The organism is Streptosporangium sp. NPDC002524 (assembly GCF_040295985.1).
Classification (GTDB): Bacteria; Actinomycetota; Actinomycetes; order Streptosporangiales; family Streptosporangiaceae; genus Streptosporangium.
In genome coordinates this window covers 1-115,343 of record NZ_JBEOWK010000028.1, presented here as the reverse complement: position 1 = coordinate 115,343, position 115,343 = coordinate 1, and the positions used below count along the sequence as shown (strand labels likewise).

General features: G+C 73.0%; 97 protein-coding genes (1 of these 97 running past the window's edge). 56 read left to right on the top strand and 41 right to left on the bottom strand.

Features of this window, described 5'->3' with window-relative positions; genetic code table 11:
* Positions 1–1,662: the 5' portion of a serine/threonine-protein kinase gene (locus ABT053_RS35830; RefSeq protein WP_350975337.1), read on the bottom strand. The gene continues 183 nt to the left of window position 1, outside the view; the window shows 1,662 of its 1,845 coding nt (coding positions 1–1,662); it begins with the start codon at positions 1,660–1,662; its stop codon lies beyond the left edge, outside the window.
* 132 nt (positions 1,663–1,794) lie between these two features.
* Positions 1,795–2,028, bottom strand: a complete 234-nt coding sequence (locus tag ABT053_RS35825; protein ID WP_350975333.1) for a hypothetical protein — start codon at positions 2,026–2,028, stop codon at positions 1,795–1,797.
* Between ABT053_RS35825 and ABT053_RS35820 the strand changes: the two genes are divergently transcribed.
* The 15 genes from ABT053_RS35820 to ABT053_RS35750 all read left to right on the top strand — a co-directional run bounded on the left by ABT053_RS35820 (position 2,027) and on the right by ABT053_RS35750 (position 17,228).
* A complete protein-coding gene (locus tag ABT053_RS35820; RefSeq protein WP_350975332.1) occupies positions 2,027–2,356 on the top strand; it encodes a hypothetical protein in 330 nt (109 codons plus the stop codon). The two genes, ABT053_RS35825 and ABT053_RS35820, sit on opposite strands and share 2 nt — an antisense overlap.
* Positions 2,353–3,399, top strand: a complete 1,047-nt coding sequence (locus ABT053_RS35815; protein WP_350975331.1) for a peptidoglycan-binding protein — start codon at positions 2,353–2,355, stop codon at positions 3,397–3,399. The genes ABT053_RS35820 and ABT053_RS35815 overlap by 4 nt, the downstream gene beginning before the upstream one ends.
* Positions 3,396–4,610: an ATP-binding cassette domain-containing protein gene (locus tag ABT053_RS35810; protein ID WP_350975329.1), complete on the top strand. Its 1,215-nt coding sequence runs from the start codon at positions 3,396–3,398 to the stop codon at positions 4,608–4,610. Before ABT053_RS35815 ends, ABT053_RS35810 begins: the two co-directional genes overlap by 4 nt.
* A complete protein-coding gene (locus tag ABT053_RS35805; RefSeq protein WP_350975328.1) occupies positions 4,607–5,812 on the top strand; it encodes an ABC transporter permease in 1,206 nt (401 codons plus the stop codon). Before ABT053_RS35810 ends, ABT053_RS35805 begins: the two co-directional genes overlap by 4 nt.
* Before the next feature lie 145 nt (positions 5,813–5,957).
* Entirely contained in the window at positions 5,958–6,611 is a 654-nt protein-coding gene (locus tag ABT053_RS35800; RefSeq protein WP_350975327.1) for a response regulator transcription factor, read from the top strand.
* A complete protein-coding gene (locus ABT053_RS35795) occupies positions 6,608–7,747 on the top strand; it encodes a sensor histidine kinase (RefSeq protein WP_350975325.1) in 1,140 nt (379 codons plus the stop codon). The genes ABT053_RS35800 and ABT053_RS35795 overlap by 4 nt, the downstream gene beginning before the upstream one ends.
* A 391-nt stretch (positions 7,748–8,138) precedes the next feature.
* Positions 8,139–8,570, top strand: coding sequence for a hypothetical protein (locus tag ABT053_RS35790; RefSeq protein WP_350975324.1), 432 nt, complete (start codon positions 8,139–8,141; stop codon positions 8,568–8,570).
* A gap of 45 nt (positions 8,571–8,615) precedes the next feature.
* On the top strand, positions 8,616–9,776 hold the full coding sequence (locus tag ABT053_RS35785; RefSeq protein ID WP_350975323.1) for a glutathionylspermidine synthase family protein: 1,161 nt from the start codon (positions 8,616–8,618) through the stop codon (positions 9,774–9,776).
* Positions 9,777–9,798: 22 nt separating this feature from the next.
* On the top strand, positions 9,799–10,287 hold the full coding sequence (locus ABT053_RS35780; protein WP_350975321.1) for a DUF350 domain-containing protein: 489 nt from the start codon (positions 9,799–9,801) through the stop codon (positions 10,285–10,287).
* A 389-nt stretch (positions 10,288–10,676) separates the two neighbouring features.
* Complete coding sequence (locus tag ABT053_RS35775; protein ID WP_350975359.1) at positions 10,677–11,786, top strand: PucR family transcriptional regulator; 1,110 nt, start codon at positions 10,677–10,679, stop codon at positions 11,784–11,786.
* A gap of 117 nt (positions 11,787–11,903) precedes the next feature.
* Positions 11,904–12,815, top strand: a complete 912-nt coding sequence (locus tag ABT053_RS35770; protein WP_350975320.1) for an ACP S-malonyltransferase — start codon at positions 11,904–11,906, stop codon at positions 12,813–12,815.
* A gap of 7 nt (positions 12,816–12,822) precedes the next feature.
* Positions 12,823–13,779, top strand: a complete 957-nt coding sequence (locus ABT053_RS35765) for a beta-ketoacyl-ACP synthase III (RefSeq protein ID WP_350975319.1) — start codon at positions 12,823–12,825, stop codon at positions 13,777–13,779.
* Between the two features lie 77 nt (positions 13,780–13,856).
* Complete coding sequence (locus ABT053_RS35760; RefSeq protein ID WP_350945978.1) at positions 13,857–14,096, top strand: acyl carrier protein; 240 nt, start codon at positions 13,857–13,859, stop codon at positions 14,094–14,096.
* A gap of 57 nt (positions 14,097–14,153) precedes the next feature.
* Entirely contained in the window at positions 14,154–15,386 is a 1,233-nt protein-coding gene (gene fabF, locus ABT053_RS35755; protein ID WP_350975318.1) for a beta-ketoacyl-ACP synthase II, read from the top strand.
* A 420-nt stretch (positions 15,387–15,806) separates the two neighbouring features.
* Positions 15,807–17,228, top strand: coding sequence for an acyl-CoA carboxylase subunit beta (locus ABT053_RS35750; RefSeq protein ID WP_350975316.1), 1,422 nt, complete (start codon positions 15,807–15,809; stop codon positions 17,226–17,228).
* 357 nt (positions 17,229–17,585) lie between these two features.
* On the opposite strand, the gene ABT053_RS35745 is transcribed toward ABT053_RS35750, so the two are convergent.
* Positions 17,586–18,080 (bottom strand): DUF3145 domain-containing protein, encoded by a 495-nt coding sequence (locus ABT053_RS35745; RefSeq protein WP_350975314.1) that lies wholly within the window; start codon positions 18,078–18,080, stop codon positions 17,586–17,588.
* A 205-nt stretch (positions 18,081–18,285) separates the two neighbouring features.
* Between ABT053_RS35745 and ABT053_RS35740 the strand changes: the two genes are divergently transcribed.
* From ABT053_RS35740 to ABT053_RS35725, 4 genes are read left to right on the top strand one after another with little or no spacing between them, the layout of a single operon-like run.
* On the top strand, positions 18,286–19,353 hold the full coding sequence (locus ABT053_RS35740) for a S8 family peptidase (RefSeq protein WP_350975313.1): 1,068 nt from the start codon (positions 18,286–18,288) through the stop codon (positions 19,351–19,353).
* Positions 19,354–19,413: 60 nt separating this feature from the next.
* Positions 19,414–19,986: an RNA polymerase sigma factor gene (locus ABT053_RS35735; protein WP_350975311.1), complete on the top strand. Its 573-nt coding sequence runs from the start codon at positions 19,414–19,416 to the stop codon at positions 19,984–19,986.
* Positions 19,983–20,447 (top strand): hypothetical protein, encoded by a 465-nt coding sequence (locus ABT053_RS35730; RefSeq protein ID WP_350975310.1) that lies wholly within the window; start codon positions 19,983–19,985, stop codon positions 20,445–20,447. The genes ABT053_RS35735 and ABT053_RS35730 overlap by 4 nt, the downstream gene beginning before the upstream one ends.
* Positions 20,448–23,216 (top strand): CHAT domain-containing protein, encoded by a 2,769-nt coding sequence (locus tag ABT053_RS35725; protein ID WP_350975308.1) that lies wholly within the window; start codon positions 20,448–20,450, stop codon positions 23,214–23,216. It abuts the gene before it with no gap.
* Between the two features lie 128 nt (positions 23,217–23,344).
* Here the strand turns inward: ABT053_RS35725 and ABT053_RS35720 are convergent, their stop codons facing one another.
* Genes ABT053_RS35720 through ABT053_RS35710 form a run of 3 tightly spaced genes read right to left on the bottom strand, consistent with a single transcriptional unit; the run spans position 23,345 to position 25,945 of the window.
* Entirely contained in the window at positions 23,345–24,181 is an 837-nt protein-coding gene (locus tag ABT053_RS35720) for a sulfurtransferase (RefSeq protein ID WP_350975307.1), read from the bottom strand.
* A 46-nt stretch (positions 24,182–24,227) separates the two neighbouring features.
* The gene (locus ABT053_RS35715; protein WP_350975305.1) at positions 24,228–25,358 is read right to left on the bottom strand and encodes an alkaline phosphatase family protein; all 1,131 of its coding nucleotides are present in this window, start codon (positions 25,356–25,358) and stop codon (positions 24,228–24,230) included.
* Positions 25,355–25,945, bottom strand: a complete 591-nt coding sequence (locus tag ABT053_RS35710; RefSeq protein WP_344747908.1) for a DUF5998 family protein — start codon at positions 25,943–25,945, stop codon at positions 25,355–25,357. The genes ABT053_RS35715 and ABT053_RS35710 overlap by 4 nt, the downstream gene beginning before the upstream one ends.
* 686 nt (positions 25,946–26,631) lie before the next feature.
* Between ABT053_RS35710 and ABT053_RS35705 the strand changes: the two genes are divergently transcribed.
* Positions 26,632–27,162, top strand: a complete 531-nt coding sequence (locus ABT053_RS35705; RefSeq protein WP_350975304.1) for a hypothetical protein — start codon at positions 26,632–26,634, stop codon at positions 27,160–27,162.
* Positions 27,163–27,292: 130 nt separating this feature from the next.
* On the opposite strand, the gene ABT053_RS35700 is transcribed toward ABT053_RS35705, so the two are convergent.
* Positions 27,293–29,956: a bifunctional acetate--CoA ligase family protein/GNAT family N-acetyltransferase gene (locus ABT053_RS35700; RefSeq protein ID WP_350975302.1), complete on the bottom strand. Its 2,664-nt coding sequence runs from the start codon at positions 29,954–29,956 to the stop codon at positions 27,293–27,295.
* A gap of 184 nt (positions 29,957–30,140) precedes the next feature.
* On the opposite strand from ABT053_RS35700, the gene ABT053_RS35695 reads away from it, so the two are divergent.
* Both ABT053_RS35695 and ABT053_RS35690 read left to right on the top strand, forming a co-directional pair.
* The gene (locus ABT053_RS35695) at positions 30,141–31,034 is read left to right on the top strand and encodes a carbohydrate kinase family protein (RefSeq protein ID WP_350975301.1); all 894 of its coding nucleotides are present in this window, start codon (positions 30,141–30,143) and stop codon (positions 31,032–31,034) included.
* Positions 31,035–31,128: 94 nt separating this feature from the next.
* Complete coding sequence (locus ABT053_RS35690) at positions 31,129–34,116, top strand: ABC transporter substrate-binding protein (RefSeq protein ID WP_350975300.1); 2,988 nt, start codon at positions 31,129–31,131, stop codon at positions 34,114–34,116.
* Between the two features lie 203 nt (positions 34,117–34,319).
* Here the strand turns inward: ABT053_RS35690 and ABT053_RS35685 are convergent, their stop codons facing one another.
* Positions 34,320–36,389 (bottom strand): RecQ family ATP-dependent DNA helicase, encoded by a 2,070-nt coding sequence (locus ABT053_RS35685; RefSeq protein ID WP_350975357.1) that lies wholly within the window; start codon positions 36,387–36,389, stop codon positions 34,320–34,322.
* Positions 36,390–36,806: 417 nt separating this feature from the next.
* Between ABT053_RS35685 and ABT053_RS35680 the strand changes: the two genes are divergently transcribed.
* The gene (locus ABT053_RS35680; protein ID WP_350975299.1) at positions 36,807–37,430 is read left to right on the top strand and encodes a GNAT family N-acetyltransferase; all 624 of its coding nucleotides are present in this window, start codon (positions 36,807–36,809) and stop codon (positions 37,428–37,430) included.
* 217 nt (positions 37,431–37,647) lie between these two features.
* Positions 37,648–40,140 (top strand): DNA gyrase/topoisomerase IV subunit A, encoded by a 2,493-nt coding sequence (locus ABT053_RS35675; protein WP_350975297.1) that lies wholly within the window; start codon positions 37,648–37,650, stop codon positions 40,138–40,140.
* 223 nt (positions 40,141–40,363) lie between these two features.
* Here ABT053_RS35675 and ABT053_RS35670 read toward each other — a convergent pair whose 3' ends face one another.
* A complete protein-coding gene (locus tag ABT053_RS35670; protein ID WP_350975295.1) occupies positions 40,364–40,729 on the bottom strand; it encodes a VOC family protein in 366 nt (121 codons plus the stop codon).
* 318 nt (positions 40,730–41,047) lie between these two features.
* The gene (locus ABT053_RS35665; protein ID WP_350975294.1) at positions 41,048–41,365 is read right to left on the bottom strand and encodes a hypothetical protein; all 318 of its coding nucleotides are present in this window, start codon (positions 41,363–41,365) and stop codon (positions 41,048–41,050) included.
* Between the two features lie 165 nt (positions 41,366–41,530).
* Between ABT053_RS35665 and ABT053_RS35660 the strand changes: the two genes are divergently transcribed.
* Positions 41,531–42,025, top strand: a complete 495-nt coding sequence (locus ABT053_RS35660) for a beta-class carbonic anhydrase (RefSeq protein WP_350975292.1) — start codon at positions 41,531–41,533, stop codon at positions 42,023–42,025.
* Between the two features lie 171 nt (positions 42,026–42,196).
* Here the strand turns inward: ABT053_RS35660 and ABT053_RS35655 are convergent, their stop codons facing one another.
* Entirely contained in the window at positions 42,197–44,269 is a 2,073-nt protein-coding gene (locus tag ABT053_RS35655) for a DNA gyrase/topoisomerase IV subunit B (protein WP_350975291.1), read from the bottom strand.
* A 240-nt stretch (positions 44,270–44,509) separates the two neighbouring features.
* On the opposite strand from ABT053_RS35655, the gene ABT053_RS35650 reads away from it, so the two are divergent.
* Positions 44,510–44,740, top strand: a complete 231-nt coding sequence (locus ABT053_RS35650) for a DUF7455 domain-containing protein (RefSeq protein WP_030920243.1) — start codon at positions 44,510–44,512, stop codon at positions 44,738–44,740.
* A gap of 17 nt (positions 44,741–44,757) precedes the next feature.
* On the opposite strand, the gene ABT053_RS35645 is transcribed toward ABT053_RS35650, so the two are convergent.
* Positions 44,758–45,483: a GNAT family N-acetyltransferase gene (locus ABT053_RS35645; protein ID WP_350975289.1), complete on the bottom strand. Its 726-nt coding sequence runs from the start codon at positions 45,481–45,483 to the stop codon at positions 44,758–44,760.
* Positions 45,484–45,529: 46 nt separating this feature from the next.
* Between ABT053_RS35645 and ABT053_RS35640 the strand changes: the two genes are divergently transcribed.
* Entirely contained in the window at positions 45,530–46,270 is a 741-nt protein-coding gene (locus ABT053_RS35640) for a YaaA family protein (protein WP_350975287.1), read from the top strand.
* Between the two features lie 109 nt (positions 46,271–46,379).
* Here ABT053_RS35640 and ABT053_RS35635 read toward each other — a convergent pair whose 3' ends face one another.
* From ABT053_RS35635 to ABT053_RS35625, 3 genes are all read right to left on the bottom strand, one after another.
* The gene (locus tag ABT053_RS35635; RefSeq protein WP_350975286.1) at positions 46,380–47,300 is read right to left on the bottom strand and encodes a hypothetical protein; all 921 of its coding nucleotides are present in this window, start codon (positions 47,298–47,300) and stop codon (positions 46,380–46,382) included.
* Between the two features lie 177 nt (positions 47,301–47,477).
* Positions 47,478–49,151 carry an RNA polymerase sigma factor gene (locus ABT053_RS35630; protein WP_350975284.1) on the bottom strand — a complete coding sequence of 558 codons (1,674 nt, stop codon included), beginning with the start codon at positions 49,149–49,151 and terminating at the stop codon, positions 47,478–47,480.
* Positions 49,152–49,395: 244 nt separating this feature from the next.
* Positions 49,396–51,489 (bottom strand): SpoIIE family protein phosphatase, encoded by a 2,094-nt coding sequence (locus tag ABT053_RS35625; protein WP_350975282.1) that lies wholly within the window; start codon positions 51,487–51,489, stop codon positions 49,396–49,398.
* A gap of 554 nt (positions 51,490–52,043) precedes the next feature.
* Between ABT053_RS35625 and ABT053_RS43530 the strand changes: the two genes are divergently transcribed.
* From ABT053_RS43530 to ABT053_RS35590, 7 genes are all read left to right on the top strand, one after another.
* Positions 52,044–52,370, top strand: a complete 327-nt coding sequence (locus ABT053_RS43530; RefSeq protein ID WP_502991951.1) for a hypothetical protein — start codon at positions 52,044–52,046, stop codon at positions 52,368–52,370.
* Positions 52,371–52,576: 206 nt separating this feature from the next.
* Positions 52,577–54,088 carry a hypothetical protein gene (locus tag ABT053_RS35615; RefSeq protein WP_350975354.1) on the top strand — a complete coding sequence of 504 codons (1,512 nt, stop codon included), beginning with the start codon at positions 52,577–52,579 and terminating at the stop codon, positions 54,086–54,088.
* 7 nt (positions 54,089–54,095) lie between these two features.
* Positions 54,096–54,851, top strand: a complete 756-nt coding sequence (locus tag ABT053_RS35610; protein WP_350975280.1) for a LamB/YcsF family protein — start codon at positions 54,096–54,098, stop codon at positions 54,849–54,851.
* 20 nt (positions 54,852–54,871) lie between these two features.
* Positions 54,872–55,498, top strand: coding sequence for a 5-oxoprolinase subunit B family protein (locus tag ABT053_RS35605; protein ID WP_350975279.1), 627 nt, complete (start codon positions 54,872–54,874; stop codon positions 55,496–55,498).
* Positions 55,495–56,433: a 5-oxoprolinase subunit C family protein gene (locus tag ABT053_RS35600; RefSeq protein ID WP_350975277.1), complete on the top strand. Its 939-nt coding sequence runs from the start codon at positions 55,495–55,497 to the stop codon at positions 56,431–56,433. Before ABT053_RS35605 ends, ABT053_RS35600 begins: the two co-directional genes overlap by 4 nt.
* Before the next feature lie 417 nt (positions 56,434–56,850).
* Positions 56,851–57,492 (top strand): nicotinamide riboside transporter PnuC, encoded by a 642-nt coding sequence (gene pnuC / locus ABT053_RS35595; protein ID WP_350975276.1) that lies wholly within the window; start codon positions 56,851–56,853, stop codon positions 57,490–57,492.
* Between the two features lie 127 nt (positions 57,493–57,619).
* Positions 57,620–58,732 carry an AAA family ATPase gene (locus ABT053_RS35590; RefSeq protein WP_350975275.1) on the top strand — a complete coding sequence of 371 codons (1,113 nt, stop codon included), beginning with the start codon at positions 57,620–57,622 and terminating at the stop codon, positions 58,730–58,732.
* A 251-nt stretch (positions 58,733–58,983) separates the two neighbouring features.
* Here the strand turns inward: ABT053_RS35590 and ABT053_RS35585 are convergent, their stop codons facing one another.
* From ABT053_RS35585 to ABT053_RS35555, 7 genes are all read right to left on the bottom strand, one after another.
* Entirely contained in the window at positions 58,984–60,072 is a 1,089-nt protein-coding gene (locus ABT053_RS35585; RefSeq protein WP_350975274.1) for a DNA glycosylase AlkZ-like family protein, read from the bottom strand.
* A 49-nt stretch (positions 60,073–60,121) separates the two neighbouring features.
* Positions 60,122–61,843 (bottom strand): ABC transporter family substrate-binding protein, encoded by a 1,722-nt coding sequence (locus ABT053_RS35580; RefSeq protein WP_350975272.1) that lies wholly within the window; start codon positions 61,841–61,843, stop codon positions 60,122–60,124.
* Between the two features lie 160 nt (positions 61,844–62,003).
* Positions 62,004–64,241 carry a dipeptide ABC transporter ATP-binding protein gene (locus tag ABT053_RS35575; protein WP_350975353.1) on the bottom strand — a complete coding sequence of 746 codons (2,238 nt, stop codon included), beginning with the start codon at positions 64,239–64,241 and terminating at the stop codon, positions 62,004–62,006.
* 39 nt (positions 64,242–64,280) lie between these two features.
* Positions 64,281–65,189 carry an ABC transporter permease gene (locus ABT053_RS35570; protein WP_350975270.1) on the bottom strand — a complete coding sequence of 303 codons (909 nt, stop codon included), beginning with the start codon at positions 65,187–65,189 and terminating at the stop codon, positions 64,281–64,283.
* A gap of 7 nt (positions 65,190–65,196) precedes the next feature.
* Positions 65,197–66,180: an ABC transporter permease gene (locus ABT053_RS35565; RefSeq protein ID WP_350975268.1), complete on the bottom strand. Its 984-nt coding sequence runs from the start codon at positions 66,178–66,180 to the stop codon at positions 65,197–65,199.
* A 206-nt stretch (positions 66,181–66,386) separates the two neighbouring features.
* On the bottom strand, positions 66,387–68,756 hold the full coding sequence (locus tag ABT053_RS35560) for an AAA family ATPase (RefSeq protein ID WP_350975267.1): 2,370 nt from the start codon (positions 68,754–68,756) through the stop codon (positions 66,387–66,389).
* 474 nt (positions 68,757–69,230) lie between these two features.
* On the bottom strand, positions 69,231–71,468 hold the full coding sequence (locus ABT053_RS35555; RefSeq protein WP_350975265.1) for an amino acid adenylation domain-containing protein: 2,238 nt from the start codon (positions 71,466–71,468) through the stop codon (positions 69,231–69,233).
* 274 nt (positions 71,469–71,742) lie between these two features.
* On the opposite strand from ABT053_RS35555, the gene ABT053_RS35550 reads away from it, so the two are divergent.
* The 3 genes from ABT053_RS35550 to ABT053_RS35540 all read left to right on the top strand — a co-directional run bounded on the left by ABT053_RS35550 (position 71,743) and on the right by ABT053_RS35540 (position 75,403).
* The gene (locus tag ABT053_RS35550) at positions 71,743–73,275 is read left to right on the top strand and encodes an MFS transporter (RefSeq protein WP_350975263.1); all 1,533 of its coding nucleotides are present in this window, start codon (positions 71,743–71,745) and stop codon (positions 73,273–73,275) included.
* A gap of 79 nt (positions 73,276–73,354) precedes the next feature.
* The gene (locus ABT053_RS35545) at positions 73,355–74,158 is read left to right on the top strand and encodes a DoxX family protein (protein ID WP_350975262.1); all 804 of its coding nucleotides are present in this window, start codon (positions 73,355–73,357) and stop codon (positions 74,156–74,158) included.
* A gap of 96 nt (positions 74,159–74,254) precedes the next feature.
* Positions 74,255–75,403: a low temperature requirement protein A gene (locus ABT053_RS35540; RefSeq protein WP_350975260.1), complete on the top strand. Its 1,149-nt coding sequence runs from the start codon at positions 74,255–74,257 to the stop codon at positions 75,401–75,403.
* Positions 75,404–75,409: 6 nt separating this feature from the next.
* Here the strand turns inward: ABT053_RS35540 and ABT053_RS35535 are convergent, their stop codons facing one another.
* Positions 75,410–76,162, bottom strand: a complete 753-nt coding sequence (locus ABT053_RS35535) for an MmyB family transcriptional regulator (protein ID WP_350975259.1) — start codon at positions 76,160–76,162, stop codon at positions 75,410–75,412.
* 184 nt (positions 76,163–76,346) lie between these two features.
* Complete coding sequence (locus ABT053_RS35530; RefSeq protein WP_350975257.1) at positions 76,347–76,955, bottom strand: TetR/AcrR family transcriptional regulator; 609 nt, start codon at positions 76,953–76,955, stop codon at positions 76,347–76,349.
* A 105-nt stretch (positions 76,956–77,060) separates the two neighbouring features.
* Here ABT053_RS35530 and ABT053_RS35525 point away from each other — a divergent pair, with 105 nt between their 5' ends.
* Together ABT053_RS35525 and ABT053_RS35520 are read left to right on the top strand one after the other, a co-directional pair.
* Positions 77,061–78,392, top strand: a complete 1,332-nt coding sequence (locus tag ABT053_RS35525) for an FAD-dependent oxidoreductase (protein WP_350975255.1) — start codon at positions 77,061–77,063, stop codon at positions 78,390–78,392.
* Entirely contained in the window at positions 78,389–79,039 is a 651-nt protein-coding gene (locus tag ABT053_RS35520) for a DUF3159 domain-containing protein (protein WP_350975254.1), read from the top strand. Before ABT053_RS35525 ends, ABT053_RS35520 begins: the two co-directional genes overlap by 4 nt.
* A gap of 329 nt (positions 79,040–79,368) precedes the next feature.
* Here the strand turns inward: ABT053_RS35520 and ABT053_RS35515 are convergent, their stop codons facing one another.
* Complete coding sequence (locus ABT053_RS35515) at positions 79,369–79,716, bottom strand: winged helix-turn-helix transcriptional regulator (RefSeq protein WP_350975253.1); 348 nt, start codon at positions 79,714–79,716, stop codon at positions 79,369–79,371.
* A 98-nt stretch (positions 79,717–79,814) separates the two neighbouring features.
* On the opposite strand from ABT053_RS35515, the gene ABT053_RS35510 reads away from it, so the two are divergent.
* Positions 79,815–80,480: an NADPH-dependent F420 reductase gene (locus tag ABT053_RS35510; protein ID WP_502991950.1), complete on the top strand. Its 666-nt coding sequence runs from the start codon at positions 79,815–79,817 to the stop codon at positions 80,478–80,480.
* Between the two features lie 3 nt (positions 80,481–80,483).
* Here the strand turns inward: ABT053_RS35510 and ABT053_RS35505 are convergent, their stop codons facing one another.
* The 4 genes from ABT053_RS35505 to ABT053_RS35490 all read right to left on the bottom strand — a co-directional run bounded on the left by ABT053_RS35505 (position 80,484) and on the right by ABT053_RS35490 (position 84,856).
* The gene (locus ABT053_RS35505; protein WP_350975249.1) at positions 80,484–81,341 is read right to left on the bottom strand and encodes a TIGR02452 family protein; all 858 of its coding nucleotides are present in this window, start codon (positions 81,339–81,341) and stop codon (positions 80,484–80,486) included.
* Positions 81,342–81,572: 231 nt separating this feature from the next.
* The gene (locus ABT053_RS35500) at positions 81,573–84,005 is read right to left on the bottom strand and encodes a M28 family peptidase (protein WP_350975248.1); all 2,433 of its coding nucleotides are present in this window, start codon (positions 84,003–84,005) and stop codon (positions 81,573–81,575) included.
* A 195-nt stretch (positions 84,006–84,200) separates the two neighbouring features.
* Positions 84,201–84,491, bottom strand: a complete 291-nt coding sequence (locus tag ABT053_RS35495) for a hypothetical protein (RefSeq protein ID WP_350975246.1) — start codon at positions 84,489–84,491, stop codon at positions 84,201–84,203.
* Positions 84,488–84,856, bottom strand: coding sequence for a hypothetical protein (locus tag ABT053_RS35490; RefSeq protein ID WP_350975245.1), 369 nt, complete (start codon positions 84,854–84,856; stop codon positions 84,488–84,490). Before ABT053_RS35490 ends, ABT053_RS35495 begins: the two co-directional genes overlap by 4 nt.
* A gap of 204 nt (positions 84,857–85,060) precedes the next feature.
* Here ABT053_RS35490 and ABT053_RS35480 point away from each other — a divergent pair, with 204 nt between their 5' ends.
* Positions 85,061–86,356 (top strand): helix-turn-helix domain-containing protein, encoded by a 1,296-nt coding sequence (locus ABT053_RS35480; RefSeq protein ID WP_502991949.1) that lies wholly within the window; start codon positions 85,061–85,063, stop codon positions 86,354–86,356.
* A 39-nt stretch (positions 86,357–86,395) separates the two neighbouring features.
* Here the strand turns inward: ABT053_RS35480 and ABT053_RS35475 are convergent, their stop codons facing one another.
* From ABT053_RS35475 to ABT053_RS35465, 3 genes are read right to left on the bottom strand one after another with little or no spacing between them, the layout of a single operon-like run.
* Entirely contained in the window at positions 86,396–86,941 is a 546-nt protein-coding gene (locus ABT053_RS35475; protein WP_350975244.1) for a flavoprotein, read from the bottom strand.
* Positions 86,942–86,956: 15 nt separating this feature from the next.
* Entirely contained in the window at positions 86,957–87,439 is a 483-nt protein-coding gene (locus tag ABT053_RS35470; protein ID WP_350975243.1) for a DUF6463 family protein, read from the bottom strand.
* Positions 87,436–88,062 carry a DUF2867 domain-containing protein gene (locus ABT053_RS35465; protein WP_350975241.1) on the bottom strand — a complete coding sequence of 209 codons (627 nt, stop codon included), beginning with the start codon at positions 88,060–88,062 and terminating at the stop codon, positions 87,436–87,438. The genes ABT053_RS35470 and ABT053_RS35465 overlap by 4 nt, the downstream gene beginning before the upstream one ends.
* A 165-nt stretch (positions 88,063–88,227) precedes the next feature.
* Between ABT053_RS35465 and ABT053_RS35460 the strand changes: the two genes are divergently transcribed.
* Complete coding sequence (locus ABT053_RS35460) at positions 88,228–88,770, top strand: TetR/AcrR family transcriptional regulator (protein WP_350975239.1); 543 nt, start codon at positions 88,228–88,230, stop codon at positions 88,768–88,770.
* 27 nt (positions 88,771–88,797) lie between these two features.
* Here ABT053_RS35460 and sthA read toward each other — a convergent pair whose 3' ends face one another.
* The 4 genes from sthA to ABT053_RS35440 form a co-directional block, all read right to left on the bottom strand.
* Positions 88,798–90,201 (bottom strand): Si-specific NAD(P)(+) transhydrogenase, encoded by a 1,404-nt coding sequence (gene sthA, locus ABT053_RS35455; RefSeq protein WP_350975238.1) that lies wholly within the window; start codon positions 90,199–90,201, stop codon positions 88,798–88,800.
* Between the two features lie 327 nt (positions 90,202–90,528).
* Entirely contained in the window at positions 90,529–90,774 is a 246-nt protein-coding gene (locus ABT053_RS35450) for a metallothionein (protein ID WP_350975236.1), read from the bottom strand.
* A gap of 58 nt (positions 90,775–90,832) precedes the next feature.
* Positions 90,833–92,110, bottom strand: coding sequence for a serine/threonine protein kinase (locus ABT053_RS35445; RefSeq protein ID WP_350975235.1), 1,278 nt, complete (start codon positions 92,108–92,110; stop codon positions 90,833–90,835).
* Between the two features lie 242 nt (positions 92,111–92,352).
* Complete coding sequence (locus ABT053_RS35440) at positions 92,353–95,883, bottom strand: protein kinase domain-containing protein (RefSeq protein WP_350975234.1); 3,531 nt, start codon at positions 95,881–95,883, stop codon at positions 92,353–92,355.
* A gap of 74 nt (positions 95,884–95,957) precedes the next feature.
* Between ABT053_RS35440 and sigJ the strand changes: the two genes are divergently transcribed.
* The 5 genes from sigJ to ABT053_RS35415 all read left to right on the top strand — a co-directional run bounded on the left by sigJ (position 95,958) and on the right by ABT053_RS35415 (position 99,988).
* On the top strand, positions 95,958–96,866 hold the full coding sequence (gene sigJ / locus ABT053_RS35435) for an RNA polymerase sigma factor SigJ (RefSeq protein ID WP_350975232.1): 909 nt from the start codon (positions 95,958–95,960) through the stop codon (positions 96,864–96,866).
* On the top strand, positions 96,863–97,327 hold the full coding sequence (locus ABT053_RS35430) for a carboxymuconolactone decarboxylase family protein (RefSeq protein ID WP_350975231.1): 465 nt from the start codon (positions 96,863–96,865) through the stop codon (positions 97,325–97,327). Before sigJ ends, ABT053_RS35430 begins: the two co-directional genes overlap by 4 nt.
* A gap of 319 nt (positions 97,328–97,646) precedes the next feature.
* Positions 97,647–97,820 carry a hypothetical protein gene (locus ABT053_RS35425; protein WP_350975230.1) on the top strand — a complete coding sequence of 58 codons (174 nt, stop codon included), beginning with the start codon at positions 97,647–97,649 and terminating at the stop codon, positions 97,818–97,820.
* Between the two features lie 341 nt (positions 97,821–98,161).
* Complete coding sequence (locus tag ABT053_RS35420) at positions 98,162–98,983, top strand: pyridoxamine 5'-phosphate oxidase family protein (RefSeq protein ID WP_350975228.1); 822 nt, start codon at positions 98,162–98,164, stop codon at positions 98,981–98,983.
* A gap of 189 nt (positions 98,984–99,172) precedes the next feature.
* On the top strand, positions 99,173–99,988 hold the full coding sequence (locus ABT053_RS35415) for an SDR family oxidoreductase (protein ID WP_350975226.1): 816 nt from the start codon (positions 99,173–99,175) through the stop codon (positions 99,986–99,988).
* Between the two features lie 148 nt (positions 99,989–100,136).
* Here the strand turns inward: ABT053_RS35415 and ABT053_RS35410 are convergent, their stop codons facing one another.
* Both ABT053_RS35410 and ABT053_RS35405 read right to left on the bottom strand, forming a co-directional pair.
* The gene (locus tag ABT053_RS35410) at positions 100,137–100,397 is read right to left on the bottom strand and encodes a hypothetical protein (RefSeq protein WP_350975224.1); all 261 of its coding nucleotides are present in this window, start codon (positions 100,395–100,397) and stop codon (positions 100,137–100,139) included.
* Between the two features lie 225 nt (positions 100,398–100,622).
* Positions 100,623–101,312 (bottom strand): GntR family transcriptional regulator, encoded by a 690-nt coding sequence (locus tag ABT053_RS35405; RefSeq protein WP_350975222.1) that lies wholly within the window; start codon positions 101,310–101,312, stop codon positions 100,623–100,625.
* A gap of 138 nt (positions 101,313–101,450) precedes the next feature.
* Here ABT053_RS35405 and ABT053_RS35400 point away from each other — a divergent pair, with 138 nt between their 5' ends.
* The 8 genes from ABT053_RS35400 to ABT053_RS35365 all read left to right on the top strand — a co-directional run bounded on the left by ABT053_RS35400 (position 101,451) and on the right by ABT053_RS35365 (position 109,008).
* A complete protein-coding gene (locus ABT053_RS35400; protein WP_350975220.1) occupies positions 101,451–102,254 on the top strand; it encodes an FAD binding domain-containing protein in 804 nt (267 codons plus the stop codon).
* Between the two features lie 138 nt (positions 102,255–102,392).
* Positions 102,393–102,911, top strand: a complete 519-nt coding sequence (locus ABT053_RS35395; protein ID WP_350975218.1) for a (2Fe-2S)-binding protein — start codon at positions 102,393–102,395, stop codon at positions 102,909–102,911.
* Entirely contained in the window at positions 102,908–104,293 is a 1,386-nt protein-coding gene (locus ABT053_RS35390) for a xanthine dehydrogenase family protein molybdopterin-binding subunit (RefSeq protein WP_350975216.1), read from the top strand. The genes ABT053_RS35395 and ABT053_RS35390 overlap by 4 nt, the downstream gene beginning before the upstream one ends.
* A gap of 3 nt (positions 104,294–104,296) precedes the next feature.
* Positions 104,297–105,352: a xanthine dehydrogenase family protein molybdopterin-binding subunit gene (locus tag ABT053_RS35385; RefSeq protein WP_350975214.1), complete on the top strand. Its 1,056-nt coding sequence runs from the start codon at positions 104,297–104,299 to the stop codon at positions 105,350–105,352.
* A 31-nt stretch (positions 105,353–105,383) separates the two neighbouring features.
* Entirely contained in the window at positions 105,384–105,686 is a 303-nt protein-coding gene (locus ABT053_RS35380; RefSeq protein ID WP_350975212.1) for an EthD family reductase, read from the top strand.
* Positions 105,687–105,748: 62 nt separating this feature from the next.
* Positions 105,749–106,615, top strand: coding sequence for an AAA family ATPase (locus ABT053_RS35375; protein ID WP_350975210.1), 867 nt, complete (start codon positions 105,749–105,751; stop codon positions 106,613–106,615).
* Positions 106,608–108,029, top strand: a complete 1,422-nt coding sequence (locus ABT053_RS35370; protein ID WP_350975208.1) for a VWA domain-containing protein — start codon at positions 106,608–106,610, stop codon at positions 108,027–108,029. Before ABT053_RS35375 ends, ABT053_RS35370 begins: the two co-directional genes overlap by 8 nt.
* 64 nt (positions 108,030–108,093) lie before the next feature.
* Positions 108,094–109,008 carry an amidohydrolase family protein gene (locus tag ABT053_RS35365; protein WP_350975206.1) on the top strand — a complete coding sequence of 305 codons (915 nt, stop codon included), beginning with the start codon at positions 108,094–108,096 and terminating at the stop codon, positions 109,006–109,008.
* Positions 109,009–109,185: 177 nt separating this feature from the next.
* On the opposite strand, the gene ABT053_RS35360 is transcribed toward ABT053_RS35365, so the two are convergent.
* The 3 genes from ABT053_RS35360 to ABT053_RS35350 form a co-directional block, all read right to left on the bottom strand.
* Positions 109,186–112,047 carry a vitamin B12-dependent ribonucleotide reductase gene (locus tag ABT053_RS35360; protein ID WP_350975204.1) on the bottom strand — a complete coding sequence of 954 codons (2,862 nt, stop codon included), beginning with the start codon at positions 112,045–112,047 and terminating at the stop codon, positions 109,186–109,188.
* Positions 112,048–112,131: 84 nt separating this feature from the next.
* Positions 112,132–112,593, bottom strand: coding sequence for a transcriptional regulator NrdR (gene nrdR, locus ABT053_RS35355; RefSeq protein WP_350975203.1), 462 nt, complete (start codon positions 112,591–112,593; stop codon positions 112,132–112,134).
* A 522-nt stretch (positions 112,594–113,115) separates the two neighbouring features.
* Entirely contained in the window at positions 113,116–113,382 is a 267-nt protein-coding gene (locus ABT053_RS35350; RefSeq protein WP_350975201.1) for a LysM peptidoglycan-binding domain-containing protein, read from the bottom strand.
* Positions 113,383–114,316: 934 nt separating this feature from the next.
* Between ABT053_RS35350 and lexA the strand changes: the two genes are divergently transcribed.
* Positions 114,317–115,027, top strand: coding sequence for a transcriptional repressor LexA (gene lexA / locus ABT053_RS35345; RefSeq protein WP_350975199.1), 711 nt, complete (start codon positions 114,317–114,319; stop codon positions 115,025–115,027).
* The last annotated feature ends 316 nt before the right edge of the window (positions 115,028–115,343 follow it).

The window sequence follows — 115,343 nt, the reverse complement described above, 5'->3', positions numbered from 1 at the left end:
GAGCCCGGCGATCTCGAGCCTGATGTCGCGCAGCCGGGCGCCGAAGCCGGCGATCACCAGGTCGTCGCCGACCATGGCGTCGGCGCGCCCGTCGCCCAGCCGGAACGCGCACTCCGCGTAGTCCGGCGCCCGTACGTCGACGAAGTCGACGCCCCTGTCGCGGATCATCGTGCCCGTGGTCTGGCCGTCCGGGACGCAGATCCTCCTGCCCCGCAGGTCCTTCAACGTGTCGATCCTCGCGCCGGCGCGGGCGAGCACGTCGCGGTGGGCGACGTAGTACGGGCCCGCGAAGGCGACGCGGTCGCGGTCGGCGCCGTCGATCGAGAAGTTGGCGATCACGAGGTCGACCCTGCCCCTCTCCACGTCCCTCTCGCGGTCACCGATCCCGACGGGCGTGAACCTGAGCCCGTCCTCGGGCACCCCCAGGGCCGTGGCGAGGTGGGCGGCCACGTCGGCCTCGAACCCCCGGGGCGGGTCCTCCCCCAGCGAGATCCCCGGCAGGCCCTTCCTGAACCCCACGCGGAGCCTGCCGGTGTCCCTGATCCGGTCGAGCAGGGGCGAGCCGGTGGAGACCTCCGGGGCCGGCTTCGGCGAGGACGTGGACGGGGCCACCGGCTGGGCGGCCGGCGGGCGGGTGGGCCCGGCCCGCCCGTCCCCCACGATGCCGAGATGGACGGCCAGCAGGGCGCCCGCCACCCCGAGGGCCGCGACCCCGGCGGCGATCGCGGCGACGGCCGCGGACCGGCGTCGCGTGGGCCCGGCCGGCTCCTCCGGCCGCGTCAGGTCCCCGGTGGCGGCCTGCGCGCCCTCGGCCAGCTCCTCCTGCGAGGCCTCCGGGGTCTCCGTCTCGTCCACCGGGTGGCCGAGCAGGCGTTTCAGCAGCACGTCCGAGGTGGGCCTGAGCCTCTGGTCCTTGTTCAGGCAGGCGGCGACGATGTCGCGCAGCCCGTCGGGCAGGCCGCTCAGGTCGGCCTCGTGGTTGATGACCCGGTTGAGCGTCGCCACGATCGTGTCGCTCCCGAAGGGAGCCCTGCCGGTGGCGGTGAAGACGATGGTCGAGCCCCAGGCGAACACGTCGGCGGGGAACCCCACCCGCTCCCCGGCGATCTGCTCGGGCGCCATGTAGGCGGGGGTGCCGACCGCGCGGGTGGTGATCGTCCCGCTCTCGTCGATGATCTTCGCGATGCCGAAGTCGACGACTCGGGGGCCGTCGGCGGCGAGCATGACGTTGTCGGGCTTGAAGTCGCGGTGCGCGATGCCCGCGTGGTGGATGGCGGTCAGGGCGGTGGCGGTGCCGACGGCGAGGCGTTCGAGCGCCTCCCCGGCCAGCGGCCCGTCGCGCTCGACGATCTCGCGCAGCGAGGGACCCTCGATCAGCTCGCTCGCGATGTAGGACGCCTCGCCGTCGAGCTCGGCGGCGAGCACCCGGGCGGTGCAGAAGGCGGCCACCCTGCGGGCCGCCGCCAGCTCGCGGGCGAAGCGGGAGCGCGCGTGGGTCTCCTCGGTGAAGCGCACGTGCAGCAGCTTGACGGCGGCGCGCTCGCCGTCCTCGGACTCGCCGAGGTAGACGACCCCCTGCCCGCCCTCCCCCAGCCTGCCCCTGAGCTCGTACGGCCCCAGTCGCGGCGGGTCCCCCGGCCGCAACGGTCTGGTCTCCGGCACCGCGGACCCCGTTCCCTGTGCTTTGCCAGAACATTACACACCCGGACGGCGGCGCCCGCCCTCCTCTCCCGGATCGCGGACGTAAAGACGAGTTAAGCGAATTCGCTTAAGGAGTGTTTAACAGGGTCTTCGCTATACCTGTTCCCACACGAAGGGAATGGTGATGAACAAATACCTGAAAGCGGCGGCGGTCATCTCTTTCGTCGCACTGGCCGGGTGCGGGCAGACGGAGGGCGCGAAGGTCGCCTCCGCCGGGGAAGCGGCCACCACGGCCACCACGGCCGCCCCCTCCGCCTCGTCCTCCGCGTCGTCGCAGGCCGACGGGCTGAAATTCGCCCAGTGCATGCGGGAGAACGGGGTCGACATGCCCGATCCGGAACCGGGAGCCGGCAACGTGATGCTGCGCGGCAAGACCGACGACGCGACCCTGAAAAAGGCGTCGGAGGCCTGTCGTGAATACAATCCGATCGGTTCCGGAAAGAAAATGATGAGCGATCCGAAAACCCAGGACGCCATCCTGAGGTTCGCCCGGTGCATGCGGGAGAACGGGGTCGACATGAAGGACCCCGACTTCTCGGGGGGCGCGGTCCGCATGGGGGGCGAGGGGATGGACCCGGAGTCGCCTCAGACGAAGAAGGCCATCACCGCCTGCCAGAAGCACCTGCCCGGCGGCGGTATCGGGAAGCGCCCGTGAGGCGGGGCGGGGTCCTCGCCGGGACCGCAGCGGCGGTCGTCCTCGGCGCGGGGGGCGTGGCGGCGGTCGCGCTGACCGGCCGGGACGGCGTCCCGGCCGCCGCCTCGGCCGCCCCGGCGGCGGTGGCCGAGATCACCCGCTCGGACCTGGTGGACACCAAGGCGGTGGACGGCGTGCTCGGCTACGCGGGCCGCAGGGAGCTGCCCAACCACGCCCCCGGAACGGTGACCCGGGTCAGGAAGGAGGGCGCCGTCGTACGCCGGGGCGGCTGGCTCTACCGGGTGGACGGCAGACCGGTGATCCTCATGTACGGCGACACACCGATGTACCGCACCCTGTCCTCCGGGAGCGGCGGCAAGGACGTCGAGCAGCTGGAACGCAACCTCGAAGCCCTCGGCCACGACCCCGGGACCGTCGACGGCGACTTCTCCTGGCGGACCGAGCAGGCCGTACGGGAGTGGCAGGAGGAGGCGGGCCTGGCCGAGACCGGCACGGTCGGCGCGGCGCAGGTCGCGGTCGCCTCGGGCCCGGTCAGGATCGCCGAGGTGGTCGCGGAGGCCGGGGCCTCGGCCGGGCGGTCCGTGGTGACCACGACGAGCACCCGCAGGGTCGTCCACGTCGACCTCGACTCCGACGACCAGCGGCTCGCCAGGATCGGCGCCCGGGTGACGGTGGACCTGCCCGGCGGCGGCGAGGGCAGGGGACGGATCACCTCGGTCGGCACGGTCGCCGAACCCGTGCGGCAGAACGGGCAGCCGACCGGCGAGTCCACCGTCGACCTCGACGTCACCCTGGACGACCCCGGCGATCTCGGCCGCCTCGACCAGGCCCCCGTGACGGTGAACCTCCGCAGCGAGCGGCACGCGGACGTGCTGTCGGTGCCGGTCGAGGCCCTGCTCGCCCTGCGCGAGGGCGGGTACGGCCTGCGCCTGGCGGGCGGCCGGATCGTCCCGGTCGAGACGGGCCTGTTCGCGGCGGGCCGCGTCGAGGTGTCGGGGAGCGGTCTCGCCGAGGGCGTGAAGGTCGAGGTCCCGCGGTCATGAGCCGGAACCTCGACCGACCGTCCCACTCCTTCACGGAGAACCCCGTCGCGGAGGACATCGTCGCGGAGAACCCCGTCGTGCAGAGCTCTGTCGCGGAGAACTCCGTCGCGGAGAACCTCGTCGCGGAGAACCCCGTCGTGCAGAGCTCCGTCGTGCAGAGCCCCACCACACGGAACCCCATCGCGCAGAGCCCCACCACGCAGAGCCCCACCACACAGAGCCCCGCCACGCTGAGCCCCGTCGCGTGGGACCCCGCCACACAGGACCCTGCCGCGCGGAGACTCGTCGTACGGGCCGGGCGACGGCCGGTGATCGAGCTGTCGGGGGCGGAGAAGAGCTACCCGGGCGGGGTACGCGCCCTGCGGGGTGTGGACCTGCGCGTGGACGCGGGCGAGCTCGTCGCCATCGTCGGCCCCTCCGGGTCGGGAAAGTCGACCATGCTCCACCTGATCGGCACCCTCGACCGCCCCTCGGCCGGGACCGTCCGCATCGCCGGGTACGACGCGGGAACGCTACCCGACAGGGAGCTGTCCGCGCTGCGCGCCCGGCACATCGGTTTCGTCTTCCAGCGCTTCCACCTGGCCGCCGGGGTCAGCGCGCTCGACAACGTCGCCGACGGGATGCTGTACGGCGACACCCCGCGCCGGGAACGGCGGGAACGGGCCGCCGACGCGCTCGGGCGCGTCGGCCTCGGCCACCGGCTGGCCCACCGGCCGCACGAGCTGTCCGGCGGCGAGTGCCAGCGGGTCGCGGTGGCCAGGGCGGTGGCCGGAGGGCCGTCGCTGCTGCTGGCCGACGAGCCGACGGGGAACCTCGACAGTTCCTCGGGCCGGGACGTGCTGGCGATCCTGCGCGAACTCAACGCCTCGGGCACCACCGTGGCGATCATCACCCACGACGAGGAGGTGGCCGCCGCCGCCCCGCGCCGCGTCAGGCTGCGCGACGGCATGATCGTCGCCGACGAGCGGCCTCTCGGCGCGACCCGCGGGGGGAACACGGGGAACACAGGGAACGCGGAGAGCGGGGAGAGCCCGGGGGACGCGGGGAACGCGGCAAGCGGGAAGCCCTTGGGGAACGCGGGGAACCCGGCAAGCGCGGGAAGCGGGAAGCCCTTGGGGAACGCGGGAAGCACAGGGAGCCCGGAAAGCCCGGGAAGCCCGGAAAGCACGGGAAGCGCAGGGAGCGCGAGAGACACGGGGAGCACGGCGTGAGCGGCGGGACCGGGCGTGACCTGGTGCCGGGGCGGCTCGGCTGGGCGGACCTGCTGCGGGTCGGCGCGTCAGGGCTGCGGACCCGCACCGGACGGGTGGTGCTGTCCGCGCTCGGCATCGCGCTCGGCATCGCCACCATGGTCTCGGTCGTCGGGATCTCCTCCTCCAGCAAGGCCAGGCTCCTCGACGAACTCGACCGGCTCGGTACGAACCTGCTCACCGTCACCCCCGGCCGGACCCTCTTCGGCGACACGGCCACGCTGCCCGAGAGCTCGGTCGCGATGGCCGCCGGGATCGGCCCCGTGACGAGCGCGAGCGCCACGGGCGACACCGGCGAGAGCGTGCGGCGGACCCCCGCGATCCCCCGGGAGCACACCGGCGGGATCGCCGTCCGGGCGGCCTCGCCGGACCTGCCGGCCACGCTCCAGACCCGGGTCGAGCGAGGTGTCTGGCTCAACCGGGCGACGGGAGAGCAGCGGGCGGTGGTGCTCGGAGCGGTGGCGGCCTCGCGGCTGGGCCTGCGGGACGTGGGCGACCAGGTCTGGATCGGCAGGCAGTGGTGGACGGTCGTCGGCGTCCTGGCCCCCTCGCCGCTCGCCCCGGAGATCGACCGGTCCGTGCTGACCGGGTTCGAGGCCGCCCGTACCCACCTGGGCTTCGACGGTCACCCCACCACGCTCTACACCCGCTCGGCCGACGAGGCCGTCGGCGACGTACGGGAGGTGCTGCCCAGGACCGTCAGCCCGGAGAACCCCGAGGAGGTGGAGGTGAGCCGGCCGTCCGACGCGCTGGTGGCCAGGGCGGCGGCCGACGGGGCTCTCACCGGCCTGCTGCTCGGCCTCGGCGGGGTGGCGCTGCTGGTCGGCGGGGTGGGGGTGGCCAACACCATGGTCATCTCGGTGCTGGAGCGCCGTGGGGAGATCGGCCTGCGGCGCTCGCTCGGCGCCACCAGGGGCCAGGTGCGCGTCCAGTTCCTGGCCGAGTCGCTGCTGCTGTCCGGCGCGGGCGGCGCCGCGGGGGCGGTGCTGGGGACGCTGGTGACGGTCGGGTACGCGGCCGTGGGCGACCTGCCCGCGGTGGTTCCCCCCTGGGCCCTGGCGGGCGGTTTCGGGGCGACCCTGCTGGTCGGGACCCTCGCGGGGCTCTATCCCGCGATGCGCGCGGCCCGCATGTCGCCGACCCTCGCCCTCAGCACCGCCTGAACACCCGGCCCCCTCCCCGCACCCCGAGGCCGCGTCCCAGCCGGGGGAGGGGCGGGGAGGGAGCGGCCGGGACAGGAAGGTGCGGCCGGTCCTGGCCGGGGACCCTTTATCCGATGTTTAGCCGCGGGAAAGCAGGATGACGCGCATGCGAGTGCTCATTGCGGAGGACGAGCGGGTGCTCGCCGACATCGTGGCGACCGGCCTGCGCCGGGAGACCATGGCGGTGGACGTCGTCTACGACGGCGACGCGGCGCTGGAGCGGGCGGCGGTCAACGACTACGACGTGATCGTGCTGGACCGGGACCTGCCGGTGCTGCACGGGGACGAGGTCTGCCGCCGTCTCGTGGCCGGCCGGGTCCCCGCCAGGATCATCATGCTGACCGCCGCCGGTGACCTGGGCTCGAAGGTCGAGGGCCTGTCGATCGGCGCCGACGACTACCTCACCAAGCCCTTCGACTTCCCCGAGCTGGTCGCCCGGCTGCGCGCGCTGGCCCGCCGGTCTCCCCAGGCGGTCCCGCCGGTGCTGAGCAGGGCGGGCATCACCCTGGACCCCGGCCGCCGCGAGGTCTTCCGCGACGGCCGGTACGTGGCGCTGAGCCCCAAGGAGTTCGCGGTGCTGGAAATCCTGATGCGCGCCGACGGCGGCCTGGTCAGCGCCGAGGACCTCCTGGAGAAGGCATGGGACGAGAACATCAGCTACTTCACCAACTCGGTCAGGGTGACCGTGATGACCCTGCGCAAGAAGCTCGGCGCCCCGCCGGTGGTGGAGACGGTGACCGGGTCGGGATACCGGCTTTGACCTCGCGGCGCGTCTCGGTGCGGCTGCGCCTGACCCTGGTCTACGGCAGCCTGTTCTTCGGGGTGGGGGTCGTGCTCGTCGGGGTCAACTACCTGTTCGTGCGGGACGTGCTCTCGCGGCCCGCGAAGATGACCGTCCAGGGGGTCCCGGAGGCGCTGACCTCCCTCGACCCGTCGAAACCGTCCGTGGCGATGTCGATCCCCAAGGACACGCTCTTCCTGCGGGCCATCAGCGACGCGCGGGCCCAGTACCGCGAGGACGTGATGGGGTCGATGCTCCAGTGGTCCCTGCTGGCGGTCGCCGTCGTCGGGGTGGCCGGGCTCGCGATCGGCTGGATCGTGGCCCGCCGGGCGATGGCCCCGCTGCAGACGATGACCGAGGCGGCCCGCCGCCTGTCGGAGAGCACCCTGCACGAGCGGATCGCCCTGGGAGGTCCCCGCGACGAGATCCGGGACCTGGCCGACACCTTCGACTCGATGCTGGAACGCCTCAGCCGCGCCTTCGACAGCCAGCGCAGGTTCGTCGCCAACGCCTCCCACGAGCTGCGCACCCCCCTGGCGATCAACCGGGCGCTGCTCCAGGTCTCCATGACCGATCCCGAGTTGCCCCGGCAGGTCAGGACGGTCGGCACCGAGCTGCTGAACGCCAACGCCCGCCAGGAGCGGCTGATCGAGGGGCTGCTCCTGCTGGCGCAGAGCGAGCGCGAGCCCGCGGAACGCCTGCCCGTGGACCTCGCCGAGCTCGCGGGGAGCGCGATGACCTCGGTTCCCGAGACGACCGCCGACCTGCGCCCGGCTCCGGCGGAGGGCGACCCGGTGCTCCTGGAACGGATGATCGGCAACCTGCTGGACAACGCCGTGAAGTACAACGACGAGCGCGCCCTGGTCGTCCTGCGCACCCACAGCGACCGCTGGGGAAGCGTCGTCACCGTGGAGAACACCGGCCGCGTCGTCCCCTCGGGCCGGGTCGAGGACCTCTTCGAGCCGTTCCGCCGCCTCGACCGCGACCGCACCGGCTCGGCCGGGGGCGCCGGGCTCGGCCTGTCCATCGTCCGCGCGATCGCCCAGGCCCACCGCGGCTCCGCCGAGGCCCGCCCCCGCCCCGGCGGGGGGCTGGTGGTCACCGTACGGCTGTGATCCCGGCGGCCCCCGCGCCGACACCCCTCACCGACCCGGACCCGACCCGCACTCAGCCAGCACCCGGGCCGCACCCGGACCGCACTAGCCCGCACCCGGACCGCCCCAGACCCGTCCCGGGCCGCACTCGGCCTGCACCCGACCCGCACCCGGACCGCACTCGGTCCTCGGCCTGCACGCGGCCTGCACCCGGTCCGCACCCAGCCCGCACTCGGCCTGTACCCGGACCACCCCCGACCGCCCCGGACCGCCCGGGCCGGTGTGCTTCACCGCCGTCCCGTGCGGGCACCTGCGGTTTCCGCGAAGGCGATTTCCCGTGAAAGATCCGGACGACGGTTGAACAGACAAAACCACATCGATAACCTGTGGCGACGCATCTCATTGGAGCTCGATGGCCGCACGACCACAACACCCACTGGCCTCACCTCAAAACCCTTCGGGCAAAACGCCCCCGAAGTCCTCGGGGTTCAAGGCCTCCAAAGCGGTCACCATCACCGGGATCGGTGTCGTCTCCCTGCTCCTGATCGGTTACTGCTCCGCGCAGGAGGACTACGAGGAGGTGGGCGCCGAGTGCGTCGACCTCAACAGCCGCCAGCCGGACGGCACCTACGCGGTCGTCGACGAGGACCACTGCGACGACGACAGGCACTACTACGGGTCACGGGGCGCCTACGGCTGGTACTACGGTGGCATCAGGTCCGGCGCCCACATCCGGCAGGGCACCACCGTGCGGCCCTCGGACGTCCACATCACCAGCCGTAAGGGCACGGTGATCCAGCGGGGCGGCTTCGGCGGGCGCAGCGGATCGAGCGGCGGAAGCTGATCCGGTCCGATGGGCGACACCCGATGAGCAGCAGGTGAGCAGGAGATGAGACGCGAGACCTCGCTCCCCCGCGACGACTGGGAGAGAGTCATCGAGGGCCACGGCCTGGCCTACCACCGCTCGGCCCACCCCGAGGGCCTCGACCGCCCCTACTGGGACGAGGCCGTCCAGTACGTCTTCTCCATGGACGAGGTCCTCGACCTGGAGAACCAGGTCGAGGAACTGCACCGGATGTGCCTGCACGCCGTGGAGCACGTCGTCGCCAAGGGCCGCTACGCCGACTTCGCGATCCCCGAGTGGCTCGCCCCGGAGGTCGCCGCCTCCTGGGAGCGGAACGACCCGCACCTGTTCGGCCGTTTCGACCTGCGCTACGACGGGACCGGCCCCGCCAAGATGCTGGAGTACAACGCCGACACCCCCACCAGCCTCCTGGAGAGCTCGGTGGTGCAGTGGTTCTGGCTGCGCGACCGCTACCCGGACGACGACCAGTGGAACTCCATCCACGAGCGGCTGATCGCCAGGTGGCAGCAGATCTCGACCGGCCTGCCCACCGGGCCCACGCACTTCGCCTGGACCAACATGGACGAGTCGGGCGAGGAGGTGATGACCCTCGCCTACCTGCAGGAGACCGCGGACCAGGCGGGGCTCAAGACCGTCGCGGTGGCCATGGAGGACATCGGCTGGGACGACCTCAACCTCCGCTTCGTCGACGTGGAGCGCAGGGTGATCCGCTCGCTCTGCAAGCTGTACCCGTGGGAGTGGGCCGTCGCCGACCCGTTCGGGACGCGGGCGGTGCGCCAGCAGGTCTCGACGACCTGGATCGAGCCGCTGTGGAAGATGCTGCTGTCCAACAAGGCGCTGCTCGCGGTGCTCTGGGAGCTGTACCCCCAGCACCCGAACCTGCTGCCCGCCTACCTCGACGGTCCCCGCGACCTGTCCTCGTACATCGTCAAGCCGCTGCTCGGCCGCGAGGGCGCGAGCATGCGGATCGTCACCCCCGGCGAGCACGTCGAGACCCCCGGCGGCTACGGCGCCGAGGGATACGTCTACCAGGAGTTCCAGGCGCTGCCCGTCTTCGAGGGCTGGCGCCCCGTGCTCGGCGCCTGGGTCGTCCATGACGAGGCGGCGGGTGTCGGCATCCGCGAGACCTCGGGGTTCATCACCGACGACACGTCGTCATTCGTCCCGCACCGCATCGAGCTCTGAGTCCCGAAAAGAGAAACGACACATGAGTCCCACCCCCGCGCCGGCCATCACGTCCGTGCCCGCAGTGCCCGATGTGACGGTCTCGCTCGCCGAGACCCTCGGACGCGGCGCGCTCGCGATCGTCTCGTACGCCGCGCTCGGCGTCATCCTGCTGATCATCGGTTTCTACGTGATCGACCTGGTCATCCCCGGCAAGCTCAGCAGGCTCATCAAGGAGGAGCGCAACCCCAACGCCACCCTGCTCACCGGCTCGGGACTGGCCGCCGTCGGGCTCATCGTGGCGGCCTCCATCTGGTCCTCGGGCGGCGCCCTGCACGAGGGCCTGCTCGCCACGTTCGTCTTCGGCCTGGTCGGCATCGCGGTGCAGACCGTGGCGATGATCGCGTTCGACAAGGTGGCCGGCATCTCGGTGCGCGAGCTGGTCACGGAGACAGACCTCCAGCCGGGAGCCCGGCTGCTGGCGGTCACCCACCTGGCCATCGGCCTGATCACCGCCGTCGCGGTCATCTGAGCCCCGCGCACCGGCCGTCCCGCCCTGTCCTCCCGTTCCGTACGCCCGCGCCCCGGCGGGCGTACGGAACACGAAGGCACGAAGCCGGACGCGCGGGAACACCGGCGCACAGACGCGCGGAACAGCGGCGCACAGACGCGCGTGACGAGAGCGCGGGGCAGGGGTGTGGCGGACGTGCGTGGCCCGCTCGTGCGGGACGTACAAGATCGGGGAGCGCACGCTGTCCGTAACCGCGGCTGGCGCATCTCGCGCGACCTGGCACTCTTAGTGGCGTGAGGGAGCGGAGCGAGCGAGGGTTCAGGCACAGGGACGTCGTGACCGGGGCGGACGGGAGCGATCTCGACGCCGACCGGGTCCGGGAGGACACCACCCGCCGGTTGGAGCGGGCCATGGGCACGCTGGGCACGGCCGCCATGTCCCGGATGGACGACCGGCTCATGTGGTTCCGCGCGCTGTCGGCGGAGGACAGATCCTGGGTCGGGCTGGTGGCCCAGGCCGGGATCGCCGCGTTCGTGGAGTGGTTCCAGCACGCCGGCGAGGGCCGCCCGACGCCCAGCATCGAGTTCTTCGGCACCGCGCCCCGGGAGCTGAAGCGGTCCATCTCGCTGCAGCAGACCGTCGACATCGTGCGGGTCGTGGTCGAGGTGGTCGAGGCGCAGACCGGGGAGCTGGCCGCGCCCGGCGGCGAGGACCAGCTCCAGCAGGCGATGCTCCGCTACACCCGCGACGTCGCGTTCGCCGCCGCGCAGGTGTACGCGCGGGAGGCCGAGGCCCGCGGGGCCTGGGACGCGCGGCTGGAGGCACTGATCGTGGACGCCCTGGTCAGGGGCGAGGTCGACGACGGGCTGCACTCGTGGGCCGCCGCGCTCGGCTGGACCTCGGCCCCCGTCGTGGTGCTGGCCGGGCAGACCCCCGACGACGACCCGCAGTCGGTCATCGACGCGCTGCGCGACCGGGGCCGCAGGTCGGGCCTGGACATGCTGGCCGGGGTGCAGGGCGACCGGCTGATCGTGATCGTGGGCGGGGCCGACAGCGTCGCCGCGGCGGCCAGGCACGTGGTGCCGCGCTTCGGCGCGGGCCCGATCGTGATCGGGCCGGAGGTGGCCGACCTGCACTCGGCCGCCAGCTCGGCGCGGGCGGCGATGGCCGGGCTGCGGGCCGCCGCGGGGTGGCCCGACGCGCCCAGGCCGGTCCACGCCGAGGACCTGCTGGCCGAGCGGGCCATCGACGGCGACGGCGACGCCAGGGCACAATTGATCGAGAACGTCTACCTGCCGCTGATCGGAACACCGCTCCTCGACACCCTCGCGACCTATCTGGAGCAGGGCACCTCCCTGGAGGCGACGGCCCGGCTGTTGTTCGTCCATCCGAACACGGTGCGCTACCGTCTTCGTAAAATCACGGAGTTGACCGGCTACCAGCCGACCGAGGGACGGTCCGCCTTCACCCTCCAGGTGGGGCTCATCCTCGGGCGGTTGTCCGAAACACCGGTTACCTAAGGCCCTTTACTTAACCTTCGTGAAACTCTCGCTGTAGCTTCCCTACAAAGAAGTAGGGACAAACTTCGTCTGGATCTCTATCCATGTAGTGAACCTCTACAGGGCAGGCTGGATTTTGTGCTCGTCATCGTCGCTCCGGGCCAGGGTGCCCAGACTCCAGGCTTTCTCAGTCCATGGCTCGAACTCCCGGGCGTGGCCGATCGGCTGACCGCTTGGTCGGAGCTGGCCGGCCTCGATCTGATCGCCTACGGGACCACCGCCGACGCGGACGAGATCCGCGACACCGCCGTCGCGCAGCCACTCCTCGTGGCCGCCGGGCTGGCCGTCGCCGAGGTTCTCGGGGCGTCCCCCGACATCGTCGCCGGGCACAGCGTGGGCGAGTTCACCGCCGCCGCCCTCGCCGGAGTGATCACTCCCGAGCAGGCCGTCGGCCTCGTCCGCGAGCGCGGCCAGGCCATGGCCAAGGCCGCGACGATCACCGAGACCGGCATGGCCGCCGTCCTCGGCGGCGTCGAGGAGGAGGTCCTCGCGGCCATCGCCGACAAGGGGCTCACCCCCGCCAACATCAACGGCGCCGGGCAGATCGTGATCGGCGGCACGCTGGAGCAGCTGGCCGCCTTCAAGGCCGAGCCGCCCGCCCGCGTCCGGGTGATCGCGCTGTCGGTCGCCGGCGCGTTCCACACCGAGCACATGGCCTCCGCCGCGAACCGCCTGCGCGAGGCCGCCGCGGGCCTCACACCGGCCGACCCCTCCGTCACGCTGCTGTCCAACAGCGACGGCGCGGCGGTCGCGAGCGGCGCCGAGTTCATGGAGCGCCTGGTCACCCAGGTCGCCAACCCGGTGCGCTGGGACGCCTGCATGGCCACGATGGCCGGGCGCGGCGTCACCACGATGATCGAACTTGTCCCCGGCGGCACGCTCACCGGCCTGGCCAAGCGTGCTCTGCGCGGGGTGACGACCGTCGCCCTGAAGACCCCCGACGACCTGGAGGCCGCGAGAGCCGCCCTCGGGTCGCATGAGGAACGGTGATCGACGCATGAAGATCTCACAGGGCGCCCCGGGCGCGAAGATCCTGGCCTTCGGTCACTACCAGCCCTCCAACGTGGTCACCAACGACGACCTGTCGGCGACCATGGAGACCGACGACGCCTGGATCCAGAGCCGCGTCGGCATCAAGGAGCGCCGGATCGCCCCGGACAGCGAGTCCGAGATCGACCTGGCCGTGCAGGCGGGCGGCAAGGCCCTCGCCGCGAGCGGCCTGGCGGCCTCCGACATCGACCTGGTGATCGTCGCCACCTGCACGCTGGAGACGCAGATCCCCAACGCCGCGGGCCGGGTGGCGACGCGGCTGGGCATCGACGCCCCCGGCGCGTTCGACGTCAACACCGCCTGCTCGGGCTTCTGCTACGCGCTCGCGGTCGCCAACGACGCGATCCGCGCGGGCTCGGCCACCCACGTGCTCGTCGTCGGCACCGAGAAGCTCTCCCAGTGGATCGACTGGACCGACCGGGCCACCGCGGTGATCTTCGCCGACGGCGCGGGCGCCGCGGTCGTCGGCCCCTCCGACACCCCGGGCATCGGCCCCGTCGTGTGGGGCAGCGCCGGCGACAAGTTCGACGCGATCATCATCAAGGACCGCGACTCCTTCCTGCACCAGGAGGGCCAGACCGTGTTCCGCTGGGCGACCACCGCGCTTCACCCCATCGCCCAGGAGATCTGCGAGCGTGCCGGGGTGGACCCGGCCGACCTCGCGGCCTTCGTGCCCCACCAGGCCAACCTCCGCATCATCGAGACGATCGCCCGCAAGCTCGGCGCGGACAACGCCGTCGTCGCCAAGGACATCGTCCTGGCGGGCAACACCTCCGCGGCCTCGATCCCGCTGGCCCTGTCCCGGATGATCGAGCGCGGCGAGGTGCGGTCGGGCGGGCTCGCCCTGCTGCTGGGCTTCGGCGCGGGCCTGACCTACGCGGGCCAGGTCATCGAGATCCCCTGAGGCACCACCCAAGAGCTTCCGCGCGGCCCCGCCGTACGGGAAACCAGAAGAAACCGATCGCAAGGAGAACACGCGACATGGCTCTGACCGAGCAGGAGATCCTCGCCGGCATCGGCAAGATCATCAACGAGATCACCGGGATCCCGGCCACCGAGGTCACCCCGGAGAAGAGCTTCGTCGACGACCTCGACATCGACTCGCTGTCCATGGTCGAGATCGCCGTCGCCGCTCAGGACGAGTTCGGCGTCGAGATCCCGGACGACCAGCTCAAGCACCTCAAGACCGTCAAGGACGTCATCAACTTCATCCAGAACTGAGCCGTCCCGGCTTCTCCCTCCGACCGTTTTGACCAGCGATTCACAAGGAGCGCAGCAGTGAGTACAGGCCAGGTACGTGTCGTCGTCACCGGGCTCGGCGCGACCACGCCCCTCGGTGGAGACGTCGCCTCGACCTGGTCGGCGCTCCTCGCCGGTCAGTCGGGGGTAAGCACCATCACCGCCGACTGGGTCGACTCCGTCCCGGTGAAGTTCGCCGCTTTCTCCGCCGTGGACCCGACCGAGGTCCTGCCCCGGCCGGAGTCACGGCGGCTTGACCGGGCCGAGCAGTTCGCCCTGGTCGCGGCCCGGGAGGCGTGGGCGCACGCCGCGATCGACAAGGTCGACCCCGAGCGGCTCGGCGTCGTCGTGGGCAGCGGTATCGGGGGCATCACCACGATCCTCGCCGCCTACGACACCTTCAAGGAGAAGGGGTGGCAGCGGCTCTCACCGTTCACCGTCCCCATGCTGATGCCGAACGGCTCGGCGGGCTGGATCGGCATCGAGGTCGGCGCGCGCGCCGGCGTCCACGCCACGGTGAGCGCCTGTGCCACCGGCGCCGAGTCGATCGGGTACGCCATCGAGATGATCCGCTCCGGCCGGGCCGACGTGGTCGTGGCCGGCGGCACCGAGGCGGCCATCCACCCGCTGAACATCGGCTCCTTCGCCGCCATGCGCGCCATGTCCACCCGCAACGACGAGCCGCAGCGCGCCTCCAGGCCGTGGGACAAGGGCCGCGACGGCTTCGTCCTCGGCGAGGGCGCGGGCATCCTGGTGCTGGAGTCCGAGGAGCACGCCCTCGCGCGCGGCGCCACGATCTACGCCGTGGCCGCCGGTGTCGGCTACTCGGCCGACGCCCACCACATCGCGCAGCCCGAGCCCACCGGCGCCGGGGTGATGCTGGCCATGCGCCGCGTCCTGGAGGACGCCGGCATCACCGGCCAGGACATCAAGCACGTGAACGCGCACGCCACCTCCACCCCGGCCGGCGACGTGGTGGAGACGATGGCGATCAAGGAGGTCATCGGCGACCACCCCCTGGTCAGCGGCACCAAGTCGATGACCGGCCACCTGCTCGGCGGGGCCGGCGGCATCGAGTCCGTCTTCACCGTCCTCGCGCTGCACGAGCGTCGCGCGCCTGGAACGATCAACGTGGACGACCTCGACGACGGCGTGGAGGTCGACATCGTGCGCGACGAGCCGCGCGCGCTGCCCGACGGCCAGATCGCCGCGATCAACAACTCCTTCGGGTTCGGCGGGCACGACGTCGCCGTCGCCTTCACCACCCTCTGACGTCGCCTTCACCACCCTCTGACAGGGAGCCCGCGCCGGTCTCCCTCCCGTGAACACGAGCGGGGAGGCTCCGGCCCTTCACGGGCCGGGCCTTCCCGCCTCGCGGGCGAACGCTGTCCCGTTCATCTTTCTAGTCGCTGTCCCGATGGCTGTCCTGTTCACCGTTCCAGTCGCTGTTCCGGTGACTGTCCCGGTCACCGTTCCGGCCGCTGTTCCGGTGGCGGCGAGGGACGGGAAACCGGCCGGCGGTCTCGTACGGCCTCCACAGGCCTCACATCCCACCGGCCCACCGGCCCAGCGGCAGGTACGGCGGCCCGGCTTCCGACGCCGGGTGGCCGCGACCCTGCCACCACCGCGCGGCGACGCGCCGCGTTTCCCGCCCGGGACCGACATCCGGGATCTCCACGCTGGAGGTAGCTGATGACCGTGCTCGACAACAGGGTGGTGAGCGAGGAGTCCGGACAGGACCCTCTCGATCCCCGTGATCCCCAGACACGTCTCTCCGCCCTGCTCGACGAGGGCTCGGCGCGCCTGATCTCCCCGGTCGACCGCAGCGGCATCCTCGCCGCGACGGGCCGCGTGGAGGGTGTGCCGGTCGTCGCGTTCGTCAGCGACGCCCGCGTCCAGGGCGGCGCGATGGGCAGCGAGGGGTGCGAGCACATCGTGCACGCCTACGACGTCGCGGTCCGCGAGCGGGTCCCCGTCATCGGCGTCTGGCACTCCGGCGGCGCCCGTCTCGCCGAGGGCGTGGAGTCGCTGCACGCGGTCGGCCGCGTCTTCGCCGCGATGACCCGCGCCTCCGGCGTGGTGCCGCAGCTGTCCGTGGTCGTCGGCCCCGCCGCCGGTGGCGCCGCGTACGGCCCGGCGCTCACCGACATCGTGATCCTGGCCGACGAGGGGCGCATCTTCGTCACCGGTCCCGACGTGGTCCGCAGCGTCACCGGCGAGCAGATCGACATGGCGGGCCTGGGCGGTCCCGAGCCGCACAGTAAGCGAAGCGGCGTCGTCCACGTGGTCACCAAGACCGAGACGGACGCCTACGCGCAGGCCCGCCGCCTGGCGGTGCTCCTCGGCCATCAGGGCCGGGTGCGCGCCGAGGTCGAGGAGGTCGACTTCTCCGGCCTGCTGCCCGAGAACGTGCGCCGCGCCTACGACGTGAAGCCGCTCGTCACCGGCCTGCTCGACGAGCCCGGCGTGGAGCTGCACGCCAAGTGGGCGCCCAACGTCGTCACCACCCTGGGCCGGATCGGGGGCCGGACCGTGGGCGTGGTGGCCAACAACCCGCTGCGTCTGGGCGGCTGCCTCGACTCCGCCTCGGCGGAGAAGGCCGCGCGGTTCGTCCGGATGTGCGATGCCTTCGGGGTGCCGCTGGTCGTCCTGGTGGACGTCCCCGGCTACCTGCCGGGCGTCGGCCAGGAACACGACGGCGTGGTCCGGCGGGGCGCCAAGCTCCTGCACGCCTTCGCCGAGGCCTCCGTACCGCGGATCACCCTGGTGACCAGGAAGGCGTACGGCGGCGCCTACATCGCGATGAACTCCCGCTCGCTGGGCGCGACCAGGGTGTTCGGCTGGCCGACGACCCAGATCGCGGTCATGGGCGCGGTCGCCGCGGTCCGCGTCCTCAAGCGCCGCGAGCTCGCCGCCGTCCCCGAGGAGGAGCGCGCCGCCCTGGAGGCCAAGCTCGCCGAGGAGCACGAGATCCTCGCCGGCGGCCTCGACCGGGCGATCGAGCTCGGCGTGATCGACGAGGTCATCAAGCCCGAGGAGACCCGGGGCGCCATCGCCAGGGTCCTGGCCCAGGCGACCCCCGCCAGGGGCGCCCACGGCAACATCCCTCTCTGACGGTCGTCCGACGAGCCCTCGCCGGTCCCACCGGCGGGGGCTCACCCGTTCTCCCGCCGCCCTTCCCCCGCGGCGGGAGAGGTCTGCGCGCGGTGACGCCGTCCCCCGTCCCTCGAAGCCGGACGGCTCACGGGAGCCGTGCGCACGAGTCCCGCGAAGCGAACGCTCGCGAGGGCATCGCCGTGGGCTACCCCCGTCCCGCCGGAGACGGCCGCGCGAACGATCGCGAGGGCATCGCCGTGGGCCACCTCCGTGCCGCCGGAGACACCGAAGACGGCCGCCGGGCACGTTCCAAACCCGTGTCCGGGGCGGCCGTCCTCCGCGAGAGGGCGGACCGGGTCGGCGGGACGGGCCCGATCAGACGGCGGCGTGCAGCCAGCGGACCGGAGCGCCCTCGCCCGCGTAGCGGAACGACTCCAGCTCGGCGTCCCACTGCTTGCCCAGCAGGCGGTCGAGCTCCTCCTCCAGCACCACCCGGCCCTGGCGGGCCATCAGCATCGCGGAGCGCAGCCGGTCCTCCGGGACCAGGATGTCGCCGTTGGCCCCGACCACGGCCGTGAAGGCGCCGAGGGAGGGGGTGTAGGCGTGCCGGGTCCCGTCGGCACCCGGTGAGGCGTCCTCGGTGATCTCGAAGCGGATCCGCTGCCAGCCCATCAGCGACGAGGTGATGGCCGCCGCGGTACCGACACGGGCCTCCCACTCGGCCTGCGCGCGCACATGACCGGGCGCGGCCGGCTGCGGCGTCCAGGTCAGGTCTACGGGCACGCCAAGGACACCTGCGACCGCCCATTCAATATGAGGGCACAGCGCAGGCTGAGCCGAGTGGACGTAAAGCACGCCACGAGCAGACACCGGACCTCCCGTTTCGTACGAGGTGCGCCTTCCCCAACGGCCTCATACCAGGATGATCACAAGTGACTGAAGGAGAGACTACCGTCGGTTGTGACGCCGCACCAGAGGGGGGTCATACCGAGATGTTGCGGCGCGGACAATTGGCCGGGGCATCCTCGGGCATGAGGAAAACCCCACGAACTGGTGATCGCCCCCGGAGGACCAGATGAATACCGGTATCGAACGGGTCGAACCCATTCCCGGTTCACCCACCCTGATCAGGAAGGGCCAGCTGCTCACCGACGCCTCGGGCCTCGTGGCCACCGCCCGCTGGGCCGACGCCGTCACCGAGACCGGGGGAATCTACCGGGTGCGGCTCTCACCGGGCGTGGACGTCTGCGACCTCGTGGCGTCGGTACGGGCCCGGGGCGTCCGGGCCTCCCCCAACCACGTCCTGACGGGCCAGCCGCTCTACTTCGGGGGCCCGGCCTCCCGCCCCTTCCCCAGCGCCGCCCTCCCGGCTCCCGAGCCCGTCCCGGCCGGGCCCCCGGCGAGCGCCGTGACGGTGGCGCTCGCCGACACCGGCGTGGCGGAGCACCCCTGGTGGCAGGAGAGGCCGTGGTTCCTGGAACGGGGACGGGAGGCCGCCGAGACCCCCGACTCGGACGGCGACGGCGAGCTGGACCTCCAGGCGGGGCACGGCACGTTCGTCGCCGGGCTGATCCTGCGCTCGGCCCCGCTCGCGCACCTGCGGCCGATCCGGGTGCTGGACGGCCACGGGGTCGGGGACGAGGCCGGGCTGCTGCACGTCCTGGGACGGCTGCGGGCCGAACCGCCCCGGGTGCTCAACCTGTCCTTCGGCGGGCACACCTTCGACGACCTGCCCTCCCCGCTCGTGGAGACCGCCCTGGAGGGACTGACCGGCACGGTCACGGTCGCCTGCGCGGGCAACACCGCCTCCGACCGCCCCTTCTGGCCCGCCGCGTCCCCCGGGGTGATCGCCGTCGGGGCGCTGGACGCCGGAGGGGAGGCGAGGGCCCCGTTCTCGGCGTACGGCCCGTGGGTGGACGCGTGCGCCCGCGGCGAGTGGCTGTCCAGCACCTTCCTGGAGCACGGGGCGTTCCAGGGCTACGCGCGCTGGAGCGGGACCTCCTTCGCCACCGCCCTGGTGAGCGGGGCGATCGCCGCGGCGTGCGCGGACCGGCCCGCCCAGGAGGCGGTGAAGCACGTCCTCGCCCCGTCGGGAACCAGGCGGATCCCCGATTTGGGAGTCGTCGTGCCCACGCCCGGCTAAAGTCTCACCCAAAGTCTTCACGCGAACACTCTGAGTGTTCTACGCGGTCATGGAGGTGCGGTGGGCGACCAGCACACGCTTGACGCCATCCTGGTGGACGACCAGGCGGCCTGGGACGAGCTGGTCACCCGTTTCCAGGGGCTGCTGTGGTCGGCCGCGCGCGCCTACGACCTGAGCCCGGCGGACGCCGCCGACGCGGTGCAGGGCACCTGGCTGCGGCTGCTGGAGAGCCTGCACACCATCCGCGACCCCGACAGGATCGGCCCCTGGCTGTTCACCACGGCCAAGCGCGAGGCGTCCCTGCTGAGCAGGCGGCACCGGGGCGAGCGGCTGGTCGCCGACCCCGCGGACGCCGAGCACGCGCACCCCGCCCCCGCCTGCGCCGGGCACGCCCACGCCGATCCCGCGCTGGCCGTGCTGAGCGCCGACGAGGGCCGCCGCCTGTGGCAGGCCGTCGACGAGATGCAGGAGCCGTGCCGCTCGCTGTTCCGGCTGATGGCCACGGCCCCCGACGCGGGCGTCCACCAGCTGGCCGGGCGCCTGGGCATGCCCAGCGGCAGTTACGGCCCCACCCGGGGCCGCTGCCTGAACCGACTCCGCACCCTGCTCACCGCCCGGGAGGCGACACCGTGACACGACATCCGACGGCGATCGACGACGAGTCCCTGATAGCCGCGCTGCGCCTGGCCTCGGGGAGTGACCCGGTGCCCGCGCGGGTGACGACCGCCGCCCGCGCGGCCTTCGGCCTGCGGCTGCCCGAGGCCACCACGGCCCGTCCCGTGGCCACGCCCGTGCCGCGAGGCGTCCGGTCCGCCGAGGAGCCCCGGCTGCTGAGGTTCACCGCCGGCGGGCTCACGGTGGAGCTGGAGGTCACCTCGCTGGACGGCCTGGTCGACCTGGCGGGCCAGATCTCCCCCTGTCCCGAGGCGGGCACGCTGGTCGAGGTCCGCACCCTGCACCTCACCGAGTCGCGCGCGCTGTCCCCGACGGGCCAGTTCGCCGTCACCGGCCTGCCGCCGGGCTGGTTCAGCGTGGTGTGCCACCGGCCCGAGGGCTCCCCCGTGGTCACCAGCTGGACCCGGATCCGCCCGTAGGTGACCGCCGACGAGGCGCTCGCCGCCGCCGAGCACGCGGTCGACCTCTCGGGCAGCGACCCGGCCCGCGCCCTCGCGCTCGCCCGCACCGTGCTCACCGCGCTCGCCGCGCTTCCGGCGTCCTGCCGGGAGGCGGTCGGCCGGGAGACGGTCGGCCGGGAGACGGTCGGCCGGGAGACGGTCGGCCGAGAGGCGGTCGGCCGAGAGGCGGTCGGCCGAGAGGCGGTCGGCCGGGAGACGGTCGGCCGGACCGGCCCGGCGGGTGCCCCGAGTGGCGTTCAGAACGGCGGCACGCCGACCGACGGCGTCCCGGGGCGTGGCTCGGAGGATGGTTCACCGGTCGGCGATGCCCCGGAGCGTGGCTCAGGAAGTCACGTACCGCTCGGCGACGCCCCGGAGCGCGATTTCGAGGGCGGTCCCGACGGTGGCGCGATCGCGGGCCGGGTCTCGGGGTGCGGGCACTGCGAGGCCGAGGCGGTGGCGCACCGGGCGCTGGCGGTGGCGGCGCGCGAGCTGGGCGACCTTCCGTTCGCCGAGGAGCGGCTGCGCCGGGCGGTACGGATCGCGCTCTCGGCGGGGCTGCCGCACCGGGCGGCCCAGGCACGGCTGTCGCTGGTCCACGTCCGCACGGAGCTGGGGCACCCGGAACAGGCGCTGGCCGTCGCCGCGGACGCCGAGCCCGGCCTGACCCCGGCCGAGGTGGGCAAGCTCGGCGTGCACCGGGCCGTGGCCCTGGCCCGGCTCGGCCGCTACCGCGAGGCCGTCGACCACTGCGACCGGGCCGTTCCCGTCCTCGGCGGCGACGTCAGGTTCCTCGCCGGGGCGATGCTGAACCGCGGTCTCGCACGGGTGTTCCTCGGGGAGTTCGGGGCGGCGGAGGCCGACCTGAGCCGGTGCGCGGAGCTGGCGAGAGACTCGGGCCTGGAACACGTCCTCGCGCTCGCCGAGGGCAACCTGCCGTTCCTGGCGGCGCGGCGCGGTGACCTGCCCGCCGCGTTCAGCGCCTACCGGCGCGCGGAGAGCATCCTGGTCGGCTTCCCGGAACGGCTGGCGACGGTGCGGTGTGACCTGGCCGAGGCCCTGGTCGGCGCCCATCTGCCCGGCGAGGCGCGGGTGCTGCTGGAGATGGCCGTGCCCGAGCTGGCGGCGGCGGGCGCCGGCACGGCCCTGGCCGAGGCCCTCCTCCTGCTCGCCAGGGTCGAGCTGCGCACCGGCGATCCGCGCCGCGCCCGGGAGAGCGCGGAGCTCGCCGCCCGCGAGCTGGCCGCGCAGGGGCGGACGGTGCTGGTCCCGGTCGCCGACGAGATCGTCCTGCGGGCCCGGCTCGCGCTGGACCCGCCCACGGCGGAGCTGCCCGCGGCGATGCTCTCGTGCGCCGACGCCCTCGACGCCGCCGGGCACGGGGACACCTCGGCGGCGCTCAGGCTCACCGCCGCCGAGGTGTCGCTCGGGCTGGGCGACCGGCCGTCCGCCGAGGACCAGCTCGCCCTCCTGGCCCGCCCGGGCCGCGGGGTGGTCGCCCTCCAGGCGACGGCGCTGCGACGGTCCCTGGCGGGAGACCGCAGAGGGGCGTTCGCCGCGGTGCTGGCCGGGCTGGCGGAGGTGGGCGCGGGGACGAGAACGTTCGAGGATCCGGTGGTACGCGCGCACGCGGCCAGGGCCGGTGAGCCGCTGGCCGGGTTCGGGCTGGCCCTGGCCATGCGGACCGGGCGGGGCCGCGCGGTCCTGGCCTGGGCCGAGCGGTGGCGGGCGGTCACCGGGGGCGCCGGCCGCCCGCTCGCGCCCGGCCTGGCCGCGCTGCGGGCGGCGCTCGGGGAGTCGGTCCTGGTGGAGTTCGTCCGCCACGAGGGTGACCTGGCCGCCGTCGTGGTCACCCGGGACCGCGTGACGCTGCGCCGCCTCGGCCCGTTCCCCGCCGTCGCCGAGGCCACCGTCCGCCTCCGGTACGGGCTGCGCAGGACGCACCTGCTCGACGGGAGCGCCCCCGAGCCCGGCGCGGAGGCCGCGGAGCTGGAGCGGCTCCTCTTCGGCCCGCTGCGCGACCGGCTGGGCGACCGGCCGCTGGTGGTCGTGCCGACGGGGACGCTGCACACCCTGCCCTGGCCGTTGCTGCCGATGAACGCCGACCGGCCGGTGACCGTGGCGGCCAGCGCCGCCGCCTGGCTGGCCGGATGGCGGGTGCCGGCCGTACGGGACGGCAGGGGGGCTCCGGCGCCGGTGGCGGTGGCGGGACCGGGGCTGCGGTGCGCGGAGGCCGAGGCCCGCATGGTCGGCGAGTGCCATCCGGGGACCGAGCGGGTGGCGGCGCGGCGGGCGGAGGTGATGGCGGCCCTGGAGCGGGCCGACGTGGCCCACCTGGCCGCGCACGGGATGTTCTCCCCGCGCAGCCCGCTGCTGTCGAGCATCGACCTCGACGACGGCCCGCTGATGGCGTACGACCTGCTGCGGCTGCGCACCCCGCCCGCGCTGGTGGTGCTGTCGGCGTGCGACGCGGGGATGGCGCACGCCCCCGCGGACGGGGCGCCCCTGGGGCTGGCGGGCACGTTCCTGTCGCTGGGGACGCGGTGCGTGGTGGCCAGCCTGGTGCCGGTGCGCGACGAGGAGACGCTGACGCTGATGACCGCCTTCCACGGGGCACTGGCCGCCGGTGACCCGCCCGCGCGGGCGCTGGCCCTCGCGAGCGGGAAGACCGGCGTGGCGGGCTTCGTCTGCTTCGGGTACGGGGACCTGCCGGCGGCGACCGGCCCGGAGGAACCGGCCGGTAGGTGAGGAGCGGCCGGTGGACGGCGACCGGCCGGGAGAGGCCGGTCATCCGGAGCGGCCGGTGGGGCTGACCGACTCCGAGGAGCCGGTCAGCCGGTGACGGCCGGCCGGGAGGCGTCGGCCGTCCGGGAGGGTCAGCCGGTGGCGACCGGGCGGGAGGGGTCGGTCACCCAGTCGGACCACGACCCGACGTAGAGCGCGGCCGGGATGCCGGCCACCTCCAGGGCCAGCACCTCGTGCGCGGCCGTCACGCCGGATCCGCAGTAGGCGCCGACCTCCACTCCGGGGACGACGCCCAGGGTGTTGAAGCGTTCGCGCAGGAAGTCGGGCAGATGGAAGCGGCCGGAGGGGTCGACGTTCTCGCCGGTGGGGGCGCTGACCGCGCCCGGGACGTGCCCGGCGACCGGGTCGATCGGCTCGACCTCGCCCCGGTAGCGCTCGGCGGCGCGGGCGTCGAGCAGCACCCCGTCGGCGGCGAGCTCGCCGGCCCGCGCGGCGTCGAGCACCGGCATCCCGCCCGGCCGCGCCTCGAAGTCCCCGGGCTCGGGGCGGCCCTCCTCGGTGGAGACCGGCAGGCCCTCGGAGACCCAGGCGCGCAGGCCGCCGTCGAGGACCCGCACGTCGGGGTGGCCGAAGTAGCGCAGGAGCCACCAGGCGCGGGCGGCGGCCGCGGTGGAGTCGGCCCCGTCGTAGACGACGACGGTCCGGGAGCCGGACACGCCGAGCCGGCGCATCGCCTCCTGGAACGCCTCGGCGGAGGGCAGCGGGTGGCGGCCCCCCTCGCCTCCCGGCCCGGGGTGGGCCGCGAGGTCGGTCTCCAGGTCGCAGAAGACCGCGCCGGGGATGTGCCCCTCGCGGTAGGAGTCGATCCCGGCCGGGCCCGCGGGCAGGACGGCGAGCTTCCAGCGCACGTCGAGGACGCTCACCCCGGACAGGCCCGCCAGCTCGGCGGGGGTGATCAGCGTGCTCATCGAATACCTCCAGCGTGAAGATCCCGGCTTGGGCCGTGGGGGGATGTCAACGGGTGCTGACCTCGAGAAGGGGGACGTACTGCTCGGCGGGGGTCAGCGAGCCGTGACAGCCGAGGAACCCCGCCTCGTGCGGCTCGGCGACCGAGGCGACGATGGCGCAGTCGGTGTACGGCACCGCGAGGACGTCGCCGATCCTGGGCAGCCACTCCGGGCGGATCTCGGGCCCGAACCAGCCGGACTCGACCGCCTCCTCCCGGGACACCACCCACGCCTTCCCGGCGAGGACGTCGCGCCAGGTGTCGAGGACCGCCGCCGAGGCTCCGGGGGCGGTGTAGAGGTGGCGGGCCCTGGCCTCCCCGCCGAACAGGGTGACGCCCTCGCGCAGCTCGGGGAGGGTGTCGACGTCGACGCGGTCGGCGACGTTGATCATGCCGTGGTCGGCGGTGACGTACATCGCCGAGCCAGGGGGGAGCGTCTCCGCCAGCCGCTCGGCCATCCGGTCGACCAGGGCGAGCTGGCCGAGCCAGGCCGGGGAGCCCCAGCCGGTGAGGTGGCCGGTGGAGTCGAGGTCGCCGTAGTAGACCGAGACGTGGGCCCGGGGCCCGGCGGCCAGCGCGCGGCGGACCCCGGCGATCCGGTCGTCGACCTCGTCGGCGCCGACGAAGCGCACGCCCCGGTAGACGGCCCGGTTGAAGCCGGTGGTCTCGAACTTGGCCGGGCCGACGTAGCTGACCGGGACCCCGGCCGCCGCCGCGCGCTCGTAGACGGTCGGGGTGGGCTGCCACTCATCGGGCTCGACGAGGGGGCCCGGGGCGGTCCAGCGCAGGCAGTTGAGCAGGTATCCGGCGCCGGGCACGGCGAGCTGGTAGCCGAGCATGCCGTGCCCGCCCGGCGGCATGCCGGTGCCGAGGGTGCCCAGGCTGGTCACGGTCGTGGCGGGGAAGCCCGCGGTGAGCACCCCGCCGGACACCCCTCCGGACAGGGAGGACAGGAACGGCGCGACGCCGGGGTGGGCGCGGAGCAGCTCGGCGCCCATGCCGTCGACGAGGAACAGCAGGACCCGCCCGGCCGGGACGAGGCCCAGCGGGTTGTCGCCGTCCACCCCGACCGCGGCGAGCAGCGAGGAGGACAGGTCCGCGAGCGAGGCCGTCCCGTACGCGGGGACCAGGGGGTTCACGAGGCGGTGCGGGCGGTGGCCTCCGACAGTGCCTTGGCGAAGGCCAGCACGTGGGAGACGGCCTCCGGCCCGTCGGCCGCCTCGCTCACCCGCAGGGAGAGGTCGTCGGCCGTGATCGCGCCGGTGTATCCGTGGTCGGCGTCGCAGTTCTCGTCGCCGCAGGTGGCCGGCTCCAGGTCGACGTGGGAGATGGCCCCCCAGCCGATGGTGAGCGTGACCTCCGTGGGCGGCACTCCCGGCACGTAGGAGGCGGGATCGGGGACGACCCGGGTGACCGCGACCGACTGGATCCGGCTGAGGCGCACGGCCTCGGTGGTCGTGGAGGCGTGGGACGCCGACACCCCCTCCACCGGCGGGTGCTCGTCGGTGTGGCAGACGAGCAGCCGCGTCGGGGAGAGCACCAGCACGGTGACGTGCCTGCGCACCTCCATGGCCGGGTCGAAGGTGGCCTCGTGGTGCACGACGTAGGCGCCCACCTGCTCCTTGCCGAGCGCGGAATCGACCGCGTCGGCGACCAGGTCGGGATAGTAGCCACTGCGGTCGATGGCGTCGCGCAGGCCGGCGGACGAGAGTCGGGTTTCCCTCATGGGTCCATCCTGCCCTGTCCGGGGCAGCGCTTTCACCGGGAGCACGTGAGCTTCGGCCCGCGGTGCAAATCGTGATGCGGCCCGCCATCGGCTTCTTCCGGCCGGGAAAGCCCCATCGGAGGTGATCCAGAGGCCGCCGGAAGCCCTTCCCGGCCCGTGGTTTTACCCTTCGATCGGTTTCGCGTGATCGCATCGGGGTTACCGGGAGCAGTAGCGGTGGCGTGCGCGTGCCGTACCGAACAGGGGTAACGGGCGATTCTCCGCATTCCCCGCCTTGTTTGACATATCCGGGAATGCTTCTCGCCGTGCCGGAAAACAATGCCGGAAACGGTGATTCCACCCGCAATCGGGGGCGAGGGAATATGGCCGGTGAAGACACGGATTCAGCAGGACGAGACGGGGCGGCACGACCGGATTCGGTGGAACGAGGCGGGGTGACGCGACCGGGTCCAGCGGAACGAGGCGGGGTGACACAGCCGGATTCAGCCGGACGAGGCGGGGTGGCGCGGCCCGATTCGGCGGAGCGAGGCGGGGTGACGCGGCCGGAATCGGCGGAGCAAGGCAAGGTGACGCGATCCGATGGCGAGGCGGTACGACCCGATAGCGGGGCGGCACGACCGGATTCAGCGCGGCGGGTCCGGCCCGCGTGGCGGGCCTGGCTCTCGCGCCTCGTGGCGGCCGTCCCGGTGACCGTCGTGACGGCCGCCATGACCACCGCCGCGGCGACCGCCGTGGGCCCGGCCGCCTCGGGGACGCGCCTCCCCCGCGACCTGATCCTCACCACGGTTCACGACGGCCCGTTCGAGGCGGGCGGCGCCGGAACGTTCTCCATCGACATCACCGCGGCCCCCGGCTACGCCGGGATCACCGGTCCGACCGAGGTCACCTATCTCTTCCCCTCCGGCCTGACCCCGGTGAGCGCCTCGGGTACGGGCTGGAAGTGCCGGATCACGGCCGGGATCGTCGGCTGCGGTACGCGTGACCTGGCCGCCCCCGGCTTCCAGCTTCCCCGGATCACGGTCGGCGTGACCGTGTCGCGGGACGCCTCGGGGACGCTGACCGCGTCCGGCAGGGCCGTCCACACCGCCCAGGACCGCATGGGCGGCCGCGTGGACAGGACCGCCCCCGGCGCGGAGACCGCGATGGAGACCGGTCCCGCGCCCGCCACCGTCGCCAGCACGGTCCAGATCGTCTCCGCGACCCCGCGGACGGACTAAAAGGTTCCGTCTCGCGCCATCGGGCGGATCGAAGGAAGCCCCTCGCGCCCACCGGCGACCGGCGGCACGCCCGGACCGGTGACCCCGCGACCCCGCAAGCCCGGTGAGCCGGTGAGCCGTGGGAGACGGCCTAACCGAGGCGCCGGGGGCCGCCGTCGGGGCGCGGGCCCTCGTGGCTGCGGAGCACGGCGCGGGCGCCCAGCACGATCACCCCGGACTCCCCCACCAGCACCGGGTCGAGGGTGAGCCGCGCCACCTCGGGAAGGTCGTCGGCCAGCCGCCCGAGCCGGATCAGCAGGTCCTCCAGGGCCTCGACGGCGACCGGCGGGTAGCCGTACTCGCCGAGGAGGAGGGGCGCGGCGCGCGGCGACCGCACCAGTGCCGCGGCGTCCTCGCGGGTCAGCGGGGCGAGCCGGTACGCCTCGTCGCGCAGCAGCCGGGCGGTGATCTCGCCGAGCCCGAAGGAGACCACCGCGCCGAAGGCCGGGTCGTCCATCACCCCGGCCACGGTCGGCACCGCGGGCTGCGGGGCCATCCGCTGCACCGTGAGCACGGCCTCCGGTTCGAGCTGGCGCGTCAGGTCGGCGTAGGCGTCGCGCACCCCGTCTGGGCCGGACAGCCCGAGGCGCACGGTCCCGGCGCGCATGGCCGCCTCGGGGCCCGCCGCCTTCAGCACGACCGGCCAGCCGAGCCTCGACGCCGCCTCGACGGCCTCCTCCGGCGACTCGACCGTCTCCGACGGCCAGACCTCCACCCCGTAGCAGGCGAGCAGCTCCGAGGCGTCGATCCTGGCCGGGGCGTCTCCGAGCGTCGCGAGCACGAGGTCGCGCGCGGCCCCGGTGTCGACGCCCTCGATCTCCTCGGGCACTCCCGCGGGCCGCTCCAGCCAGCGCGCGTGCCGTACGACGTGGGCGAGCGCGCGGACCGCCTCCTCGGGCGCCGCGTACGAGGGGATGGAGCCCCGGCCGGGCACGGTGCCGGTGCCGGTGCCGGTGCCGACCCGCAGCTCGCCGAGCATGCCGATCCTGCCCTCGAAGGTGGCCAGCACCGGCTTGCCGCAGTCGCGGGAGGCGCGCAGCAGCTCGGCGGCGACCTTCGCGCCGTCGCCGGGGATGGGCGGCATGTAGATCGCGACCACGGCGTCCACGTCCGGGATCACCGAGGTGAGGGCCTCGCCGAACTCCTCGGGGCAGGCCCGCGCGCCGAGGTTGACCGGTGGCCGGGGCTCCAGGCCCACCCGTACGCAGGCGTCGGCCGCGAGGAGCGCCATCGCGTCGGAGTTACTGACCAGGCCGACCCTGGACCCGGCGGGCAGCGGCTGGTAGGCCAGCAGCTGCGCCACGTCGAACTGCTGGATCAGGTCGTCGACCCTGATCACCCCCGCCTGCTCGAACAGCGCGCTGAGCGCGGTGTCGGGCAGGCCGAGCACGGGCGCGGCGTGGCCGGTGGGCACGTCCTGGGTGGTGCCGCCGCTCTTGACGACCACGATCGGCTTGCGGCGCGAGATGCGCCGCGCGAGGCGGGCGAACTTGCGGGGGTTTCCCAGCGACTCCAGGTAGAGCAGGATCACGTCGGTCCGCGGGTCCTCCTCCCAGTACTGCAGCAGGTCGTTGCCCGACACGTCGGCGCGGTTGCCCGCGGAGACGAACGAGGAGATGCCCATGCCGCGCTGGGCCACCCGCTGCAGCAGCGCGGTGCCCAGGGCGCCCGACTGGCTGAAGAAGCCGACCCGGCCGAGCCCGGGGAGGGTCGCGGCGAGGGTGGCGTTCAGCCGTACCGCGGGGTCGGTGTTGGCGACGCCGAGGCAGTTGGGGCCGACGACCCGCAGGCCGTACGCGCGGGCGATGCGCGCCAGCTCGTCCTGCCTGGCCCGGCCCTCGGGGCCGGTCTCGCCGAACCCGGAGGAGACCACGATCAGCCCGCGCACGCCCTTCTCCGCGCACTCCTTGACCACCTCGATCACCCCGTCGGCGGGTACGGCGAGCACGGCGAGGTCCACCTCTCCGTCGATGGCCGTCACGCTCGGGTAGGCCCGCACCCCCGCGAGGGCCCGCGCCTCGCGGTGCACGGGGTAGACCGGCCCGGCGAAGTCGGCACCGAGCAGGTTGCGCAGCACGGTCTGGCCGATGCCGCCCGGCTCGCGGCCCGCTCCCACGACCGCCACCGAACCCGGGGAGAGCAGCCGTTCGATGGAGCGGGACTCGGCGCGGTGCTCGCGGGAGGCGGTCACCTCCTGCGCGGTCTCGGTCGGGGTGAGGTCGAGGGTCATCCTGACCACGCCGTCGGCGAAGCGGCTCTGCGCGGTGTAGCCGACCTGCTTGAGCACCGCCATCATCTTCTGGTTGGCGGGCAGCACGTCGGCGACGAAGCGGGCGATGCCCTTCTCCCTGGCGGTGGCGGCGAGGTGTTCGAGGAGCACCGAGGCGACCCCCCGGCCCTGGTGGGCGTCCTCGACGAGGAAGGCGACCTCGGCCTCGCCGGGCTCGATCCGGTCGTAGCGGATGACCGCCACCATCTCGGTCCCGATCGTGGCGATCAGCGCCACGCGGCTCTCGTAGTCGACGTTGGTGAACCAGGTGATCTCCCGCTCCGACAGCCTCGGCCGGGGACCGAAGAAGCGGAAGTAGATCGACTCGTCGGACAGCCGGCCGTAGAAGGAACGCAACCGGTCGGCGTCGGCGGGCCGAATCGGGCGTACGTGGGCGGTGCCGCCGTCCGACAGGACGACGTCCGCCTCCCAGTGAGCGGGATACTGAGCAGCCTCCACAGTCCCGAGAGTAGACGCGAATCTCATCTGACAGACCACCCGGACGGATTCACGCAACGCTTGTGCATCGACTCTGGTCCGGTGTCCGGTCAAGACCCCATACGCTGGCCGGAAGCTGTTAAGTTTTTCGCGGTTAGAGGCACGACCAGAGGTATGGCTTGAAGCATGTCTAGAGGCACGTCGGCATCGAAGGCAGCAAGGTGGTGACATCATGACGCGGGTGGTCGTGGTGGGCGATCTCATGACCGACGCGGTCGCGCGGGCTCGCTACCCGCTGGCCAGGGCCAGCGACACACCGGCGATCGTCACCATGCACGGCGGTGGTTCGGGTGCCAACATCGCCTCCTGGCTCGCCGTCGAGGGCACCGAGGTCGCCTTCATCGGGCGGCGCGGCGCCGACATCACGGGCCGTAACCGCGACATGGAATTGATGGGCTACGGCGTCGACGCCCGCCTCGTCATGGACCCCGAGCGCCCGACCGGCACCTGCGTGGTGCTCGTCACCCACAAGGGCGAGCGCACCATGCTGTCCGACCCCGGCGCGAACGCGGCCCTGTCCCCCGAGGACCTGCCCCGCGACCTGTTCTCCCAGGGCGGGCACCTGCACCTGTCCGGCTACACCCTCATCAACGAGGGTTCCCGCGACGCCGGCATGGCCGCCCTGGAGATGGCCCGCCGCTCGGGGATGTCCGTCTCGGTCGACTGCTCCTCCTCCGCGCCGCTGGAGCGCACCGGCGCCGAGCCCTTCCTGGAGTGGACGCAGAGCGCCAAGCTGCTGTTCGCCAACGCCGACCAGGCCAAGGTCCTCACCGGCCGCGACGACCCCGGCGCCGCGGCCAAGGTCCTCACCGCCTGGTTCCCGCAGGTCGTCGTGAAGCTCCGCGACGAGGGCGCGCTCTGGTACGCCAACAACCGCCCCGACCCGATCAGGGTCCCCTCCGAGCCGGTGGAGCGCGTGGTCGACGGCACCGGTGCCGGTGACGCCTTCACCGCCGGTTTCCTGCCCGCCTGGCTCGGCGGCAAGCCCCCGGCCGAGGCCCTCGCCTCCGGCTGCCACCTCGCCTCCCGGGCCATCTCGCACCTGGGCGCCCGGCCCCGCCTCTGAACCCCCCTCGAAGGGTGTTTCCGGATTTTCCGCTCCTGCCGGGGATCCAATACTGTGGCCGGACCATGTTCGCGGCGACCCCCTGGAGTGACGCATGCCGGAGCCCCGCCCCCTGCGGCCGGGTGACCCGGAGCGGATCGGCCCGCACCTGCTGGTCGGATTCCTCGGCGAGGGCGGCCAGGGCGTGGTCTACCTGGCGCGCACGCCCTCGGGAGAACGCGTCGCGCTCAAGGTGCTGCACGCCAGGCTCTCCGACGACGCGCACGCCAAGCGGCGCTTCCAGCGGGAGGCCGACGCCGCCCGGCGGGTCGCCCCGTTCTGCACCGCCCGGGTGCTGCAGGCCGACGCCACCGGCGACCGGCCGTACATCCTGAGCGAGTACGTCGACGGCGAGTCGCTGCAGCAGGTGGTGTCCCGGGAGGGCCCGCGCGAGGAGTACGCGCTGTTCAGGCTGGCCGTCGCCACCGCCACCGCGCTGTCCGCGATCCACCGCGCCGGGATCGTGCACCGCGACCTCAAGCCCAGCAACGTCCTGCTCGGGCCCGACGGTCCCCGCGTCATCGACTTCGGCATCGCCAAAGCGCTGGACTCCGCGTACAGCCTGACCACGGACCTGGTCGGCACGCCCGCCTACATGGCGCCCGAGCAGTTCCACGAGCAGGAGGTCGGACCGGCGGGCGACGTGTTCGCCTGGGCGGGGACCATGGTGTTCGCGGCGACCGGGCGGCCGCCGTTCGGGCTGGGCAACCTGGCCGTGGTGATGCGCCGCATCCTCGTCGCCGAACCCGACCTGTCCGGGGTGCCGGAGTCGCTGCGCCCGCTGCTGGACGCCGCCCTCACCAAGGACCCCCGGTCCCGGCCCGGCTCGGCCGACGTGCTGGACATGCTGCTGAACGCGTCCGGAGGTCCCGCGCCGGCCTCGGGAACGTTCCCTCCCCCCGCGCCGGGATCCTCCGCGCCGGAGCCCTCCGCCGGGGGTCCGGCACCGGCAACGGCTCCCCCTCCGCGCCGCGCGCCGGGGTCCTCCGCCGCGTTCCCGGCACCGGCTCCCCTGCCCGGCCGCGCACCGGTCCCCGCCCGATCCCCCGCCCCACCCTCCGCGCCTTCGTCGTCCTCCGCGCCCTCCCGGAAACCGCCCTACGCGCCCTCCCGGGAATCGCCCTCCGTGTCTCCCCGGGAATCGTCTCCCTCGTCTTCCCGGAAACCGTCTCCCGCGCCTTCGCGGGAATCGTCCCCCGCGACGCCCTCCACCGGGTTCTCCTCGCCGTCACCCGGCCGGTTCGCCCGGTTCACCCACCTCGCCCGCCTCGCCGGTACGGCCGGGCGTCCCCGGATCCTCGCCGTCCTCGTGACCCTGGGGGCCGCCTGCGTGCTGGGCGTCGCCACCTGGCTGGTCCTGCCGTCCGGCGAGCCCGCCGCCGTCCCGCGGGTGACGCCGAAACCCGCGCCGACCGGCTTCGACGCCGCCTCGGCCTCGGTCGTCAACCCATCGGCGCGCAAGGGCGGCACGATGCGGTTCGGCGCGGGCTTCGTCGCCGACTCCTTCGACCCGGGCAACACCTACTACCCGTCGCTGTGGAACGTCGCGCGGCTCTACGGGCGCTCGCTGACGATGTACCGGCCCGTCCCCGGCGCCGGGGGCCGGGAACTCGTGGGCGACCTGGCGGAGGGCCTCGGCGTGCCCAGCGACGGGGGCAGGACGTGGACGTACCGGCTCAGGGAGGGCCTGAAGTACGAGAACGGCACGCCGATCGTCGCCGCGGACGTCAAGCACGCGGTGCTCCGCGCGATCGGCAAGGACACGCTCAGCCGGGGCCCGTACCACTTCGAGCAGCTGCTGAACCTGCCCTCGGGCTACCGGGGCTACTTCGCGTCGCCGAAGGCCGACACCGACGGGGCGATCCGGACCCCGGACGACCGGACCGTCGTGTTCCACCTCAGGAAACCCCACGGGGCGTTCGACCACGTCGCCCAGGTCCCCCAGACCATGCCGGTCCCCGAGGCGAAGGACACCGGCGCGGCGTACGAGAAGCGCGTGCTCTCCTCGGGTCCCTACAGGTTCGAGAGCGCGGAGCCGGGCAAACGGCTCGTCCTGGTCCGCAACCCCCACTGGTCCGCGGCGGCCGACCCGAACCGCCGGGCGCTGCCCGACCGCTACGAGATCACCTTCGCCATGAAGCAGGACGCCGTCGACAAGGGCCTCGTCTCCGGCGACCTCGACCTGGACCTCGACTCGGGCGCGAGCGCGAACCTGCCCGAGCGGATCGCGGCCGACCCCGCGCTCAGGGCGCGGGCCGACGCGCCCACGATCGGATGGCTGCGGTACGTCGCGATCAACCCGCAGGTGCTGCCCTTCGACAACGTGGCCTGCCGCAGGGCCGTGTTCGCCGCGGCGGACCGGGAGGCCCTGCGCGACGCCTACGGACGCGGCCTGCGCGCGGGCACGATCGCCACCGGGCTGCTCCCGCCGACCATCTCCGGGCACCGCCCGCTAAACCTGTACCAGACCGGCAAGGGCGACGTGGCCGGGGCTCGCGGGCAGCTGGCCGCGTGCGGGCGGCCCGGCGGCTTCGCGGCCACGATCGTCTTCCGGGCCGCGCAGCCCGCCGAGCGCAAGGCCGCCGAGGCGCTGAGGACGGCCCTGGGACGCGTCGGGATCCGGCTCACGCTCAGGGGCATGTCCCAGGCCGACCACACGGCCCAGCACGGCGGCAGCCCCTCCTTCCTGAGGAAGGAGAAGATCGGCCTGTCCATCCGGGCCTGGACCGCCGACTGGCCGGAGGGCGGCAGCTACCTGCCGTACCTGGCCGACAGCCGGGAGATCCTGGAGGACGGCCTGTCGTTCAACGTGAGCGTGCGCCTGCCCGAGGCCGACTATCTCATCGACCAGGCGGGCGCCGAGCTCGACCCCGGCCGGCGCGAGGAGTTGTGGGCGCGGGTCGACCGCACGGTCATGGAGCAGGCCGTCGTGCTGCCCGTCCAGTGGGACACCCGCGTCCTGCTCCGCGGCAAGCGCCTGACGAACGTGCACGTCAGCCACGCCTTCTCCGACTACGACTACGTCGGCCTCGGGCTTTCCTGAGGGGCGCCCGCCTGGGCTCGCGCCTTCCTGAGGCCGCCTTCTCCCGAAGGCCGCGCCCTCCTGGGAGCGGCGCCTCCTTGAGAATCACGCATTTCCGAGGACCGCGTCCCTTCCTGGAGACCGCGCGCTCCTGGGAGCCACGCCTCCTCCTGACCGGGCTCCCGTCGGGCACCCGACCGGTACGTCGGGCGCCCGACCGGCCCCTAGCTGGTGACCGCGAGGGCGAGGGGCAGCACGGCCGGGGCCCCGGCGTGGCGGAGCATCGCGGCTCCCAGCGTCATCGTCCAGCCGGTGTCGACCAGGTCGTCGACCAGCAGGACCGGGCCACCGGCCCCGGCGACGGCCGGGCCCAGGGCGGCGGGCATGGCGAGGGTGCCCCTGATCGCCTGGACGCGCTGCGCGCTGTTGAACTGCCGCCCCGGCGGGCCCGACCGGTAGCCGAGATCGCCCAGGTAGGACAGGCGCCCCACCTGGGCGAGCCGCTCGGCCAGGCTGCGGACGAGCTGGGGGCGGCCGCTCGAAGGCACCGCGACGACGCCGACCGGGCGCTGGGCCCACTCCCAGGACGACAGCACCTTGATCACGGCGGCGAAGACGTCGTCGGGGACCGGCCCGTCGGGGGCGCCGTCGGCGAGGAGGCCGCGCAGCCGGTTGCCCCAGCCGATGTCGGTGAGCCTGCCCAGCACCCTCCCCGGCTCGGCGCCCAGCTCCGGCTTGATCCGGCCTTTGAGGTCGGCCAGCCCGGTCGGCCACTGCCTGCGGGCCTCGATGTCCACCCCGGGCCGCTGGAGCCGGTCGGCAGCCGACCGTACGGCCCCCTCGTCCACCTCGGGCGAGCGGTGGACGCCGGTGCAGTTGTCGCAGCGCCCGCAGGGGGAGGCGGTGTCGTCGTCGAGGCGGCGGCGCAGGAACTCCTCGCGGCAGCCGGTGGTGTCGAGGTAGTCGAGCATGGCCCGCTGCTCGGCCTCGCGCTCGGCGGCGACCCTGGCGTAGCGCGGGGCGTCGTACGCCCAGGGCTCGCCGGTTGACTCCCAGCCGCCCTTGACCCGGTGCACCGCGCCGTCGACGTCGAGGACCTTCAGCATGGTCTCCAGGCGGCTCCGGCTGAGGTCCACCCGGTTCTCCAGGGCGGCCGTGGACATCACGCCGCCCTCCTCCAGCGCGGCCAGCACGGTGCGCACGACGGGCTCGGGCGGGAAGGCCAGCGAGGCGAAGTAGGCCCAGATGTCGCGGTCCTCGGCGCCGGGCAGCAGGATCACCTCGGCCCGCTCGACCCCTCGGCCCGCGCGGCCGACCTGCTGGTAGTAGGCCACCGGGGACTGGGGGGCGCCGACGTGCACCACGAAGCCGAGGTCGGGCTTGTCGTAGCCCATGCCGAGCGCGGAGGTCGCGACCAGTGCCTTGATCTTGTTGTCGAGCAGCGCCTGCTCGGCGGCGAGCCGCTCGGCCTGCTCGGTCTGCCCGGAGTAGGCGATCACCTCGTGGCCCTGCTCGCGCAGGTAGGCGGCGATCTCCTGGGCGGCGGCCACGGTGAGCGTGTAGACGATGCCGGAGCCGGGGAGCTCGTGCAGCGCCTGGGCGAGCCAGGCCAGCCGCTGCTCGGCGCCACGCAGGCGCACGACCCCGAGGTGGAGGCTGTCGCGCTCCAGCGCGCCGCGCAGCACGAGCGTCTCCTCGCCCATCTGCTCGGCGACGTCGCGGGTGACCCTGGCGTTGGCCGTGGCGGTGGTCGCGAGGATCGGCACGCCCTCGGTGAGCTCCTCGAACATCGTGCGCAGCCGCCGGTAGTCGGGGCGGAAGTCGTGGCCCCAGTCGGAGATGCAGTGAGCCTCGTCGACCACGATCAGGCCCGCGCTCTCGGCGAGCTCGGGCAGCACGTGGTCGCGGAAGTCAGGGTTGTTGAGCCGCTCGGGGCTGACGAGCAGCACGTCGACCTCGCCCTCGGCGACCTGGTTGTAGACCTGCTCCCACTCCTCGGGGTTGGCCGAGTTGACCGTGACCGCGGTGATCCCGGCGCGCTCGGCGGCGGCGATCTGGTTGCGCATCAGGGCCAGCAGCGGCGACACGATCACGGTCGGCCCCTCGCCCAGCTCGCGCAGGAGCGCGGTGGCGATGAAGTAGACCGCCGACTTGCCCCAGCCGGTGCGCTGCACCACGAGCACCCGGCGCCGGTCCATGACCAGCGCCTTGATGGCGGCCCACTGGTCCTCGCGCAACCGGGCGTGCTCCCCGGCGAGCGCCCGCAGCCGCTCCTCGGCCTCTTCGCGCAGCATCAGCTCTTCGCTCACCCGGTCATTGGTACCAGGTCTCGCCGACTGTTTTTCCCCGGTACGGCATACACGGGCGGCACATGCCGTGTCCGAGGGGGACGCGGGGCCCTTGCGCACGCCGTACCGGACGGGGGCGAGGGGAGCCCGGGGAAAGCGACCGGCGGGCTTCCCGGGGCCCGGCGCACGCGCCGTACCGGACGGAGCCGAGGGGGTGATCGGCGTGGTTCCGTGCGCCCGGCGGATGCGCGGAGGGTGCCCGGAGGGTGCGCGAGAGTGCCCGGAGGGTGCGCGGAGGGGCTTCGTGCGGTGCCATCGGGGGGCCGTCAAGGGGCTGCGGCCCGTCTCACCGGCGCCACCGGACCCGTGGCGCCCGGAGCTGCGGACCTGACGGGCTCCGAGCCGTGATTTGATGCATCCACTATGGACGTCACCACCTGGTACCTCGAACAGACCTCACGCTCGGACCTGCTGCCCGCCAAGCCTCCGTCGGTCGAGGTCGACGTCGTGCGCGCCGAGCTGCCCTCGCCCGAGTTCAGCCGGTTCCTCACCACGGCCGTCGGCGGAGACTGGCACTGGACCAACAAGCTGCCGTGGACCTGGGACGAGTGGGCCGACTGGCTGGCCGGAGGCGTGGAGACCTGGGTGGCCTACCACCGCGGCACCCCCGCGGGCTTCGTCGAGCTCGACCCCCAGGACGACGGGGCCGTCGAGATCACCTCCTTCGGCCTCCTGGCGTGGGCGATCGGCAGGGGCGTCGGCGGTCACCTGCTGGAGATCGGCGCCGCCAGGGCCTGGGACCTGGCCGACCGGCAGCCGGAGCGGGAGCCGACCCGGCGGGTGTGGCTGCACACCTGCTCCCTCGACAGCCCGGTGGCGCTCGCCAACTACAGGGCGCGCGGCTTCAGGGTCTACGACACCAGGGTGAACGTGCCCGGCGACGAGCACGAGGGCGAGACCCCCGGCCCCTGGCCGGGCGCGGGCCCCCGGACCCGTGCCCTCCCCGGCGCCCCCGCCGCCCTCGGCGCCGCGCCGGAACGGCCCTAGCAGCCCCGGGCAGGCCGGGGAAGGCCCGGAAGTGTCGGATGGGCTGGGTATGGTATCGAGTCTCGGTATGATGCCCGGTCGCCCCCGTCACCGGTCTCCCGCCGGACATTCCGGCCAAGGCTCCCCGGGGAGCCCGCGCCAACGGTTGGACCACGAAGACAGAAGGAGGATGCGCCTCCCCCCGGCCTGACGGCCGGGCGCGCGCGCAGGAAATCAGATGGCTCGACGGACGACCACACCCCCGACCGACGAGGGCTTCGAGGAGCGGATCGTCGACATCGACGTTTCCACCGAGATGCGCACCAGCTTCCTCGAATACGCATATTCGGTGATCTACCAGCGTGCGCTGCCCGACGCCAGGGACGGCCTCAAACCGGTCCAGCGCCGCATCCTCTACTCGATGAGCGAGATGGGCCTGCGGCCCGACCGGGGCCACGTCAAGTCGTCGCGCGTCGTCGGCGACGTGATGGGCAAGCTCCACCCGCACGGCGACACCGCCATCTACGACGCGCTGGTCCGCATGGCCCAGCCGTTCTCGATGCGCCTGCCGCTCATCGACGGGCACGGCAACTTCGGCTCACCCGACGACCTGCCCGCCGCGATGCGTTACACCGAGGCCAGGCTGGCCTCGGCGGCGATGGCCGTGGTCCAGTCGATCGACGAGGACACGGTCGACTTCAAGCCCAACTACGACGGCCAGGAGACCGAGCCCACGGTCATGCCGTCGGCCTTCCCCAACCTGCTGGTCAACGGTGCCACCGGCATCGCGGTCGGGATGGCCACCAACATGGCGCCGCACAACCTCGTCGAGGTCGTCGCCGCCGCCCGCCATCTGATCAAGAAGCCCGACGCGACGCTCGACGACCTGATGCGGTTCGTCCCCGGCCCCGACCTGCCCACCGGCGGCACGATCATCGGCCTCGACGGCATCCGCGACGCGTACGCCAAGGGCCGGGGCACCTTCCGGATGCGCGCCAAGTGCGCCGTCGAGCAGGTCAGCCCGCGCCGCAAGGGCATCGTCGTCACCGAGCTGCCCTTCAACGTCGGCCCCGAGCGCGTGGTCACCAAGATCCGGGAGCTGGTCACCGCCAAGAAGCTCCAGGGCATCTCCGACCTCAAGGACCTCAGCGACCGGCACAAGGGCCTCAGCCTGGTCATCGAGATCAAGAACGGCTTCATCCCCGAGGCCGTGCTGGAGGAGCTCTACCGGCTCACGCCGATGGAGGAGACCTTCGGCATCAACAACGTCGCCCTGGTCGACGGCGAGCCGCGCACGCTGGGCCTGCGCGAGCTGCTCCAGGTCTACGTCGACCACCGCATCGACGTGGTCCGCCGCCGCTCGCTGTACCGCAGGCGCAGGCGCGAGGAGCGGCTGCACCTCGTCGAGGGTCTCGTCGTCGCCCTGCTCAACATCGACGAGGTCATCCAGGTCATCCGCTCCTCCGACAACTCCGCCCAGGCCCGCGAGCGCCTGACGGAGGTCTTCGAGCTGTCGGAGATCCAGGCCAACTACATCCTCGACACCCCGCTGCGCCGCCTGACCCGCTACGACAAGCTGGAGCTCGACCGCGAGAGCCAGACCCTGCGCGACGAGATCGCCGAGCTGACCGCGATCCTGTCCTCCGACGACAGGCTCCGCAAGGTCGTCTCCGACGAGCTCGCCCAGGTCTCCAAGACCTTCGGCACCCCGCGCCGCACGGTGCTGCTGGAGTCCTCGGGGGTCGCGAGAAACGTCTCGGTCCCCCTGGAGGTGGCCGACGACCCCTGCCTGGTGCTGTTCTCCTCCACCGGCCTGCTGGCCCGCACCTTCGACGCCTCGCCGCTGGCCGGTGAGGGCGACCGCTCGGCCCACGACGTGCTGGTCTCCGCCGTGCGGAGCACGGTCAGGGGCGAGGTGGGCGTGGTCACCAACCAGGGGCGGATGATCCGGGTCCAGGTGGTCGACCTGCCCACGCTGCCCCGCTCGGCCAACCCGCCGTCGCTGTCCGGCGGCCACCCGGTCGCGGAGTACGTCACGTTCAACCCGGGCGAGACGGTCGTCGGCATCGGCTCGCTCGATCCCGACGGGCCCGGCCTGGCGCTGGGCACGGCGCAGGGGGTGGTCAAGCGGGTCGTCCCCGACTACCCGGCCAACCGCGACGACTTCGAGGTGATCACCCTCAAGGACGGCGACGCGGTGGTGGGCGCGGTGGAGCTGGAGAGCGAGGAGCACGACCTCGTCTTCATCACCTCCGAGGCCCAGCTGCTGCGTTACTCCGCCTCCGTCGTCCGCCCGCAGGGCCGTCCCGCGGGCGGCATGGCCGGTGTGCGGCTCGACGGCGACGCCGTGGTGATCTGGTTCGGCGCGGTCGACCCGGCCCGCGAGTCGCAGGTCGTGACCATCGCCGGTTCCTCGACGGCGCTGCCCGGCACCCAGATCGGCGGCGCCAAGATCTCCGACTTCGCCGAATACCCGCCGAAGGGCCGGGGCACCGGCGGGGTCCGCGTCCAGCGGTTCCTCAAGGGCGAGGACGTCCTGCTGCTCGCCTGGGCGGGTCCCGGCCCGGCCCGCGCGGTCTCGGCCGTCGGCAAGCCCGTGCCGCTGCCCGAGGAGCTGGGCCGCCGTGACGGCTCCGGCGTACGGCTCACCCACACCGTGTCGGCCGTGGGCGGCGCCCTCGGCGCCGGAGACGGCGGGGAGGTCTCGGCGGCTCCCGCCCCCGAGGGGTGACATCCGTCCACGACGGAGCCCCGGGGCCCCCGCCACGACGGCGGGCCCCGGGGCTCCGTTCTGAGATCACCCGAGACGGCCGGCGGGCCGCGAGGGCCCTTCGCGGGGCTTCCGGCCGTACGGCCCCGACCTCACGCGGGGCGGCCACCCGCCGGGGCCGTCGCCGGACGGCCGGCACGAAGCCCCCGGGGGCGCCGGAAGGCCCTGAGATCACCCAGGAGGGTCAGTCGACGCACAGGCAGAACGGGTGCCCGGCGGGGTCGAGAAAGACCCGGAAACCATCGTTCTCGCCCGGCTGGTACGGATGCTTGGACGCGCCCAGCGCCAGCGCCTCCTTCTCGGCCTCGTCGAGGTTCTCGACCGTCAGGTCGAGGTGGAACTGCTGGGACCGCTCGGTGGTGGGCCACTCCGGCGGCCGGTAGTCGGGGACCAGCTGGAAGCAGAGCCGTCCGGGCCTGCCCCCGGTGACCACCACCCAGTCGTCCTCGACGCTGGCGACCTTCCAGCCCAGGAGCGCGCTGTAGAAGTCGGCCAGTTGCTTGGGGTCTGGACAGTCGAGGACGATCGACCTCAGCTGCGCGATTCCCATGCTTCCTCCCAAACTCGGCACCGACGAAGATCCTACGGCGGTGTCACCGGGAGCCTCAACGGCCGCCGCGCCGATCGGCCCGGCGCACGCGGGGCGCCCTGCGGCCCGGCGCCACGGCGCGACCCGGGTCCGCTTTCCCGGGCGGACGGGCTGAAACCAGGGCCCCCGGGTGAGCGGGCACCGAATCGCCCCGCCGCCACGAGCTACGCCCGGCCTCGCCTTCCCCGGGCAGGCCGAAACCAGAGGTCCCAGGTGAACGCATCCCAAGGTGCGAACCCGCCCCGGCCTCGCCCCCGGACGGGCCGGAAACCCGAAATCTCAGGTGAGCGCGCCCTGCAGCGCGAACCTGATCGCCATCAGCAGTTGCCAGGGCTCACCCGACTCCCAGAAGCGGACGACCCTCGCGACCCGGTCCGTCGGCTCGAACGCGCCGGTCCCCTGGGGGCCGAAACACCCCGCCTCCGCGAGAACGGCCACGAACGGGTCGTCGTCCTCGAGGGACCGCGTGTAGACCGCCGCGTCGAGCAGGGCCAGCGCCGAGCGCGCGTTGCGCCCCCCGTCCCTGACCTCGACCCGGTCGAGCTTGCGCCTGCCCTGGTCACGAAGATAGTCGGCCAGCGATTCGGTCCTGCTCATCAGCCTCTCCACACTTCCGTACTCTGGGTGACGACATCATGACCCAGAGCGAGAAGGGGTGGTGGGATCTTGGTGAAGTCGTCACCGGGCGAGCCCCGGCGACATCGTGAAAACGGGCATGAAGCATTATTAGTCCGTTGTCTGCTCCGACCGAGGGATGCGTACGTGAGTGCTTTTGACGACCTGCTGGCCGCCAACGAGGAGTTCTCCGCCACCTTCACCAACGCCGAACTGACCGGCAGGGCCGCGCGCGGCCTCGCCGTGGTCACCTGCATGGACTCGCGGATCGATCCGCTGGGGGTCTTCGGCCTGAAACCGGGGGACGCCAAGATCCTCCGCAACGCCGGGGCCCGGGTCACCGACGACGTCCTGCGCACGCTCGTCCTGGCGGTCAACCTGCTGGGGGTGGAGCGGGTGCTGGTCATGCCGCACACCGACTGCGGCATGAACAAGGTCACCGACGAGGAGGTGCACGCGATCGCCGCCCGGCGCGGCGTCGACACCCGCAGCCTGGACTTCCACACCGTCCCCGACCAGGACGCGGCACTGCGCCATGACCTCGTACGGATCAGGACGAGCCCGTTCCTGCCCGTGGGGATGCCGGTCGGCGGTGCCGTCTACGACGTGCGCACCGGCAAGCTGACGCCGATCGAGATCTGAGCCCCGCGCTCCGGTCTCCGTGATCCGGTCCCGGCCGGGGCCGGATCACGGGCCCGCGCCCGGCCGTGTCCACCGGCGTTCGGCCCCGGAGCGCGCCAGGCCGGCCGGTGTCACGGAGCCCGCCGTCAGCCGTCCGCGCCGGGGAGGATCACCCGGCGGGGACGGTCGCGGTCACGCGTCGATGTGGTCACGGTCGATCTCGGCCGCGCTGCTCACGATGAACTCCCGGCGCGGGGCCACGTCGCTGCCCATCAGGAGGGCGAAGATGCGCTCGGCCTCCTCGATGTCCTCGATGCGGACCCTGCGCAGGGTGCGGTGCCGGGGCTCCATGGTCGTCTCGGCCAGCTGGTCGGCGTCCATCTCGCCCAGGCCCTTGTAGCGCTGGATCGGGTCCTTCCAGCGCTTGCCCCGGCGCTCCAGGTCGCGCAGCATCCGCTGCAGCTCGGCGTCGGAGTAGCAGTAGACGTACTTGCCGTGACCGCGCGTGGGGTTGATGACCTCGATGCGGTGCAGCGGCGGCACGGCGGCGAAGACGCGCCCGGCCTCGACCATCGGCTTCATGTAGCGGTGGAACAGGGTGAGCAGGAGGCAGCGGATGTGGGCCCCGTCGACGTCGGCGTCGGCCATCAGGATGACCTTGCCGTAGCGGGCGGCCTCGATGTCGAAGGACCGGCCGGAACCCGCGCCGATGACCTGGATGATCGCGGCGCACTCGGCGTTCTTGAGCATGTCGGCGACGGACGCCTTCTGCACGTTCAGGATCTTGCCCCGGATCGGCAGCAGCGCCTGGAACTCCGAGCTGCGGGCCGCGCGGGCGGTGCCCAGCGCCGAGTCGCCCTCGACGATGAACAGCTCGCTGCGGTCGACCTCGTCGCTGCGGCAGTCGACCAGCTTGGCGGGGAGCGCCGAGTTCTCCAGGGCGGTCTTGCGGCGCTGGTTGTCGCGGTGCTCCCGGGCGGCGATGCGGGCCTTGGCCGCCGCGACGATCTTCTCCAGGACCGCGCGGAGCTGCGCCTTGGCGTTGCGCGACGGGTTGGCGAGCAGCTCCTTGAGCTCTCGCGAGACGACGTGGGCGACGATCCTGGAGGCCGCGGAGGTGCCCAGGACCTCCTTGGTCTGGCCCTCGAACTGCGGCTCGGGCACCCGGACGGTCACCACGGCGGTGAGGCCCTCCATGATGTCCTCACGGGTCACGGGGGCGTCGCCGTTCTTGAGCAGGCGGGTCTCGCGCAGCTGTTCGTTCAGGGTGCGGACGAGGGCGCGCTCGAAGCCGTTGACGTGGGTGCCGCCCTTGGGGGTGGCGATCACGTTGACGAAGGAGCGGACGGTGTTGTCGTAGCCCTTGCCCCAGCGCACCGCCACGTCGACGGTGAGCTCCCGCTGGACCTCGGTCGGGGTCATGTGCCCCAGGTCGTCGAGGACCGGGACGGTCTCGTGGAAGTGGCCGGAGCCCTGCAGGCGCAGCACCTCGCAGACGGCCTCGTCGCGGGCGAGGAACTCGGTGAACTCCGAGATGCCGCCGTCGAAGTGGAACTCCTCCTCGACGGGCTCCTCGCCGCGGCTGTCGCGCACGGCCAGGGTGAGGCCGGGGACCAGGAACGCGGTCTGGCGGAGGCGGACGTGGATCTCGTCGAGGGAGACCTCGGCCTCGGGCAGGAAGATCTGGTGGTCGACCCAGAAGCGCACGCGGGTGCCGGTGACGTTCTTCGCGACGGCGCCGCCGTCGCGCAGCCCGGACTTCTTCTTGAACTTGGCCTTGGGGCCGTCGCCGTCGAAGATCCCGGGGACGCCCCTGCGGAAGCTGATCTCGTGGATCCGGCCGTCGCGGTCGACCTCGACGTCCAGCCGCGAGGACAGGGCGTTGACGACGGAGGCGCCGACGCCGTGCAGGCCGCCCGAGGCGCCGTAGGAGCCGCCGCCGAACTTCCCGCCCGCGTGGAGCTTGGTGTAGACGAGCTCCACGCCCGCCAGGCCGCTCTTGGGCTCGACGTCGACCGGGATGCCCCGCCCGTCGTCGCGGACCTCGATGGAGCCGTCGGGGTGGAGCTCGACCTCGATGCGGCCGCAGTATCCCGCCAGGGCCTCGTCGACCCCGTTGTCGACGATCTCCCAGAGGCAGTGCATGAGACCGCGGCTGTCGGTCGACCCGATGTACATGCCTGGACGCTTGCGGACGGCTTCGAGACCCTCCAGCACCGACAGGTGGCGGGCCGTATAACCCGTCTCCGCGCTAACTGCGGTCACGCCCACTCCCACTCTGTCGAACACGTGTGCGCAGCTTACCGTTCTTCCCACCACGACGCGCACAAGCTTGCCATCCGGTGGGCACAGGCGTTACATCCGGCGTGATCATCGTTACTTTCGGACACTTTCCGCTCTGGGCGTAGCAGGGGGTCGGTTGGGAACGTTCGTATCGGGTTAGATGTTCTCTCAAGTGACTGACGCCAGATCCTCCACCTCAGGGGATGACCTGAAAGGCGATACGTGACTGGAACCCTCGCCCCCGCCAAGCAGCTCACAGCTGCTGACCGCTGTGACCGGTGCGGCGCCCAGGCTTACATCCGCGCGACCCTGCCCGTAGGTGGGGAGCTGCTGTTCTGCGCCCACCACGGGCGGCAGCACGTGGCCGTGCTGAGAGACAAGGGCGCCAACATCCAGGACGAGTCCGCTCGTCTCAGCGACGCCCCGGCAACGGCAGGCAACGACGAACGATAACCAGACGAATGGAGCCATCATCGGACCCGATAGTGATATCGGCCCGCCACCGTGAAGCCCTGCCGCTCGTAGAGCGCCCTGGCAGCGGTGTTCGACTCCACTACGACTAAATATGCCCGCTGTGTGCCCTGCGCCCGCGCATGCGAGAGCAGGGCACGCAACACCTCCCGTCCATGACCCCGACGTCGCGCGTGCGGCAGCACGGCCATGGAGTAGATCCCGAACCACTCCCCCTGGACCACTCCCCGTCCCACGGCCTCCCGGCCGAGCGAGGCGTACACGGCGGGCACGCCGGTGAGGATTCGCGCGGCCGTCGCCAGACCGTCGCCCCCGAACCTCCCGTCCACGCTCCACCAGGCGTCCAACCACGCCTGCGAGGGCGCCTCAGCGAGCTCGACCTTCTCTCCCGCCTCTTCACGCCCTCCGGGCTCTCCGGGCACGAGACGTGCCGTCATGACCAGCGTGGGGTCCACCACCCGGTAGCCGCGCGCCTCCAGCGCCGCGTCCAGGCCCGGCGTGGCGCCGCCTCCCACCGAGAAGACGCAGGGCAGGCCCCGGTCGGCGTAGAACTTCTCGGCGCCCTCGATGCCCGTCAGGAGATCCTCCGGCTCGCCCAGCGGCAGCACGGAGTTGGCCCGCTTGGTCACCCCGTCCGCGGCGCGCAGCGTCCAGCTCCCGGCGTCCACCCGCTGGAGCGCGGGCCAGGCCCGGTCGACCAGCCGGTCGAAGACCTCATCGATCATGCTGAAGGATCCTAACTCCCCGATCGCCCCACTACGCTCGGCGACTGTGCTGATTCTGCTGCCTCCGTCCGAGGGGAAGGCCGCGCGGGGCGACGGCCCGGCCGTCGACCTGCCCGGACTGAGTTTTCCCGCCCTCGGCCCGTCCAGGGAGATCGTCCTGGACGCGCTCACCGCGCTGTGCCGGAAACCCGCCGCGCGGGAGGTGCTCGGCCTGTCGCCGGGGCAGGCCGGAGAGATCGGCGGGAACCTGCTCCTGCGGACCGCGCCCGCGCTGGCCGCGGCCGATCTGTACACCGGCGTGCTCTACGACAACCTCGGCCTGGCCTCGCTCTCCCCCGAGGCCTCGGCGCGGGCCTCGGAGAGCCTGCTGATCTTCTCCGGCCTCTGGGGCCTGCTGCGGACCGGCGACCGCGTGCCGCCGTACCGGCTCTCGATGGGGGTGCGACTGCCGCCTCTCGGCGGCCTGGGCGCCTTCTGGCGCCGGTCGGTCACGCCGCTGCTCGACGCCGAGCCCGGCCTGGTCGTGGACCTGCGCTCCGGCACGTACGCGGCGGCGTGGCAGCCCGGCGGCCGGGCGGTGGCGGTACGGGTGTTCAGGGACGGGAAGGTGGTGAGCCACATGGCCAAGGCCACCCGCGGGGTGATCGCCCGCTCCCTGCTGGAGGGGGGCGTCGATCCGGGGAGTCCCGAGGAGCTCGCCAAGGTCCTGGATCATCTGGGCCACTCCGTCACCCTCGGGGCGCCGCCCACGGGCAGACGCCCGTGGACACTCGACGTCATGGTGTGATCTCGGCCGCGTCCCTCTCCCGCGAATCCCGCGGGATCCGCGGATCCCGCGCGCGTGCCGGGTGCGGGACGCGGCGTGTCCCCGGCACTCCGGAGGACCCCGGCCGGGTTCACGCCGCGACGAGGTGGAGCCGCCCGCAGGCCCGCTGGAACTGCTGGGCGGGATCACCGAGATAGGACCACGGCAACCGGCTGACCCTGCCGCCCGTCCGCATCAGATGCCCGCGCGCGGGCCGCCGCAGGTCGGCGAGGTAGAAGGCGGCCCCGAACAGGTTGTGCGCCTCGACCGAGCGGGGATGGGTGTCCCGGCCCAGCCAGCGGCCCGAGTGCGAGACGACCTCGCGCAGCGCCTCGTCGGAGAACCAGCCGCCCCGCGACATCGGCGACCGCTCGGCGGCCACCCGCTCGAAGTGGGCCAGCGGTATCAGGGACGCCATCGGGTCTCCGTCCGGCGCCCGCGAGATGGCCTGCCTGGCGAACTCCAGCATCTCCTGGGCACTGCCGCCCCAGGCGGGCGACAACGTCATGAGCCGGGCCACGTTGGCCGGGAACAGCGTCGGATAACGGCGAACGGCCTCGTACCAGACCGCGTCCTTCTCCTGGCGCGGCCGGTCGAGACCGAGGTAGAGCCACATGATCGACTCCCAGGGCACCGGATCGGACGGCGCGAGCGACGCCGCGGTGAACAGCGGCATCCTGGCGGACTCCATCGCCCCCTGGAACGCCTGCACGCGCTGCGCCTGCACGGCCCGCGCCTTGACGTCCGGCTTGATCGTCCAGGCTTCCTCGATGCGGGTGCGCCCGAGCCAGAGCCAGACGTCGGGGTTGGCCCGGTCGCGGGCCGCCAGCGCCTCTATGGCACGGCTGTGGCCGACGGCCGCCCTGGCCAGCGCCTCGATCCTGAGCGCCCGGCTCTCCGGATCGCCCCGGGCCGCGCCGATCGCGATCGGACCGGCCTCGAACACCCTCCGGCTCACCGCGGCGACCGCCTCGTCGAGCATCGGGTCCGCCCACGGACGATCGACGATCACTCGCAGCCCTCGGGCGCGAATCCTGTCAGCTTCGGCCACACCCATGAGGCGGCAGCCTAGAAGTTCGTTTCACTTCACGTGCTACCGACCTGTTACACCCGCGTTAATGACAAAGGGTCCACACCATACGGTGTGGACCCTTTGTCATCAAGCCTGTCGTCAAGCCGTCATCGAGCCTCAGTCAAGGTAGTCGCGCAGCACCTGCGACCGGGACGGGTGGCGGAGCTTGGACATCGTCTTGGACTCGATCTGCCGGATGCGCTCGCGCGTCACCCCGTAGACCTTGCCGATCTCGTCCAGCGTCTTCGGCTGGCCGTCGGTCAGGCCGAACCGCATCGAGACCACGCCCGCCTCGCGCTCGGACAGCGTGTCCAGAACGGAGTGGAGCTGCTCCTGCAGAAGCGTGAAACTCACCGCGTCCGCGGGAACGATGGCCTCGGAGTCCTCGATGAGGTCACCGAACTCGCTGTCGCCCTCCTCACCCAGCGGGGTGTGCAGGGAGATCGGCTCGCGACCGTACTTCTGGACCTCGACGACCTTCTCGGGGGTCATGTCGAGCTCGCGCGCCAGCTCCTCCGGGGTGGGCTCGCGGCCCAGGTCCTGGAGCATCTGCCGCTGGACGCGGGCCAGCTTGTTGATCACTTCGACCATGTGGACCGGGATGCGGATGGTCCGCGCCTGGTCGGCCATGGCGCGGGTGATCGCCTGCCGGATCCACCACGTGGCGTAGGTGGAGAACTTGTAGCCCTTGGTGTAGTCGAACTTCTCGACCGCGCGGATCAGGCCCAGGTTGCCCTCCTGGATCAGGTCCAGGAAGAGCATGCCGCGCCCGGTGTAGCGCTTGGCCAGCGAGACCACGAGGCGGAGGTTCGCCTCCAGCAGGTGGTTCTTGGCCCGGCGGCCGTCCTCGGCGATCCACTCCAGCTCGGCGCGGACGTCGACCGGGAGCTTCTCGCCGTCGGTGCCGAGCTGCTCCTCGGCGAACAGGCCGGCCTCGATGCGCTTGGCGAGCTCGACCTCCTGCTCGGCGTTGAGCAGAGGGACCTTGCCGATCTGCTTGAGGTAGTCCTTGACCGGGTCGGCGGTGGCACCGGCGGCGGCGACCTGGGGAACCGGGGCGTCGTCGTCGTCGTCGGTGAGGATGAGGACCTCGTCCTCGTTCACCTCGACGGCCTCGACCTTGGGCTCCTCCTCGACCTCCGCCTCGGCCTCCACCTCGACCTCGGCTTCGACCTCCACCTCCACCTCGACCTCGGCCACGGCCTCCAGGTCGAAGTCCTCGATCTCGACGTCCTCGAGGTCGATGACCTCGTCGTCGTCACCGGTGACCGGCTTCGGCGCGGACGCGGGAGCCGGAACAGCGGCCCCGGCGGCCCCGGCGGGACCGGCCTTCTTCGGCGGCGGGGCGGGGACCGGCTTCTTGGCGGCCGGGGCGACCTTCTTGGCCGGGGCCGCCTTGGCCGGGGCCACCGGCTTCTTGGCCGCGGTCGCGGCGGGCTCGGAGCCGCTGACGACCGCGGTGACGGTCTCCGGCTGCTCCTTGGCCGCCGCGGCGGTCTTGGTCTTCTTGACCGCGGCGGGCGTGGCCGGGGCAGTGCGGCGCTTGGCGGGAGTGCGGGGCTTCTTGGGAGCCGCGGAGTCCTCGGCGGTCAGTCGTACTGTGATGCCCTCTTTGCTGAGGCTTCGCAGGATTCCAGCGACCTGCGCCATCGGAATGTCCGCTTCCTCGACGGCCTTGCGGACATCCTCGGACTCGAGGAACCCCTGCGAGCGCCCCCGCTCCATCAGCTGCTGAATGACGGGCTCGTTCAGCTCGGATGGCTTCGAGCGAGTCGAACTTGCAGGCGACACGAACACCTCTCGAAGGAAAGCGTGACGAGAATGGACCCAGATGCCCAACTAGGGGCAGTTTTACCTCTAGTTGTGATTAACGAGGCCGCGCGAACCGCGACGCACCTGTCCAGCATTGTGGCATGACACCGTGATCCATACGGCCGCCTCCTGGCGGTTGCCCTCCACCCTAGGCCGACCAAGAGAGTAGTGCGTACGGAAGCGAGGCACCGATACCCGAAAGCAACCGTTATGACTGTTTCATTCAGTCACTCTTCGTGGCGAGGGGCACGTGAATCGCGAGCACCGTGACGTCGTCGTCCTGCTCATATCCGGACAGCATGCGGTCGACAAGAAAATCTAGCAACATGTGGGGACTTCCCACCACTTCGGCCGGCGCTTCGGTCACAACCGAGCAAAGATCGGCGAGTCCGGCATCGAGGCCACGCTTCCGGTTCTCCACCAGACCATCCGAATACAGGACGGCGGTGTGGCCGGGCGGGACGCAGAACCTGAACTGCCTGCGGCTCGTGGGCCAGCCCAGCGGGGTGCCCGGCTCGCCGTCGCACAGCAGCGGCACGCCCTGCGGGGAGACCAGCAGGGGCGGCGGGTGACCGGCGAGCGCCAGCGTGCCCTCTCCGGTGCCCGGCTCGACGACCATGTAGGCGAGGGTCGTGACCTGCTCCTCCTCCTCGGTGGCCTCGAAGACCCTGTCGAGGCCGGTGAGAACCGCCGCGGGCGGCGGGTTGGTGAGCGCCAGGGCCCGCATGGCGTTGCGGATGCGGCCCATCCCGGCCGCGGCCTTGACGCCCTTGCCCATGACGTCGCCGACCACCGCCGCGACCCGGCCGTCCTGGAGGACGAACGCGTCGTACCAGTCGCCGCCGACCTGCACGTGACGGCTTCCCGAGCGGAACCGCTGGGCGAGGACCAGGCCCCGGACCACCGGCAGGCGGTCGGGCAGCAGGCTGCGCTGGAGCGTCTCGGCCGTGCGGTGCTCGCGCTCGAACAGGGTGGCCCGCTCCACCGCGAGGGCGCACTGCCCCGCGAGGGCCTCCAGGAACACCCCGTCCTCCTGGGAGATCTTCTGCGGGCGGGTGAAGGAGAACCTCAGCGCGCCGAGGGCGCGACCGGCGGCCAGCAGCGGCAGGCCCACCCAGGCCCGCTCGTCGCTGTGGGCGATGAACCCGGTGATGGCCTCGTTGTCGCCGCCCGCGTCGACCAGCTGGGAGCGCAGGCTCTCCGGCGACTCGGCGAAGACCGGGCGCCGGCTGTTGACCGCCATGGTCATCACGCTGGAGTGCGACAGCGGGATCTCCTCGCCGGGAGCGCCGGGGACGTCGGGGATGCCGCCGCTGTTGACCAGCTTCAGCGCGGCCCGGTCGACGTCGAGCAGCGCCACGGCCGAGCGGTCGGCCGCCAGCGCCGTACGGCCCACGTCGATGATCACCTGGACCACCTGCTCGACGGTGAGCGCCTCGGCGAGCATCGCCGTGGCGCCCTGCAGGCGCGCGGTCCGCAGGGCCGCGGCGCCGAGCTGGTCGGTCAGGCGGCCGCGCATCTCCTCGGCCTCGCGCTGCGGGGTGACGTCGGTGTTGGCGCCCACCCACTCGACGACCCGGTTGTGCCGGATGATCGGGACGGCGCGCACCTCGAAGTGCCGGTAGCCGCTGGCCCGGGTGCGGACCCGGTAGCTCCACTCGAACATGATCCGGCCGCGCAGCGCCTCGCGCCACGCCTCCTCGGTGTGCGGGCGGTCGTCGGGGTGGACGGCCTCCAGCCAGCCGTGGGTGAGGTATTCCTCGAGGCCCTGGCCGGTGATCGCCCGCCACTGCGGCGCGTCCTCCTGCACGACGCCGTTGGGCGCGGTGATCCACACGAGCTGGGACTGGGCCTCGACCAGCGAGCGGTAGCGCTCCTCGCTGCGCCTGAGGTCCTCCTCGACCTGCCTGCTGTCGGTGATGTCGACGCCGACCAGGCAGATCGCGCGGAGCGCGCCCTTGTCGTCGTGGATCGGCGAGAAGGTCAGCGACCAGTGGTGGGTCTCGCCGTCGGCGGTGCGCACGCGGATCCGCTGGTCGCCCTCGACCTCGGCGCCCGCGACGATGCCGCGCACCGAACCCTCGATCAGGGCGGTCAGGTCGGCGGAGAGCAGCTCGCCGGGGGCGCGGCCGACCAGGCGCTCGGCGGGCAGGCCGACCACGTCGGCGAAGACCTCGTCGACGCGCTCGAAGCGGCCGCCGGGGTCGAAGAACGCGAAGGCGAACGGCGACTGTGACAGCAGGCCCTGCAACAGGCCGGAGTCTGAGATGTCCACACCCGACTCCCGGGGACGGGGCACGGAGGTTTCGGCGCTCATGGTCGGCACCTCCGTCGCGTGCCAGGGTCTCCCACGAGGCACATCTCCAAACTTGCGAATTGGCGTAGCGCGGCTCCGGGGGACCGGATCCTGGAGTACATCATCGGCGATGGGCAGGTGCGGACGGAAGCCCCGCCCAGGATGCGGTCCGCGCACCCCGGGAACCCTGGGAAAACCGCCGCTCCGATGACCGGAACCCTCGCGCCGGCGCGAGGGGGCTCCCGCACGGGCGCCGACCGGCCGGCGTTGCGCCTCCGAACGTTTGCGGCCAGGACCATAGCAGGATCGGGCCGGACCGTCCCGGCAACTGCCCACCTCATCTCCGTCGGGCTTGCAGGCGAGATCAGGCTACTGACTCGCCGTCAATTCGGCTCCCTGTTCGGGGACACTCACTTACTCCGCTGTTGCAGGATTCAGTCAAGACACGGGGCCAGCTTTCCATATCACGGCGCCGAGGGTTGACACTCCCGAGATAAGTTGTGGAATGAAAACGCACGTCCTCGCCGACACATCCGGGGGATGCCCCCGGGAAACTCCGGAGGAATGCGACATCCATGCCCGTTCTGACTACCCGCTTCGCCGGGCCTTCCCCGACCTCCGCCGCGTCCTCGACGTCCTCGACGTCCCCGGCGTCCCCGGGGTCCTCAGCGTCCTCGACCGCCTCGGCGCCCTCGACGGTCCTCCACGAGCCGGTGACCTCCCACCTGGCCGCCGAGTTCCTGACGGTTCCCGTCGACACCGTCGACAGGTGCGTGGCGGACGTCTGCGCCTGTGCCGAGCATCTCGGCATCGAGCCGACGGCCGAGGTCGTCGAGCGTGTCGCCCGCGAGCATTTGCTCGCCCTTGTCAACTCCGCGCCGCCGCCCCGCGGTCCCCGGTAGCATCGGGGGCACCCGGCCGTCTTCTACGCACCGTTTGGACCGGGAATGCGAGAAGGTTGGGGCGTGAGCGAGGGAAGCGAGCGGGCCAATCGACACGGCGGCGGCGTCCGCGATGGGCTCGCGCGCCCGACGGGGGAGGCTGCTTGAGCCGGCGACATCGTCGAGACCCCAGGGAGAGCCAGTCCCCCGAGGCGGTCTTCTCCGAGATGTTGCTCGCCTCTCGCGAGCTGCTGGCCGTGCGCAGCCCGCTGGACGCCGAGCTCATGGTCTCCGACATGGTCGGAGCCTGGTGGGGGCGCCGGCTGCGCCGCGGGGACGCCGAGCAGGTCCTCGGCGAGGGCCTGGTCGACTACGCGGCCAAGGCGGGCTCGCCCGCCGCGCTCACCCTGCTGATCGCGCTGGCCTACCTCGGCACGGCCCGCCAGGCCGCCAAGGCCGAGGGCGCCGCGCTGGCGCTCATGGAGCGCGACGTGGCCAGGCCCCGCTGGGCCGACCGGCTCGGCGTGGTCAAGACGACCGGCTGCTTCGTCTCCCGCGACGCGTACGGCGACCAGGACACCGTGGTGTGCACCTTCGGCTACCGGGGTGCCGACAGCGTCGAGGACCGGCACGCGCTGGTGGTGATCGTCGACTACAACATGCGCGGCATCGCCCGCGACGCCTGGGTCTCCTCGCACGTCGACAAGCTGCTGGAGCAGGCCAGGGCCGAGGCCGAGGGCAACCCGATGCTCAGGTTCGGGGAGATCGAGCCGCAGCAGGCCAGGGCGCTGCTCGAATCGGCCATGAAGGCCACCGACGAGTACGGCCAGCGCAGGACGTCCGCGCCGGTCAGCGACAGCTACAGCGCCTACCACGCCTTCGCCAGGTCCCGGATCAAGGCGCTGCCGCCCGGCAGGAAGCGGCCGGCCCCGCTGCACAGCGAGGCCCCCTACAGCCGCGACCGCCGGGCGATGCTGGCGGCCGAGTTCCTCTCCTCGGACGCGGCCGAGCACCTGTCGGACCCCTCGGCGGCCTCCCGGTGCGCCGACCACATCATCGACTACGGCTGCGACCAGGACTTCGGCCGCCCGCTCCGGGTGAGCCCGACCAAGTGCGAGACGTTCCTCCTCGACTGGCTGCCGCGCAAGGTGATGCTCAGCACCGCCGAGCAGGAGGCGGTGCCGCACGTGCTGGGCGCGTGGTCGCGGTTCGCCGCGGGCCGGACCGGGCTGCCCGACGAGGGGCTGCGGGCCACGCTCGACGCGGTCTGGGAGGCGACGGGCAAGTTCGCGGAGTCCTACCGCGACCCGACGACCTTCGGGCTCGACCGCGACCTGCTCGACCGGCTGCTGCCGGACGGCGACCTGTCGGCGCTGGCCAGGCGGGTGTTCGCCTTCCCTTTCCTGCAGGGCACGCACGGCGAGATCAAGCTCAGCCTGCTCAACCCGGCCGACGACACCGACCGGCGGATCCTGCTGGGCATCGACCACGCCGGTGAGCTCGACCGGCGCGACTACGACGAGCACCTCGCCTGGCACGAGGAGATCGCCGCCCGGCTCTGGGAGGGCGACCCGCCGCAGCTCTGGGAGGCCGCGCAGCGGCTGCTGGACCTGGGCCACGACCGGCACGACGTGCTGCACGTGCTGATCGAGATCGCCGAGCGCATCGGGGACGACCCCGAGGAGCTGGCCATCGCCCTCGACGACATCGCGGACATCCCCGACGAACCCCCGGTGTAGGTGAGCCATGGTGATCGATCTCAACGCCGATCTGGGCGAGGGCTTCGGGATCTGGCGTCTGGGCGACGACGAGGCCCTGCTCGACGTCGTGACCAGCGCCAACATCGCCTGCGGGTTCCACGCGGGCGACCCGCTGACCATCCGCCGCACGTGCGCGGCGGCGGTCGACCGGGGGGTGGCGATCGGCGCCCAGGTGTCGTACCGGGACCTGGCCGGGTTCGGCCGCCGCGAGATGGACGTCGACCCCGAGGAGCTCTGCGCCGAGGTCCTCTACCAGCTGGCGGCGGTGGACGGCGTCGCCAGGGCGATGGGCGGCCGGGTCTCCTACGTCAAGCCGCACGGCGCCCTGTACAACCGGATCTGCCGCGACCCCGGCCAGGCCGGGGCCGTCGTGGCGGCGGTCGCCGACTACGACCGGAGCCTGCCGCTGCTCACCCTGCCCGGTTCGGCCGTCCACGAGATCGCCGCCGGTGAGGGCGTCGCCACCGTCGTCGAGGCCTTCGCCGACCGCGCGTACACCGGCGCGGGCACGCTGGTCTCCCGCCGCTCCCCCGGCGCGGTGCTGCACGACCCCGGCACGGTCGCGGACCGGGCCGTGCGGATGGCGACCGAGCGGGTGGTCGAGGCGGTGGACGGCTCGCGGGTCCCCGTCGAGGCGCGCTCGATCTGCGTGCACGGCGACACGCCCGGCGCCGTGCTGATGGCCCGCGCCGTCCGTGACGGCCTGGTGGGCGCCGGGGTGACGCTGAGGTCCTTCACGTGAGGATCCGGGAGGCCCCTCACGTGGGGATCCGGCGGGCCGGGGAGCACGCGCTGCTGGTGGAGACCGGCTCGCTGGAGGTCTCCCACCGGCTGGACGCCCTGCTGCGGGCCGACCGGCCCGCCGGGGTGGCCGAGATCGTGCCCGGCCCCGTCACGGTCCTCGTCACCGCGCCGGGGGCCGACCCCGCGCGCCTGCGGGACGAGCTCTCCCGCCTGCTGGACACGGCGTCCGCCGCGGACGCGACGGTGACCGCCGACGCGCCCGAGGTGGTCCTTCCCGTCGTGTACGACGGCGCCGACCTCGACGACGTCGCCGCGCTGAGCGCCCTCTCCCCCGCGGAGGTGGTCGAGCGGCACACCGGGCGGGAGCTGGTGGTGGGCTGGCTGGGCTTCGCCCCCGGGTTCGCCTACCTCACCGGCCTGGATCCGGCGCTGCACGTCCCCCGGCTGGACACCCCCCGGACCTCGGTGCCCGCCGGGGCGGTGGCGGTCGCCGGCCCCTACTCGGCGGTCTACCCGTCGGCCTCCCCCGGTGGCTGGCGGCTGCTCGGCCGCTCCGCGACGGCGGTGTGGGACGTGGCCGCCGAGCCGCCCGCCCTGCTCACCCCGGGGACGCGGGTGCGGTTCCGGGCGGTCGGCACTCCATGATCGAGGTGATCGCGCCGGGGCCGTACGCCACCGTGCAGGATCTCGGCCGGCCGGGATACGCCCATTTGGGGGTGCCCCGCTCGGGTGCCGCGGACGAGCCGAGCCTGCGGCTTTCCAACCGCCTGGTCGGCAATCCCGAGGGGGCCGCGGGGATCGAGCTGACCCTCGGCGGCGCCCGGCTGCGCTTCACCACCGGCGCCTGGGCCGCCGTCACCGGCGCCGCCTGCCCTCTGGACCTCGTACGACAGGGCGGGGGGTCCTCGGGTTCCGCGGGCGGGGGGTCCACCGGCGTCGCCTCCCCGGGCGAGGCGGTCCCGGCGATCCGGCGCGTGACGGTCTCGCAGGGGATGTGCGCGCCCTTCTGGGTCCCGGCGGGCGGCGAGCTGTGGCTGGGCCTGCCCGGGGCCGGTCTGCGCACCTACGTCGCCGTCCGGGGCGGGGTCGAGGCGCCCGTCACGATGGGCAGCCGCTCGACCGACTCGCTCTCCGGGCTCGGCCCCGCCCCGCTCGCCGCGGGGACGGTCCTGCCGGTGGGGCCGACCGGCGGCCTGCCGCCGATCACCGTGGACGTGGCGCCCCGGCCGGGGCCGGGGACGGGCGTCCTGCGGGTCCTGCCCGGCCCCCGGGACGACTGGTTCGTCCCCGAGGCCCTCGCCACCCTGTGCGCGGGGCCGTACGAGGTCAGCCAGGACAGCAACCGGGTGGGCGTGCGGGTGCGCGGCGCCCGCCTGGAGCGTGCCCGGGAGGGGGAGCTGCCCAGCGAGGGCATGGTGGCCGGGGCCGTGCAGGTGCCGCCCAGCGGCCAGCCGATCGTGTTCCTCGCCGACCATCCGCCGACCGGCGGCTACCCGGTCATCGCCGTCCTGACCTCGGCGAGTCTCGCCGGGGCCGCCCAGCTCCGCCCCGGCGACCGGGTGCGCTTCCGCCTCGCCTGACCGCCCGGCGGCCGGACCTCGCGGACGCGCGGCGATCCGGCGTACGAGACCGGGCCGTCCGCCGCTCACTGCGCGAGGACGGGCACCCTGCGCGTACGGCGACCCGCGCGTGACCGGGCCTGAGGGGACCGGCGGGCCTCGTGCGTGACTGGGCCAGGGGACCGGCGGGGCTCATTCGGGCGACCCGCGCGTGATCGAGCTTGAGGGGACCGGCAGGGCTCAGGCGAGCGCCCCGCGCGTGACCGGGCCAGGGGATCGGCGGGGCTCATGTGGGCGTCCCACGCGTGGCCGGGCCTGAGGAGACCTGCGGCCTCGTGCATGACTGGGCCAGGGGACCGGCGGGGCTCATTCGGGCGACCCGCGCGTGACCGGATCGGGGCGACCCATTATCGTCATCGCGACGATAGAGGAGATCACATGTCGCTCGCCGAGATACTGGCTCCCCTCCTGCGGCCGGCGTTCACCCTCGCGGGGACCCCGACCAGCTGGGCGGAGCTCCTGGGCTTCGCCACCGGCGCCCTCACGGTCTGGCTGGTGGTCCGCAGGAACATCTGGAACTGGCCCATCGGGATCGCCAACGTGATCCTTCTCGGGGCGGTCTTCCTGACCGCCGGGCTCTACGCGGACGCGGCGCTGCAGATCGTCTACGTCGCGCTGAGCCTGTACGGGTGGTGGCAGTGGCTGTACGGCGGGGCCGGGCGGACCCCGCTCGCGATCCGGCGCACCGGGCGCGCCGAGTGGGCGGCGCTGGCCGTCTTCGGGGTCGCGGCCACCGCCGGCCTCTCCTTCGCCCTCGCCACCTGGACCGACTCGACCGTACCGGTCTGGGACGCCCTCACCACCGCCCTGTCCCTGGCGGCGACCTACGGGCAGAGCCGGAAACTGGTCGAGTCGTGGTGGCTGTGGATCGCGGCCGATGTCGTTTATATACCTCTTTATGCGTATAAAGGTCTCCATCTGACCGCCGTCCTGTACGTGGTCTTCCTGGCGCTGTGCGTCGCCGGTCTGCGGGCCTGGCGCGCGGAACTCGCGTCCCGTTCCGTCCCGGTCGCGGCGTGAGCGGGCGTGCCGGGCGGGAGGACGTGCCGGTGAGCGGGGGTGCGGTGCCGGAGGGTGCGACGGTGAGCGGGCATGCGGGGCGGGAGGGCGCGCCGGTGAGCGGGCGTCCCGGGCGGGAGGTGGGCCGGTGAGCGGCGGGGCCTTCGGCCACGGGCTGGTGATCGGCAAGTTCTACCCGCCGCACGCGGGACACCACCACCTGATCGACACCGCCGCCGCGCGGTGCGGCCGGGTGAGCGTCGTGGTCGCCGCGTCGACAGCGGAGAGCGTCCCGCTGGCGCTGCGCGCCGCCTGGCTGCGCGAGGCGCACCCGCAGGCCCACGTGACGGTCGCCCCGGTGATCGACGACGTCGAGATCGACTACGACGACCCGGAGATCTGGTCGGCGCACGTCGAGGTGTTCCGGTACGGCCTCGCCCAGGCGCACGGCCACGTGCCGGAGATCGACGCGGTGTTCTCCTCCGAGGCGTACGGGCCCGAGCTGGCCCGCAGGTTCGGTGCCGCCCATGTCGGCGTCGACGCGGGCCGGGAGCGGTTCCCGGTCAGCGGGACGATGGTCAGGAACGACCCGGTGTCGTGCTGGGACCGGCTCTCCCCCGCCGTACGCGGACACCTGGCCCGGCGCGTGGTGGTCGTCGGCGCGGAGTCCAGCGGCACGACCACGCTGGCCAGATCCCTGGCCGCCCACTACGCGGCCCGCGGCGGGCCGTGGGCGGCGACGCGCTGGGTGCCCGAGTACGGCAGGACGTACTGCGAGGAGAAGCTCGCCCTGGCCCGCCGGCGCGCCAAGCTCGGCGGGCTGCCCGAGCCGTGGCTGGACGACCTGGGGTGGGAGTCGCCGGAGTTCGGGGTGATCGCCGAACGCCAGCTCGCGTGGGAGGACGCCGCGGCCAGGACGGGGTCGCCGCTGCTGGTGTGCGACACCGACGCCTTCACCACCTCCCTGTGGCACGAGCGCTATCTCGGCGGGCTCTCCGAGGAGGTCGCCGCCGTGCATCGCCGTGCCCGGCACGACCTGTGGATCCACACCTCGGTGGAGGGCGTGCCCTTCGAGCAGGACGGCTGGCGCGACGGCGAGGCGATCCGGCACCGGATGGACGCCCGCTTCCGCGAGCGGCTGGTCGCGGAAGGGCTGCCCCACCTGGTCGTCACCGGGCCGCCCGAGGTCCGGCTGTCGCGGGCCGTACGGGCGGTGGACGCCCTGCTGGAACGGGGCTGGGAGTTCGCGGAACCGCTGTAGGGATCGCCCCGAGCGATCAAGCACCTACCCCGCCGGGATGAGGGCCGCGGTTCACCGGACCGCTCCGGGACTCTCCCGGGGCGAGCGGGCACGTCCTAACCGAAACGGGCCCGAAATTCACGAAACCGCCGTGGGGCCTCCCAGAGCGAGCAGACCGGCACCCTCCACACCGAACGGGGCCGAGACGCCATGGAGGCCGCCCGGAGACCCTCGCCCGGCGACGCGGCCGTGTGCTCGCCTGGCGGACCGGGTCAGCGCAGGAGGGCGGAGACCCGTTCGACCTCGGCGGCGAGGGCGGCGGCGGGGACCTCCTCCAGGAGATCGACCGCGATCTTCCCGTCCTTCGCCTCCCAGACCCCGGCCACCCGGCCCCGGTGGATCACGACCGGGGAGATCCAGCCCGCCGCCCGGCTGACCTTCGCCCTCGCCTCGGCGGGCAGGAGGGGCTCCAGGTCGCGCGGGGCGGCCAGGATGTACTGGTCGAAGCCGGGCAGGAGGTGGACCCCGGTGGCGGGCCGGGTCGCGGCCAGGTCGTCGAGGTGCTCGGCGAGCGCGACCATCGGCCGTCCGTCCACCTCGATCTCGGCCAGCTCGGGGGTGAGGTCGCGGAACCAGCCGCGCAGCGTCGCCTTGCGGCTGGCCCCCCGGTAGAGCCAGCCGTCGAACGTCTCGGGCGCGCCGGGGCCGTGGGCGCCGAGGAAGGAGCGGAGCAGGCGCACCCCGCCCTCCTCCGCCGAGGGAAGCTCCCCGGGCCAGCCGGGCACCTGGTCGCGGGGGGCGGCGAAGGTCACCCGGCCCTCGCGCGGCGGGCCGTAGCAGAGCTCGCCGAGGAAGCTCAGCGGCTTGAGCAGGGCGCCCCAGCCGGAGGTGAGCGCCTCCCGCAGGTGGTCGTCGCCGGTCACCTCGATCACCCCGTCGACCAGCTCCTCGCGGGTGAGGACGCGGCCCGCGAGCGCCTTGGGCACGGCGTCGAGGATGGCGGCGACCTCGGCGGCGGTGACGCCGTGGCCGCGCTGCCAGGAGCCCTTGTCCCAGACGCGGAACGAGCCGAGGACGGCCGCGTAGCAGGCCAGCTCGTCGGCGGGGACGAGGTGCAGGGTGCCGCGCGCCGTCCAGGTCTTGACCAGGGCGCGGTCCCGCCACAGCGCGCGGTCGACCTCACCGGGATCCGGCCGCGCGCTCCGCACGGCCACCGCGAGGGCGGCGGAGGAGGCCACCTGCGCCTGCACCCCGGCGAGCCTCCGCACCACGGACACCGCGTCGGGCCCGCCGGCCGGGTCGACGAACTGCCGCCTCAGCCGCCAGGCGAGCACCTGGGGCCAGGTCACCGAGATAGCCATGACCGACTTTCTACACCGCGTCCCCGACAGAAACGCGGCCCGCCGGGGGCTACCCGACGAAGCCGATGTCCTGGTAGCGCAGGTCGTGGAAGCCGCGGGCGCCGAAGTTGGCGAGGGTGTCCTTGACCGCGATGTTCTGCGGACGCTGGTAGAGCGTCACCACGTTGACCGCCTGCCAGATGAGCTTGTCGGCCGCGTTGGTGTCGGCGATGGCCCTGGCGTCGTCGAGGTCGGCGGTCGCCTTCCTCATCGCGGCGTCGATCCGCGGGGAGCCGATGCGGCCGAGGTTGGCGTTCCACTGCCTGGCGCCGCCGGGGAGCCTGACGGCGTCGGCGTACTGGCCGTAGGAGCTGGAGACGGGGAAGGGCGTGCCCACGTACGCGAACGCGGTGATGTCGTAGTTGCCGGGGATTATGTATTTGGTGAAGTAGTCGTCCCCGGGCACCGACTGCAGGGTGACCCCGACACCGATCCGGCCGAGCATGTCCTGGACGAGCTCGGCCTCGGACTTGGCGAGCTGCAGGCCGGACGGCAGGACGAAGCGCAGGTTCAGCTCCCTGCCGTCCTTCCTGCGGGTCCGGCCCTCCAGCCTCCAGCCCGCGGCGTCCAGCTCCCGCCCCGCCCTGCCGGGGTCGTACGTCCCGATCTCACCGGCGTTGTCCTGGTAGCCCTCCTGGGTGTTCATGAAGAAGTGGTTGTTGAGCAGGACGATCGGCCAGTCGAGGCCCTGGAGGTCCGACTGGGCGATGGCCTGGCGGTTGATGCCCATCGCGACGGCCCTGCGGACCTTCGGGTCGGACAGGACGGCGCTCTCGCCGTTCATCGTGATGTGCCGGAAGTCGGGCCCGGCCGCCTGCCGCACGATCGCGTCCGGGGTGCTCCTGGCCCGCGCGTAGTCGGGCGCGGACGGGCCGACGTCGAAGGTGTCGAGCTCGCCGTTGCTGAAGGCGCCGACCAGCGCGTCGGCCTCCAGGGACCGGTAGATGATGCGGTCGAGCTTGGCCCGGTCCCCCCACCACCGGTCGTCCCTCCTGAGGGTGACGGTCTTGGCGGTCGGGTCGAACGCGACGAACGCGAACGGGCCCGCGGTGACCGGGACGCGGTTCAGCCAGGCGTTGTTGAACGCCTCCGGGGTGGCGTTCGTGCTCCGGGGGTACAGCGGCGCAAACAGCGACTGCCAGTCGCCGAAGGGCTTGGCGAAGGTGACCACGACCTGGTGGTCGTCCCTGCCCCTGGCGACCTCCTCGATGTCCTGGTAACCGGTGGTGCTCGCCACCCGGTAGCCGGCGTCGCGGCCGTTCAGCGCCTGCCACTGGGCGCGGTAGTCCTCCCAGGTGATCGGGGTGCCGTCGGACCATCTGGCGCGCGGGTTGAGGGTGAGCGTGACGACCTGGTCCGGCGCGCGCGAGGTGACCCGGCCCTCGGTCAGGTAGTCGGTGTTGGGAGAGATCTTCCCCTTGGCGTCGGAACGGAAGGGGGAGGGCATCATGGCGTCCACGACCCGCTTGACCGTCGCCAGGTTGCCGTCGATGTGGTTGAGGTTCCAGTTGGACGGATACTCGTTGATTCCCCAGCGGAGCACGCCCCCGTCCGCGACCCGGTCACGGGCGACCGGGTTGATGTCGTAGGCCCTCACCACCGAGGCGCGCCCTCCCTGCGTCCCGCCCCCGCCGCCCCCTCCCCCGCTCCCGCATCCGGCGAGACCCGGCGCGACGGCCAGGGCCACGGCCAGCGCGACGGCGAGCGCGCCCACGCGCCGGATTGATATCACGGTGTTCCTCCCGGGGCATACGGACGGGCATACGGACGGGCATACGAATGGGCGTACAGCGGGTGCGCGCGGGAACGACGTGCGGCCGGTCCGGTCCCGGCGCGCGGCCGGGCGGGTGGGCGAACGGGCGCACGGGCGGGTGAACGGGCGTGCGGCCGGGTCATACGGCGTCGATCCTCTCGGCGAAGTGGCACGAGACGCCGTGGTCGTCCCCCAGCTGCCGCACCCGGGGCTCCTCGTCCACGCAGCGCAGCCTGACGGTCTCGTCGAGCGCCTTGAAGAGGGGGCAGCGCGTGCGGAAGCGGCACCCCGAGGGAGGGTCGGCCGGACTCGGCAGGTCCCCCTCCAGCAGGACGCGTCTCCTTGAGCGTTCCAGCACCGGGTCCGGCAGCGGGACGGCCGACAGCAGGGCCCGGGTGTAGGGGTGCAGCGGGGTGTCGTAGACCCCGGCGGACCGGCCGATCTCGGCGATCCTCCCCAGATACATGACCGCGACCCGGTCGGCGATGTGCCGGACCACGGCCAGGTCGTGCGCCACGAACAGGTACGACAGGCCCAGGCGGTTTCTCAGCTCCTCCAGCAGGTTGAGCACCCCGGCCTGGATGGACACGTCGAGTGCCGAGACCGGCTCGTCCAGCACGACCAGCCGGGGCTCCAGCGCGAGGGCTCGCGCGATGCCGACGCGCTGGCGCTGGCCCCCGGAGAAGTCCTGCGGGTAGCGGGCGGCGTGGCCGGGCTCCAGCCCGACCAGGCCGAGCAGCTCGCCGATCCTCGGCCCCGGGTCGCGGCGGCCGTGCGCGCGCAGCGGCTCGGCGAGGATGTCGTAGACGGTCATCCTCGGGTCGAGCGAGGCGAGCGGGTCCTGGAAGACGACCTGCATGTCGCGCCGCACGGCCATCCGGTCGCGGGCGCCCATCCGCGAGGTGTCGCGGCCCAGCACCACGATCCTGCCGCTCTGCGGCGCGGCCAGCTCCAGGATCTCCATCAGGGTGGTCGTCTTGCCGCAGCCCGACTCGCCGACCAGGCCGAGCGTCTCGCCCTCGCGGACGTCGAAGCCGACGCCGTCCACCGCGCGGACCGTGCCGACCCGCCGCCGCAGGAGCGTCCCCTTGACCAGGGGGTAGTGCCTGACCAGGTCCTCGACCGCGAGGACCACCTCACGCTGGTCACGCGGGCGCGGCGGCTCCCCGGCGGCTGGAGCGGGAGCGACGAGCCCTGCTGGATTCGGCGAGGCGACAGATCCGACCGGGACTGCGGGATCCGCCGGGGTGACGGGGGTGGTCGAGGTGACCGACTCGGCGGGATCGGTCGGTGTGACGGGGTCGGCGGGGGGATGGGAACGGGCGGGACCGGTCGCGGGGTCGCGCAGGCCGTAGACCTGGGCCGGTGACCAGCCTCCCGCCTCGATCTCGCCGGAGCGCACGCACGCCGCCAGGTGACCGGGCGAGCCCACCGGCTCCGGCTCCGGCTCGGCCTCGGCGCACTTCGGGACGGCGATCGGGCAGCGCGGCTCGAACGGGCAGCCCGGCGGCAGCGCCGCCGGTGACGGCGGGCTGCCCTCGATGGGCACCAGCGGCTGCTCCCGGCCGCGGTCGAGGCGCGGGATCGAGCCGAGCAGGCCCATGGTGTACGGCATGCGGCTGCGGTAGTAGACCTCGTCCACCGAGCCGACCTCGACCGGACGCCCGGCGTACATGACGAGGACCCGGTCGGCGAACCCGGCCACCACCCCCAGGTCGTGGGTGATGATGACGATCGCCGCGCCGGTCTCGCGCTGCGCCGTCTTCAGCACCTCCAGCACCTGCGCCTGGATGGTCACGTCGAGCGCGGTGGTCGGCTCGTCGCAGAGGATCACGTCGGGGTCGTTGGCGATCGCCATCGCGATCACCGCGCGCTGGCGCATGCCGCCGGAGAACTCGTGCGGGAACGCCCTGGCCCGCTGCGCGGCGTTGGGGATGCCGACCAGGTCGAGCAGCTCGACGGCGCGCCTGGCGGCCTGGCCTGCGCTCACCCGCTGGTGGACGCGGATCGCCTCGGCGACCTGGTCGCCGACCCGGTAGACGGGGGTGAGCGCGGAGAGCGGGTCCTGGAAGACCATCGAGACGGTCTTGCCGCGGAACGCGGTGAGCGTCTTCTCCGGGGCGCCCAGGATCTCCCGCCCGAGCAGCCGCACCGAGCCGGTGACGCGGGCGTGCGCCGGGAGCAGGCCCATCACGGCGAGCGAGGTGACCGACTTGCCGGAGCCCGACTCCCCGACGACGCCGAGCACCTCCCCGGGGCGGACGGCGTACCCCATGCCCCTGACGGCGCGGACCGCGCCGGGACCCGAGCCGAAGGTGACGTCGAGGTCGCGCACCTCCAGGACGGGCGCGGCCGCGTACTCTCCGGTCCCGTGGATCCGGGATGCCGCGCCCGAGGGCCGCTCGTTCGTCACCGGTCACCGGCCCCGGTGGGACGCGGGGTCGAAGGCGTCGCGCAGCGAGTCGCCGACCAGGTTCACCGCGAGCACGGTGACGATCAGCAGGCCCGCGCAGAACCAGAACGTCCAGGGGGCGTAGAGGGCCGTCTGCGCGCCGTCGGCGATGAGGCTGCCCAGCGAGACGTCGGGCGGCTGGATGCCGAACCCGAAGTAGGACAGGGACGTCTCGGTGAGGATCGCGGCGCTGACGTTGAGGGTGGCGTCGACGACCAGCAGCGAGGACATGTTGGGGATCACGTGCCGGAAGACGATCCTCGTCGGGGGCACCCCCATGAACCTGGCCGCGTGGATGAACTCCCGCTCCCTGAGCGAGATGGTCATGCTCCGGACGATCTTCGAGGTGACCATCCAGAGGAAGAGCGCCAGCACCAGCACGAACACCGGCCACTGTTTCCCGGCGAAGAGCGGGGACATGACGGCCAGGATCAGGAAGGCCGGGAGCACCAGCAGCAGGTCGGTCAGCCAGGTCAGCGCGCGGTCGGTCCAGCCGCCGAAGTATCCGGCGAAGGCGCCCACCACGGCCGCGAGCGCGGTGCCGACCACCGCGGCGAGCAGGCCGACGATCAGGGACCGCTGCATGCCGCGCAGCGTGACCGCGTACACGTCGGCGCCGGTCTGCAGGGTTCCCCACCAGTGGTCGGCGGAGGGCGGCGCGAGGAAGGCCGTGTAGTCCTTTGAGGCGTACGTCCAGCGGGTGAGGTGGGGCCCGGCGAAGGCGAGCAGGAAGATCAGCGCGAGCAGCGCGAAGCCGATCCGGCCCCGGCCCGAACTCAGCAGGCGGCCCGCGACCACCCGCAGCCGCGAGGGCGCCTTGATCCTGTCGACGGACGCCCGCTGTTCGGCGAGCTCCTCGTCGGCGATGGTCATCCCCGGCTCACCCCACCCGGACGCGCGGGTCGAGGACGGCGTGCAGCACGTCGGAGGCGAGCGAGGCCAGCAGCACGGCGAGCGCGGCGAAGCAGCTGATCGCCGCGACGGTGTTGACGTCGTTGGTGGAGATCGAGTCGACCAACTGCTCCCCCATGCCGTGCCAGCCGAAGATCTTCTCGGTGAAGGTGGTGCCGACCAGCAGCGACCCGAAGGTGAAGGCGAAGTAGGTGACCGCCGGGATCAGCGCGGTGCGCAGCGCGTGCCGGGTCAGCGCGGCGCGGCGGCTCAGCCCCTTGGCCATCGCCGTGCGGATGAAGTCGGCGCCGAGCACGTCGAGCATCATGTTGCGCTGGTAGCGGCTGTAGACGGCGACCAGCCCGAGCGACAGCGACAGCGTGGGCAGGACCAGGTGCCGGATCCGGTCGAGCGCGGCGGCGGCGACCCCTCCCTCCAGGCCCGGGGTCGCCTCGCCGCTGACGAGGAGGATCTGGGTGCCGGCCGCCTCGTTGAGCCGGATCGCGGCGATGATCAGGATGTTGGCCAGCACCACCGTGGGGACCGCGAGGACCACGAAGGACAGGCCGGTCGAGAGCCGGTCGAAGAGGCCGTACTGCCTGACGGCGGCGTAGGCGCCGATGAGCACGCCGGTGACGCTGCCGAGGACGAGCCCGATCGTGATCAGGCGCAGCGTGACGCCGATCCGGCGCCCGAGGTCGTCGCCGACCGAGCCTCCGGCCACCGTCTTGCCGAAGTCGCCGCGCGTGAGGTCGCCCGCCCAGGTCAGGTAGCGCTCGAACAGCGGGGTGCGGTCGTTCAGGTTGAGGTCGGTGAGGCGCGCGTCGACGACGGCCGGGGGGATCGGGGGGTTGCGGCCCTCGTAGTTGGATCGCGGATTGAGGGCGGAGGCGGCCAGCATGTAGGCCAGGCTGGTGGCCACGACGATCAGCACGAGATAGTTGAGCAGCCTGCGGGCAAGGAATCCCGCCATCTTTCCTCCTCCGGAGCCCCGCCGCTGTCGGTGACCATCTTGCTACACTCGGCGACCGGCGGGCTGCATAGCGTAGCGAATCGGAGGGATCTCGGTGAGAAATGGCATCGCCGGGCCCGCGAGTCAGCCGGCGGGATCGGGGGGAGGGCCTGATCGGGCCCGGAGTAGGGCCGGACGGGTCCGGGACCGCTTGCCGGGCAGCCGGGTCACTTCCCGGCGAGCTCGTCCACGGCGGCGCGCAGGTCGGCGCTGGTGATGGTGGTCAGGTCGGCGGCGCTCGCGGTGGCGCCGCCGAGGGCGGCCAGGCGGACGTCCCTGCGCATCGCGGCGCGCTCGAAGAGCGAGCGCGCGAACCTGCCGTTGCCGAGGCCGTCGATCAGGCCCTCGTCGCAGACCCAGGTGAAGACCTCGGTGAGGTCGCGGCAGGCGGCGTCGTCGAACCGGTCGCCCGACCCGTCGGCGAGCAGCACCGCGATCTCGGTGAGCTCCTCGGGGGAGTACGAGGGAAACTGCACCCGCTGGTTGAACCTGCTGCCCAGGCCCGGGTTGGACGACAGGAAGCCGTTCATCTCCCGCTCGTATCCGGCCAGGATGATCACCAGCCGGTCGCGGTCGTCCTCGGCCCGCTTGAGCAGCGTCTGCACGGCCTCGGTGCCGAAGGCGTCGCCTCCGCTGTAGCCGGAGTTGACCAGGCCGTACGCCTCGTCGATGAACAGCACCCCGCCGAGTGCCCGGTCGACCAGCTCGTTCGTCTTGATCGCGGTGGCGCCCAGGTGCTGGCCGACCAGGTCGGCCCGCTGCGCCTCGACCACGTCGGGCTGGGCGAGCAGGCCCAGCGCGGCGAAGATGCGGCCCAGGATGCGGGCCACGCTGGTCTTGCCGGTGCCGGGCGGCCCGGCGAAGACGAAGTGCCGCATCTGCGGAGGGGTCGGCAGCCCCCGCTCCTGGCGCATCTTCGCCACCCTGAGCTGCGCGGCGATCGCGTGCACCTGCCGCTTGACGGGCTCCAGGCCCGCCATGCGGTCGAGGTCGGCCAGCGCCTCCTCCAGCGAGGGGGCGGCCTGGTAGCTCCGGTAGCGGGCGGTGAGCTCGTCGAAGGCCTTGACGACGTCGCTCTCGGCCGTGGTGACCAGGTCCTCGGTGGTGGGCGCGCCACCGGCCCCCACCACGCGCACGTCCCTCGCCTGCGCGGCGGCCTCCACGAGGCTGCGGACGAACCGGGCGTTGCCCAGCTCGTCGACGATCGCGCGCCGGTGGATGTCCTCGAAGCGGGCGAGCAGGGCGGGCGCGGCCTCGGGCGCCATCCGGTCGCCCCGGCGCTCCTGCAGCAGCCCGGTGATCTGGAGCAGCTCGTCCGGGGCGTAGCTGGGGAAGCGGACCCTGCTGGAGAACCTGCTGGACAGGCCGGGGTTGGACGCCAGGAAGGTGGCCATCTCCTTCTCGTATCCGGCCAGGATGACGATCAGCCGGTCGCGGTCGTCCTCGGCCCGCTTGAGCAGCGTCTGCACGGCCTCCGAGCCGAACCTGTCGGGCTGGCCGTCACCGGAGTTGATCAGGCTGTACGCCTCGTCGACGAACAGCACCCCGCCGAGCGCCCGGTCGACCAGCTCGTTCGTCTTGATCGCGGTGGCCCCGAGGAACTCCCCCACCAGGTCGGCCCGCTGGGCCTCCACCACGTAGGGGGTCTCCAGCAGGCCGAAGGCGTAGAAGATCTTCGCGACGGTCCTGGCCACGCTGGTCTTGCCGGTGCCCGGCGGGCCGACGAACACGAAGTGCCGCATCGGCGGCTCGGTGGAGTATCCGGCCTCCTTGCGCAGCCTCGCCGCCTCGATCGAGGCGGCGATCGAACGGACCTGCTCCTTCACCGGGGCCAGGCCGATCATGGCGTCCAGCTCGCCGAGGGCCTCCTCCACCGAGATGGGCGGCGGCGCGTCCCGCTCGCCGCTCCCCTGGGCGGCGGGGAGGTGGCCGCCCTCGCGGACCCGGAGCCCGGCCTGCCGCCGCTCCCCCGTCTCCAGCGCCGCGCCCCGCACCCGGCGGGCCTGCAGGAACCGGTACACGAGCACCCCGGCCGCCACGGCGTACGCGACCCAGATGGCCGGGTACGGTCCGAACCCGGGGACGGCCACGCCGAGCAGGACGGCCGTCAGCCCGGCGGGCAGCAGCGCCATGACCGTGGTCACCCACGGGGGGACCCAGCGGATGAGGTGGGCGGCCCCGGCGACCAGGGGGCCGAGGAGCATCAGCGCGGTCGGGATCGGCGAGTTGAGGCCGAAGAGGACGGTCTGGAAGATCAGGTTTCCCGCCAGCCAGCCGAGCACCACGAGCAGGGTGGCGGCGGCGCGGGGGAAGCTCAGGGTCAGCGCCGCGAAACCGAGCAGCGTCAGCGTGACGAAGATCGTGTTGAGGATCGGCCAGCCGAGTCCCAGCGCCAGCCCGACCGCCCCGGCCAGCACCGCGACGTAGATCAGCCTGCGCAGGGGCGGCGAGAGCCGGAAGTAGCCCAGCCGCACCTGCTCGAACAGATCCCGTGCCGCCGCGCGCCCCGCCGGACGGGCCCTGCTGGATTCCCGCATCACGCCTCCCCGGTTCGCCCCCGGTTATACCGCAACAGGAGGACGTTTGCGCGTGCCTGAGGGGCGCGCCACGCCGTCGTGCGGGCACGATCAGATATACGGATGAGAACGGATGAAACCAGCGTTCGAGACAGCAAGCTCGCCCCGCCCGGTCCCTCCGGTCCCACGCTTCCCTGTGCCGCCGCCGCGCCCCGCGCGCGGCGGCCCGCGCCCGCGTTCCCGGCGGGTGGTGCGCCCCGGTCCCGGCCGCCGCCCGCCGCCCGCCCGCTCGGGGGTGCGCGGGGCGGCGCGGCGAGGGGCGGGCAGGAAAATGTCACCGCCCGGCAAGGCGGTCCGGGGTGCGCGGGAAGGCGGTTCGGGAGGGGGTCCGGGGTGCTCGGGAGATCGGTCCTGGGAGGGGCTTCGAGGTGCTCGGGAGGTCGGTCCGGGGAGAGGGGTTCGAGGTGCTCGGGGAAGGCGGATCGGGAGGGCGGTTCAGCCGCGGTGGGCCCGGCCCTGGTGGCGGCCGGGATACTCGCCGACCACGACCTCCTTGGGGGTGATCCTCAGCAGGTCGGCCTCGGTGTCGCCGATGGCGATGCCGCGTACCTCGGCCCAGAAACGGCGGTCGAGCGGATCGGCGACGAAGACCGCCACCCTGGGGTCGCGCTCGGCCGCCTCCCAGGCGTCGGAGGCGGCGATCAGGCGCAGCTCGCCGCTCGGGCCGACCGAGCTGACCGCGCCGACGGCGAGCGCGCGCGGGCCGCTGGGGTCGGCGTACGCGAGCACCACCCCCCGCGCGTAGGTGAAGGCCGCGCGCACCTCCCCGCTGAGTCCCACCGGAGGGCCCGCGTCGCCGGGAAGGCGGCTCCCGCGGCCGTCGCACATGACCAGCGAGGCCCGCCACGGCCCCGGCGCGCCCCGCCACCACGCCCGTACCGACCTCGTGGCGAATATCGCCGTCGGCACGGCCAGCAGCGCGATCCCGGCCCGCCAGGCCCACTCGCCCACCGCCGCGAGCCCGAGGGCCGGTGCCGCTCCGGCCACGCCGAGCAGGACCGACGCGGAGGCGGGCAGGGCCAGCGCCACCGCGAGCCCCCGGTCGGAGGCCAGCGCGCGGGTGAGGCCGGGGACCGGCCCGGCCCGGCCGCCGGCCCAGCCGAGGGCGAGCGGCACGACGAGCGCGACCGCCGCCCAGCTCCGCTCGTCCAGCACGACGACCGCCACCACGACCGCGACCGGTACCGACCAGACCCGGCCGGCCACCAGCCAGAGGGTCACGTTCACGTCGCGCCTGGCCGTGCGGTCGTCACCGGCGGCGGCGAACTCGGCCAGCGCCCTGACCGGCCGCCCGCGCCACGCCTCGACGAGGACCCGCAGGACGAGCAGCACGGTCCCGTTGAGGAGGACCAGCCCGGCGAGAACCGCCCAGACCACCCCCGGCGCGCCCGGCGGCGGGCCGGAGAGGACCGGCGGGGCCTCCGCGGGGAGGGTCGCCACCGCCGCGACGTACGCGGCCACGGCGAACAGGGTGATCGAGACCGACATGCCGAGCCAGGGGTCGCGGGCGAGCATGCCGGGCACGTACGACCAGAGCCTGACCCGGTGCGCCTGCCTGAGGGTGATCGCCAGGACGGCGAGCGGCACCAGCCCGCCGCCGATCCTCGCCACGGATGCCAGCCCGAACCCGAACTCCGCCACGCAGACCGCGACGAGGGCGACGGCCAGCAGGACCCGGGTCCGCCGCGACCACCTCTCCAGGGCGCGTCTGGCCCGGCCCGTCTCGCGCGGGTCGACCGGCCAGGCGGGGTCGTGGTGGGCGCGGGGGCGCTCCCAGCGCAGCCGGGTCAGGCCGAGGTTGATCCTGGCGCCGGGGTGGTCCGGCAGGCGGCGCAGCGCCTCGCGGTAGGCGGCCTCCGCGAGGCCGTACTCGCCTCTCAGCAGCGCGAGGTCACCGGCGAGGACGTGCGGGTCCGGCTCCTCGGGCGCGTAGCGAACGGCCCTGGCCGCCTGGGCCCGCGACTCGCGCCAGCGCCCCGGCACCCTGCGCAGCGCGGCTCCCAGCCGCATCCGCGCGGCCCACGAGCCCGGTGCGAGGCGTACGGCCTCCTCGGCCGCCGCCACGGCCTCCGCGTCGCGGCCGAGCCGCTCGAACGCGAGGCTGGCCAGGCGGTACCCCCAGTCGGCGCCGGACTCGGAGCGGGGGTCGAGGTCCAGCGCCCTGCGGGCCGCCTCCAGCGCGGCCTCGGGCCGGTCGCGGCCCAGCCACGCGGCGGCCACGGCGCACCACTGCCGGGGGTCGGCGGGGTCCCGTGGCTGCGGGACGGGCGCCGAGGCCGGATCGTGCCCGCTCTCGTGCCCCCTCTCGTGCCCGCTCTCGTGCTCGCTCTCGTGCCGGGGGCCGGCGGAGCCCGTCGCGGGGGCAGGGCCGGACTCGTGCCCCCGCCGGAGGTCGGCGGGGACCCGCGGCGGCGCGGGGTCGTGCCCGCGCCGGAGGTCGGCGGGGTCCCTCGGGGGCACGGGAGCACGGCCGGGGTCGTGCCCGCTCTCGCGCCGGGAGTCGGCCGGGTCCCTCGGGGGCGGGGGGACCTGGCCGGAGCCCTTCCCGTGCCGGGGGTCGGCGGGGGTCCTCGGGGGCGCGGGGGCCTGGCCGGGGTCCTTCCCGTGCCGTGGATCGGCGGGGTCCCGCGGTGACGGGACCTGGGCGGAGTCGTTTCCGCCGGGCCCGCTCACCACGGCGGCTCACGGGCCTCGCGCTGACTTCCCACGATCGCCATGGTCCGTGCGAGATCACCTTTTGCCTAGACGGCGGTATATGCCTGTATCTCTCTAGAGAGGTCGCCGACGCTTCCGGAAGGCCCTGAATATTGACCAATCGAGCGCCTAAAAGGGACATATCTACGTGAATTAATCACCCAATGCCACCCCGGGCACCGCCCGACTTCGCCTAAGCTGCGACGCATGTTCGTCCAGGCCGGCAGATCCTGAGTGGCTCATGACCACCGTCATGGCCAGACGCGCGGACGGCGACCCGCGGGCATCCGGGGCCGGCCGGTGGTCGGTCCTCGCCGTCCTCTGCTTCAGCCTGCTGCTGATCGCGGTGGACGCCACGGTGCTGCACATCGCGGTGCCGGCGCTGACGGCCGCCCTCGAACCGTCCTCCGTGGAGCTGCTGTGGATCATCGACGTCTACTCGCTGATGGTCGCGCCGCTGCTGCTCACCTTCGGCACCCTCGGTGACCGCTACGGGCGCAAGCGCCTGGTGCTGGCCGGATACCTGGTCTTCGGCGTCGCCTCGGCCGCGGCGGCGTTCGCGCCGACCCCGCTCGCGCTGATCTCCGCACGGGCGCTGCTCGGCCTCGGCGGAGCGATGATCATGCCCGCCACGCTCTCCATCATCCGGCAGGTCTTCACCGACCGGCACGAGCGGGCGATCGCGCTGGGCGTGTGGAGCGCGGTGGCCGCGGCCGGGGCCGCGGTCGGCCCGCTCGTCGGCGGGGTGCTCGTCGAGCACTTCTGGTGGGGCGCGGTCTTCCTGATCAACGTTCCCATCCTGGTGGTCCTGCTGCCCGTCGCGGCCAGGCTCCTCCCCGAGTCCCGCAAGCGCTCCGGCCGGCCGTGGGACGCGCTCAGCGCGCTGCTGTCGGTGCTGGGCATCCTCGGGGTGGCCTTCGGCCTGAAGGAGGCCGGAGCGGGGCATCCGGGCGGCCTGGCGGCGTTCCTGGGCGGGGTCTGGCTGCTGGTCTGGTTCGTCCGCAGGCAGCGGCGGCTGGCCTTCCCGCTGCTGGACCTGAGCCTGTTCCGGCGGCGGGCGTTCTGCGCCGGGGTGGGCGCCGTGCTGCTGACGGTCTTCGCCCTCGTCGGGCTGGAGCTCATGCTCGCCCAGTATCTCCAGCTGGTCCTCGGCGACAGCCCGCTGGAGGCGGCCGTACGGATGCTCCCCCTCATGGTCGCCTCGATCGCGGGCGGCCTGGCCGGGGCGCGGCTGCTGCGCCGGTTCGGGCTGCGCGCCACGATGGGCGGCGGCCTGGCGCTGACCGCCCTCTCCCTCGCCCCCACCCTGACCTGGCACACCGAGGGTCATCCGATGGCCCTGACGCTCTGCTTCGTCGGCATCGGCTTCGGCATCCAGGTCACCCTGCTGGCCGCCTCCGACACGATCATGTCCTCCACCCCCGAGTCCCACGCGGGCGGCGCCGCCGCGGTCGAGGAGACCGCCTACGAGCTGGGCGCCGGGCTCGGGGTCGCGGTCCTCGGCACGATCACCACGGTCGTGTACGCCCCTTCGCTGGCCCCGGTCCCCGGGGTCGCGCCCGCGATGATGGACCAGGCCCGCCAGTCGCTCGCCTCCGCCGCGCACATGGCGCACGAGCTCGGCGGCGGCGTGGGGGACGCCCTGCTCGGCGCGGCCCGCGTCGCGTTCGTCTCCGGCCTGCACACGACGGTGGCGGTGAGCGTGTTCCTGCTGGGCGCGACCGCTCTTGCCGTGACCCTCCTGGTGCCCCGCCGCCCCGGCGGACAGGGGGACGGCACCTCGTGACGGGTTTGGAAGGCCCCCGCTCGGTCATCTATCGGTCAAGCATGGGCAGGAACGGGGAATCTAACCAGAATGAGGAACCGTGCGACAAACCCTCCATGATCTTGCTTCCCTGGCCGCGAGACTGGGCGTGGGCGGGATCTTCTTCGCCAACGGCTGGCACAAGCTCGAAGCGGGCCTGAACGCCACCGCCGAGCAGTTCACCAGCCTGGGCGCCTCCGGGCCCTACGTGTGGGCCGCCGCCACCATGCTGACGGAGCTCATCGGCGGCGCGCTGCTGGTGGCCGGTCTCGCGGTGGCCGCGTGCGGGCTCCTGCTGTTCGCCGAGGCCCTCGCCGTGTTCATCCTGGCCAGCGGCGAGGTGGGCCTGCCGCTCACCGGCGGCGACGCCAAGCTGATCGTGGCGCTCGGGGCCGCCTCCATCCTGCTCGCGGTCGGCGGCGCGGGCCGCCTGTCGGTCGACCACATGGTGGTGATCAAGCGCCGCGAGGCCGAGGCCGCCGAGGACTTCGCCGCCGAGGCGGAGGCCGACGACGTCATCGCCGCGCTGCGCGAGCCCGAGACCCACGCGGCACCCGCCCGGCCCACCTCCGGGAAGAGGCCCGGCGAGTCCGCTCCGCCCGCCTCGCGGGCGCCCTCCTCGCAACGGCCCGCCGAGGAGCCCGCGCCGGAGGGGCCCACCTCGGAGGGCGCCACCGACACCGCGGAGTTCCCCGCCGCCGCCCGTCCTCGTACGCGCACCCGCAAGCCCCCGTCCGGTGCCGCCGCGTCCGTGCCGCCCGCGACCCCCGCGACCACGCCCACGCCGGTCGTGACGCCCGCGCCCGGCAAGGCGGGCGACACCCTCGTGGCCGGGAAGAAGGACGGGCCCTCCGCGGAGAGCTGACCAGTTAAGCCGACATTTCTCTCTTTTAGGACAGAGGGCCTTTCTTCTCCGTTTAATGAGATTCGCGGGGAGGTGCCGTACCAGCACAATGAGCGGATGCGCCTCCCCGGCTGGTTCGCGGAGCGGGCCGAGCCCGCCCCGCCGGAGACCGAACTCCGCGTCTCCACCCTCGAACTCTTCTTCGACCTGGTCTTCGTCTTCACCGTCACCCAGCTCACCGGCCTCATGGCGGACGGCCTGCAGGACGGCAGGCCCGCCGAGAGCGCGCTGCGCGCGCTGCTGGTCTTCGGCGCCATCTGGTGGATGTACGCCGGTTACGCCTGGCTGACCAACGCCGTACCCCCGACACGTCCGGCCCGCAGGGTGCTCATCCTGCTGGGCATGGCCGGATTCATGATCGTGGCACTGTCGATCCCCTCGGCGTTCGACGGCGACGGCGTGGCGTTCGCGGTCGGGTACCTGCTGCTGATCGTCGTGCACGCCGGGCTGTACCTGCAGGTCACCTCGGCCTTCGCCCGGGTGCTCCCGTTCAACCTCGGCGGGGTCGCGCTCATCGGCCTGGCCGCCCTGGTCCCCGCGCCGTACACCTACCTGCTCTGGGCCGGCGCGGTGGCACTGCTCTGGGGCAGCCCGTACTTCGTCGGGCAGAAGGGATTCAACCTCCGGGCCGGGCACATCGTCGAGCGGCACGGCCTGCTGGTGATCGTGGCGCTCGGCGAGTCGATCGTGGCGATCGGCATCGGCGCCAAGGGGCTCCACGTCGGCCTCGCCCTCGGCCTGGCGGCGGTGCTCGGCCTCGCGCTCGCCGCCTGCCTGTGGTGGCTCTACTTCGGCGGCGACGACGAGACGCGCGCCGAGCACGTCCTGGAGGCGGCCGAGCCGGTGCGGCGCACCCGGCTGATCCTCGGCGCCTACTTCTACGCGCACATCCCGATGCTGCTGGGCATCGTCGCGGTCGCCGCGGGCGTCAAGAAGGCGATCGGCCACCCGGTGGACCCGCTGAAGTTCGGCGCGGCCCTCACCCTGGCCGCGGGCGTCGCGCTGTTCGTGGCGGGCGACGCCTGGTTCCGGCGCGTCCTCGGCATCGCGGGCAACGGGCTGCGGGCCGCGGGCGGGGCGCTCTCGCTCCTGACGGTCGCGCTCGGCCTCTGGTCGGCCCTCGCGCAGCTCACCGCGCTGACCGCGCTGGTGATCGCGGTGATCGTCCTGGAACGGCGCCGGGCCGCCGCCGTCCCCGTGCCGTAGCGCACCTCATACGAAGCCCTCGACCTGGCCACGGGCCGGATCCTGGAGGCCGGCCACGCGCAGCAGTCGCAGCCGCTCGCAGGACCCGCTGCCCGGACGGGCGGTGTAGACGATCAGCCGCTGGTCGTGCTCCGGGTTCGGCAGTACCTCGCAGTCCAGCTCCAGCAGGCCGGCGACCGGGTGCAGGAAGCGTTTGACGTCGGTGCGGCGTACGGCGACGTGGTGGGCGTCCCACAGTGCCGAGAACTCCTGGCTGCGGGCGCGGAGCCGGCGTACGAGCCCCGCCAGCCGCGCGTCGTCCGGGCGGCGGGCGAATGTGGCGCGCAGATCCGCCACCGCCGCGCGGGCGGCGCGGTCACGGTCCTCGGCCGGGAAGAGCTCCCGCGCGCCGGGATCCGTGAAGTAGTGCCAGAGGGCGTTGTGCTCCGTCCCCGGGCGGGCGGACGCGTCACCGTGGAGCGCCTTGTCCATCGCGTTCTGCGCGAGGACGTCGCCGCGGTCGCTCACCACCCGGGCGGGAGTCTCGGTCAGGTGGTCGAGGATGAGAAGCAGGCCGGGGCGGACGCGCTCCGTGGCCGGCCGGCCGCGCGGGCGAGCCTGCGCCGCCGGCCCGCCGGCGAACGAACCACCGCCTGACGCGTCCCGCCACCGGCGGCGGGACCGCCGAGCGGTCCGGGTCGCCGCTTCGCCGTGCCGGGTGGCGGCCCGGGCAGCCGAGGGCTCCGGAAAAGGACGGAATCGCGCGCGAATCGGCCACACCTCCGAGGTCCGCCCCGGCACCGTCCACGGCCTCGCCGCGGAGGACGAGATCGTCCCGGACGGCGTCCGGTCTCCGAGGCGGCCGGGTGGCAGGCCCCTGCGCGGGTGCCCGCCTCGGATCGCGTTCAGGATCCGGGCGACGTCGGCGGCGGCCCCGGGACGGGACGGGGTCCCCGTCCGGCCGTCACCGCGACGAGGCCGGTCCGGTCAGGCCCTGTTGCATGATCGGGCCGAACCAGGTGACCAGGTCGTCGACGGACGCGGACGCGACCGGCTCGATCCGTACGATGTAGCGCGCCACCGCGAGGCCCAGGATCTGCACGTTCAGCATGGCGACCCGCACCGTGGCGTCCGGCGTGCCGAGCATCGTCACCAGCCGGTCGGTGATCTCCCGGTCGATGTACTGGCGGAGCAGGGTCTCGGAGTCGTCGTGCGTGAGGGCCGAGCGGGTGAGCGTCACGAGCGGGGTGCGGTGGGACTTGTCGAGGTTCTCCACGAGCGTGCGGACCATGCGCGCGCCGATGTCGTCCAGGCCGCCGGTGAAGACCGATTCGATGGCGGACGGAACCTGCTCCGGCACCTCGAGAGCGGCCCCGAACAGGCCCTGCTTGGTGCCGAAGAAGTAGAACACCATCGCCGGGTCGACCTCCGCCTCGGCGGCGACCGCGCGCATCGTGGTGCCACCGTAGCCGTGCTCGCGAAACAGCGCGCGGGCCGCTTCCAGGACCCGCTGCCTGCTCTCCGCGCCTGACCGCCAGCGCCCGGGACGGCCTGGGGGATTCGGTTCTGTCATGACGGGAGCACTCTATCGGACCCTTTCTTCATCAGTCGATTGAGTTTTCTCCGCGCACCTGGCTAGATTGAAACCTCATCAACCGGTGAAGAAAGGTGGGGAACGATGCGGGTGATCGTGGCCGGCGCGGGGATCGGCGGATTGACGCTGGCCCAGGGGCTGCGCCGGGCGGGAATCGACGTCACGGTGTACGAGAAGGACGAGGCGCGGGGCCGCCCCCAGGGCGTCAGCCTGCACGTCGACGACCGGGGGGCGGAGGCGCTGCGCGCGTGCCTGCCCCCAGGGCACCTGGCGATGGCGGAGGCCACCATGGGCGGGCTGCGAGACCGGACCTCGCTGCTGTCCGAGGTGGACGGCGAGCTCGTGGTCGCGAGCACACGCCCCGCCGACGGCACGGCGGGGCGACGGCCGGGCCGCCAGACCCATCGGCGCCTGCTGCGGGCGGTGCTGCTGACCGGGCTGGAGGACAGGGTGCGGTTCGGGGCGGCTTTCACCCGGTTCGAGCGGCGCTCCGACGGCCGGATCCGTGTGTGGCTGGCCGACGGCCGTACGGACACCGCGGACGTGCTGGTCGGCGCGGACGGGGTCGGTTCGGCGGTCCGCCGCCAGTACCTGCCGCACGCGGAGGTGGTCGACACGGGGAGGCGCATGGTGATGGGCGCGACACCGCTGCGGGCCGTGGCCGGAACGGGGCTGCCCGCGCTGGTCGGCGACAGCGGCGCCGGCGTGCGGGTGCGCGGCATGATGATGGCGCTGGGCGTCCACCGGTTCGCCGAGTCGCCGGCCGCCGCCCGGGAGAGGTGGCTGCCCGCCCTCGACTCCCGCGTCGTCGCCGACGCCGAGGACTACGTGATGTGGTGCCTGCCCGTCACCCAGGCCCGGCTCGGGCCCGCCGGTTCGCCGGACGCGGTCTGGCGGTTCGCCCGGGGGCTGGCCGCGGGCCTGCACCCGGCGTTGCGGCTGGTCGTCGACGAGGCGTGGCCGGACGTCACGGTCGCGCTGCGGATCGGGACGATCCCGCCGGTCCCGGCCTGGCCGGCCGGCCCGGTGACGGTCATCGGCGACGCCATTCACGCGGCCCCGGGGTTCGGCGGCAACCTGGCGATGCGGGACGCGCGCCGTCTCCGTGACGCCCTGGCCGCGCATGCCCGCGGTGAGCGGGATCTGCTCACCGCGATCGGCGCCGCCGAGCAGGCGATGCGCCACGACGGCGTCCCCGCCCTCGACGCCCCCGGCACTCCCGGCACCCCTGACGCCCTCGGCACCCCCGGCACCCCCGGCGCCCAGGGCCGCGCCCCGGCGCGCGAGTTCCGTCCCGGTGGAGCGGCCGTTCCGATGCCGACGAGTCGGCCGTGCGAACCGCTGCCCGCGGCGGCCCCGGTCCGGTCGTCCTCACGGACCACGGATGTCGTCGACGGCGCGGAGCCGGGCGCATGACCCTGGGCGTGCTCACGCGGAGATCACTGACCTTGTTCGCCGCCGTGGGCGGTTGGCGGACCGTCGCCGAGGCCGTGGTGTCGAAGGCAGTGTTCCTCATCGCCCATCTGCTGACCGGCCGGGTTCTTCTCTCCGCGCTGGTGGCGGTCGGTGCCGTCGCGGTGTTCGCGATCGTCCGGGCGTGCACCGATCGGAAGTACTGGCAGGCGGGGGCCGGGCTCGTGATCGTGGGGGTGTCCGCGTCGCTGGCCGGCGGTACCGGACAGGCGGTGGACTTCTACCTCGTCAGCGTGTCGCTGCCGGCGGTCGCGGGGACGGTGTTCCTGGTGTCCATGCTGGCGCGGTGGCCGATCATCGGGGGGCTGGTCGAGGGACTGCGCGGTGAGCGGTCCGGCTGGCGGCGTGATCGGGCGCGGCTGCGGCGCTACCAGGCCTGCACGGCGGTGTTCCTGGCGAAGTTCGGCCTCTCCGTGACGGTGATGGTGCCGCTGTACCTGGCGGAGCGGGTGACCGCTCTGGGCATCGCCGCGACGGTGCTGGGCGCGCCCGCGTCGGGCCTGTGCGCGTACGCGTGCTGGCGGATCCTGCGTACGGAGACGAGCCCGCGGGAAGCGGGGCCGGCCGTCACCGTACCGGGCCGTGGTTGAGAGCGGCCGTCCCGCCGCCGAACGGGTCCGGGCCGACGGCGGAGCAGCCGTGCCACCTCCGAAGGGGTGTCGTCAAGGATCGGCGCGGCAGGGGCGAAGCGGCGTCGCCCGCCGGCTCGGCAGGTCAGCAGGACCGTGGGCGTCACCCGCCGGCTCGACAGTTCAGCAGGACCGTGAGCGTCACCCTCCGGCTCGACCGATCGGATGATCACGCGGCGGGCGGACGGCGTCCTCGGCCTCGACGGCCGCGACCGGCGAGGGGCCGTCGACGTGCTCGCCGGCCACGTACCGCGGGCCGCCCTCGGCCGGCCCAGCCGGCCCGGCCGGCGTCATCCGGTGAGGCCCTCGGCGCGGTCCTGGGCGTCGAGGACCGCGTCGCCGTGCTCGAAGGCCCACTCCCCGAAGGCCCCGATCAGCGGCACCAGCGTGCGGCCCAGGTCGGTGAGCCCGTACTCGACCCGGGGCGGTGCCTCGGCGTAGGCCCGCCGGGAGACGAGGCCGTTGTACTCCAGCCTGCGCAGGGTCTCGGTGAGCACCTTCGCGCTGATCCCGCCGATCTCCTCGCGCAGCTCGCCGGGACGCCGGGGGCCGGCGCGCAGGGCCCAGACGACGACGGCGGTCCAGGTGTTGCCGACCAGGTCGAAGGCGAGCCGGGCACGGCAGTCGGCGAGGAACACGCGGGGTCCTCCAGTCTCTCCGAGGCGTCACGCACCGAACGGTGCCTGACGGACTTTCTACCTTCGTCCTACACCAGCAGTCGAACAAGGGAGGACGGATGCGCATCGGCATCCTCGGAGCGGGCCGCATGGCGGACGCGCTCGGAACGCACTGGGCCCGCGCGGGCCACGAGCTGACGGTGAGCGGCCGGGACCCGGCGAGGGCCGCCGCCCTGGCGGACAGGCTCGGACCCGGCGCACGGGCGGGCACCTGGGAGGAGGCGGCGGTCTTCGGCGAGGTGACGCTGCTGGCCGTACGCGATTACGCCGTGACCGAGGTCCTGGAGGCCGCCGGAGCCGCCCGGGGCACGCTGGACGGGCGGGTCCTCGCCGACTGCGTCAACCCGGTCGTGCAGGGACGGTTCACCCTGGCCACCGAGGGCGGCCCCTCAATGGCGCGGCGCGTCGCGGACACGACCGGGGCACGCGTCGTCAAGGCGTTCAACCTGTGCCACGAGGACGTCTGGCGGATGACGCCGCCCGCCTTCGACGGCGTCCCGCTGGCGGTGCCCCTCTGCGGCGACGACCCCGCCGCGCTGGTCGCCGTACGCTCCCTCGTCACCGATCTCGGATGCGAGCCGGTCCACGGCGGCGGCCTGGAACGCGCGGGCCTGCTGGAGGCGACCGCGGCGTTCATGATCGGCCTCTGGGTCGGCGGCGCGGACGCCCGCGCGGTGCTGCCACCCCTGAAGTACGCCTTCGGCGACCCCGGTTCGCGGGGGTGACGCTCACGGCCGTCCGGAGACCGGTTCCGCCACGGAGGCGAAACGTTCGGCGAACGCGGCCCGGTTGGCGGAGTCGGGCAAACGGTCCCAGACCGCGAACACCACCCGTTCGAACGCCGCCGAGAACGCGCCGCCCGCGGTGAGGTGGGTGTGGAACGCCTCGGCGACCTCCCGGGGGTCGTTGCGGAACACCCCACACCCCCAGGCGCCGAGGACCAGCTCGCGCGCGCCGTGATGGGCGGCCACGGCCAGCACTCTCTCCGCGCGCTCGTGGAGCGCGCGCCGGATTCGGCTCCGCGCGCCCGGGTCACGGCGCAGCGCCTCTCCGGCGTTGGGAGCGGGGGAGGTCAGGAAGGAGACGAGGTACGGCTCGCCCAGCAGCCGCCCGTCGTCGCCGCGGTGCACGGGAACGCAGGGAGACCAGATGACGCGATGGCTGTAGAGGAGATCGGGGGAGGCGCGGTGGGCGGCGTAGTAGCCGGGAGCCCGCAGGAGGCAGGGATACAGCAGGGCGTTGCGGCAGAGATCCTCCTCCTGCGCCTTGGCGCCGCCGAGGTAGCCGCCTCCGGGGTTGCGGGCCGAGGCGAAGTTCAGGACGGCGATCCGCCCGGCCCCGGCGAGGTGCAGCCGTCGCGCGGCCTGGAGACTGCCCTCGGCGGTCACCTGGAAAGACGTCCGGCGATGACCGGGCGCCGGGACGGGCACGTCGATGTGCCCGTCCGCCGGGTGACTCACGGTGCCGGAGATCGCCGCCCTCAGCGCCGGGCCCACGACGACGACGGTGCCGTCGTCGGTCAGGTACTCGCCCTCGGCGGCGATCCGCTCGTTGACGGCCGCGATCCCGCGTAATCTTCCGCTCACGCGTCCGCATGGTAGGCCGTGACCGTCTCACCGGCCGAACGGTTTTCGCGGCCACGCGACCCGCCTCGGCCCTCACCCCGGCTCGGGGCTCGTCGCGCGGACCCGGGCTCGTCACGCGAACCCAAGCTCGTCACGCGAACCCAAGCTCGCCGCGCGGACCCGGGCTCGTCGCACGGACCCGGGCTCGTCGCACGGACCCGGGCTCGTCGCGCGGCGCCGGGTGGGGAGTCCTCACAGGTCGTACGTCCGGGTGACCGCGACGAGGTCGCCGTCCTCGCGGGTCGAGGCCACCAGGCCCGGCGGTCTCGGCACGTAGCCGGGCACCGTGGAGAGCCCGTACGTCTCGGCGATCGCGGTGACCCGCAGCCGGTCCGCGCGCGGGACGCGCAGGGTGATCTCGGCTCCCCCGCGCGGCAGGTCGCGGAACCGGACCTCGCCGGGCCAGGTGCCGGCCCGGACACCGGTGACGGCGACGGTCACCGGCCCGCTCCCCGCGACGGCCGCCGTCGCCCCGGTGATCGGGTGATCCACCCGCAGTGTCACCCCGCGCACGGCGCGTCCGGCGGTCACCCGCAGCGTGACGGTATCCCCGCCGTCCCCGGCGTCCCCGCCGTCCTCGCTTCGTGAGAGCACCGTCACCCGCGGCCCTCCGGCCCTGATCGCCGGGGCGGGGCCGGTCCACAGCCCGCCGCGCGCGTAACCCGGCGGAAGCGCCCCCGCGTCCCGGCCGGACACGTACCTCCGGGTCCACCCGACCGGATCGGCGTCGGCGCTGACCCAGCGGGCCACCCGGGTGTCGGCGTTCAGCACGTACGCCAGATGCGTGCGCCGGGGATGTCCCTCGTCGAACCCGTCCACCGCGAGCCCGAGGCCGACCAGCGACACCGTGACCGCGACCGCGACCGAGGGCGCCGCGACGGCCGCGCGGCGGCCCAGGCCCCGGCGGAGGGCGGGGAGCGGGAGTTCCGCGAGCGGCAGCAGTGTGAGGCCGAAGACGGCGAACACCAGGGCTCCCGCGCCGCCGAGCGCGAGCCCCATCCCGTCCAGCGCGTTCCGGGCCAGAGCCGGGAGCAGCAGCGCGGACGCGACCGCCCCGGAGGTCAGCGCGGCGATCCGCCACACCGGGGATCGCGGGAGCAGCAGCGCGACGATCCCGCCGAGCGCGCAGCCCAGCGCCGGGAGAGTGAAGACGAAGGACGCCCCCGGCGCGGCCCACGCGCAGAGCGCGCCCAGCGCGGCCGGCCACGCCAGCGCCCCGGCCGCGAGCGCCGCGGGCCCGATCCGGCGGCGCAGGGGGAGGTACCAGCTCAGCAGCGCCAGTCCCGCCATGGCGGCGACGGCGGCCTGGTACGCCTGCGGCCGGTGCAGCAGCCCGCCCATCGTGTCGTAGGCGGGCCGCCAGGCCACCAGCAGCTCCCACATCCCCTGCGCGAGGACCACCGACAGGCCCAGCGGGAGCAGCGCGGACGCCGCGCCGGCGAGCACCCTCGGAACGGAGACCAGTCCCCGCCGCCGCGCGAGCAGGATCAGTCCCGCCAGGGCCAGCACGGCGAGCGCCGCCAGGGGCCCGACCAGGTGGCCGGGGTACGTGACCATGGTTCCCAGGATCCGGAAGTAGGTGACGTCCCCGCCGGAGACCAGGGTGGGCAGGGCGGCGCCGCCCAGGGCACGGGTGAGCGCCAGCATGTTCGAGCCGTGGTGCTGCAGGCTGCCGCGATCGAGGTTGGCGATCGAGTCGTCGGCGGTGTGGTAGCGCGAGGAGCGCTCGATGTAGGCGAAGTTCATGCCGGTGAAGCCCGCTCCGACCAGCGGGGTGAAGTCGGTGTTGTTGGGGAGCATCCGGTACAGCTCGACCATCGAGGAGTCGCCCCGAGGATGCGGGACGGCCCCGGCGAACGTCTCGACCAGCCGCGCGTTGTTCCTGGACGTCTCGAACATCAGGGACGGCCCGCCGACACCGCGCGCCTCCCAGTTGAGCAGCACCCCGCCCTTACGGGCCAGCGGATGTTCCCTGACGAAGGCCTCGGCCCCCAGGACCCCGTCCTCCTCGCCGTCGGTCATCAGGAACACCAGGTCATTGCGGAGGTTCCCCTGGCCTCCCCTGCCCTCCCGGTCCCCTTGGGCATCCTCCCGTTCCCCCTGCGCATCCTCCCTGTCCCCCTGGGTGTCCTCCCGGTCCCTCTGGACGCGCAACGCGCGCGCGGTCTCCAGCATCGCGGCCACGGCCGCGCCGTCGTCCGACGCGCCGGGTCCCATGGCCGCGGAGTCGTAGTGGGCGGCGACCATGACCGTGCCCGTCGGGTCCCTGCCGGGCAGGGTCGCCACGATGTTCTCCACCCGCCCGAACGTCGCGAGCCCCGCCGCCGAGCGGGCCCCGACCGCCCGGTGTACCTCGACCCTCATCCCCTCCGCGCGCAGCCGGCCGACCAGGTAGTCCCTGGCCCTGTCCGATGCCGGACTGCCGAGCGGACGCGGCTCGGCGGCGAACCGCTCCAGGTGTTCCAGCGCCCTCCCGGCACTGAACTCCCCTGCCGGGGCCGACGCCGGAAGGGGCTGCATGGTGCTCTCCCCCATCGCGGTCAGCACGACCATTCCCGCCAGCACCAGCAGGCCCGCGACCCCCGCGACGACCCGCCGGGGGACGTCGATCAACTTTCCCGTCATGGCGGGAAACGCTAGGTTCGCCCGGCTACCCGCCGGAATGATGCGCGTACCCGCGTCAGGCTGCGGTTTTCCACACGCGAACCAGGAAGGTTTTCCGCACGCGGACCATCAAAAACGCGGTGGCGCGGATCCCTCCAGACTCCTCAAGGCGCGGTGACGCGGGTCCCTCCAGATCCCGCGCCACCGCACCCGTCTCTACCGGGCCCTGCCGGACAGCAGCGCCGTCCAGATCACCCGAGCCTCACCGACCGGCCACGTGCGGGTCTCGTGGACCTCGTCGTCCCCGCCGTCGCGCTGGACGGTCCGCCGCAGGAACGCCCGTCCCGCGCCCTCGCACAACTCGTAGACCGTGGCCCGGCAGAAGCAGGTCCAGGCCACCGAACGCACCCGCCCCAGCGCCAGGTACGGCCTTCGCCACTCCAGCCGCGCATGATCACGCTGAGCCATCACGACATGCGGGCTCAGGCACGCGTCCAGAACGGTCACGACATGCTCTCGGCGATCAGTTCCGACAGCGGATGCGTCTCCCTCAACTCCCGGTAGCGGAACGTGACGCGCCGAGCGGCGCGGCCAGGCTCGGTCACCGGATGCCAGGCATAGACGAACCGCCCCCGCCGGGCGTCCCACCCGGTACGCCACCAGAACCGCGCCCCGTCACACCACACCACCAACCCCACCCAGACCGACACCAGCGCCAGCCCGTAGCCGTCGTGAACGTCGGAGGTGATGTCGTGCTCGCCCAGAGCCGTTCGCAGGCTTTCCGCCGCATGACAGGGATCGACCGTAATCAGGGCCGGGACGGCCCCCCGAGTGTGCCGCTGGAGATCCGCGCCCGTTTCGAAGCTGTTCACAGTGCCGCCCTCAACCGTAGTCATTGACCGCGTCCCCGCACCGGAGCCACCATGGACTGCGCCGTATTCACGTGACGGCGGTTACCTCTGATGTTTACCGAGCAGAGAAACCATCTTTCGCGACAAGGGAGACAATTGATGTCCGCTGGCTCCTTGCCTGTGTAAAGCATCAGGGGGGACAACCGGCGATTCACCGTTGCGCCGATGCCGCAACGATCGTTGCCGCACCGGCCGGAGGAGGCGTTCAGCGTGGTCAGTGGCCCGGACCTGCGGGCGGCGCGGCTTGGGGCGAAAGTCAGTCTCGACGTGCTCTCCAGGCGAATAGGCATATCGAAAGGACATCTCAGCCGGGTGGAACGCGGTCAACGCGAAACCACTCCCGCCTTACTTCGCAGCTACCAACAGGCGTTGGGCGTGCATGTTGCGGCAACGGACGGGGAATCTCTTTTACCGGACACTATGGACACCATGGAAGATATGAAACGTAGAAGTGTTCTGGGAATCATCGCGGCGGCCTCCGTGGGGTCGGCCCCGCTGGAGCCGCTCGCCCGGCTGCTGGACGGTCCGGGCGGCGAGGACCTGGCCGGTGTCGGCATCGCCGAGGTCCAGGCGGTCGAGGCCGCCGCCGACCTCTACACCCGTATGGACCTGGCCCACGGCGGGAGCATGGCGGCGGCGATGGCGCGCGGCTCCCTCGGCTGGGCGGTCGAGCTGCTGGACAAGCCGATGACCGCGCCGACCCGCGAACGCCTGTCCTCGGCCATCGGCCTGCTGGCCGACCGTCTCGGCTGGGCCGTCTACGACGCGGGCGACACCGCCAGGGCCACCAAGGTGCTCACGCTCGCACTGGACACCTCCGCACGCGGCGCCGACCGGGACCTGCGCGCCCACGTCATGCTGGACCTGTCCACCGTCGTCACCGACTCGGGCCGCCCTCGGGAAGGGGTGGAGATCCTCCGCCTGGCCTTGGGAGACGAACGGATCGGATCGGCCGAACGCGCCAACCTGCACGCGGTCGCCGCTCGCCACTGCGCGGCCGCCCACGACCGCCAGGCGGGGCTGCGACATGTGGATCTGGCCGAGGAGGCACTGACCAGACCGCGCCCGGCGTCATCTCCCGAATGGGCACGGCGCATCACCGTCTCCCCCGGACACCACGACAGCGCCCTGGGCCTGGCCCTGTTCGCCCTGGACGAGGACACCCGGGCGCGTGAACGCCTGTCCTCGGCCGTGGCCAGGCTGGATTCCGGCCGCACCCGGACCGGGCTGCGCTGCCGTACCCGGCTGGCCGTCCTGCACATGCGCGCCGGAGACGGCGAAGCCGGTGAACGCGAAGCGTGCCAGGCCGTACGGGACGCCACCGGTGTCCGATCCCGGCGCGTGGCGGCCGACCTGCGGATGATGCTCGCAGGCGCCCGTGCCCACCACATGAACGGGCTCGCCGACGAGCTGACGCACGCGATGGCGCAGCAGACGGCGAAGCTGGCAGAAGGGGTGTGAAAGGAAACTCCCGTCACGAAGAGGATGTCGAAGCCACCATCACCCCTGTGAGTGTCGTCCCCCGACAACGCTGTGCAGCTCTTCCACGACGCGTTCCCAGGATGGCATGCGCGCGTCTGGCGGCGCGGTGGGATCGAACAGGACCCGCACCCCCATTTCCCGTAATGTGTTGAAGCTGCGGCCGAAGGCGAGATGGCGGGCGAGGGCGTCCTTGAGCAGCGGGACGGCCAGGATCGGGACACCGAAGCCCATCACCTCACACAGCAGTCCGACCGCGAAGGTGTCCGCTATCCCGTTCGCCCATTTGTTGATGGTGTTGAACGTCGCGGGAGCCACGATCACCGCATCCGCCGGAGGCAGTCCCTTGGGCTCACCCGGCATGCGGTAGACGCTGCGAACCCGATCGCCGGTCAGCCGCTCCAGCTCCGGGACGTCGACGAAACGCGCCCCCATCGGCGTGGTGACCACGTGCACCCGCCACCCGCTCTCCTGGGCGAGCCTCACCAGGCCGTGGAGGTCAGCGGCTGCGGGCGCGGCACACGCGACCACGTAAAGGACCCCGCGCACCCCGTTGAGGCCCTCCATACTGCGTCATCCTAGTCACCCTCGGTCTTCATGGCCGATCGGAGATCGTTCCCGCTCCGCCGGCCCGGTGACGGCCTCCGGGCGGTCCTCCCTCCGGGCCGCCAGGACGATGAGCCCCCCGGCGACCGTCCCGGCGAAGAATGGGGACGGTACGAGAAGGACGCCGCCCAGCGCGCACCACGCCGCGAGGCCCCAGCCGATCCCTGCCGGCACGGCCACCCCGCGTCCGGCGAGGTGCCAGGTCAGGCACCCCAGGAGGATCAGGGGCACCGAGAAGCTCCCCGGACCGGCCCAGAAGGCGAGGTCGTTCCGGAGGGACTCCACCGTCTTGCCGGCGCCCCCGCCCGTGAGCACGAGCGGGACGGCCGCCCACACCCCCCGATCCACCCAGCCGGCGACACCCTCCCTGGCGACGAGCGCCGCCAGGGACAGGTGCCCCGCCCCCAGGACGATCATGATCCCGCTCGCCCAGCGGAGGAGGCGCCTCCCGGATCTCATCGTGACCGTCCTTCCTCGTGCCCCGCCCCCGCGGAGGCACGATCGCGGTCGCGCCAGGCCTGTTCCCACTGCCGGGTCAGAGCCGGGTAGACGATGAGATGCCGGAAGGGCGCGATGGCGGCCATGTAGAGCCGCCCGAACCGGCCGTTGGGCTTGACGAGGACGGCCATCCGCAGCTCGTGGTCGCCGTCCGCCCCCTGGACCCAGCCGAGATGCATCACGCCGTGCACGGTCCTGTTCGCCAGCTCGCGCGCGGCCTCCGTGTCGAGCTCGTAGACCGCCTTGAGGGGCATCCTCCTGTCGTCCGGGCCGCGAGGAGCGTCGCGGAGGTCGCCCGGCAGGCGGTCGCGGAGCGAGGCGACCCGCTCGCCGACGCCCGCCGACGGTCTGTCCCAGCCGAGGAGCGCGCCGAGTTTCCACCGGACGGCGAACAGGAATCTCGCCGGCCAAGGCTGCCTGGTGGATTCGAGCGATGCCCGCATCGCCGCGAGCATCACCGGGAAGTCGCCGGGCCCGGCCCCGGGGGTGCGGAACGACCACACGTCCTCGACCGAGAAGTCACTCGTGAGTTCGTGGACGCGCCAGGGCCGCTCGGTGTGGGTGGTCTCTGCGAGTCGCGGCACGGTTCGGCCCTCCCGTTTATACGGTGCCGTATATTTCTTTTGTACGGTACCGTACAACTCCGACGCGATCAATGGATGGAGCCGGATTCCCGCCGTGGCACGCACGGCGCGAACCCGCCGGGCGTGACAGTCCGCGCGCCGCACTGGGAGGAGAGGATTTCCGCCGTGGCACGCACACCGCGCACCCGCTGGATAGAGGCGGGCCTCGAAGCCCTCGCCCAGGGAGGGCCCGACGCGGTCCGCGTCGAGACGCTCGCCACCCGGCTCGGCGTGACGAAGGGCGGGTTCTACGGATACTTCGACGGCCGTCCCGCGCTACTCGCGGAGATGCTCGACGAGTGGGAGCAACGCTGCACCAAGGAGGTCCTCGCCCAGGTCGACGCCGCCGGTGGCGACGCCGCCGAGAGGATCCGGCGCGCCGGTCATCTCACCTTCTCGGAGGACTTCCACCGGATCGACCTCGCGGTCCGGGCCTGGGCCCGCCACGACCAGGCCGTCGCGGCGCGGCTGCGGCGTGTCGACAACGAGCGCATGGACTTCCTGCGGAGGATGTTCGGCACGTTCGTCACCGACCCCGACGAGATCGAGGCGCGCAGCATCCTGGCGTTCGCGCTCGCGATCGGCCGCCACTTCATCGTCGTGGACCACCCCGGGCACACCAAGCACGAGGCCATCAAGCTCGCCGGAGATCACCTCCTGCGCCCGTGACCGCGAGCGCCCCGGTCCGGGCGGGGATCAGAGCTCGAAGCGGGCCACCCGGCGGAGCTTGTTCGTGGCGTCCAGGGCGGCGACCTTGTAGGACTCGGCCAGAGTGGGGTAGTTGAAGACGGCGTCGACCAGATAGTCGACGGTGCCGCCGCAGCCCATGACGGCCTGGCCGATGTGCAGGAGCTCGGTGGCGCCGGTGCCGAAGACGTGCACGCCGAGCAGGGCGCGGGTCTCCGGGGAGACCAGGAGCTTCAGCATGCCGTAGGTGTCGCCGATGATCTGGCCCCTGGCCAGCTCGCGGTAGCGGGAGATGCCGACCTCGAAGGGGACGTGCGAGGCGGTCAGCTCGTCCTCGGTGGGACCGATGAAGCTGATCTCGGGGATGGTGTAGATGCCGATCGGCTGCAGGTGGTGGATGCCGCGTAGCGGCTCCCCGCAGGCGTGGTGGGCGGCGATGCGGCCCTGCTCCATGGAGGTGGCGGCCAGGGAGGGGAAGCCGATGACGTCGCCGACGGCGTAGATGTGCGGCACGGCGGTGCGGTAGTGCTCGTCGACCTGGATGCGGCCCCGGGCGTCGGCGGCCAGCTCCGCGGCCTCCAGGGCGAGCTCGTCGGTCATGCCGTGGCGCCCGGCCGAGTACATCACCGTCTCTGCGGGGATCCGCTTGCCGCTCTCCAGCACGGTCAGCGCGCCCCGGGGGCGGCGCTCCACGGCGGCGACGGTCTCGCCGAAGCGGAAGGTCACCGCGAGGTCGCGCAGGTGGTACTTGAGCGCCTCGACGATCTCCAGGTCACAGAAGTCGAGCATCCGGTCGCGGCGCTCGACCACGGTCACCTTGGTGCCCAGCGCGGCGAACATGGAGGCGTACTCGATGCCGATCACCCCGGCGCCCACGACCACCATCGAGTCGGGAATGTCCTGCAATTTCAGGATGCCGTCAGAGTCGATGATCGCGTGGTCGTCGAACTCCACGGTGTCGGGGCGGGCCGGCCGGGTGCCGGTGGCGATGACGATCTTGTCGGCGGTGACCTTGGTCTCGTGGCCGTGCTCGTCGACGACGCCGATCGTGTGCGGGTCCACGAAGTGGCCGTGCCCGTTGAGCGTCGTCACGTGGTTGCGCGACAGCTGGCTGCGGATGACGTCGATCTCCCGGCCGATCACGTGCTGGGTGCGGATCCCCAGGTCCGCCGCGGTGATCTCGTCCTTCACCCGGTAGCTCTGGCCGTACATGCCGCGCTGGTTGAGGCCCGTCAGGTGCAGGACGGCCTCGCGCAGCGTCTTGGAGGGGATGGTGCCGGTGTTGATGCACACCCCGCCGAGCATGTTGCGCCGCTCGACGAGGGCGACACGCCGTTCGAGTTTCGCCGCGGCGATCGCGGCCTTCTGCCCGCCCGGCCCGGATCCAAGAACAAGGACATCAAAATCCCACATAGGCCCCAGTGTGAGGGCAGGAGGCGGTCTCAGCCAGACTCACGGAATACCAGATCGTGTCAGTCTCGTTAATACCGCCTCACCCCGTCATGGGAATTCGACGTGACCCGGTGTTCGTACGGCGCCACGCACCGGCACGAATCCGGCTTGGGCACAGAGCCGGGCACAGCGCGAGCCCGGCTTGAGCACAGAGCGGCACAGCACGAGCCCGGCACGGGCCCGATGCGAGCCCGGCGCGGACACAGAGCCGGACATAGAGCCGGACACAGCGCGGGCACAGCGCGGGCACAGGGCGGGCCCGGTGAGGCCCGGTGCGGGCCGGTGACCTCACACCTGCGCGCCGACCCGGTCCACGATCGCGGTCGCCCCCTCCTTCCTCGCGCAGTGGGCGCAGCAGAACCAGCGCTGCCCGGCCTCGACGCCGTGCCCGACGATCCGGACCCCGCAGTGCTCGCAGATGGGCGCCATCCGCTGGATAGCGCACTCGAAGCTGTCGAAGACGTGCACCTCGCCCTGGGCGTGCACCTCGAAGCTCATGTCGTAGTCGTTACCGCACGTTTCACAGCTCGCCATGTTTCCCCCCGAAAACTCACGGCATTTCCCGTGAAAGTCGTACCCAGGTATCCGCAGGTCAGACAACCCACCCCACCACGATCGTCCCGGCGGCCAGCAGCACCAGCGCCACCACCAGCACGGCCGTCAACAGGGGACGCAGCCGGGCGCGTCTCCCGCGCGCCACGAGGCGGGCGCGGTCGGCCTCGATCCACTCCCCCAGCCGTGGCCAGGCGTACGGGAGCGCCTGGTGGACCAGCCGGGCCTCGTTCCCCCGGTGCGCGACCAGCCCCGCGAAGCCGCGCAGGACGTGCTCGGACCCGGCGGGCACCCTGGCCTCGCGGGCGACCGGCTGCCCGTCGGGCGCGATGGCGACGAGCCTCAGGAACACCCCGGGCGCGCGCTCCCGCTCCGCCGGGCCGAGCGCGGCGTACGCGGACTCGGCCAGCGCCCCCAGCCCGGGGTCGTCGCAGGCCGTACGGACCCTGGCCGCCACCTCCGTTCCCGCCCGCAACAGCGCGGCCGTCCCGGGATCGGTCTCCGCCCGTGGCGGCGCGGCCGTCCCGAGATCCCCGGCGCGCTCGGGGAGCAGGGCGACCAGCAGGTCGCGGGCGGCCGGCCTGGCGCGGGGGTCCTTGGCGAGCGCGGCGGCGGCCAGCGGCCGCAGGAGCGGGGGCAGCGAGCCCAGGTCGGGGTCGAGGGAGAGGATCCGGTGCATCACCGCGCCCAAACTGCCCGCCGCGAACGGGTCCTCGCCCGTCGCGGCGTACAGCACGATCCCGCCCCAGGCGAACACGTCGGCGGCCGGGCCCGCCGCGCCGCCGGTGAACACCTCGGGCGCCGTGTACGACGGCACGCGCGTCCTGAGCCCGGTCGCGGTCAGCGACGTCACCCGGCCGGGGGCCATCCCGAACCCGGTGACCCGGGGGCCGTTCCCGCCGAGGATCACGTTGTCCGGCGTGAGGTCGCGGTGGACCACCCCGGCGTCGTGCAGGGCGGTCAGCGCGGTGGCGACCGCGACCGCGAGACCGTGCAGGTCGTCGCCGCCGAGGACCCGTCCGGCCCGGCGCAGGCTGGGACCCTCCACGTACCGGCTGACGATGTACGGCCTGGGCCCGTCGAGGTCGGCGTCCAGCACGCTCGCCGTGCAGGAGGAGGCGACGCGGCGGGCGGCGGCGGCCTCGGCGGGCGCGCCCGCTCCCGGGCGGCCGTGCAGGACCGTCACCGCGACCCGTCCCCCGCCCTGGTCGTACCCCTCGTAGACCACGCCCAGGGCGCCCGCCCCCAGCCGCCCGGCGAGGCGGTAGCCGCCCAGCCGCCACGGGTCGCCCACGATCAACTCCTGCGCCACTCTCATGCGCTGTTTGATGCGGCCCGCGGAAGGAATGTTTCCCCTGGCGAGGACGAACGTCGAACCATCCCGCCCCGGGCCTCGACGGCCGGGACCGCCGAGGACCGCGTCGCCGTCCGGTCACGGGCCGGGACAGGACAGGCCCGCGGCCTGTGACGGCTCCGGAGAGGATCCTCCCGGTCGCGGATTCCCGGTGCCGGGGCGTCACAGGGCGGGGCCTCCCCCGGGGAAGTCCGGAACCCGCGCGTTCAGGCGGGGCAGACGTCGCGGTAGGGCAGGTCCTCCAGGTAGGTGCGCCACTCCTCGCGCGTCAGGGTGCGGCCCGCGCGCTCGCAGACCGCCCGCGCCACCGCCTCCGGCTCGACCGGGAACTCGCTCAGGGTGCCCGCCCTGTCCACCGCGATCAGCCGGGCACCGTCGGGGCTGAACGCCAGTGCCCGGAGGTCCCCGGGCTGGGCGACGATCGGCTGGCCGAGGCGGCGCCCGGTCTCGACGTCCCAGATCCCCACCGACCGCTCGGTCACCGCCGCCGCGATGACGTCGCCGCGAGGTGAGTACGTCAGGTGGGTCCCCGTTCCCGCCTCGCCTCGGATCACGGCGCCCACCCGCTTCCTGCCCCGGGTCTCGAACACCGAGATCCGCCCTTCCTGGTCGGCGACGGCGAAGCGGCCACCGTCCGCGCCGAAGGCGAGCGCGGTCGCCTGGATGCCGACGCTGGACGAGCCGTAGGTCTCGCCGAACGGCTTGCCGGTGCCCGCGTCCAGCAGCCGGTGCTCGCCGCCCGCGACCGCGAGCGCCCCGCCGTCCGGGGTGAACACCACCTTCTCGACCATCTCCTGGGGGCGTGACCAGCGGAGTCGTCCACTGGGCACGTCCCAGACGTGGATCTCTCCCTCGGGCTTCACCGCGGCGTCGTAGTAGCGGCTGTACGAGGCCACGGCGGTGCCGTCCGCGCTGATCGCCACGGCCGTCTCGGCGTCGCGGGCGGGGGCGACGGTGGTGATCCGCTTGAAGGTGGAGGTGTCCCAGACGGTCAGCCGGGGACTGTCCATGCCCCCGTTGACCACCAGCCGCCCGCCGTCGGCGCTGAAGGCCATCTCGAAGTAGCCGTCGGCGCCCCCGGGCCCGATGTCCAGCGAGCCCAGGCGGACGCGCCGCCGGACGTCGCGGATCACGATCTCGCTCGCCCCGTCCGCCCTGGAGGCGAGGAGCCGTCCGCCGGGGCTGAGGGCCGCCCAGCCGGTCCCCGGGCCCTTCAGCGTGACGGGCCTGGTCAGCGCGGAGACGTCGAGGCTCGTCACCGAGTCCTCCGTGAGGTAGCGCAGGGTGCGCCCGTCCGGGTCGAAGGCCACGACGGGCTCGAACGCGTCGACCCTCTGGGTGAGCAGCAGCCTGCCGTCCTCGACCCGCCAGAGCCGCAGGGCCGTACTCGTCGCCGTGGCCAGGAAACGCCCGTCGGGGCTGAAGACGAGTTCCCCGGTCGCGCCCTCCTCGAAGGGGGTGTCCAGTTCCGCCCCGGTGGACGCGTCGCGCAGCTCGACGGTCCTGCCCCTGCCGACGGCGATGGTCGCCCCGTCGGGACTGTAGGCCGTCCCGCAGATGCCGCAGCGTTCCCTCAGCGGGATCCTGCGCAGGCCGTCCAGGGCGAAGGCCACCGCCTCACCGGTGATGCTCCCGGTCGCGAACCCGCGCCCGTCCGCCGAGATGTCGCTGCCGACGGCTCCCACGACCGGGAAGTGCTTCCGGCCGGTCACGACGTTCCAGACGGTGAACCCCTCCCCCTGGCCGACCATGAGCCAGTCCTCGGACTGCCCGAAGGCGGCGGTGGTGTCGCCGCCCGCGTTCCGGTCCTGGACGTTCATGGCGGCGCCGGTCGGCCTGCCGGTCCGCATGTCCCAGATCCTCAGCCTCTGCCCGCCGATCACGGCGAGCCTCCCGCCGCGCGGGCTCAGCGCGATCCCGCGCAGCTCGCCGCCGATCCCGGTGAAGCCGCCGGAACGCCTGCCGGTCCGCACGTCCCAGACGCGCACCTCGCCGTCGCTCACGCTGACGAGGGTGCGCCCGTCGGCGCTCAGCGCCCTGAGGGTCTGTATCCCGGTGGCCGGGTCGTGGAAGGTGGCCGTCTCCCGCTGGGCCAGCGAACCGGCCAGGCTCGCCCTCGCCTCGGTCACCGGCGCCAGCCGCCAGGCGGCCACGCTGAGCAGCATCGCCCTGACCGGCTCGGCGGTCCGCAGCGCGTCGGCCGTGGCGGCGAGCCTCGCGGCCGTCGCCTGGTCGCGCTGGGAGGCGATGACGGCGCTGCGCGCGTCGGCCACCCTGCTCTGCTGCACGGCGAACGCCCCGGCGGCCAGCGCGGCGACCAGCAGCACGGCCAGCGTGCCCGAGAGCAGCCTGCCCCTGCGGGCCCGGCGCCGGGTGAGGGCGGCGCCCGCCTCCAGGAAGTCGCGCTCGACCGGGCTGAGCGTGATGTTGCGGCGCCCGGTGGCCGCCCAGCGCATCGCGTTCTCCAGGCTGCCGCCCTGGAACAGGTCCCCGTCCCTGCGCCCCTGGAGCTGCCAGCGCCGCGCGGCGGTGAGGATGCCCCGGTGCACGGCCAGGCCGTCCCGGTTGGCCTGGATCCACGCGCGCAGCCTGGGCCAGGCCTGCGGCAGCGCGGGCCGCGACAGCCAGACCTCCCGCTCGTCGTGGGTGAGCAGGTACGCGAAGACCTCCACCAGGCGCCGTACCGCGGCGGCCTCGCCCTCCCCGCGCCCGTCGAGCAGTTCGTCCCACCGCGCCTGGCGCACGATCAGCTGGCCGTCGTCGGTCACGGTGACCAGCCGCAGGAAGACCTCGGGGGCCAGCTCCCGCTCGGCGGGGCCGAGCGCGACGTAGGCGTCCTCGGCGAGGGTGCCGAGCGCGGGGTCGGCCGAGGTCGCGCGGACCTGGGCCCCGGCGTCGCTGCCCGCCGCGAGCAGTCTGGGGGTGTCGGCGGTCCTGTCGCCGCTGACCAGGGCGAGCAGCAGGTCCCTGGCAGTGGGCCTGGCCCCGGGGTCCTTGGCGAGCGAGGCGGCGACGAACGGCCGCAGGTGCTCGGGGAGCATGTCCAGCTGGGGCTGCACCGACAGCACGCGGTGCATGATCCCGCCCAGGCTCTCGGCGCGGAACGGGTCGGCGCCCGTCGCGGCGAAGACCATGATCCCGCCCCAGGCGAAGACGTCGACGGCCGCGGTCGCGCGCTGGCCCATGAAGATCTCGGGGGCCATGTAGGTCGGGGTGCCCGCGACCATGCCGGTCGCGGTCAGCGACATGTCCTCCGTGCGGGCGACGCCGAAGTCGATCACCCGTGGGCCGTCCGGGCCCAGCAGGACGTTGTCGGGTTTGAGGTCGCGGTGGATCACCCCGGCCTCGTGGACGGCGGTCAGCGCGGTGGCGATCGCGGTCGCGAGGCGGTGCAGGTCGCCCCCGGTGAAGCGGCGCCCCTCCGCGACGGCCCGGCGCAGGCTGGGGCCCTCCACGTACTCGCTGACGATGTACGGCCTGGGCCCGTCGAGGTCGGCGTCCAGCACGCCCGCCGTGCAGAACGACGCCACCCGGCGGGCGGCGGCGGCCTCGCGGCCGAACCGGTCGCGCAGCTCGGGGTCGGTCCCGGCGTCGCCGTGCAGGACCTTCACCGCGACGCGCGTGCCCTCGGCGTCGTACGCCTCGTAGACCACGCCTTGGCCGCCCGCGCCCAGCCGCCCGGCCAGCCAGTAGCCGCCCAGCCGCTGCGGATCACCGTCGATAAGTGTCGTACTCAACTCACACTCCGTTCAACGGTGGATTGGACGCCCCGGAGGAGGGTGAGGTTCGGGCGATGTCACAGACTTGGGACATGTCTCGTCCTCCTTACGTGAACGGTGACGAAGCTCTCGCGGCGGAGTTCGGGGCCATCCGGCCGCGCCTGGTCGGCGTGGCCTACGGCCTGCTCGGCAGCGTCGACGAGGCCGAGGACGTCGTCCAGGACGCCTGGTTCAGGCTGTTCAGGCTGGGCGGGGCGGAACGCTCGGAGATCGGGGACGTCACGGGCTGGCTGGTGGTCACAGTATCGAGACTCGCGCTGGACGTACTGCGTTCGGCGCGCGTACGGCGCGAGGAATACGTCGGGCCGTGGCTGCCGGAGCCGGTGGTCGGCGAGGGCGACCCCGCCGACAGGGTGACCCTGGACGAGTCGATGAGCCTGGCGATGCTGGTGGTGCTGGAGTCGCTCAGCCCCGCCGAGCGCACCTCCTTCGTCCTGCACGACGTGTTCGGGCTGCCGTTCGAGGAGGTGGCGCGCGCGGTCGGGCGCTCCGCCGCCGCGTGCCGGCAGCTCGCGGCCCGTGCCCGCGGGCACGTCGCGGCGCGGGCGCCCCGCTTCGAGGTCGACGAGGCCGAGCACCGCAGGGTGGTCGAGGCCTTCGCGCGGATCGTCCGGGACGGGACCGGCGACGGCGGCGGCGACATCGGCGCGCTGACGGCGCTGCTCGACCCGGACGTGGTGCTGCGCAGCGACGGCGGCGGAGTGGTCGGCGCGGCCCGCAGGCCGGTCCGCGGCTCCGACCGCGTGGGCCGCTTCGTGCTCGGGGTCGCCAGGAAGTACGGCGGCACCGGGCGGCTGACGGTGACCACGGTCAACGGCCGGGCCGGGCTGCTGTGGGCGCGGAACGGCGGGCTCGCCGTCTACGCGCTCACCGTCTCCGAAAGCCGGATCACCGGGATCGACATCGTGATGAACCCGGAGAAACTAAGGAGTGTTCGATGAAAGAGCGGATGAACATCGGCGAGCTCGCCCCGGAGGCCTACCGGGCCATGCTGAGGCTGGAGAAGTACCTGGCGGAGAGCGGGCTGCCGCACGCCACGAGGGAGCTGGTCAAGCTGCGGGTCAGCCAGATCAACGGCTGCGGCTTCTGCGTCGACATGCACTCCCACGACGCGAAGGCGGCCGGGGAGAGCGACGAGCGGCTGTTCGCGGTCGCGGCCTGGCGGGAGACGCCCTTCTTCACCGACGCCGAGCGGGCGGCCCTCGCCCTGGCCGAGGAGGCCACCCGGCTCAGCGACCGCGGCGAGACGGTGCCGGACGCGGTGTGGGACGAGGCCGCCGGGCATTACGAGCCGGAGGTGCTGGCCGCGCTGGTCGTGACAATCTCGACGATCAACGCGTGGAACCGGCTCGCCGTCACGACGCGCATGGTTCCGGGAACCCTGCGTAGCCAAAACGGTTGATCGACGGGGTGCGGGCGGACTAGGTTTGGCTCGCACGGGCAACCGTGCGAGCCGGGCGCGCAGGCGTCCGGCGACCGGTGTCATCAGGACGCGGAGCACGGCGAGCCCGGAAAAGAGGAAGATCATGCGGCGACGCACCCAGATCATCCGGCGGCGGAGGCCGCGCCGTCCCGGCCACGCCCCGGGCCTGGACCTGCGCTCCCCCTCGGGGCGCCCGCTCCCCTACTGACCCGACCCCTGTTGACCTGGTCTTTACGACAGTCTTATGCGGCGACCAGTAGATACTTCTTATAACGGAACAATCACGCCGGGGGGCTCAATGAAGAGACTTGTGGTCGTGCCACCATATGTCGCACGGCTCAAGATCAGGGACATTCGTTCCGCGACACGCCGTGGGGTGACCGGCGACGCCAAGGTCGTCGATCTCAGCGCCTACACGGGCCGCAACGTCCTCCGCTTTCCACGGACGAGCGGCCCCACCTCCGCCGCCTGACCCCACCTCCGGCCTCCTCGCGAAAGACCCGCCACGGCGGGTCTTTCTCGGTTCGGGCCACCGTTCCCGGCACGGACTCGTCTCCCGTCACCGGCCCGCCTTTCCATCGCGGACGCGCCCTCCGTCACGGACGCGTCTTCCGTCGCGAGCTCGCCTTCTGTCGCGGGCCCGCCTTCCATCGCGGGCCCATCGCCGATCCTTCCCCTGTGGCCCGGATCAAGGGACGAACGAGCCCACGGACGCACAAACCACGGAGCCCCCGGACCACGGGATCTCGAAGCATGAGACCCCCGGCCCATGGGACACGCGAACCCCGAGGTCACCTGATTGAATATCGCCCCATGAGCGAATTGTCCGCGACCGAGCGCACCCGGCACCGGCGCCTGCGAGAGAAGGGCCGCACCGATCGCGCCGCCCTGTACGAGGTGCTGGGCGCCGGATTCGTCTGCCACCTGGGAGTGATCTCGGACGGTGTGCCCATGGTGGTCCCCACGGTCTACGGCTTCGACACCGAGCACCTCTACGTGCACGGCTCGGTGGCCAGCAGGAGCCTGACCGGCCGGGTGCCCGCGCGTCGGTCCACCGAGGCCGAGACCGGGACCGGGTCCGAGGCCGGATCCGGGTCCGGGTCCGGGTCCGGGTCCGAAAGCACCGGCGCGAGCGCGGAGGCGGACGGATCAGGGACAGCGACAGACACAGCGGACACCACGGGCACGGCGGGCACGGGCCTGGGAACGGTCTGCGTGACGGTCACCCACGTGGACGGCCTCATCCTGGCCAGGTCGGTGTTCGAACACGGCGTCAACTACCGCTCCGCCATGGTCTACGGCGTCCCGAGGGCCCTGGAGGGCGAGGAGAAACTGGCCGCGCTGCGGATCCTGACCGAGCGGGCCGCCCCCGGCCAGTGGGAGTACGCCAGGCAGCCCAGCCGCAAGGAGCTCGCCGCGACGACGATCCTCGCGATCCCCCTGGCGGAGGCGTCGGTCAAGGTGAGCGCCGGGCCGCCAGACGACGGCGACGGGCCCGACGCGGAGCTGGGGATCTGGGCGGGCCGGTTGCCCCTGGCCACCACCTGGCTCGACCCGGTCCCCGACCCCCTGCTCCCGGCCGGAATCGCCCCTCCCGACCACATCGTCACCCGGACGGGCACCCGGGCCACCTGATCACCGTTCCCGCGCCCCCTCGGCGGCCGGCCCGAGCCTCCGGTACGCCAGGCCGAACATCCCCGGCCGCTCCGCCTCGAACTTCTCGATCACCTGACCAGGCTGTCGGCAGGGCTCGGACAGGCGGGCAGGCGGTGCGCTCACGGCGGTCGTTCGCGAGGGGACCGGCCCTTCGGGCAGGATCGGATCATGACGATCGAGACGAACGACGGCCAGGGCCGGGGATCGCTGGCGGGGCGCGTCGCGGTGGTGACCGGGGTGAGCAGGCGGGCCGGGATCGGTTTCGCGATCGCTCGCGAGCTGCTCGCCGAGGGGGCGAGCGTGCTGGCGCACTCGTGGACGCCGCACGACGCCGGTCAGCCCTGGGGCGCCGACCCCGCAGGGATCGCGGGGGTCCTTGAGGAGCTCGGCGGGGTGGGCGAGCGCCTGCGGCACGTGGAGGCCGACTTCGCCGACCCGGAGACGCCCGCGTCGGTCATCGAGCTGGCGGCGCGGTCCTTCGGCCATGTCGACGTGGTGGTCGCCAACCACGCCCGCAGCGCGCTGGGAACGCTCGACGAGGTGACCGCGGCCGAGCTCGACCTCTCCTGGGCGGTGAACGCCCGCGGGAGCGTGCTGCTGGCCCAGGCCTTCGCCGCCCGGCACGACGACCGGCGGCCCGGCGGGCGGGTGGTCCTGTTCACCTCGGGACAGCATCTCGCCCCGATGAGCCAGGAGCTGCCGTACGCCGTCAGCAAGGGCGCGATCCACCAGATGACGCTCAGCCTCGCCGACGCCCTCGCCGACCGGGGCATCACCGTGAACGCGGTCAACCCCGGGCCGGTCGACACCGGCTGGGCCGATCCCGAGATCACCCGCAGGGTGGGCCGCGCGCTGCCCACGGGGCGATGGGGGAGGCCGGAGGACGTCGCTCGGCTGGTCCGCTGGCTCGTCTCCGACGACGGCGCCTGGATCACCGGCCAGGTGATCAATTCCGAGGGCGGCTTCCGGCGCTGGGCGATGTGACGCCCCGGGCGCCGGGCCGTACGGCGAACCGCCCGAGGACGGCCTCATGACGGACTCTCGCCGCCGGTCTTGTGGTCCGCCCTGTGGCGGCCTTGTGGCCGCCCGGACGGTGAACTGCCCGGAGGTGGCCTCCGGGCAGTTCCGATCGTCACTTCTCGTCGTCGTTGTCCGGGGTCTGCGACAGCGCGCTGGCCGCGGCGGACTTCTCCTTCTCACCCTGATCCGGGTCCGACAGCGTCCTGGACGAGGCCGACGCCGCCTCCGCACCGGTCTCCCCGTGGCTCTCCGGGGCCTGGGACAGCGCGCTGGCGGCGGCGGACTTCTCCTCCTCGGTGGCGTTGGGGTCGGCCAGCGTCTTGGCCGCGGCCGTCGCCGCCTCGGAACCGGTCTGTCCAGAATTGCTCGTCACGATCTCACCTTTCCTCGAACCGTATCCGCGTCCCTCGCCTCCCGGCCCCGGCGGTGAGGCCGTACGGGCTCCCGCGCCGCGCACGATCTCGCCGTCCGTGCCGCGACGGGCGCCGGCCCCTCACAAGGATCGGGCACCCGCCGTTCCGGCCGGTGATGACGACAGCCCGGTCCGGCTACCCCGGTCACCGGGTTCCAAGCGTGAATCCCCCCGATATGCGGTGATTCAGCCGGCGGCGGTGTCGCGGATCCTGCCGTGGGCGTCGTGCGGCAGGTCGGCGTAGTGCCACTGGTGGTCGCGGGCGTGCCTGCAGGCCGTCTCCAGGTCGCCCCGCTCGATCACCGCCAGCAGCTCGGCGTGGTCGCGGGCGATGTCGTGGAGGTCCACGCCGGTCGCGAGCATCGTGACCGACGTGCGCGCCTCGATCTGCAGCCCCTCCCAGGAGAGCCTGAGCAACTCGTTGCGGGCGGCCTCGACGACGCGCCGGTGGAAGGACACGCTCGCCCGTACGGACGCCTCGACATCACCCGCGTCGGCCGCGGCCCGCATCGCCGCCACGTCCGACCCGAGCGCCTCCAGCGGAACCGTCCCGGCGAGGACGGCCAGCCGGACGGCCGTCTCCTCCAGCGCGGCCCGCACGACGTAGCTCTCCCTGAGCGTCTCGTGGACGAAGGGGCGCACGAAGGTGCCCCTGCGCGGCTGGGTCTCCACCAGCCGCATGACCTCCAGCTCGCGCAGCGCCTCGCGGACGGGTGCCTGGCTCGTGCCGTACGTCGCCGCGAGACGGGTCTCCACCAGTCGCTCGCCGGGCCCGAACTGGCCGGAGACGATCCGGCTGACCAGCGAGTCGCGGATCTGCCGCGACAGCGTCAGCCGCGGCAGCATGGCGGGCTCCCCGGTCGTCTCCTCGGTCATGGGGCGCATCCTACCGAGTGTCGATTCTCGCTCATCGATCCCTCTTGACCTCCCCTTGACTCCGGGACAGGTCCAAGCCTACGGTTCCGATAATCAATTATCGATAGTTAACCCACTTGTAACGCAGGGGGTCCGGACATGATGATCCAGGCGGTCCACGTGCCGGAGTCCGCCGAGGCCGCGGCGGTCCACTCGGCGAGGGGCGGCTGGATCATGGGCGGCGGCACCGTCGTGATGCCGCTGGTCAGCAGTGGGGCCGCGACCGGGAGCGAGCTGATCAGCCTGCGCAGGGCCGGGCTGTCCGGGATCGAGGTCCGCGACGGCGTCGCCAGGATCGGCGCGGCGGCTCCGCTCTCCTCCGTCGAGGAGCACCCCGGGCTCGGCTTCCTGCGCCCGGCGCTACGCACCATCGCCTCCCCCACGATCCGCAACCTGGCGACCGTGGGCGGCAACCTGTTCGTCGCGCAGCCGTACGGCGACCTGGCGGTCTGCCTGCTCGCCCTCGACGCGGTGTGCGAGATCGCCGGGCCCGGCGGGCGGCGCGAGGCCCCGGTGGCCGACGTGCTCGCCTCGGGGGTCGCGGCGGGCGAGTTCGTCACGGCGGTGACGGCGGCCCTGCCCGAACCGGGGACCTGGTACTACCACAAGGCCATGCGCCGCAGGCTGAACTCGGCGTCCATCGTGACCGTCGCCTCCGTGACGCGCGTCGAGGACGGCGTGGTGAGCTCGGCCAGGATCGCCCTCGGCGGCGTCGCCCCGCGCCCGGTGCGCGCGGTGTCGGCCGAGCGGCTGCTGACGGGCCGCCCGCTGAGCCCCGAGGTCCTGACCGAGGCCGGGGAGGCGGCCCGCTCCGACACTGCGCCCTTCGACGACGCCTACGCCAGCGCGTGGTACCGGGCACGCGTCCTGCCCGTGCACCTGCGCCGGGCCTTCACCCCCTAGCCGTTCACCCCCTGGCCATCACTTCCCAGCCATCACTTCCCAGTCATCACTCCCTGGCCGTCACCCTTTGGCCGCCTACCCCTGGCCGTTCCCGCGCCCGCCTCCCATCACGTGCCCACCCCCAGAAAGGGCCGGACAATGTCGTCACAGATCGTCTCGCTCGTCGTCAACGGCGAACCCCGGGAGTTCATCGCCAGACCGGGGACCACTCTCCTGGCGACCCTGCGCGACGCGCTGGGGCTCACCGCGGCCAAGCGCGGCTGCGCGCAGGGCAGCTGCGGCACCTGCACCGTGCTGGTCGACGACCGGCCCGTGACGGCGTGCCTCGTCGCCGTGGAGACGGTCTCCGGCTGCTCGGTCCGTACCCTGGAGGGGGTCGCCGCCGGAGGGGACCTCGACGAGGTGCAGAGCGCCTTCGTCGACAACTTCGCCACCCAGTGCGGGTTCTGCACGGCGGGCATGATCATGGTCGCCGAGGACCTGCTGGACCGCAACCCGGACCCGACCCGGGAGGAGGTGGCCGAGGCGATCTCCGGCAACGTCTGCCGGTGCACCGGCTACCAGCCCATCATGATCGCCATCCTGGACGCGGCCAGGCGCAGGCGCGGGGAGAGCGCGGAGAGCACGGAGAGCGCGGAGACGGCGGTGTCGCGATGACCTACCGGCTCGCCCCCATCGACAAGGGCTCCTTCGCCGCCGAGCGCGAGGACGACTTCACCGTCATCGGCTCGGTCGTCCAGCGCTCCGACGCGCGGGGACACGTCACCGGCAGGACCGAGTTCTTCGAGGACGTCGCCCCCCGGGGGATGCTGCACCTGAAGATGCACCGCTCGGCCCGCCACCACGCCAGGATCAGGAGCGTCGACCTGACCGGCGCCCTGGAGGTGCCGGGCGTCACGCGGATCCTCACTCACGCCGACATCCCGAACAACATCTACACCCCGCTCAAGCTGATCGGCGTCGGGCCGGACGACGAGCCGATCCTGGCCGTGGACAAGGTCCGCTACCTCGGCGAGCCGATCTGCGCGGTGGTCGCCGAGTCCGAGGCCGCGGCCCTGGAGGGCGCGGCCAGGATCAGGGTCGACTACGAGGACCTGCCCGCCGTCTTCGACGTCGAGGAGGCCCTGGCGGAGGGGGCCCCGCTGGTCAACGAGTACCACGGCCGCAACTTCTTCACGTACGAGGGACACCACTGCCGGCGGATCCGTTTCGGCGACGTGGAGCGGGCGTTCGGGCGGGCCGACCACGTCTTCGAGTGGCGCTACGAGTCCGCGCCGATCGAGCAGGCCCCCACCGAGACCACCGGCTGCGTGGTGATCCCGCAGGCCGACGGCCGGTTGCGCATCCACTCCGACACCCAGGCCTGCTTCTTCACCCTCGACAACACCGCGCTCATCCTGGAGACCCCGTTCAACAAGCTGCGCGTCGTCGGCGGGACGGTCGGCGGGGGCTTCGGCGGCAAGGTCGACGTCGTCGTCGAGCCGGTCGCGTGCGTGGCCGCCATGGTGACCGACCGCCCGGTCAAGTTCGTCTACAGCAGGTACGAGGAGATGCAGGTCTCCTCGCCTCGCGCGGCCGAGCGCATCTACATCAAGGACGCCGTGATGGACGACGGCCGGATCATCGGCCGCAAGGTCACGCTGTACGTCGACTCCGGCGCCTACGCCCGGCACACCCCGTACGGCACCACCAAGGCCGCCGCCCACCTGCCGGGGCCGTACTCGATCCCGAACGTGTGGGCCGACTGCCACTGCGTGTTCACCAACCGCACGCCGTCCAGCGCGATGCGCGGGTTCGGCGTGACCATCGGCGACTTCGCGCTGGAGTCGCAGATGGACCGGATCGCGAGGGCCCTGTCCATGGACCCGTTGCAACTACGACTCGTCAACGCCTACCGCGACGGGGACCTCAAGGCCCACCGCAAGGTCGCCGAGGGCACCGCGCTGGTCGAAGTGATCCAGAAGGCCGCCGAGATGTCCGGGCACGAGCTGCCCGAGGCGTACCGCCGGATGTCCTCGACGACACGAGAGGGGCTGTAGGCCATGGCCAGGCTGCGCGGGCGCGGATACGCGTCGGTGAACTACCCGACCGGCATGAACCTCGGCGGCGATCCGTCACAGGCGCTGATCCACTCCACCACCACGGGCACGTTCGTGATCACGCTGTCCTCGGTGGACCTCGGCCAGGGCATCAAGACGATCGCCGCGCAGTGCGCCGCCGAGACGCTCGGCCTGCCGATGGAGAACGTGCTGGTCAACACCGCCGACACCGACACCGGCCCGCACTGCATGGGGACCTTCGCCAGCCGGGGCACCCACCGCGTCGGCAACGCCGTCATCATGGCGGCGGCCGAGGCGCGCGCGGTGATGCTGGAGGTCGCGGCCGAGGAGCTGGAGGTCGACGCCGGGGACCTGGAGACCGACGGCACCGGCGTCATCAAGCTCAAGGGCTCGGACCAGCCGAGCATCCACATCACCGACCTCGCCCTCGCCGCGCACTTCAAGCACGGCCGTACGATCTCCGGGCGCGGGATCTTCCTCAAGGAGCCGAGCACGCCGGTGCCCGAGACGGGAGAGATGGACCCCGACTCGTGCCAGGCGCACGCGTGCACGGTCGCCGTCGTCGAGGTGGACGACGAGACCGGGGTGGTCGAGGTGCTGGAGCTGTACAACGCCTACGAGATCGGCCGGGCGCTCAACCCGGCGATGGCGACCCAGCAGGTCGAGGGCGGGGCCTGGATGGGCATGTCGCACGCCCTGTTCGAGACCACCGAGCCCTACTACCCGCTGCGCGACCACGGGCCCCGCGACTTCGCCGACTACCTCATGCCGGGACCGGCCGACATCCCCGTACAGCACAGCCTGTTCCTGGAACGCCCGGCGGGCAACGGCCCCTACGGCGCCAAGGGCATCGGCGAGATGACCGCCAACGCGCCGATCCCGGCCATCGCCAACGCCATCTTCGACGCGTGCGGCGTACGCATCACGGCGATGCCCTTCACCCCCGAACGCGTCCTGCGCGGGCTGGACGCCCTCGCGCGGGACGCCCCGCGCGAGGTGCCCTCGCACGCGGGAACGCCCGAACACCAGAACATCTGAGAACCCATCCGATCCGGAGGAACCGATAACCATGCTGAAAGTCGTCTCACTGCTCAAGCGCGCGGAGAACCTGTCCCACGAGGAGTTCGCGAAGTGGGTCGTGGAGGACCACGTCGAGTTCGCCAGGAAGCTCCCCGGGCTGCGCAAGTACACGGTGAGCGTCAGCAACGGCGAGGACGCCGCGTTCGACTCGGTGAACGAGCTCTACTTCGACGACGACGAGGCCCGCGTCGCCGCGTTCGGCTCCGAGCACGGCAAGGCCGCCGCGGCCGACGCCGCCGCGCACACCACCCAGCGGATCCACCTGCTCACGACCGAGCACGCGCAACTGTGACGCCTGTCGGGGGTTCCCCGGTGGCCGGTGGGGGGTCCTCAGGAGCCGGTGGGGGTTCCTCGTTGGGGCGTCTCCTGGACGAGCGCGCGCTCGCGGCGGCGCTCGAACGGGAGGGGTACTTCGCCGACGAGGGACTCTGCACGGCCGTCCACCTGGCACTGCGGCTGGGCCGGCCGCTGCTGCTCGAAGGCGAACCCGGCGTCGGGAAGACCGAGATCGCCACGGTGCTCTCGCGCGTCGTCGGCCGGGAGCTCATCCGGCTCCAGTGCTTCGAGGGACTGGACTCCGGGCAGGCGCTGTACGAGTGGGACTACCCCAAGCAGCTCCTGCAGGTCCGGGTGGCCGAGAGCCGAGGCCAGGAGGTCGGCGACCTCTACCGCGAGGAGTTCCTGCTGCGGCGTCCGCTGCTGCGCGCCCTGGAGGCCGACCGCGGCGCGGTCCTGCTGATCGACGAGATCGACCGCGCCGACAGCGAGTTCGAGGCGTTCCTGCTGGAGTTCCTGGGCGACTTCCAGATCACCGTCCCGGAGCTGGGCACCATCAGGGCGCGCACGCCGCCGGTCGTGGTGCTCACCTCCAACCGGACCCGCGAATTGCACGACGCGCTCAAGCGGCGGTGCCTCTACCACTGGATCGCCTTCCCCGAGGTCGACCGCGAGCGGGCGATCCTGCGCGCGGCCGTACCCGGCCTGGAGGATCGGGCCGCGGAGGGGCTGGTGCGCGCCGTCCAGCGGGTACGCGGGCTGCCCCTGCTCAAACGGCCCGGCATCGCCGAGTCCGTGGAGTGGGCCAGGGGCGCGGTGGCCCTGGCCGAGGGCGGCAGCCCCTGGCCCGTGGCGCTGCGCCGCGCCCTCGGCCTGCTCATCAAGGACGAGGAGGACACCCGGCTGCTCATCGGGCACGCGGAGGAGCTGTTCGGCGATGCCTGAGCCCACCGTCCACCGAGAACCCCCGGCCCCCCGCACGGGAGAACCGCCCCGCGACGCCGGACCCACCGCCCCTACGGAGAACCCCTCCGGCAAGGCTGAGCCCGTCACCCCCACGGCAGGGCCCTCCGGCGACACCGAACCCGTCACCCCCACGGAAGGATTTCCCGGCGACACCGGACCCGCCACCCTCACGGGAGAGCCTTCCGGCGACGCCGGGCCCGTCGCCCTCGCGGCCGGTCACGTGTGGGGGTTCCTGTCCGCGCTGCGTACCGCGGGCGTGACCACCGCGCTGCCGAAACAGGCCGACCTGCTGCGGGTCGTCGGCGAGTCGCCGCCGCGCGACCTGACCGCCCTGTACTGGTACGCCCGGATCACCCTGCTGCACGACATCGAGGAGCTCCCCGCGTTCGACCGAGTCTTCACCGCGTGGTTCCGGCAGGGCGGCCTTCCCGACGCCGTACCGCCGCCCCCCGCCGGGGAGAGCGACGTCCCCTCCCCCCAGGGGCCGGGCGAGGACGACCCCGCCCCGCGGGAGGTGCTGCCCGGCGACGGCGTCGAGGCCAGCACGCTCAGCACGTACGGCAGGCGGGACTTCGACGCGGCCGGTGACCGGTGGCGCCCGGTCGTCCGGGCCCTGGAGGCCGCCTGGCCCGCCGTGCTGCCCTCGACCCCGTCGCGGCGGCGGCGCCCGGCGCGGACCGGTGACCGGCTGGATGTGCGGCACGCCTGGCGGCGGGCACACCGCCACGACGGGGAGATCATCGAGCTGCGGCGGCGCGCCCGCCCCCCGCGCCCGCGCCGCCTGCTCATCCTGGTCGACGTCTCGGGCTCGCTGCGGCGGCACACCCCCGACCTGCTCCGCCTGGCGCACACGGCACTGCGCGCCGCACCGGCCCGCACCGAGGTCTTCACCTTCGGCACCAGGCTCACCAGGATCACCTCCGCGCTGTCGTACCCCCACACGGGCCGGGCGTTGCGGGCGGTGTCCGAGCGGGTGACGGACGCCGACGGCGGCACCGCGATCGGGGCGGCGCTGCGGGAGTTCCTGGGCGTCCCGCGGTTCGTGGCGCTCGCGAGGGGCGCGCTCGTGATCGTGCTGTCCGACGGGCTCGAACGCGGCGACCACGTCCCCATGGTCCGCGCGACCGCCCGCCTGTCCCGGCTGAGCCACCGGCTCGTCTGGTGGTCGCCGCTGGCGTGCTCCCCCTCCTACAGCCCGGTCACGCGCGCCATGGCCGCCCAGCTCCCCCACCTGGACCACCTCGGCGGCGTGAGTGACCTGCCCACCGCCCTCGCGGAGGTCCGCCGCCTCCCGGCGGTGCTGTCCGGCCCCCGGCGCGCGGCGGCCAGGTCGTGGCCGCCGCCACGTCCCGTTCGACATCCCGCTTCACGTGGCGCGGGAGCCCGCCCATGACATCCCCCACGGACAGGCCCCCGCGCGACGCCGGGGCCGGGGGCATCCACGCCGGAGGTACCCGATGAACGACAGCACCGCCCGTCCGGCTCCCGCCGGGATCGTCGACGCGCACCACCACATCTGGCGCGCCGCCGACCTGCCCTGGCTCCAGGGCGAGATGATCCCGCGCATCTTCGGCCCCTACGAACCGATCCGCCGCGACTACCCGGTCTCGGAGTACGTCGAGGAGGCCACCGCCTGCGGCATCACCTCCGCGGTCTACGTGCAGGCCAACTGGTCGCTCGACCGCGCCCTGGACGAGGTGCGCTGGCTGCGCGAGACGCACGCCGAGACCGGCTGGCCGACGGCCGTGATCGGCTCCGCCGACCTCTTCGACGAGGGCGCGGCCGACGTGATGCGCCGCCAGGCCGCGCTCACCCCGCTCATGAGGGGCACCCGGCTGCAGCTGCACTGGCACGAACGGCCGGAGTTCCGGTTCGCCTCCGGCCCCGACCGCATGAAGGACCCCGTCTTCCGCCGCAACATCGCCTCGCTCGCCGACCTCGGCTGGCTGTTCGAGCTCCAGGTGTTCTCCGGGCAGATGGCCGACGCCGCGAGCTTCGTCGACGACTTCCCCGACGTCACGTTCGTCCTGGTCCACGCGGGGATGCTCGACGACTTCGAGACCTCCCGGGTGGCGGAGTGGAAACGCGGCCTGAGACTGCTGGCCGAACGGCCCAACGTCGTGGTGAAGCTCACCGGCCAGGGCACGTTCGTGCACCGCGTGGACCGCGCGCTGATCGAGACGGTCGCGGACACCTGCCTGGAGGTCTTCGGCTCGCACCGCTGCATGTGGGGAAGCAACTTCCCGATCGAGAAGCTCTGGACCGACCTGCCCACCCTGGTCTCCACCTGGCAGGAGGTCCTCTCCCGCCGCTCCCCCCAGGTCGTCCAGAACGTCTTCGCCGCCACCGCCCGCCGCGTCTACCGCCTCTGAGAGCCGTACGAACCCCGCGGGGGCGCGCACATCTCATCGAGCTTTCCCGCAACGCGCTCCATGTCCATCCCGATCGGCCCTGTCAGGTTGCCCCGGAAGCGCCGGAAGGGGGCCGGATGTGACTCCGGCCCCCTCTGTCATCGGGGTGCTACGCGGATCCGGCCGCTGCGCCCGGGATCAGCTGCAGCCGCTGGTGGAGCCGCAGCCCTCGCAGACGTAGCAGCTGCCGGCCGGGCGCATCTTGGTGCCGCAGGTCATGCAGAGCGGCGCGTCGGCGGTGCGGCCCTGGTGGGACTCCAGGGAGCCGGTGCGGCGCGGGGTCTCCACGGGTGCCGCCTCGGGGCGGGCCTTCGGCTCCTCGACGGGGGCCGATTCGACGGAGGCCGTCTCGATGGGGGCCGAGGTGGCGAGTTCGGCGATGACCTCGTCGGCGGTGTGGATCGGGGCCGGGTCCTCGCCGCGCTGCTGGGCGGCGCGCTCGGAGGCGGAGAAGATCCCGAGAGCGGCGCGGTCGTCGTAGGGCAGGTGGTCCAGGGCCAGACGGCGGAAGATGTAGTCCATCACCGAGGCGGCGATGCGGACGTCCGGGTCGTCGGTCATGCCGGCCGGGTCGAAGCGCATGTTGACGAACTTGCCGACGTACGTCTCCAGCGGCACCCCGTACTGCAGGCCGATGGAGATGGCCACCGAGAAGGCGTCCATGACGCCCGCGAGGGTCGAGCCCTGCTTGGACATCTTCAGGAAGACCTCGCCGAGGCCGTCGTCGGGGTAGGACGAGGCGGTCATGTAGCCCTTGGCGCCTCCCACGGTGAAGCGGGTGGTGGTGCTGGGGCGCTGGTTCGGCATCCGGCGCCGGGTCGGGCGGCTGATCTCCACGACCTGGATCTCCGGCTCGGCGGGCCTCTCCTTCTCCTCGGTCTTCTTGCCCGAGCCCGAGACCGAGAGGGGCTGGCCGACCTTGCAGTTGTCGCGGTAGACGGCGAGGGCCTTGAGGCCGAGCTTCCAGCCCTCCATGTAGACCTGCTCGATGTCCTCGATCGTCGCGGACTCGGGAAGGTTCACCGTCTTGGAGATCGCTCCGGACAGGAACGGCTGGGCCGCGGCCATCATCCGGACGTGGCCCATCGGGGCGATCGCACGCTCGCCCATGGCGCAGTCGAACACCTCGTAGTGCTCGCGCCGCAGCCCGGGGGCGTCGACGACGTGGCCGTGCTCGGCGATGAACTCGACGATCGCCTCGACCTGCTCCTCCTGGTAGCCCAGCCGCCGCAGCGCGCGCGGGATCGTCTGGTTGACGATCTGCATGGAGCCGCCGCCGACGAGCTTCTTGAACTTGACCAGGGCGAGGTCGGGCTCGATGCCGGTGGTGTCGCAGTCCATCATCAGGCCGATGGTGCCGGTCGGGGCGAGGAGCGAGGCCTGGGCGTTGCGGTAGCCGTTCCGGTCGCCGAGCCGCAGGCACTCGATCCACTGCCTGGAGGCCTCGCGGTGGATGGCCCCGTCGATCTCGTCGAACGTGCGCAGGGCGTCGTTCGCGTCGTTGTGCTTGCGCATGACCCGCTTGTGCGCGTCGGCGTTGCGGGCGTAGCCGTCGTACGGGCCCACGACCGCGGCCAGCTCGGCGCTGCGGCGGTAGGAGACGCCGGTCATCAGCGAGGTGATCGCCCCGGCGACCGCGCGGCCGCCGTCGGAGTCGTAGGCGTGGCCGGTGGCCATGAGCAGCGCGCCGAGGTTGGCGTAGCCGATGCCCAGCTGGCGGTAGGCGCGGGTGGTCTGGTCGATCTTCTCGGTCGGGAAGTCGGCGAAGGTGATGGAGACGTCCATCGCGGTGATGACCAGCTCGGTGATCTTCACGAAGTTCGCGATGTCGAAGGTGTCGTCGTCCTTCAGGAACTTCAGCAGGTTGATGCTCGCCAGGTTGCACGAGGAGTTGTCCAGGTGCAGGTACTCCGAGCAGGGGTTGCTCGCGGTGATGCGGCCCGTCTCGGGGCTGGTGTGCCAGTCGTTGATCGTGTCGTCGTACTGGACGCCGGGGTCGGCGCACTCCCAGGCGGCCTTGCCCATCTTGCGGAACAGCTTTCTGGCGTCGATCTTCTCGATGACCTCGCCGGTGAGGCGGGCGCGCAGGCCGAACTCCTCGCCGTTCTCCACCGCGCGCATGAACTCGTCGGAGACGCGCACGGAGTTGTTGGCGTTCTGGTACTGGACGGAGACGATGTCCTTGCCGCCCAGGTCCATGTCGAACCCGGCGTCGCGGAGGGCGCGGACCTTGTCCTCCTCGCGCGCCTTGGTCTCGACGAACTCCTCGATGTCGGGGTGGTCGACGTCGAGGACGACCATCTTGGCGGCGCGGCGGGTGGCGCCCCCGGACTTGATCGTCCCGGCGGAGGCGTCGGCGCCGCGCATGAAGGAGACCGGGCCGCTCGCGGTGCCGCCGCTGGAGAGCAGCTCCTTGGAGGAACGGATCCGGGAGAGGTTGACGCCGGAGCCCGACCCTCCCTTGAAGATCACGCCCTCTTCCTTGTACCAGTCGAGGATCGACTCCATCTGGTCGTCGACGGCCAGGATGAAACAGGCGCTGACCTGCTGCGGCGACGCGGTGCCGACGTTGAACCAGACGGGCGAGTTGAAGCTGAAGACCTGGTTGACCAGGGCGTGCTTGAGCTCGTGGTCGAAGATCTCGGCGTCCTCCTCGCCGGCGAAGTAGCCGTGCTCGACCGCCGTGCGGGTGTAGACGCCCACCACCCGGTCGATCAGCTGCTTGAGGCTCCACTCGCGCTGCGGGGTGCCGACCGCGCCGCGGAAGTACTTGGTGGTCACGATGTTGGCGGCGTTCACCGACCACGACTGGGGGAACTCGACGCCGCGCTGCTCGAAGTTGATCGAGCCGTCGCGCCAGTTGGTCATGACGACGTCACGGCGCTCCCAGGTCAGCTCGTCATAGGGATGGACACCTGGCGTGGTGAAGACGCGCTTCATCTTCAGGCCCTTGCGCGGCCTCTTGTTCCCACGTGTCACCGCGCCGACAGTCTCCGTCATGACTTCCCCCTCCTGGGGCTCTGTAGAACCCTCGAATCGGACCACACCAACGCGCCGCCTCACCCCCGGCGCCCGGGGTCTGCATCAGTCCTGCCCGGTGGAGCGCTCCGCCCGGAGCTTCTCGATCTCCGCCTCGAAGTCGGCCAGGGTCTCGAATCCGCGGTAGACGGAGGCGAACCGCAGGTACGCCACCTCGTCCAGCTCGCGGAGCGGGCCCAGGATGGCCAGCCCGACCTCGTGGGCCGCGATCTCGGCGCATCCGGTGGCCCGGATGCTCTCCTCGACCCGCTGGCCCAGCTGCGCCAGGGAGTCCTCGCTGACGGACCGCCCCTGGCAGGCCCGCCGGACTCCGGCGATCACCTTCTCCCTGAAGAACGGCTCCGTCACACCGCTGCGCTTGCTCACCATGAGCAGGACGGTCTCCTGCGTGGTGAACCTGCGCCCGCATTCCGAGCACGTGCGCCTGCGGCGGATGGCCCCACCGTCCTCGGTGGCCCGGCTGTCGATGACTCGCGTGTCCAGATGGCGACAGAACGGACAATGCACGCGTGTCGCCTCCTTGACTACCGAAGCGGCCGACCCACCTCACCTACCCATGTCGCGCACGCCTAGACGCTCGCGCACACATCTTCGAATAGTCGAGATGCGGTAATGGAACCACAATCTGTGGTGAAGGGTTGCGATGCAGCCACTAGATGTTGTGGTCCAACCGTAGAAGTGCGCGACCATGAACGCAAGTTGAAACGACCTTGCCGGACGAAGTCGCTGATCAGCCGTCACATCCCGGCGTGTCGCCACCCGGGCGAGGCCCCTTTCACCCCGGGCACCCCTTCCCTCACATCCGCCCCGGGCGATCTGTCAGGCGAGAGCCCCGGCACCCCTCTCCGGCGCACGCCGCCCGCCCCCTCGAACCCCTCCCCCGCCGACCGCCTCGGCCCTCTCCCCGCGTACGCGGGCCACCCCGGGCCTCTCCCCGCCACGGGCCTCCCTCCCGCGTACGCCGGCCGCCCCGCGGACCTCTCCCTCACGTACACCGCCCCCCGCCCCCGGGAGTGGCCCTCCCGGGCCTCAGCGGACGAGGCCCTCCGGGAGGTAGAGCCGGGTCCCCGGCCGGACCTCGGGGGCGGACAGCCCGTTGAGGTCCATGACACGACGGACCGTCGGACCGGCGTCGGCCTCCTCCGTCAACGCGTCCGCGATCTCCCACAGCGTGTCGCCCGCGTGCACCGTGATCCGGGGGAGGCCCTCGAGATCCGGCCGGCCGCCCGCCGAGGCCATGTCGATGCGCCCGCCGATCCAGAGCACCCCCAGGGTGAACAGCGCGAGCACCGCCACCGCCACGATCCTTCCACGCCTGGTGAGCCGGAGTGGCCGCCGGACGGGTGCCGGACGGTCGGCGCCGGAACCGCGGACCCGCGCCGCGGGCGCCACCGCCGATCTCGCCGACTGCGCTGATCTCGCCGATTGTGCCGGTCGCGCCGCCCGCCTCGACCCGGACCCGCGCTCACCCCTCACCTTGGACCCGCGCTCGCCGCTCGGCCCGGACCCGCGCCCGGCCCTCGGCTCGGACCTCCGCCCCCGCTCCCGATCGGCCGCCCGCCCCGGCTCCCGCTTCGCCTCACGCCCGGACACCCGCCCGGACACCTGCTTGGCCGTTCGTCCGGACACCCGCTCGGACGTCCGCTCGGACACCTGCTTGGCCGTTCGTCCGGACACCCGCTCGGACGTCCGCTCGGACACCTGCTTGGCCGTTCGTCCGGACACCCGCTCGGACGTTAGTCCGGGCACCCGCCCGGATCCCTGCCCGGACCTCTGTCCCGCCCCACGGCCGGTCCGCGGCCCCGGCACCCGGCCGGATCCCGCCCCCGGCCCGGATCCCGGGCCGGTCTCGGACCCTCGCGCGAACTCCGGCGCGAGGCCCCGCTCCGGCTCCGCGCCCGGCCCCGGCTCCGATCGCGGGGGCGGCACGAGCCGCAGGCGCGGCGCCTCCGGTGATCGCCGCGCGGCCCGGGATGCCGGCGCGGTCCTGGATCGCGGTGTCGTCGTGGTCGGTTTCATGGTGACCCCCATCCCCTCGACCTGGCCGAACACATGTCGAAGAAAGATCGGCGAATCGAACACGATGTCGATCGAACTCCCGTACGATGTTGTACACCACGGCGTCGCCGATTTCGAGGACATTCGAACAATTGTTTGAATATGATCTTCGGCCGAGGTATGGTCGCTGTGTGCGACGCGTCAGATACAGACCGGGAGGCGAGGAGTTCGTATGAGCCAGCACAACGAGAACGGGTCGGCCGCCAGCGACCTGGCGGTGCGAAGGCGTGACTCCCTTGGCCTCACCCCCAGGCAGCGGAAGATCCTTGAGGTGATCCGTGACTCCGTGCAGCAGCGCGGATATCCGCCGTCCATGCGGGAGATCGGTGAGGCGGTGCAGCTCACCAGCACCTCCAGCGTGTCGCACCAGCTGACGGCTTTGCAGCGCAAGGGCTACCTGCGGCGTGATCCGCACCGCCCCCGCGCCCTGGAGGTCCGCCTTCCCGGCGAGCCCGTGCTGTGGGTCGACCCCGACTCCGGTGAGGACGAAGCTCCGGTCAGCCGCCCGACCGCCGCCTACGTCCCCCTGGTCGGCCGGATCGCCGCCGGTGGCCCCATCCTCGCCGAGGAGAGCATCGAGGACGTCTTCGCCCTGCCCAAGCAGCTCGTCGGCGAGGGCACGCTCTTCCTCCTCCAGGTGACCGGTGACTCGATGATCGAGGCCGCCATCGCCAACGGCGACTGGGTGGTCGTACGCCAGCAGCCGGTCGCCGACAACGGCGACGTGGTCGCGGCGATGATCGACGGCGAGGCCACGGTCAAGACCTTCAAGCGCAGAGACGGCCATGTCTGGCTGGTCCCGCACAACCCCAACTACGACCCGATCCCGGGTGACGAGGCCACCGTGCTCGGCAAGGTCGTCGCGGTCCTCCGCAAGCTCTGACGCGGGCGTTCCCCCCGACCCCCGACCCCCGACCTCCGGACCGCTCCGCGCACCCGTCGATCTCACTCGCCGGTCTCACCCGCCGGTCTTCGCATCCGCCGGGTGAGCTCCGGAAGCCGGGTGAGCTCCGAAACACGCCGTTCCGACGCGAGTTCCCCACCACGCGCCTCCAGCCCTCGCGCGACACGCCGGGGACGCGCGACACGCCGGAGGGGCGGGCCCGATATCGGGCCCGCCCCCCCCGCCCGGGGGGCGGTGTGGCTGAGCCCCCCGGGGAGAAGAAAGAAGGGAAGCCGGGAGCCCGGGGGGCGGGGAA

Coding starts and splice junctions, on each gene's coding strand:
- ABT053_RS35470 (WP_350975243.1), bottom strand. CDS start 87,439: ATGAGATCCGGGAGGCGCCTCCTCCGCTGGGCGAGCGGGATCATGATC.
- ABT053_RS35685 (WP_350975357.1), bottom strand. CDS start 36,389: ATGCTGCGCGAAGAGGCCGAGGAGCGGCTGCGGGCGCTCGCCGGGGAG.
- ABT053_RS35610 (WP_350975280.1), top strand. CDS start 54,096: ATGGTGATCGATCTCAACGCCGATCTGGGCGAGGGCTTCGGGATCTGG.
- ABT053_RS35530 (WP_350975257.1), bottom strand. CDS start 76,955: ATGACAGAACCGAATCCCCCAGGCCGTCCCGGGCGCTGGCGGTCAGGC.
- ABT053_RS35390 (WP_350975216.1), top strand. CDS start 102,908: ATGACCTACCGGCTCGCCCCCATCGACAAGGGCTCCTTCGCCGCCGAG.
- ABT053_RS35540 (WP_350975260.1), top strand. CDS start 74,255: ATGCGCCTCCCCGGCTGGTTCGCGGAGCGGGCCGAGCCCGCCCCGCCG.
- ABT053_RS35560 (WP_350975267.1), bottom strand. CDS start 68,756: ATGCGGGAATCCAGCAGGGCCCGTCCGGCGGGGCGCGCGGCGGCACGG.
- ABT053_RS35820 (WP_350975332.1), top strand. CDS start 2,027: ATGCCCGATCCGGAACCGGGAGCCGGCAACGTGATGCTGCGCGGCAAG.
- ABT053_RS35750 (WP_350975316.1), top strand. CDS start 15,807: ATGACCGTGCTCGACAACAGGGTGGTGAGCGAGGAGTCCGGACAGGAC.
- ABT053_RS35665 (WP_350975294.1), bottom strand. CDS start 41,365: ATGAGCAGGACCGAATCGCTGGCCGACTATCTTCGTGACCAGGGCAGG.
- ABT053_RS35360 (WP_350975204.1), bottom strand. CDS start 112,047: ATGACGGAGACTGTCGGCGCGGTGACACGTGGGAACAAGAGGCCGCGC.
- ABT053_RS35670 (WP_350975295.1), bottom strand. CDS start 40,729: ATGGGAATCGCGCAGCTGAGGTCGATCGTCCTCGACTGTCCAGACCCC.
- ABT053_RS35395 (WP_350975218.1), top strand. CDS start 102,393: ATGTCGTCACAGATCGTCTCGCTCGTCGTCAACGGCGAACCCCGGGAG.
- ABT053_RS35550 (WP_350975263.1), top strand. CDS start 71,743: ATGGCCAGACGCGCGGACGGCGACCCGCGGGCATCCGGGGCCGGCCGG.
- ABT053_RS35720 (WP_350975307.1), bottom strand. CDS start 24,181: ATGAGCACGCTGATCACCCCCGCCGAGCTGGCGGGCCTGTCCGGGGTG.
- ABT053_RS35690 (WP_350975300.1), top strand. CDS start 31,129: ATGCCGGAGCCCCGCCCCCTGCGGCCGGGTGACCCGGAGCGGATCGGC.
- ABT053_RS35615 (WP_350975354.1), top strand. CDS start 52,577: ATGTTGCTCGCCTCTCGCGAGCTGCTGGCCGTGCGCAGCCCGCTGGAC.
- ABT053_RS35600 (WP_350975277.1), top strand. CDS start 55,495: ATGATCGAGGTGATCGCGCCGGGGCCGTACGCCACCGTGCAGGATCTC.
- ABT053_RS35760 (WP_350945978.1), top strand. CDS start 13,857: ATGGCTCTGACCGAGCAGGAGATCCTCGCCGGCATCGGCAAGATCATC.
- ABT053_RS35570 (WP_350975270.1), bottom strand. CDS start 65,189: ATGACCATCGCCGACGAGGAGCTCGCCGAACAGCGGGCGTCCGTCGAC.
- ABT053_RS35500 (WP_350975248.1), bottom strand. CDS start 84,005: ATGACGGGAAAGTTGATCGACGTCCCCCGGCGGGTCGTCGCGGGGGTC.
- ABT053_RS43530 (WP_502991951.1), top strand. CDS start 52,044: ATGCCCGTTCTGACTACCCGCTTCGCCGGGCCTTCCCCGACCTCCGCC.
- ABT053_RS35405 (WP_350975222.1), bottom strand. CDS start 101,312: ATGACCGAGGAGACGACCGGGGAGCCCGCCATGCTGCCGCGGCTGACG.
- ABT053_RS35370 (WP_350975208.1), top strand. CDS start 106,608: ATGCCTGAGCCCACCGTCCACCGAGAACCCCCGGCCCCCCGCACGGGA.
- ABT053_RS35810 (WP_350975329.1), top strand. CDS start 3,396: ATGAGCCGGAACCTCGACCGACCGTCCCACTCCTTCACGGAGAACCCC.
- ABT053_RS35425 (WP_350975230.1), top strand. CDS start 97,647: ATGAAGAGACTTGTGGTCGTGCCACCATATGTCGCACGGCTCAAGATC.
- ABT053_RS35415 (WP_350975226.1), top strand. CDS start 99,173: ATGACGATCGAGACGAACGACGGCCAGGGCCGGGGATCGCTGGCGGGG.
- ABT053_RS35365 (WP_350975206.1), top strand. CDS start 108,094: ATGAACGACAGCACCGCCCGTCCGGCTCCCGCCGGGATCGTCGACGCG.
- ABT053_RS35680 (WP_350975299.1), top strand. CDS start 36,807: ATGGACGTCACCACCTGGTACCTCGAACAGACCTCACGCTCGGACCTG.
- ABT053_RS35645 (WP_350975289.1), bottom strand. CDS start 45,483: ATGATCGATGAGGTCTTCGACCGGCTGGTCGACCGGGCCTGGCCCGCG.
- ABT053_RS35450 (WP_350975236.1), bottom strand. CDS start 90,774: ATGGCGAGCTGTGAAACGTGCGGTAACGACTACGACATGAGCTTCGAG.
- ABT053_RS35430 (WP_350975231.1), top strand. CDS start 96,863: ATGAAAGAGCGGATGAACATCGGCGAGCTCGCCCCGGAGGCCTACCGG.
- sthA (WP_350975238.1), bottom strand. CDS start 90,201: ATGTGGGATTTTGATGTCCTTGTTCTTGGATCCGGGCCGGGCGGGCAG.
- ABT053_RS35445 (WP_350975235.1), bottom strand. CDS start 92,110: ATGAGAGTGGCGCAGGAGTTGATCGTGGGCGACCCGTGGCGGCTGGGC.
- ABT053_RS35675 (WP_350975297.1), top strand. CDS start 37,648: ATGGCTCGACGGACGACCACACCCCCGACCGACGAGGGCTTCGAGGAG.
- ABT053_RS35695 (WP_350975301.1), top strand. CDS start 30,141: ATGACGCGGGTGGTCGTGGTGGGCGATCTCATGACCGACGCGGTCGCG.
- ABT053_RS35420 (WP_350975228.1), top strand. CDS start 98,162: ATGAGCGAATTGTCCGCGACCGAGCGCACCCGGCACCGGCGCCTGCGA.
- ABT053_RS35800 (WP_350975327.1), top strand. CDS start 5,958: ATGCGAGTGCTCATTGCGGAGGACGAGCGGGTGCTCGCCGACATCGTG.
- pnuC (WP_350975276.1), top strand. CDS start 56,851: ATGTCGCTCGCCGAGATACTGGCTCCCCTCCTGCGGCCGGCGTTCACC.
- ABT053_RS35780 (WP_350975321.1), top strand. CDS start 9,799: ATGAGTCCCACCCCCGCGCCGGCCATCACGTCCGTGCCCGCAGTGCCC.
- lexA (WP_350975199.1), top strand. CDS start 114,317: ATGAGCCAGCACAACGAGAACGGGTCGGCCGCCAGCGACCTGGCGGTG.
- ABT053_RS35380 (WP_350975212.1), top strand. CDS start 105,384: ATGCTGAAAGTCGTCTCACTGCTCAAGCGCGCGGAGAACCTGTCCCAC.
- ABT053_RS35775 (WP_350975359.1), top strand. CDS start 10,677: ATGGGCACGCTGGGCACGGCCGCCATGTCCCGGATGGACGACCGGCTC.
- ABT053_RS35785 (WP_350975323.1), top strand. CDS start 8,616: ATGAGACGCGAGACCTCGCTCCCCCGCGACGACTGGGAGAGAGTCATC.
- ABT053_RS35475 (WP_350975244.1), bottom strand. CDS start 86,941: ATGGAGGGCCTCAACGGGGTGCGCGGGGTCCTTTACGTGGTCGCGTGT.
- ABT053_RS35740 (WP_350975313.1), top strand. CDS start 18,286: ATGAATACCGGTATCGAACGGGTCGAACCCATTCCCGGTTCACCCACC.
- ABT053_RS35585 (WP_350975274.1), bottom strand. CDS start 60,072: ATGGCTATCTCGGTGACCTGGCCCCAGGTGCTCGCCTGGCGGCTGAGG.
- ABT053_RS35400 (WP_350975220.1), top strand. CDS start 101,451: ATGATGATCCAGGCGGTCCACGTGCCGGAGTCCGCCGAGGCCGCGGCG.
- ABT053_RS35480 (WP_502991949.1), top strand. CDS start 85,061: ATGCCGCAACGATCGTTGCCGCACCGGCCGGAGGAGGCGTTCAGCGTG.
- ABT053_RS35825 (WP_350975333.1), bottom strand. CDS start 2,028: ATGTCGACCCCGTTCTCCCGCATGCACTGGGCGAATTTCAGCCCGTCG.
- ABT053_RS35700 (WP_350975302.1), bottom strand. CDS start 29,956: ATGAGATTCGCGTCTACTCTCGGGACTGTGGAGGCTGCTCAGTATCCC.
- ABT053_RS35510 (WP_502991950.1), top strand. CDS start 79,815: ATGCGCATCGGCATCCTCGGAGCGGGCCGCATGGCGGACGCGCTCGGA.
- ABT053_RS35790 (WP_350975324.1), top strand. CDS start 8,139: ATGGCCGCACGACCACAACACCCACTGGCCTCACCTCAAAACCCTTCG.
- ABT053_RS35525 (WP_350975255.1), top strand. CDS start 77,061: ATGCGGGTGATCGTGGCCGGCGCGGGGATCGGCGGATTGACGCTGGCC.
- ABT053_RS35710 (WP_344747908.1), bottom strand. CDS start 25,945: ATGAGGGAAACCCGACTCTCGTCCGCCGGCCTGCGCGACGCCATCGAC.
- ABT053_RS35765 (WP_350975319.1), top strand. CDS start 12,823: ATGAAGATCTCACAGGGCGCCCCGGGCGCGAAGATCCTGGCCTTCGGT.
- ABT053_RS35565 (WP_350975268.1), bottom strand. CDS start 66,180: ATGGCGGGATTCCTTGCCCGCAGGCTGCTCAACTATCTCGTGCTGATC.
- ABT053_RS35625 (WP_350975282.1), bottom strand. CDS start 51,489: ATGAGCGCCGAAACCTCCGTGCCCCGTCCCCGGGAGTCGGGTGTGGAC.
- sigJ (WP_350975232.1), top strand. CDS start 95,958: ATGTCTCGTCCTCCTTACGTGAACGGTGACGAAGCTCTCGCGGCGGAG.
- ABT053_RS35385 (WP_350975214.1), top strand. CDS start 104,297: ATGGCCAGGCTGCGCGGGCGCGGATACGCGTCGGTGAACTACCCGACC.
- ABT053_RS35520 (WP_350975254.1), top strand. CDS start 78,389: ATGACCCTGGGCGTGCTCACGCGGAGATCACTGACCTTGTTCGCCGCC.